The sequence below is a fragment of the Shewanella bicestrii genome (assembly GCF_002216875.1).
In the GTDB taxonomy this organism is placed as follows: domain Bacteria; phylum Pseudomonadota; class Gammaproteobacteria; order Enterobacterales; family Shewanellaceae; genus Shewanella; species Shewanella seohaensis.
Map to the genome: position 1 here is coordinate 1843313 of NZ_CP022358.1, position 115343 is coordinate 1958655.

Here is a 115343-nt window from a genome sequence, read left to right on the forward strand (position 1 = left end):
CTCCAAATCGGCGATAAAATATGCGGCTAAACGTTACCCGAACCTTAGCTTTTGTGTGGCGAGCGCCTACGAAATGCCGATCCCATCAAAGAGTATTGATTTAGCGATTCGTATTTATGCGCCATCGAAGCTGGAAGAGTTACAGCGGGTCATGGCGCCAAATGGTATTTTGATCACAGTATCGCCAGGACCTTCACATCATTTTGCGCTAAAACAGCAAATTTATGCCGAACCGAGATTGCATCCAGCGTCGGATGCCAAGATTGAGGGGTTCGAATGTTTACACCAAGAGCGGCTTAGGTCACAACTTGAGCTAAATAACAGCCAAGATATTAGCCATTTTCTGGAAATGACGCCCTACGCTTGGAAGTTTACGGCCGAGCAAAAGCACCTATTTGCCCAGCGCGGATTAAGCTGCGAATTAGACTTTCAGATTGAAGTACATCGCATTTCAGTCTAGAGGTTGATTTTAACCTATTGAAATAAATTATTTAAAATGCTTAACTGTCGATGCTTACGCCGTAAGAACATGCTGTTCTGCGAGCCGGTAGCAAAACCTGAGATTGGCTTGGTTTAAATAAATTTTTCAAAGTGTCGCAGTATGTTGACTTATCTTTAGAATGGTTTATAGTCTTACTAGCTTGAAGGTTGGGCTTATATTTATGTGTTCAATACGACCAGTTCGTCCTGTAAACATAAGTAATACCGGCATTTTCCAGCTCCACCGCCGTTAAGGCTTTAATTTTTTATTTACAGGATTTATATCATGTCTCAAGTTACTGGTGTTGTTAAGTGGTTCAACTCTGACAAAGGTTTCGGCTTCATCGAGCAAGAATCTGGTCCAGACGTATTCGTACACTTCCGTGCGATCAACTCTGACGGTTTCAAAACTCTTGACGAAGGTCAGAAAGTGTCTTTCACTGTGACTCAAGGTCAAAAAGGTCCTCAAGCTGAAAACGTAACCGTAATCGGTTAATTTTCAGTGCTGTTAGCCTAAGCGCTGATAGCAATGGATTTAAGAGCTGTGGTTAATACCATGGCTCTTTTTATTTGTGCCGCGTTTAAGTTTTCTGCGTTATTGCTTTACGTCCCCGCGTGTTGATTCGATAGTTTTCTTGCTCACAGCTCACAGCTCACAGCTCACAGCTCACAGCTCGTTTTCTCTATTGTTATCTCATATTTATCAAACCTAAGTTTGGGTGTGATGTTAAGTCATCAGGTGTTTATACACATCAAGTCTTGTTTTCAATATAAAAATAAACCCACGATCTTTTGTGAAGTTAGCCTTCAGACCGTGGGTTATGCAGCTTCATTAGGTGCTTTTTAAGAATCTAGCTTATCGTCCGCGACTTTATAGTGGGGATCGTCTAGCAAATTCACTTCAACCAGATCGCCCGCTTTGTGAAGTAAGGCCTTGCAGTCGGCACTTAAATGCACCAAATGCAGTTTTTTGCCCAGCGTGACATAACGTTCGGCAAGCGTATCTATGGCTTCTAGCGCCGAGTGATCGGCTACACGTGAATGTTTAAAGTCGATGATAACATCTTGGGGATCCTGCGAGGCATCGAAGAGTTCGAGGAAGCTGGCCACTGAGCCAAAAAAGAGTGGGCCGTTCAGCTCATAGACTTTCCAGCCAAGGCTATTTGAGGTTACTTTTACGCTGATGTGTTTGGCATGTTGCCATGCAAACACAAGCGCTGACACCACGACACCGACAAAGACGGCAAAGGCGAGATCGGTAAAGACGGTCACAGTGGTCACGAGCACAATGACAAAAGCATCATGTTTCGGCACTTTGCCCATAAACTTAAAGCTTGCCCATTCGAATGTGCCTAGCACCACGATAAACATCACGCCAACCAGAGCGGCAAGTGGAATAATTTCGATAAAAGAGGCACCAAAGAGGATAAAGGTCAGTAAACCGATAGCCGCGGTAATACCGGATAATCTGCCGCGTCCACCTGAGTTTATGTTAATCATCGATTGACCAATCATAGCGCAGCCGCCCATGGCCCCAAAAAAGCCGCTGGTGATGTTACCCACGCCTTGGCCTATACATTCTTTATTGCTACGTCCGCGGGTATTGGTCATCTCATCGATAACCGTTAAGGTTAACAGGGATTCGATTAATCCGACGGCGGCTAAAATAAAGGAATAGGGCAGGATAATGTAGAGTGTCTCAAGGTTAAACGGCACCTGTGGGATCGCAAAGCTTGGGAGTGAACCTGCGATGGTCGCATGATCATCGCCACTCATGGTTTTAAGAAAATCCAACACATTTCGGGTGTCTAAGTCAAAACCGACCACAATGGCGGTCACGCTTAAAATCGCAACTAACGATGAGGGGACCGCTGTAGTCAGTTTGGGGAGAAAGTAAATAATTGCCATGGTCAGTGCGACTAACCCTAACATCAGCATCAAAGGCTCTTGCGGTAGCCAGACTAATTTCCCTGCGGCATTTTTGACTTTAAATTGCCCGAGCTGAGCCAAGAAAATCACAATGGCGAGGCCGTTCACAAAACCTATCATCACAGGATAGGGGACAATGCGGATAAACTTACCCAGTTTAAATATCCCTGCGCTGATTTGGATTAATCCAGCCAGTACCACAGCAGCAAATAAGTATTGCACGCCATGTTCAACCACGAGGGACACCATCACAACGGCCATAGCCCCCGTCGCGCCAGAAATCATGCCTGGGCGTCCGCCTATTAATGCGGTAACTAATCCCATAATAAAGGCTGCATAGAGTCCGACCATAGGTTCGACGTTGGCGACGAAGGCGAAGGCTACGGCTTCAGGGATCAGCGCTAGGGCGACCGTCAGTCCCGAGAGAATATCGGCTTTGTGACTAGATGTTTTGTGGCGAAAGAGATCGAACATGAAACCTCTGTTAATTATTTGTGTTGGCAAAATAGCCGCGAATACTAACAAAAAAGCCGATTCAGCTAAACCTTAAATATGGCTTAATTTGCTGAAAATAAAAAAGCCATGCGAGTGCATGGCTTTTTTCACAACAGCTTGAGGATTATGGACGAGCCATATCCGATTCGGCGCTGTTGCTGTGTTTCAGTTTAGGCGCAGCGGCTTCGGCGGAGGCGACATTGTCATACTCGCGGCCTTTCGGCACTTCAACCTGAGCTCTAACTTCTACCGTTGGCTTGGTCATTTCAGATGACACCATTGAACCAAAACGGCTCGCCGCTTTGGGCTTGCTCACCACGGTTTCAGCTGCAGGAGCTGCGACAGCTTGAGCCACAACGGGTTTCGCCTGAGGTTTAACGATAGGTGCAGGTTTTGCCATTGGAGCCGAGGCCACAGACTTCACGGCATCTTTCACTTCGGATTTTTCCACTTCGGGCGCGACAGCTTCAACTGCGACAGTTTCTGTTTTCGCTTGAGCAACTGGAGTTTCAGCTGGGGTCACAATGGCTTCTGTAACCGTTTCTACCGCTTTAGCTGGCTCAACAGCAACGTCTTCAGCCTTAACGCTCGTCTCTGGCTTGTTATTTACCGCAGAGTCAGCAGGCGCTTCTGTTACTGCAACTTCAGCTTTAAGCTCGGCCACTTGCTCGGTAGCTACTGACTCAACAACTTCAGTCTCAACAGCTTTATTGGTTTCAGCAACCACACTGACATCTGCCGTTTCGACTACAGCTGCAGGAGAAGTGACAGTCGGTTCAGCGGCAACTTCAGTTGCTTTTGCTTCTGTGGTCTCAGCTGCTTCTGCAGTTTGAGCGCTTGGAGCAGGGTAGTCTTGAGCATCACCGAGTGCATCGTTTGGTACGAATTGCGCAGGTGCAGAGACGCCTTGCTCATCTTCATCACGGCGACGACGTTGACCGGCCGCTCTTAAATGACGTGGGCTACGGCGACTACGACGTTGTCCATCGCGAGATTCGCGTTTCGCTTTATCATCCGCATCGGCACTGACTTCTGCGTTATCAGCATCGGTCTCGGCTTCGGTTTTCACTTCGGTTACGTCAGCGGGGGCCTCAGTACGGTTTTCAACCACTGGCTTTTCAGCGCTAACTTCAGTGTTTGCTTCCACTTGGCTTGCTGCGTCAGTCGCTTCTGCTGTCTCATTGGCAACAGCGGCATCTTTGCGTGGCTGGCGACGTGAGCGAGGTGCTTTCGTCTCAGCTTGTGGCTCAGTTGCAACGTCAGTATTGGCTGCATTAACGGCGGCCACTTCGGCTAATACCACTTCTTCTTGAATTGGCGCTTCGGTCGTTTCATTGGTGTTATCGATGCGTACTTTACGACGCATGTTACGACGCTGACGACGCTCACGGGCCACTTCTTGCTTTGGTGTGTCGTCTTGAGACTCGGCTACCACTTCTTTTGGTGCTTGATTACGGCTCTTAGGCTCTGGCTTAGTACGCTTTGCATTCTCGTCTTTTTCACGAGCTGGACGCTCTTGAGCCTGAGGTGCATCAGCCGACTTCTTGGCATTGCGAGTGCGTGGCTCGCGGGTGCCTTCTTTCGCTTTGTCAGCATCTTGGTTATTGCGAGTGCGGCGAGTGTCATTACGACGATTACGACGGTTCGCATTGGCCGTTTGGCTGTCAGACTTTTTGGTTTCTGTGGTCTTTTCTGCCGCAGGCTTATCGCTTGAGCTGAAGAAGGCGCCAATGGCACTGAACAGTTTGCTGAAGAAACCTGGCTCAGCTGCTTCCACTTTGTTGGCAACAGGTGCAGCGGCTTGTTCGACTTTCTGCGGCGCGGTGAAGCCTTTTAAGGCTGGTGCTGGCGCAGCAGTGCGCTCCAGTTTACGGGGTTCGTATAACTTGGCTTCAGGTTGTTCGATGCGCTTGTAGCTGGATTCATCGATTTCATCGTCAGTGCGGTGACGAATAACGCGATAATCAGGAGTCATCATGTGCGGATCTGGGATCACATAGACTTCTACATCATGGCGTTGCTCAGTGATACGAATCGCTTTGCGTTTTTCGTTCAGCAGGAAGGCCGCCACATCGACAGGCACGATGGCTTCGATTTGTGAGGTGTTTTCCTTGATGGCTTCTTCTTCCATCAAACGAAGAATCGACAGCGCTAAAGATTCGGTACTACGAATCGTGCCTTGGCCATGACAGCGAGGGCAGATATGTGCAGCCGATTCTTCTAAGGATGGACGCAGACGTTGACGCGACATTTCCATCAGACCGAAGCGAGAAATGCGGCCCAATTGTACGCGGGCACGGTCGTGGTGCACTGCATCACGCAGGCGGTTTTCAACTTCACGTTGATGGCGCACTGGCGTCATATCAATAAAGTCGATCACGACCAGACCACCTAAGTCACGCAGACGTAATTGACGGGCAATCTCATCGGCGGCTTCAAGGTTGGTATTTAATGCGGTTTCTTCAATATCGCCGCCCTTCGTTGCGCGGGCAGAGTTGATATCGATTGAGGTTAATGCCTCAGTTGGGTCGATAACAATCGAACCACCCGATGGCAGGCGCACTTCACGTTGGAACGCCGATTCGATTTGCGACTCGATTTGGAAGTGAGTGAACAATGGCACTTCGGCTTCGTAGAGTTTTACGCGCTCAACGAAATCAGGGCGCACCAGTGCGATATGTTGTTTGGCTTCTTCAAAAATGCGTGGATGGTCGATTAGGATCTCGCCCACATCACGGCGCAGATAATCACGAATTGCACGTACAATCACGTTACTTTCTTGGTGAATTAAGAAAGGAGCGGCTTTGCTTTGTGCGGCTTCGGTAATGGCAGCCCAGTGGTGTTGTAGAACTTTTAAGTCCCACTTCAGTTCAGTCGATTCTTTGCCAACACCCGCGGTACGCACGATAAGTCCCATACCCGCTGGTACTTCTAAATCGGCCATGGCTTCTTTTAATTCGGTGCGCTCATCACCTTCGATACGGCGAGAAATACCGCCAGCACGAGGGTTGTTTGGCATCAGGACTAAGTAAGAACCCGCTAAGCTGATGAAGGTCGTCAGTGCAGCACCTTTGTTGCCGCGCTCTTCTTTGTCAATTTGAACAATAACTTCTTGTCCTTCACTGACCACTTCTTTGATATTTGGGCGGCCTTGGAAAGAATAACCTTTAGGGAAGTATTCTCTGGCGATTTCTTTTAGCGGTAAAAAGCCGTGGCGCTCGGCACCATAGTCAACGAAAGCGGCTTCTAAAGAGGGTTCTACGCGGGTGATTTTACCCTTGTAAATGTTGGATTTTTTTTGCTCGTGACCAGGACTTTCAATATCCAGATCGTACAGTTGTTGCCCGTCAACCAGGGCAACACGCAACTCTTCTGATTGAGTTGCATTGATTAACATACGTTTCATGATGACGTCATTCTTCTTTAAATAGAGGTCATCAAACAATCGCGTTTCGCTGCATTACGGGCCTAGCAGTAGGTCAACGAAGCCTCACGGCTGGTGGCTAGGCAAGGTGCGCATTACTGTTAGACGCAGTCGCTGCGTGTCGCATCCTATTTATGGCTTATTTTTTAATGATTACAAAAACAAGGAATTCGTTGTAAAACATCAACCAACCCCATAAATTCTTTAATTTCGTTCCGGTAATGCCCAAGTCGAATCGGTTTGTCTGACGACAAGTTAAAATATATTTCGAAATCGGTGAGAAAAACTTTAGATAAACCTAGTCAAAGTAAGGTTAGATTCTCGATTTAATCGTAAAAAACGCATTTGTGGTATTTTTACTAAGTATACGATTTGCAAATCAATGAGTTGCTATCAAGAAAATCTTTTTTAATCTATAAAGCTTTTCACTTGGGACTGGGACCTTGTGAACACTTTATTCACGGCTTATCCCTAATCGCTGGTGAAATATAGCAATAATCAAAAAATTCAGCAATGGAAAGGCACAATTCTTCTTAAGTGTTGTACAATGGCCGCCGTTTTAAGCAGATGGCACATCATGAATACAGAATCTCCACAGCTACAGGTGCAGTTGATCACGATTGACGAAGACCACCTCGACCAACGAATCGACAATTTTTTAATCACAGTGCTAAAGGGCGTTCCTAAGAGCATGATTTACCGTATCGTCCGCAAGGGTGAAGTACGGGTGAATAAAAAACGCATTAAGCCTGAGTACAAATTGCAAATAGGTGATGTGGTCCGTGTGCCGCCGGTCAGAATGGCTGAGCAGGATAATCGCACCGCGCCTTCTGCAAACTTGAGCAGAGTCTCGCAGCTTGAAGACCGTATTTTGCATGAAGACAATCATCTGATTGTATTGAATAAACCTGCTGGCATTGCGGTACATGGTGGCAGTGGTGTCGATTATGGTGTGATTGAGGCGCTACGTTCCTTGCGTCCGCAACAGAAGTTTTTAGAGTTGGTTCATCGTCTCGATAAAGACACCTCGGGTGTGTTGTTGGTGGCCAAAAAACGCAGCGCGCTTAAGCATATGCATGACCAACTGCGTTATAAAAAGATGCAAAAGGATTACTTGGCCTTAGTCAAAGGTGAGTGGTCGGCGCAGGATAAAGTGGTTAAACAGCCACTATTAAAATTAACGCTTAAGTCGGGTGAGCGTATCGTTCGAGTCAATGCCGAAGGCAAACCTTCGGAAACGCGCTTTAAAATTGTACAACGTTATCAAGGTTGTACGCTGGTGCAGGCGAGCCCTGTGACTGGACGTACCCACCAGATTCGGGTGCATTGCCAATATATGGGGCATCCTATCGCCTGTGATGAGAAATACAGCGAGCAGGCGTTTGATGATAGTATGCGCGCACTCGGTCTGACTCGACTGTTTTTACATGCGGCAGAGTTAATGTTTATTCATCCTGAAAACGATGAGGTGATGCGAGTCTCTGCGCCGCTCGATGATAATTTGCAGCAACTGCTAGGCAAGTTAAAGCGCGCTTAGTGGCTTAGTGGCTTAGTGTTTGTATCTGCGCCTATTACCAACGGATAACCTGAGAGCATGAAAGTGTCAGTGAGTCATTCAACCCAACGAAAATATGATTTAGTGATTTTTGATTGGGATGGCACGTTAATGGATTCCATCGGCAAGATTATTGTTTGCATTGAGAATATGGCTAGGGCGCTAACGCTACCAGTGCCTGCTGAGGCGGATATTCGCAATGTGATTGGCTTGTCGATGACGCAGGCGTTACAGGTGTTATTTCCAGAAGGTTTGACTTCAGTGCCGACGCGTAACGGATCTGCAAGCAGCGGAGCACAAGCGGGCGTAACTCAAGCACTTGTTGGCACCGATGATTGCTATATAAAGATGCGCGCCGAGTTTAAGACGCAGTATTTGCACCTTGATACCACGCCAACGCCGATTTTTAACCAAGCCCCCCAACTACTCGAATCATTATCAACGGCAGGATATCAACTTGCTGTCGCAACGGGTAAGGCGAGAGCAGGCTTGGTGCGCGTGTGGGAGCAATCCGGTTTAGGTCACTATTTTATTGCTTCTCGCTGCGCCGATGAGGCGCAGAGTAAACCTCACCCAGAAATGATCTTAAGTCTGCTGCAGGAGTTAGGTGTTCCGCCTGAACGCGCCTTGATGGTCGGAGACTCTTTATTGGATTTAACCATGGCGGCGAATGCGGGTATCGACGGTGTGGGTGTCACGTACGGCGCTCATAGTCGCGAAATGCTCCAGCAAGCCAATCCCATCGCCTTAATCGATTCCCCAGAAAAACTCTTGCTGCATTTATAGTGATTGACTCATCAGCGCAGATTTATGACGAATGCTGAGCTGAATCGCTAAAAAACTAAGTGCTTGTTGAGTTATCTAGGCAAGCGATTATGGATAACAGTGCCATCTGGCTTGCCCATCTCGAGCCGCACTTACGTCATGCCACCTTAATAACCACTTCACGCTAGTCGGCTAAGACATCGATTCCATAATTGAGCAGCATTTCAGTTAACAGTATTAAGGGCAGTCCAATCAGGGTGTTAGGATCTCGGCCCTCTAAGCGAGTAAACAAAGCAATCCCTAAACCTTCACTCTTAAAGCTACCCGCACAATAAAAAGGTTGCTCTTTATCGACATAAGCGGCGATTTGCGCGCCCGTCAGCTGACGAAAATGCACGGTGAAAGGTTCGACCTGAGCCGTCACTTCTCCAGTCTTAGCATGGTAGAGCGCAAGACCCGTATAAAAGGTGATAGCTTTGCCCGAGGCTTGGCTGAGCTGCTTAATCGCATTGTCTCGATTTAATGGCTTACCAATAATCTTGCCGTCAATCACGGCGACCTGATCTGAGCCTATAATTAATCCATGTGGGAAATGGCTTGCACCTGCCTTGGCCTTAGCTTTGGCGAGTCGTAAGACTAAGTCTTGGGCGGACTCATTTGCCATGGGGCTTTCATCGATATCAGGATTGCAAGTCTCAAAGGCTAAGCCTAACTTTTGCAATAGTGCTTGTCGGTAAACAGAGGTAGAAGCGAGGATTAACTGGGGCGTCATCGGTAAAAATCCATAAGAAAACCTGACTTATTGTCGCTAATCGTCACGCTTGAATGCAAGCGAGTGGTGGCTGATAGCATGACTTTAGGGCGGTAATCGGGGATTCTTACGATGAGTGCGGCTATTTTAGACGGCTTACGCTTGTGCGCCGCCCCGTGCTTGGGTAAAATTTCGCTTCCGTTAATTTCAATGTTGGGGCTAGAGAATCACTTAAGTCGCAAACTGGGACTTAAGTTAGAAATTTTTCTTTGACTCTAGCGTTTTCAAACTATAATATGCGCGCCTTATGCAAACAGTAAAGATACCGGTTTCAATTGATCCTATTCGCGCCGCCTCGAGCCGTTCTACCTATGAGGGGATAGTGCCAGGGCAGCAATTGAAAAGATTAAATGAGTTATGTGCCGGCGACTGTTCCGATGTGGCAGTGTCGATTGAATGTGGCGTAGATTTGCAGGGGATAGTCTACCTGAAAGGGAAGGCTGTGACGGAGCTCACTCTGGTTTGTCAACGTTGCATGACGCTATTTACCACTGAGGTTACGGTCGAGTTTTGCTTCGGTCCATGCCGGACTAAGGCAGAAATCGATGAGCTCCCGGATGCGTATGACCCAATTGAGTGCAATGAGATTGGCGAAGTACGTCTGCATCAATTGATCGAAGATGAATTGATAGTCGCTATGCCTATCATCCCGATGCATGAAGAAACTGATTGCAACATCGGGTCAATGGACATAGTTGTAGGCGAGATCGAACCCGCTCAAGAGGAGCGTCCAAATCCGTTTGCAGTGTTAGAAAAACTGAAGAGCAAGTAATCTAGGAGACAGGGCCAATGGCTGTACAACAGAATAAAAAATCTCGTTCTAAGCGCGGTATGCGCCGTTCACATGACGCACTGAGCACTGCTCAGCTGTCTGTTGACGCTACCAGCGGTGAAGTCCATATGCGTCACAATGTGACTGCTGATGGTTTCTATCGCGGTAAAAAGGTAATCAACAAGTAATTTGTTGGTTTCCTAATGACGAGTCTGACGCTCGCGTTAGATGCGATGGGTGGTGATCATGGCCCCCATGTCACGGTGCCTGCAGCCTTGCGGGCACTAAAATCTCACTCTTCTCTTAAAATCATTTTAGTCGGCGATAAGACTGAAATTGATGTCTATCTGCGTCAAGCAGAACAACCGTTACTCTCACGTATTGAAGTCATTCACACCGATGAAGTGGTGAGCATGTCCGATAGACCCGTGCACGCTTTGCGTACCCGCAAGAATAGTTCGATGCGCTTGTCGATTGAACTGGTGCGTGACGGACGAGCTGCAGCGTGTGTGAGTGCAGGCAATACTGGTGCCTTGATGGCCATGGCCAAGGTGTTATTGAAGACCTTGCCCGGTGTAGACAGACCCGCGTTGGTCAGTTGTTTACCCTCGGTCACGCAAAAGCCAGTTTATTTATTGGACTTAGGTGCCAATATCTCCTGCGATTCAGAAACGCTTTTCCAATTTGCTGTGATGGGCTCTGTGCTGTGTGAGGCCGTGGATAAAAAATCCCGCCCTAAAGTCGCACTCCTTAATGTGGGCACAGAAGAAATCAAAGGCAACGATCAGGTTCAACAAGCGGCGCAAATACTGCAAAACACCGATCAGATTAATTACACCGGCTTTATCGAAGGTGATGAAATCTACTCGGGCAATGTGGATGTGATCGTTTGTGACGGTTTTGTGGGTAACATCACGCTCAAAACCTCTGAAGGCATTGCCAAGTTATTGGTTCATCAGTTAAAACGTGGCCTAACCCAAGGTTTCTTCGTGCGTTTTTTGGCAAAACTCATCGCCCCACGTATTCAGGCGGTCCTCAGCCAGATGAACCCCGACCACTATAATGGTGCAAGTCTGATAGGATTGCGCGGCATAGTTGTAAAGAGCCATGGAAATGCGGATGAAACTGCCTATTTACAAGCAATTAGTTTGGCAGTGACTGAAGCGCAACGTCGACTCCCCGAAATGATAAAAGATCGTTTGGAGTCGATTCTTTTAGATATAAATAACTGATTCCTCCTTATGCATACAAAAATTCTCGGAACTGGTAGTTATCTGCCAGTGCAGGTGCGTAGCAATCAAGATTTGGAAAAAATGGTGGAAACCAGTGACCAATGGATTGTTGAACGTACAGGTATTTCAGAGCGCCGCATCGCGGCGCAAGACGAAACTGTCTCAACTATGGGCTATCAGGCGGCATTAAAGGCGCTCGAAATGGCCGGCATAGAAGCATCAGAGTTAGATATGATCATTTGTGGCACCACCAGTGCGGCAAATGCGTTCCCTGCGGCGGCCTGCGAAATCCAAGCCATGCTCGGCGTACATACCATTCCAGCCTTTGATATTGCGGCGGCTTGTTCAGGTTTTGTGTATGCTTTATCCGTGGCGGACCAATTCGTTAAAAATGGTACCGCGAAAAAAGTATTAGTGATTGGTGCTGACGTATTATCCCGTCTGTGTGAGCCAGAAGACCGTACTACTATCATTCTGTTTGGGGATGGTGCGGGTGCAGCGGTTATCGGCGCCTCCGATGAGCCAGGGATTATTTCAACCCATATTTATGCCGATGGTCGTCAAGGTGACTTACTCAAGTGCGCCTTTCCTCCTCGTCAGGGGGAGACCTCTGAAGCGGTTGGCTTTATGACCATGAAAGGTAATGACGTCTTTAAAGTGGCGGTGACTCAGTTATCCCATGTCGTTACTGAAACATTGCGCCTGAATAATATCGATAAGTCGGAAATCGATTGGTTGGTTCCCCATCAGGCTAACTTCCGCATTATTAATGCAACAGCGAAAAAGCTAGACATGAGCTTAGATAAAGTGGTGTTAACCCTTGCCAAACACGGTAATACCTCGGCGGCGTCGGTACCGATTGCTTTAGACGAAGCTGTGCGTGATGGCCGGATCCAACGTGGCCAGCTATTGCTGCTTGAAGCCTTCGGTGCCGGTTTTGCGTGGGGCAGTGCGCTCGTCCGTTTTTAACCGTATCTGGATACGACTAAATTCCTAACTATCGTTATCTTGGTTTGCTGTCCAAGATAACGGTTTAGTGTTCAATAAATTAAGTTCGCCATAGGTAATTTGATATGGAAAATGTAGCTTTTGTATTCCCAGGCCAAGGTTCACAGGCTCTAGGCATGTTAGCCGAGCTGGCTGGTGCACAGCCGATTGTGGGACAAACCTTTGCCGAAGCGAGTGAGGTGTTAGGGTATGATCTGTGGGCATTAGTGCAAGACGGCCCCGTTGAAACCTTAAATGAAACCGATAAAACCCAGCCTGCTTTATTAGCGGCAAGTGTGGCCATTTGGCGCGCTTACGTTGCTTCAGGTAAAGCTATGCCTGCGATGTTAGCGGGTCACAGCCTAGGCGAATATTCTGCATTAGTTTGTGCTGGTGTCATCGACTTTAAAGATGCGATCAAACTGGTTGAGCTACGTGGTCAACTGATGCAGCAAGCCGTGCCAGCGGGTACTGGCGCTATGTACGCGATTATCGGTCTTGATAATGACGGTATTGCTAATGCGTGTATTGAAGCTGCCCAAGGCGAAGTGGTGAGCCCAGTTAACTTCAACAGCCCAGGTCAAGTGGTTATCGCCGGTCAAAAAGACGCGGTTGAACGTGCAGCTGCGGCCTGCAAAGCGGCGGGCGCCAAAATGGCGGTTGCCCTGCCTGTCAGCGTGCCATCACACTGCGCATTAATGAAACCTGCTGCTGATAAACTAGCCATTGCTTTAAATGATGTGCAGTTTAATGCGCCAAGCATCACTGTTATCAATAACGTAGATGTGGCATCACCCACTGCGGTTGCCGACATTAAAGATGCGCTAGTTCGTCAACTGTATTGCCCAGTACGCTGGAGCGAAACCGTTGAATTAATGGCCGAAAAAGGTATTACACAGTTAGTTGAGTGTGGTCCTGGTAAAGTATTGACAGGTCTTGCGAAACGCATTAATAAATCTCTTTCTGCCCAAGCAGTTAATGACGTTGCATCCCTTGCCGCGTTAACTGAATAAGGAGTTTGTATGAGTATCAATCTGAGTTTAGCGGGCAAAGTTGCCTTAGTGACAGGCGCGAGCCGTGGTATTGGCCGTGCGATTGCTGAAACCTTAGTCGAAGCCGGTGCGATTGTGGTAGGAACTGCCACAAGTGAGAAGGGCGCCGCAGCAATTCAAGAATATCTGGGTGACAAAGGTTTTGGTTTAGTGCTTAATGTTACCGATAGTCAATCCGTCACCGATTTATTCGATTCGATCAAAGAAAAAGCGGGTGATGTTGATATTCTAGTCAACAACGCGGGTATCACCCGTGATAACTTGCTGATGCGAATGAAAGATGATGAATGGAACGATATCATCGATACCAACCTGACATCATTGTTCAGACTATCAAAACCTGTGATGCGTACCATGATGAAAAAGCGCTTCGGCCGGATCATCAATATCGGTTCAGTGGTAGGCACTATGGGCAATGCAGGTCAAGTTAACTACTCGGCAGCAAAAGCTGGTTTGATCGGATTTACAAAATCTCTTGCAAGAGAGGTTGCATCTCGTCAAATTACAGTTAATGCTATCGCTCCTGGATTTATCCAGACCGATATGACTGATGAGCTGACCGAAGATCAGCAAAAAGCTATCATGTCTCAGGTTCCGATGGAACGATTAGGGCAAGCGCAAGAAATTGCCAATGCCGTACTCTTCTTGGCGTCGGATTCTGCCGCTTATATCACAGGCGAGACTTTGCATGTGAATGGCGGAATGTACATGGTTTAAGGGCGGATGGCAGGGATACTGTCGCAACTGAGTAGTGATCTGTATCAATTGGTCGCTAAATTTCGTGGTTAGACCACGAAAACTAAGCTTGCATTGTCAGCCAAATCTAATAAACTACTCGCAATCTTACGCAAGTGCGTAATTTGAATAGGAAAGAAAACTAATGAGCAACATCGAAGAACGTGTAAAGAAAATCATTGTAGAGCAACTGGGCGTTAAAGAAGAAGACGTTAAACCAGCGGCATCTTTCGTTGACGATCTGGGTGCAGATTCTCTGGACACTGTTGAGTTGGTTATGGCTCTGGAAGAAGAGTTTGATACCGAGATCCCTGATGAAGAAGCTGAAAAGATCACTACTGTTCAAGCAGCGATCGATTACGTTTCTAAGAATCAGTAATTCTGAATTCTAGAGAACAGGCGGCAAATATGCCGCCTGTTTTTGTTTTAGCCCCGCCCAATTCTGCAATAGTGCCATTCAATCGTCTCTGGAACCTGTGTTGCATTTGTCCATGAGATGCTCGCCGCAGATTGGCGAAGACTCTTTATGATAGAAACACCATTGTCTGTCATAACCTTATCTATTTAGCATTAAAAGGTGACTGCCGTGTCTAAACGTCGTGTAGTGGTAACCGGTTTAGGGTTAGTAACTCCCGTGGGTAATACTGTCGATACTACTTGGAAGGCGCTGCTTTCGGGTAAGAGTGGTATTGCACCTATAACCAAATTTGATGCCAGCGAATTCACCACTCGTTTCAGTGGTTCTGTAAAAGATTTTGATGTTGAGCAGTACTTAACCAAAAAAGACGCCCGTAAAATGGACCTCTTTATTCAATATGGTATGGCTGCTGGCATCCAAGCTATCCAAGACTCGGGTCTGGATATGAGCAAAGAAAACCCAGGCCGCGTCGGTACCGCAATTGGTGCGGGCATGGGCGGTATGTGGCTGATTGAACAAAACCACAGCGCGCTATTAAGCGGTGGCCCTCGTAAAATTTCGCCTTTCTTCGTGCCAAGCACCATCATCAACATGATTGCCGGCCATTTATCGATTATGTACGGTATGACTGGTCCTAACTTTGCCGTCACGACTGCTTGTACTACCGGTGTGCACAACATCGGTTTTGCGGCTCGTACCATTGCCTATGGCGATGCCGATGTGATGATCGCAGGCGGCGCCGAAGATGTGACTTGTCCATTAGGTGTAGGTGGTTTTGGCGCGGCCAAAGCTCTGTCAACCCGTAACGATGACCCAACGGCGGCGAGCCGTCCGTGGGACAAAGACCGTGATGGTTTCGTCATCGGTGATGGCGCGGGTGTGATGGTGATGGAAGAATACGAACATGCTAAGGCGCGCGGTGCGACCATTTATGGCGAACTCGTCGGCTTTGGTATGAGCGGTGATGCGTTCCACATGACATCGCCTCCAAGCGATGGTGCGGGCGCTGCGGCGGCTATGGTTAATGCGGTGAATGATGCCAAGCTGCCATTTGAAAAAATTGGTTATATCAATGCGCACGGCACTTCAACACCTGCGGGCGATAAAGCTGAAGCGGCAGCGGTGAAATCAGTATTTGGCGACCACGCTTATAATCTACTGGTTAGCTCGACTAAGTCTATGACGGGTCACTTGCTGGGGGCTGCGGGGGCGGTTGAAGCGATTTTCACTTTGCTTGCGCTGCGTGATCAAGCCGTACCGCCGACCATCAACCTCGATAATCCAGACGAAGGTTGTGATTTAGACTTTGTGGCACATACTGCTCGCGATGTGAAGTTAGATTACGCCCTGTGTAACTCCTTCGGATTTGGTGGCACTAACGGTTCATTGCTGTTTAAGAAAGTCTAAACAGCGATAAGCTCGATAAAAAAATGCGCCTATGGGCGCATTTTTTTATGCTCGAATTGTGCCGGATATCACTTTCTAACATGCTGATATCCTAAGGGTTAACCTTTGTTCATCCTACTTGTTTAATCTTACTTGGCGCCGATAATGACAGGCATACTCCGTCTAAAAGGAAGCTTGTCATGCTAAACCCTCTGGTGATCCCGCTTGTGCCTATCGTTGGGGCGGTAACCGCTAATTTAACCGAATTAATTCGTGGTGAATCTAAAGCTTGGCATCCTAATATGGATATCGGCATGAAGACCTTCACCTTTGCGATTGCGGCATATGTGCTGGTATGGTTCGCCTTATTGGTGACTGCCATCAGCGTCGGTGGTAACAACCATTTATCGTCGGGATTTGAAGTGATTGGGCTGTTTCTATTTGGACTTGGGCTTTATACCTTTGGTAAAGGGACTCGCTTTGTTAGCAGCCAATTACAGCTGTGGTTGTATCGCTTAGCGTTGCCAGGATTATTACTCTCCTGTGGGCTGATAAGCTACTTTGGCTAAATCGGTTATCTTCACCAAGACAATCGTAATTATCTTTACGCTATTGACTATTTCTATCGTAAACTCAACTTATTGCAAAATCATTGAGCCACAGAGGCTGAATAAGTTGAGGTTATATGGCTGGTATCGATAGACAAATTACCCTGAGATTTTTGTCTGAGCCTGCGGATGTGAATTTTGGTGGTAAGGTTCACGGTGGCGCTGTGATGAAATGGATTGACCTTGCGGCCTATGCCTGCGCTGCGGGTTGGAGTGGTAAATATTGCATTACCGCTTATGCGGGGGGGATCCGCTTTGTTCAACCGATCCTCGTGGGCAATATTGTCGAAGTCAGCGCTAAGGTGATTTATACCGGCAAGACTTCGATGCATATCGGTATTGATGTGCGGGCAGGGGATCCTAAGGTCTCTGAGCGCCATCTCACGACTCATTGTATCGTTATAATGGTTGCCGTGGATGAAAACGGACAACCGACACCCGTACCTGAATGGGTGCCGCAGACTGAGCATGATATTCATCTGCGTGATTCTGCGCTGCGCTTAATGGAAATGCGCAAGAAAATTGGCGCCGAAATGGAAGCCCACGTGCAAAAGTGATTTTGGCTCGTGATAAAAATCAAAGGCGCCAGTGTGCGTCTTTGTTGTTTCTGTCGAACACTGCGTTTGCTGCCGAGGGCATTTTTACTCTGACGCTTGCCTAAGCGAGTGCTACACTGCCGCCAGCGTTTTTTGCTACGGATTGACCCTTTAAGTTGAAACACTTGCTCGCATTTTTTTAGTTTAGGTCGGGTCTTTCTCGGAGTAACATAAGCGCGCGTTTTGCGTGTCGTTAGTCCATTGTTGTCAACTCAGTGTTGTCAATTGAGCGATGTTAATGAACGCAGGGCAAATGTGTGGCGTAAAACGTTTCACCTTGTTTATCAATTAAAGGAATTCCTCATGGCAAAAGTCGCATTTATTGGTTTAGGCGTAATGGGTTACCCCATGGCAAGACACTTACTCAACAAGGGCCATGAGGTTACTGTGTATAACCGCACTTTTGCTAAGGCACAAACCTGGGTCGAGAACTACGGTGGTCGTTGCTGCCCAACGCCTAAAGAAGCGGCTATAGGCCAAGATATTGTTTTTACCTGTGTAGGCAACGATAACGACTTGCGTGAAGTGGTACTAGGCAATGATGGCGTGAGCCATGGCATGGCGCCAGGCACAGTACTAGTTGACCATACGACGGCTTCTGCCGATGTGGCCCGTGAATTACATAAAGTGCTGGCCGAAAAAGGCGTCGATTTTCTCGATGCGCCTGTATCGGGTGGCCAAGCTGGCGCCGAAAATGGCGTACTGACCGTGATGGTCGGTGGCGATCAAGCCGTGTTCGAGCGTGTTAAGCCCGTTATCGAAGCGTTTGCGCGCTGCGCAGAGCGTTTAGGTGAGGTTGGTGCAGGCCAGCTCACTAAGATGGTCAACCAAATTTGTATCGCAGGTGTGGTTCAAGGCCTTGCCGAAGCACTGCAATTTGCCCGTAAGGCTGGTCTTGACGGTGAAAAAGTGGTTGAGGTGATCAGTAAAGGCGCGGCGCAAAGCTGGCAGATGGAAAATCGCTACAAAACCATGTGGGGCCAAAGCTATGATTTTGGTTTTGCCGTCGATTGGATGCGTAAGGATTTAGGCATTGCCCTAGAAGAAGCTCGCCGCAATGGCTCGCACTTACCCTTAACCGCGCTAGTGGATCAGTTTTATTCTGAAGTTCAAGCCATGGGCGGTAATCGTTGGGATACCTCAAGCTTGTTAGCGCGTTTTGAGAAAAACACTAAGTAGGTTGTTGCCTAATAGATGGCCATCATAAGTTTGATGGCATAAAAAAGCCCAGTCATGCACTGGGCTTTTGCATTGATGGGGGATAAAGACGGATTAGTTTGCCCAGCGAATATGGGTAACTAAACTGTGACTCTCGCCGGGAGCCAGCGTTAATTTATCTTCAAGCACATTGGCGGCTTCCAGGCACACCATGGCCAGATAGTCATCGTCATTAAAGCGGGCAAGACGAGTTGATTTTTCAATCCAAGGGTTCCACAGAACGGCTGAGTGGCTATTTTCGCGGCTCACTTCAATCACACCTTGGGGCGTATGTAAGTGTTGTACTGGGCCTAGCTTGGTATAAACACGGTCGGTTTCGCGGTCAAATAGCACATCATCAGTCGTTTGCGGATAAGGCCCTTCGGCAAACTCAATATATTGAGCGCCACTAAAACCAGTGGCCTTAAGCTGATGAATATCTTCAATCGGAAAATAGCTGTGTAGTGCTTGGGTGAGCGTAACGGGCACATCGCCAAGGTTAGTGTTAACTAAGCTGATACTTAAGGTTTCACCTAAGGTAAAGAGCACGTTGACTTGGGTATGATGCGGCCAAAAGACCTTGTCTTCTTCGCTGATCGTTAAACTGAAACGCAAATCCACCAGTTGATTACGCATCTCAACCGACTCGAGTGTCCAAATACGGGTGCGGGCAAAACCATGTTGTGGAAAATTAGCTTGATTGCTCATGCCAAACCAAGGCCAGCAGATGGGTACACCGCCACGGATCCCATTACCGGGTTGATAGTCATCCGCCGAAGACACCCATAACAAGGGCGGCTTACCTACGGGTTGAAAATGGTCGATTTGCGCGCCCTGTAAAAAAATCCTTGCTTGGCATAACGCAGTGTTTACTTCGACATAATCGAGCCCGTTTGCGTGTTTTTTGGTGGTAACAGAACCCATAGTAACAATATCCTCAACCTGATGACGTATCAGCAATACAGACACTTAGCTTACAAACTTTTGCACTTGAGCATAAGCCTTTGTTGCGATCAATTTACGGTTTCGCTGTTCGATTGTGTAAACAAAAGTCACTGTACAGAGGCTCAGATGCTTCCTTTTTCAACAGATTTAGCTAAAGTGGTCAGAGCACTTAGTCCATTGCCATAAAACAAGAAAGGGAAGCGATTATGCCAGTCTATCAAGCACCACTACGTGACTATCAATTTATCCTCGATGAAATGTTGCATATTTATCAGCAAGATGCTCTTAAAGGCTTCGATGAAATCGACCCCGATCTGGTCGATGCCATCCTGCAAGGTATGGCGGATTTCAGTACTGAGGTGATGTTGCCGTTAAATAGCGTGGGGGATGTGCAGGGCTGCAAACTCGTGGATGGTAAAGTGGTTACCCCAGAAGGTTTTGCCGACGCCTATCAGCAGTTTGTCGACAATGGCTGGCCGACACTGACCTGCGATCCCGCCTACGGTGGTCAAGGACTGCCCGAAGTGGTCGGGATTTTTGCGACCGAGATGCAAACCTCGACCAACATGGCCTTTGCCATGTATCCCGGCCTTACCCATGGCGCCTATTCGGCCATTCATGCCCACGGCAGTGAGGCACTTAAACAGAAATATTTAGCCAAATTAGTGAGTGGTGAATGGACTGGCACCATGAACCTCACCGAATCCCATGCCGGAACCGATTTAGCGCTATTGCGCACTAAGGCCGTTCCCGCGGCGGATGGCTACTTTGCCATCACTGGGGAGAAGATTTTTATTTCCTCGGGTGACCATCAATTTACCGATAACATAGTGCATCTGGTACTCGCCCGTTTACCCGACGCGCCCGAAGGTGTGAAGGGGATTTCGCTGTTTGCCGTGCCCAAAGTGTTAGTGAACAGTGATGGCAGTTTAGGTGAGGCGAACAGCCTCTATGCTAGCGGCCTTGAGCACAAAATGGGGATCCACGGCAACTCAACCTGCGTGATGGTATTTGAGGGGGCACTCGGTGAGTTAGTCGGCGAACCCCACCAAGGGCTGCGTGCGATGTTTACCATGATGAACCAAGCACGCTTAGGTGTTGGGATGCAGGGGTTAGGCGTGTCCGAAATCGCCTATCAAAATGCCTTAGCCTACGCCAAGGACAGATTGCAGAGCCGCGCCATTAGTGGGGCTAAGGCGCCCGAAAAAGCCGCCGATCCGATTTTGGTTCACGGTGATGTGCGCCGAATGTTGTTATCGCAAAAAGCCTTTAACGAAGGTGCCCGTGCACTCGTTGGCCAGCAGGCGCTGTGGCTCGATGAGGCTGAGCGCCATAGCGATCCTGCCAAGGCGAAAGTGGCTGCCCAGTTAGCGGCGTTATTTACCCCGGTGGTGAAAGGCTTTATCACTAATCGTGGCTTTAATGCCTGTGTGGATGCCCAGCAAGTGTTTGGCGGTCATGGCTATATCCACGAGTGGGGAATGGAGCAGTTTGTGCGTGATAGCCGTATCGCTTTGATTTATGAAGGCACGAATGGTATTCAGGCGCTCGATTTAGTCGGGCGTAAGCTGCTGAGCGATCGAGGCGCCGCCATGCAGCAATGGTCAGCGCTAGTGACTGAGTTCATTCAATCACAGGGCAAAGATCCGCAAATGCAGCCCTATGTGAGCGGGCTAATGGATTGCGCCACCGATTTACAAAAGGCGAGTGGTTATTTAGCGACCCATGCGGCGAGCAATCCCGACATTATCGGCGCGGCATCGATGGCGTATCTGGAGTTATTTGGCATTACCGCCCTTGCGTGGATGTGGGCGCGTATGGCTAAGATTGCCCTGACTGCGCTCGAAAATGGCATACAAGAGGCGGATTTTTATCAAGCTAAACTGAAAACGGCGGACTTTTATATGGCGTATTGGGCCGTGCAAAGCCGTAGCCTGCGTAAACAGTTGGAGCAGGCGAGTGAGATGTTAACCACGCTCGATGAGGCTATTTTTTAAGTCTTTACATTCAAAGCGTTATAGCCAGTAAAACAGTAATAAGCCAGCAGAGTGATGCTGGCTTTTTGATGCTGCCGTTGGCCTAGATAAGAATTGCGCTCCTGTATTGGAGTGACGCTCCCATCTTTACAATTGTTACAAAACCCCACTGATGTAAATTTAAATGAGAATTATTGTCATCTATGGTTCAAACTTTATAATGACGCCAACTTAAGATGACAGGAGTAGACCACAGGTCTACTCGAGGTTGGGGGACTTTGTGAAATCTCGTTTTGCCTATTCAATACTAACGCTTGCCCTGATGCCGCATTTGGTCTTGGCGGCTGCGCCTAACGCTCAAGAGAGCAAACCCGAGCAAGAAAATGCTTCAGCGGCACAAGCCGCTACCCAAGCAAGCACTCAAGCTTTAGCGCAAACCAATGTGCAGACTGACACTAAAGCGCCCGAGCGTATTGTGGTACGTGGTCGCGCCATGCAAATGTACGTCGATAAAGAGACGGAAATTGGTACAAAAACGGCGGTTAATGTGATGGAGCTGCCGCAGTCGGTACAAGTGCTGACCGAGCAACTGATTGACGACCAAGCCGCTCGCAATATTACCGACTTATACCGCTCCATAGCTGGAGTGAGTGAATTTAGCTATTCCGGTGTGACCTTTCGTGGTTTTCGCGACGATGCCAACGTGTTTTACGACGGCGTGCGTGGCGATCCGTATTCCGGCTTTTCGGTGCCACAACTGTTCAACGTGCAGCGGGTTGAAGTGTTAAAAGGCCCCGCATCGGCACTCTATGGCGGCGGTGAACCCGGCGGCATGATCAACTATGTCACTAAAAAGCCGACATTTGTGGAGCGTAAAGAGCTCACCCTAAGCACGGGCAGTTACGACATGATGGGCGGCTCGCTGGATTTCACTGGCGGCTTAACTGAGGATTTAGCCTATCGTTTAGGAGGATATTATCAGCAGGAAAATAGCTTTCGTAACAATGCCGATAGCATGAATGCCGAAGTGGCGGGTGGCTTACTGTATGAAATCAGTGAAGATACCAAGCTCACCACCACATTCGATCTGATCAAACAGGATTTGGGCGGTAATCGACTTCGTGGCGTCCCCGTGGATGATGCGGGTAATTTTTTGGTTGATCCTTCCTACAATGCTAACGAGAAGAGCGACTTCCAAAAGATGGATGCCTTGGTGCTGCAAGCGATTCTCGATCATCAATTTACGGATGATTTTTCGGTGAAAACACAGCTCCGTTATCTCACGAATGACTCCGATCAGCAGTACCACGAGTCCCGAGGTTGGGTTGATGTCAACGGTGATGGCAAAGCTAACAGCGCGGATGGCACGATCAAACGTGAATATCGGGTGCAAGCCCGTGCTAATGATGAAATCAGTTTAACCAATGATTTTGTTTATCGTTTTAATGCCTTAGGTTTTGAGCATGAGTTCCTGTTCGGCGGCGATTATCACTATGTTGAAACCGAGTACCATTACAAACTGGCGACGGATAAAACCGGCGTCGGTAACCTGAATATTTATGAGCTTAACTACGGTGAGACTGATCCTAGTACTTATCAGTTAAAAGACATGGATACTGACGGTACCCGTGCCAACCGCTTTGGCCTGTATCTGCAAGAGCATCTGCATTTTAACGAACAGTGGTCACTGATTGCAGGCCTGCGTTTCAGTCAGTTTGAAGATTACAACAAGAAGACCGGATTCTCCTTTAGCGATAATGCCATTACCCCAAGGGCGGGCCTGAATTATCGTCCACTCGAGTCTATGTCCTTTTACTTGAACTATTCAGAGAGCTTTAATCCCGCTTCATTGAGCGATCAGGAGCAGGAAGGGGGCGATGGCTATCTTGATCCTGAAACCGGTAATCAAATTGAGCTTGGTATGAAAAACGAGTGGTTGGATGGCCAGTTTATGACCACACTCGCGCTCTATCGTATTGAAAAACAAAACGTGGCTCAGGCGAACCCGCTTGATACCGGCAAGGATGATGGAATTCCTGACTTAGTGAATTTAGGCGAAGTGCGCAGTCAAGGCGTCGAATGGACGCTGGTGGGGGACTTAACCGATAACCTGACCATGACCGCCAACTATGCCTATAACGATACCGAAGTGATCAAAGGCGTGACCAACGACAGCCTGACCAACACCTTCGGTGACGGTAAACGTTTTGCCAATGCGCCGCGTCACCAAGCGGGCTTATGGACGCGCTATGATATTCAAGCGATTGATTCGGCCATCGCCTTTGGGATGGACTATGTGGGCGAGCAATTTAGCCTCAATGGTCAAACGGTAAAACCCCATACGGTGTTTGATATGAGCTGGACGACCCAGTGGGACCAAACCCAAGTGCGCGTAAATCTGAAGAATATTTTCGATAAGGAATATGCTGTCAGCGGATTTAGTGAGCGCAATGGCCATTTCCCTGGCGAGCCACGTAATGTCACGCTTGAACTGAGCCATAAGTTCTAGTGGGATAGGCCCTTACAGATAACGAGCTAACTCGGGTTGGCTCGTTATCTTTTACTCGATATTTATTTGATAACTCGCTCATCTCTTTCTCATGTTTTTCTCATGCGAATGTGCTGCCAAGGATTAGTTTTATCCTGTGCGGCTGGCATGGTTAATCATTCACTCTCTAACCATGCCCCCTTAATCAACCCGCGATTGGCGAGTCGCCCACGCCAGATGATAACGCCAGCATCATGCATGTCATTCGCAGCTTATTTTAATTTTCGATTACCGCGATTGATTCTATCCGTTTTTTGCTGTCACAATCTTTGTTTAGACTGAGCTTATCTATTCTCCATTGCGTCTTTGTTGCGATAAGGTCAGTTATGCCGCCGATTAGCCATTTATCTTCTGCCTCTCAATCTGTTGCTGCGCCGAAAGTGGCGTTAATTGCAGAAGGTGGCGGCCAGCGTGGCATTTTTACCGCAGGCGTACTCGATGCTTGGCTTGAGGCGGAGTTCGACCCCTTCGACTTATTGATTGGTACCTCAGCAGGCTCGCAAAACTTGACCAGCTTTTTAGCCAGACAAAGGGGTTACGCCAAAAAACTTATCCGGGGGCTAACGCGCCATAAACGTTTCTATCAACTAGGGCGCGGTCTGATTGGTGCGAATGTTATCGATCTCGACTGGTATTTTGCGCAGACTCAGCGTGGCAGCTTTAAGCTGGATTTAGCCGCGGCGAGTCAATCCCTCAATGGGCGAGAACTCCTTATCACCACCACGAGAGTTAGCGATCGCCAAGGGTATTTCTTGAGTCCAACCAGTCATGAGCACTGGCGTGAGTTACTTAAAGCCTCTAGCGCATTGCCTTTTTTATATAAACAGGGAGTGAAGTTAACGCCTTGGCTAGGGATTGAATCTGCTAATCATAGCGATGCGACACTCGAACCCGAGCAAGACTTTTACCTCGATGGCGGTTTAGCGGCGCCGCTACCCGTGCGTGAAGCGTATAAACGGGGGGCCCGTAAAATTGTGGTAGTGAGGACGGTCAATGCAGACTTTCAAGCTCAATCGGCTTGGGTACATAAGCTTAAATCGTGGATCTGTGTTTCTGGTTTTTGCCCTAAGACCATTGATTACTTAGTGCAGCATGAAGAGGCCTATCAGGCCGAGTTAGATTTTATTGCCAATCCTCCCGATGATGTCGAAATTGTACAGATTTTTGCGAAGGCGCCATTACAGACCAAGTTGTTAGGTAGCACAGATGCGGATTTACGGATTGATTACCAGCAAGGAATAATGGCGGGGAAGGCGTTTCTTGCAACGTCCTCTTGGCAAATTGCCAAGGTTAAAGATGTGACGCCTGTTTCACCACTGGCGATATCGGCCTAGGTCATGGAGTATCGGCCTAGGTCATGGAGTATCTGCCTAGAGCTCTTAAGGCGATATTGCTTGACCGTCTTTGCGTTTGCCTAGTGTGGCAGAGCTAGATCCGATTCTTAAAGAAATGAGTGAAAGATAAAAGCCACCCTAGGGTGGCTTTTATTTTGATGAGATGCGTCAGCGATTAATAGCTGGCAGCATGCACTGAACGTACGGCACGGCCCGATGGGTCGATAATGCCGCGTAAGCTTTCATCCCATGCCAGTGCTTCTGGGGTAGAGCAGGCGACTGACTTGCCACCGGGCACGGTTTCGGCCGCGCTAGCTAAAGGATAATGCTCCTCAAAGAAACAACGGTAGAAATAGGCTTCCTTGGTTTCTGGCGTGTTGTACGGGAAGCGGAACTTCGCGTTGGCCAGTTGCAAGTCGTCTATTTGCTCAGCGGCATGGGCCTTCAAACCATCGATCCAAGAGTAACCCACGCCATCGCTGAATTGCTCCTTTTGACGCCAGGCGACTTCTTTTGGCAATTTATGCTCAAAGGCTTGGCGCAGAATGTGTTTCTCAATGCGGCCATCCTTAGACATTTTTGCCTCAGGGTTGATACGCATCGCCACATCCATAAATTCCTTATCGAGGAAAGGCACGCGGGCTTCGAGTCCCCACGCCGCCATGGCTTTGTTGGCACGCAGACAATCGAACAGATGCAGTTTATCCAGTTTACGCACGAGTTCCTCGTGGAAGGCCTGCGCGTTTGGCGCCTTATGGAAATACAAGTAACCGCCAAAGAGTTCATCGGCACCTTCACCCGATAACACCATTTTGATCCCCATCGCCTTGATTTTACGCGCCATCAGGTACATAGGTGTCGCGGCACGAATGGTGGTCACATCATAGGTTTCTAAGTGGTAGATGACTTCTTTAATCGCATCTAAACCCTCTTGGAAGGTAAAGTTGATCTCGTGGTGAATGGTACCAATCGCATCGGCAACCTTTTTAGCGGCGGCTAAATCGGGTGCGCCCTTTAAACCCACGGCAAAGGAGTGTAGCTGTGGCCACCAAGCGCCACTTTGATCGTCATCTTCGATACGGCGTTTGGCAAAGGTTTGGGTAATCGCCGAGATCACCGAGGAATCTAAACCGCCAGACAATAACACGCCGTAAGGCACGTCGGACATCAATTGGCGCTTAACTGCGGCTTCGAGGGCATCGCGTAATTCTTCTTGGCTGGCGCCGTTATCTTTCACCGCATCAAAACTCTGCCAATCGCGAGTGTAGTACTGCACTGGCTCACCTGTGGTTGAGTACAGATATTGCCCTGGCTGGAATTCGGCCACGGTTTTACAGACGGGCATCAGCGCCTTCATTTCGGAGGCAACGTAGAAGTTACCCGCTGCATCACGCCCAGTGTAGAGCGGGATAATGCCCATATGATCGCGGCCAATAAGGTAGGCGTCTTTGGCTTTATCGTAGAGTACGAAGGCGAAAATACCGTTTAATTTATCAAGAAATTCAGTGCCATATTCTTGGTACAGCGCCAAGATCACTTCGCAGTCAGAGTTGGTTTGATAGCTGTATTTATCGCCGAGTTGGGCTTTGAGTTCTTTATGGTTGTAGATCTCACCGTTGACCGCGAGGATAAGGCTGCCGTCTTCAGTAAGCAGTGGCTGCGCACCGTGTTCAATATCGACAATCGCCAAGCGCTCATGGGCCAAAATCGCTTTATCGCTGGCGTAAATGCCTGACCAATCGGGGCCGCGATGGCGCATCAGTTTGGACATTTCCAGTGCCACTTGGCGCAGCTCTTTCGCATCGGATTGAATATCTAAAATTGAAAAAATCGAACACATAATGCAACTCCTAAACCGCTTATTTCATTTGAGGATGTCTCAATTGAGTATCAATGTGCCAGCGATTCAGGATTTTGCCAAATATTATTTTTGTTGATTTGTTCGTTTTTAGGTGTTTTTGATGAGTTTATTTTATCTTTAAAATGCTTTTGATTGGTGTTTATTTAATTTATTTCGTATTTTTATGAATAAAGTGTTTTTGTTTGTTGATTACAAAGCGGGATATTGGCAAATGCGTAATGTTCACTCAAGAAAATCCGTTTTTAGGAAAATCATCATAAATGTGAGCAAGATAGTGATCCAAGCGCAAATATTGCTGATTTTATAACCAGATTGTCGGCGGTCATTGCGCGTGTTGCTAAAGTCAAGGTCAAACTGTGAGCCTAAAGTGGGGCGGGGCGGCTCATAAAATAATAAGGCACCTCTCAAGGTGCCTTATGGGATTTTTCAGCGATGAATCGTTTTCAGTTGCTTACTTTGCGGCCGTGGCAAGTTCCGTTTTGGCAGGACGCAGGCTGTTGAACTCAGTGCCTTGATAATAGCCAGGCCAATCTTGGCTGTTACCTAAGCTGCGAGTCACTTGATAGTAAACTTCGAGATCTTGAATCGCACCGCTCAGATCCCAGTCTTCATGGTATTCGTCGCAGACATTGTGGTAGCAGCCCTTCATGGTCGCTTGCATTTGAGTCTTATAGCTTGCTGTTGCGGCATCTATGGGTTCGCTTCCGCCACCGGCAAAGACCGCTGGTACGCCAAGTTTGGCAAAGCTGAAGTGATCAGAGCGGAAGAAACCACCCGACGCAGGATTCTTTTCACCCAAAGCAATACGGTTTTGCTGTTTGGCGGCATCGACTAAGTAGTTTTCAAGCTCGGACTTGCCTTTACCGACGATAGTGAAGTCCTTGGTTTTTCCATAGATATTGGTGCTATCTAAGTTGAGCACTGCCACTGTTTTATCAATGGGATAGATAGGGTTGGCGGCGTAATAGCGTGAGCCGAGTAAACCTTGCTCTTCACCCGTTGTCGCGATAAAGGTCACCGAGCGGGCTAAGCCGTGGCCCTGTTTGGCGTTATCGGCCAGTTGTCTGGCGATTTCTAAAATGCCCGCAATGCCCGATGCGTTGTCCATGGCACCGTTATAAATTTTATCGCCTTCTTTACTGTCATCTTTGCCAATGTGGTCCCAGTGGCCCGTAAACAGGATTTGTTCATCGGCTTGCTGAGTGCCGGGAAGGGTGGCGACAACGTTATAGCTGTTGGCGTATTCGGCTTTGTTTTTAAAGGCGATGTTGGCCGTTTGCTCAAGGGGTAAGTTAATCGGACTATCGGCGGCACGCGCCATCAGCGTTGGTAGGGATAAACCCGCTTTTCCAAATAATTGTGTAGCAGCATCTAAGGTTAACCAGCCTTCGACTTGCACGCGACTGTCTTGCTCGGCTTTGCTGAGGACTAAATCCTGCTGTGCGCCAGTCCAGCTGTTTTCAACCACGGACCAAGGATAAGACGCAGGCTCAGTATCGTGAATGATCAATGCCCCGAGCGCGCCTTGGCGGCTCGCTTCTTCAAATTTGTAGCTCCAGCGACCATAGTAGGTCATGGCTTTACCGTTAAACTTACCAGAGTCTGGGCGGGCAAAACCGGGATCGTTCACAAGGATCACCGCAATTTTGCCTTTCATATCGACATCTTGGTAATCGTTCCAGCCATATTCAGGCGCATTTACACCGTAGCCAACAAACACTAAGGGCGCGTTCTCGATATTCACGCCGCCGTTATCGTGGCGACTATTTAGGACGATATCTTTGCGATAGGTTAACGGCAATCCTGCCAAGCTGATTTGCTGCGCCTCGTCGGCGGTATAACTCACCATAGGTACAGGTTGTAAAAAGCTGCCTTGATAGGCGCCTTTGAGTCCCATTTCGGCAAAGGCGTTAGACAGATAGTCTAAGGTGAGCTTTTCACCGTGGGTGGTGGGAGCGCGGCCTTCAAACTCATCTGAGGAAAGGTTTTTAATATCGTCTCTAAAACGTGCTTCATTCATTTGCACGGGTTTCAGGGCTGCACTGCTGTTGGCATCGGGCTGGGCCGAATTAGGGCTGCAGGCGCTGAGCATGGCTAGCGCGCAGACAGGGTACAAACGTCGCATAGGTTAATCCTACTGTTGTTTTTAGGGCGTATTTCACGCATATATCAAAGGGGTATGTCGCGCCTTATCATGAAGCAAGCGCTTATGGGGGACAAGGGAGAACCAAGGGGAAAAATGTTACTTAATGTTGCTTTACCGTATCAGGTCTGTTGTGGTTCTCAGCACGCTAAGGTGCTGAGAATTGGTCGATTTAAGGATTAAACTACATCAATATCGCCAGCGCAGGCGAATACATGATTGGGGCGGAAAGGCTCTTTATCGATATCTTCAAGCTTGCTCACGCCGCTGGTGACCAGAATGGTCTCAAGCCCCGCTTGAAACCCCGCCAGAATATCGGTGCGCATATTGTCGCCAATGATCACGGTATTTTCGGAATGACCATCGATATGGTTGAGCGCCGAGCGGATAATCCACGAACTGGGTTTACCGACGTAGAAAGGTTTTTTGCCAGTAATCCGCTCTATCGGAGAACACAGGGCGCCGCAGGCTGGACTGTAAGCGGGGCCGTGAGTGTCGGGATTGGTGGCGATAAAACGGGCACCGCGGGCGACGAATCCGGCGGCCTTATGGATCATATCCCAGTTATAGGAGCGGGTTTCACCGACAATCACGAAGTCCGGATTAATGTCAGTAATGGTAAAGCCTGCCTTGTAGAGCTCATGGGTGAGGGCGCCTTCACCAATCACAAAGGCTTTACTGCCTTCCTGATGCTTTAAAAAGTCGGCGGTGGCCATGGCAGAGGTGTAAAAACATTCTTCTGGTACGTCTATCCCGGCGGCGCTGAGGCGATTTTGCAGATCTTTGCCCGTTTGTACCGGGTAATTGGTCAGAATAACGAGGGGATTGCCTTGGTCGAGAACGCGGTGGATAAATTTATCACTGCCGGGGATCAGCTTATTGTCGTGCAGGAGTACACCATCGATATCGCAGATAATATTTTTCATCTAATAGTCTCTTGTATGCCGAACAAAATCACTTTTCGTTAGCTTATCTAATGCCACATTAGGCGAGAAAACAATGATTTTGTATGGCAAGACGAAAAAAAAGAGACCCTTAGGGTCTCTTTTTCGCGAGGCAGTGTTTAATCGGGGGCGTAGCCGTTAGGTCCGATTAACGTGCCATCGAGATAGGCTTGGCCGTCCTGCATCTTGAGGCGTTGATGGCTGAACCATTTTACCACTAAAGGATAAATCGCATGCTCTTGCTCATGGACACGAGCGGCGAGCATCTCAGCAGTATCATCCTCATAAACAGGGACTTTTGCCTGTAAAATCACTGGGCCTGCATCCAGCTCTGGGGTGACAAAATGCACACTGGCGCCATGTTCAGTGTCTTTGGCATCGATGGCGCGCTGGTGGGTGTTTAATCCGGTATATTTAGGCAGCAATGAAGGGTGGATATTGATCATGCGTCCTAAGTAACGATTCACAAAATCGTTGGTAAGAATACGCATAAATCCAGCCAACACGATTAAATCGGGTTGGTACTTTTCAATCGTTGCCATTAACCGTGCATCGTAATCAGAGCGAGATTCACCTGAATGAGCAATCACGCAGCTGGTATCAATTTCACTATGATGGGCGCGAATTAAACCGTAGGCATCGGGTTTATTACTGATCACTCCGACAACTTCGGCCTGCAGATTATCGTCACAACCGTCGATAACGGCTTGCAGGTTACTGCCATTTCCGGAAATTAATACAACTACACGACAGCTTTGGGGCATTACAGGATCTCCACTTGCTCTTCATTGCCTTCGCGAGCAGCGATAGCACCGATTAGCCAAGCTTGTTCGCCTTCGGCGGCGAGCAGTGCCAGTGCGGCATCAACTTTATCGGCTGGCAGCGCAACGATCATGCCGACACCACAGTTAAAGGTGCGGTACATTTCATATTCTGCAATGTTACCGTTTTCCATTAACCAATTGAAAACAGCAGGCCATTGCCATGAATCACCTTGGATAACGGCTTTGCAGTTTTCAGGCAGTACGCGGGGGATGTTTTCCCAGAAACCGCCGCCAGTGATGTGCGCCATTGCGTGCACGTCCGATGCTTCGATCAGCTTGAGCAATGATTTAACGTAAATTTTGGTTGGTTCTAATAGATGTTGGATCAATGGCTTGCCATTGAGGTCCTGTTGAGGATCCGCTTGGCTGACTTCTAATACTTTACGAACTAATGAATAGCCATTTGAATGAGGACCGCTTGAGGCTAAGGCGATCAGCGCATCACCCGCAGCCACTTTACTCCCGTCAATGATGTCGGCCTTTTCAACCACGCCCACACAGAAACCTGCGAGGTCGTAATCTTCGCCTTCATACATGCCTGGCATTTCAGCGGTTTCGCCGCCGATTAACGCACAACCAGATTGGAAACAACCTTCGCCGATGCCGTTAACAACAGAGGTTGCTGTTTCTACATCGAGCTTGCCTGTTGCGTAGTAATCGAGGAAAAACAACGGCTCAGCGCCTTGAACGATCAAATCGTTCACACACATGGCCACTAAGTCGATACCGACTGTGTCGTGTTTTTTGTAATCGATAGCTAAACGCAATTTAGTACCAACACCGTCGGTGCCTGACACTAAAACAGGTTGCTTGTATTTAGTGGGTAATTCACACAATGCGCCAAAACCACCTAAGTTGCCCATTACCTCTGGACGACGGGTACGTTTAACAGCCGCTTTAATGTTACTTACCAGTGCATTACCAGCATCAATATCAACGCCAGCGTCTTTATAGCTCAGTGGGGTAGGAGTGCTCACGGAGGATCCTCTCGGGTACATCGTTATTGGATTTTTATGCGGCGGTATTCTACCAGCTTGTGCTAGGGGTCGAAAGCCATGATTTGGATTTATCGACTTGTCGGGAGTATTTTTAGCTTCACAGCGGGATATTTCACATTTTCTATCCTGCAATTGGTCATAAAATAGCGTCTTAATGGGTGTATCTTAAGCGATAGGCAATAATTCTTGGGATATTGCTCACGATTAGCTCGAATGGCAAAACTTTATGTTTTACCCAATAAACAAATCATCTAAAATCTGAAAAATTTGCCTAAGATATTTCGCGAACAACAGTAGGAGAGAAAAATGAAAGTTGTCGAGGTTAAACACCCGTTAGTGCGTCACAAAATCGGCCTGATGCGTGAAGGTGACATTAGCACTAAACGTTTCCGTGAGCTAGCCGCCGAAGTGGGCAGCTTATTAACCTATGAAGCTACCGCAGATTTCGAAACCGAAACTGTTACGATTGAAGGCTGGAATGGTCCGGTGGATGTGGATCAGATCAAGGGCAAGAAAGTGACTGTTGTGCCTATCCTGCGTGCAGGTTTAGGCATGATGGATGGCGTACTTGAGCATATTCCAAGTGCGCGTATTTCGGTTGTGGGTATTTACCGCGACGAAGAAACCTTAGAGCCAGTGCCATATTTTGAGAAGCTGGCCAGCGACATGAACGAGCGTATCGCGCTGATCGTTGACCCTATGTTGGCAACCGGCGGCTCTATGATTGCGACTATCGACCTGCTGAAAAAACGCGGTTGTACGTCAATCAAAGCCCTAGTGTTAGTCGCAGCGCCCGAAGGGATTAAAGCCCTTGAAGCGGCTCACCCTGATGTTGAGCTGTATACTGCGGCTATCGACAGATGCTTAAACGAGAAGGGCTATATTCTGCCTGGTTTAGGCGATGCGGGTGATAAGATTTTTGGGACTAAATAATTTGTTGATTTAGTTTTTACCATTAAAAAAGGGAGCATTAGCTCCCTTTTTTAATGCGCTTTTTCCTAATGACTCTTGAGTTGTGATATTTCTGCGTGTTAATGAATTGTTGAGTTGGAGCGGTGGCAATGCTATTTTTCTGCATTTAATGATATGCCTAGCATTAATCATTGTTTTTGGTTGAGGCTAAGACGAATGTGCACGGAGAATGCATTTAATGGATTTTGTTCCAAATTATGATAATTACACCTTGGATGAACTGATTGATGTCCAAAGAAATATCAATCGGGACAAATATCCTGATAGAGCGGCAGTGGTTGATGTACTTATCTCGCTAAAACTTCAGGATCCTGAGATTAAATCGACCATGGATAAACAAGCGGAATTAGAAAAGTACGCTACGTTTGGTCTTAGATTTTGGTCCTCTATAATCGATAGCGTAATTATCAGTATTTGTTCTGTGATTATTGTATCTGCGATTACGCACGTAGCGCCCGTATTCCAAGTCGCGTTAAATTATTTCGATACTTGGAAATTTGCATTGTATTCCGTGCTGCTCCACACCCTTTATGGTCAAACATTTGGGAAAATGATCTTTGATATCAAGGTAGTTGACTATAAAACTGAAGGTTCCATTAGTCTTAATCAAGCGCTATTAAGGGATAGTGTTCCCATCATCATGTTAATTTTACTTGTGTTTTTCAGTGTATTTTTCCCGCTTGAGACTACAGAGGATTTGTCGAGTTGGAAGCTTTATACCATCATAGGTTTAAGTATTTCTTTTCTTATATGGCATCTACTCGAAATCATTACCATGTTATTTAATGAGAAAAACAGAGCCATTCATGACTATTTAGCCGGGACGGTCGTTATTCGTACCTGACTTGTGTGCCTAGCAAATAAAAAAGCGTGGAATTATCCACGCTTTTTTATTTTAGCGCCCATGAGTCTAGGCCCTAGAGCACCATGGCGGCAATCCAACCAAAGACCAGTAAGGGAATATTGTAATGAATAAAGGTTGGGATCACGCTGTCGCGAATATGGTCGTGCTGACCATCGGCATTTAAACCCGATGTGGGGCCTAATGTTGAGTCAGACGCAGGTGAGCCCGCATCGCCCAATGCCGCAGCGGTACCCACGAGTGCGATAGTCGCAGGCACAGAAAACCCGAAGCTTAGGGCTAAAGGGACGTAAATTGTCGCGATAATCGGAATGGTCGAAAAAGACGAGCCAATGCCCATAGTGATCAAAAGGCCGACCAGTAACATCAAAAAGGCGGCGAGGGCTTTATTGTCGCCAATCAATGAACTTAATGACGAGACAAGCGTGCCGACTTCGCCAGTTTCTTTGACTACCGCAGCAAAGCCAGCTGCGGAGATCATGATAAAGCCAATATTGGCCATCATGCGCACGCCTTGGGTGAAAATATCTTGATCGGCAACGTGTTTTAGCGCGCCTGAAAAACTGAAGATCATAAAGCCTACTAAGGCACCGAAGATCATCGAATCGGTTTCCAGTTGCACAAACAGGGTCGCCAGAATTGCAAATGCGGCGATAGCGATATTGCGTTTATTGAGGCTCTCTTCAGGCTCTGCAGTCAGTACCTTAGCTTCATCGTAAACCCTAGGTTTGCGATAACTGAAAAATACTGCGATGAGCAAGCCGACCACCATACCGGCGGCGGGGATCAGCATGGCGGGGGGAATCTGATCGCGTACGGCGACCAATCCATTGCCCGTCAGGTTAGAGAGCAAAATATCATTCAAGAAAATCCCACCAAAGCCCACAGGTAAAATCATGTAGGTGGTCACAAGGCCAAAGGTCAGCACACAGGCGACCAGACGGCGGTCGATATTCAGCTTGGTCATCACATGCAGCAGCGGCGGCACGAGTATCGGAATAAAGGCGATATGGATCGGCAGGATATTTTGCGATGCCATCGACATCAGGAGCAGGGATAACAACAATAACCAGCGCACCCAGTTAGTGTTGGTGGCATTGGGGTCTTTGCCAAGGCTTTTAATGATGGAGTTGGAGATCAGTGTCGTTAAGCCTGAATGGGATAGTGCTACGGCAAACGCACCGAGTAAGGCGTAGCTGAGGGCGATTTGTGCACCGCCACCTAATCCCGTATTGAAGGCATCAATCGTTTGATGCAGATCCATTCCCCCCACTAAACCGGCAACGAGGGCACTGATGGTGAGGGCAATAACCACATTCACCCTCGCTAAACTGAGGGCTAACATTAAACACACAGCAATAACGACTGCATTCATAGACAATATCTTAATTCTGTAAACCAAAGGGACTATTTTTGACTGCAAAGGCTGTGTCTGTCCAGTTTACGGCGGCTTAATCTGAAAAATATCTGAAAATGTGAATTGGGTGGGTTTTTACTGTTAGACGAATGTGTTCTCGTACGCTTACCACTCGTCCAGATTGCTCTATCCTTAAGCAGTAGTGTCAAAATGCCCTTGAAAAATGTGATATTGGTCTTAAATAGGTTGTAAGGCAAAACGCACGACTTATAATGCCTAAAGATTTGATTGGTAAGCTCCCTCAAATACACTCGCGCAAATCGGTGCTAGCGTGTTTAAGAGATGTTTTACTTTAATAGTTAGTTCAACTCATAGATGGAGATATAAAATGAGCGTATTAGTAGGCCGTCCGGCTCCTGATTTTACTGCTGCAGCTGTATTAGGTTCTGGCGAAATCGTAGATAGCTTTAACTTAACTGCGGCCATCAAAGGTAAGCCAGCGGTTGTATTTTTCTATCCACTTGACTTCACTTTCGTTTGTCCATCAGAGTTGATCGCTTTCGATCACCGCATGGAAGAGTTCACTAAGCGTGGTGTTGAAGTGATCGGTGTGTCTATCGATTCTCAATTCACTCACAACGCATGGCGCAACACCCCAGTAGAAAAAGGTGGTATTGGCCAAGTGAAATACACTTTAGTTGCTGACGTTAAACACGACATCTGTAAAGCATACGATGTTGAGCACCCAGAAGCTGGTGTGGCTTTCCGTGGTTCATTCCTGATCGACAAAGAAGGTATGGTACGTCACCAAGTAGTTAACGATCTGCCATTAGGCCGTAACGTTGACGAAATGCTGCGTATGATCGACGCTCTGCAATTCCACGAAGAGCACGGTGATGTTTGCCCTGCAGGTTGGGAAAAAGGCGACAAAGGTATGAACGCAAGCACTGAAGGTGTTGCGGCTTACTTAGCAGAAAACGCAAGCTCTCTGTAATTTGCTGATTTTCTTGTAATAAAAAAGCTGCCTCAGGGCAGCTTTTTTATTGGGCGTGTGACAGCGGTTATAAGCATTAACGCTTATTCCTCACCATCTGTATCCTCTGACTCACCAGCGGCTAAGAGTGGCCAACCACCTAAATGCTTCCAGCGGTTGACGATATAGCAAAACAGCTCCGCGGTGCGCTCTGTATCGTAAAGTGCAGAGTGAGCTTCTTTATTATCGAAAGGGATCCCCGCCATGATGCAGGCTTTGGCCAGCACGGTATGGCCGATAGCTAAGCCTGCGAGTGTTGCTGTATCAAAGGTGGCAAAAGGGTGGAAGGGTGAGCGTTTTAAGTCACAACGCTCAATCGCTTTACTCACAAAGCCATGATCGAAGGCGGCGTTGTGCGCCACGATAATACTGCGGTGGCAATCGGAGGCCTTCTGCGCTTTTTTTACGGCTTTAAAAATCTCTAAAAAGGCTTCTTTTTCGCTTACTGCGCCGCGTAATGGATTGGTGGGATCAATACCATTAAAGGCCAGTGCCTCAGGTTCTAAGTTGGCGCCTTCAAAGGGCTCAATATTGAAATGCAGGGTTTTATCAATGCAGAGCAAGCCTTCATCATCCATTTTTAACAGCGTGACGGCTATTTCCAGCAACGCATCGGTTTGAGAGTTGAAGCCCGCGGTTTCGACATCTATCACTACCGGAAAGTAGCCTCGAAATCGGTGTTTCAATTTGTTTGCGTCGCTAATATCGCTCATTAAAGTACCCAAGAAAAATGATAGGGCGCTATTATGCTAAATGAACTAGGATGTGTCATGTTTGATTGGTGGTTTTATGAGCTAAAGGAACTAAAAAGTTTGCCGATAAAACTTCGTAACCGAATAAACACGAGTAAGGGCTATGTGGCGAAAACTGATATTAGTATCAATTTTATGCGTTCCAGCAACTGCAATGGCAGAGTTGCGCCACTATGTGGCCTCTTTGGGAGAATCCCAATGGCGAGTCAGTCAAAACAGCCCCATCGTGTGCCGTCTTGAGCATGATATTCCGTCCTACGGTAAGGCGATTTTCACCAGCGAAGCGGGTAAACAGTTAAATCTTAACTTTACCTTGGACATGTGGGTGAAACCGGACCAAGTCACACAGGCGACCTTGATGAGCCGTGCTCCCCAATGGCGTCCTGGCGTGGTGTCGAAAGAAATCACTTCATTACGTTACCAAAAGTACTTTAATGGTGAAGTGCCAAAACGTGCTGCTTGGTCGATGTTGAGTGAGTTGAGTCGTGGCATGGAACCAACGTTTTATTATGCCGATTGGTACAACCAATCCAATAAAATTGCTGTAGGGCTGTCGGCGGCGAACTTTGGCCGTAAATATGCTGAGTTTAAGTCGTGCCTATCGCATTTATTGCCCTATAGCTTCGAAGATATTGCCTTTACCGTACTTAATTACGAAGAAGGTGGAACCGACTTAACGCGGTTTTCGCAGCAGCAACTTTCGCGTATTCAGGAATATTTGTCCTACGATCCGGATGTGGAGCTGGTGTTAGTCGATGCCTATACCGACAGTTACGGTGGCCGCTCCGTTAACCAAAAAGTGTCGGACAAGCGTGCTGAATCGGTAAAAGATTTCTTTGTCGCCAGTGGGATCCCACAGGATAGGATTGTCACTGTCGGCCATGGTGAGCGCCGTCATGTGGCGTCGAATGACGATATTGAGGAGCGAGCACTCAACCGCCGCGTGGTTATCCGGATCAGTAAGCCACTGATGTGAGTTATTGTCTCTAAGTTAATGCCCATAGCTTATCGTTTAAAAGATAGCGTTACGCCTAGTGTTAATACGTTACAAACAGCAATGCCAAGTCTTCGGACTTGGTATTGTCATTTCTGAAGCGTGCATCTCGCGAATGCATGCGTGTTATTCCAATCTCAATCATTCAAGCTTTTGGCTTTTTAAAGTTCGGCAATGCTAAGAGTGACGCTAAGGCATGAGGTCATTGCTGCGTTTTTAGGGAAGAGGATTAGATTTTTATGTAACAAAAGACGACTGAAAATCGCTAGATTTTCGTGGCGTGTTTGAATCGAGATAAAAAAAAGCCCGCTTAAACTAAGCGGGCCGCAAAAAATGCATTTGCAATCAACAAATTGAAGGAAGGAAGTCAAGCATAAGAACCAGGGATGAACTGACGTCTTAAAAAGACACCAGTTTAAAAGTTCTTTGTTTTCCATATCCGCTAGCGGATATCTCCTGAAAACAAGCACATTTTAGTGCGTCCCAAGGGCTCAAGCAAACGAGAAAAATTGCCCTGACTCATTAGCAAAACTAATGGTTAATTAAGTGATCTGGCTCACTTAAGTCACTATTTAGCTTGATTAACAACTTGTCAGTCAGAATTAATGCATAAAAATACACTTCAATAAACTCATCATTGCTACCACTTTGTTAAATCTTGCCTCTTCGCTAGAAAAGCTCATCTTTTGCTGCGGCATTGCCATGAAAAATTTTGCTTGTATAGTACTTGCTGCAAAAGAGCGTTAAGCCGGACATCACCAAAAGGACGATAAAAGATGGCATTAAGATTTCGCCTTGCCCAGCAAGGTTTATTAGTGGCCACATTGGGCATGGCGTTGGCCGCCTGCCAGAGTGGCAATACGCCAGAAGAGGCCGCACAGCAGGTCAGCGCAAACAAATTGGTTTACCCAGAAACCCGAAAAGACAACTTAGTCGAGACTATTCAAGGTGTTGCAGTGGCGGACCCTTACCGCCACCTTGAAGAAAACACGCCAGAAACTGAAAGCTGGGTAAAAGAACAACAGGCCTTTGGTCAAGCTTACTTGGCGAAGATCCCCAACAAACAAGCCGTGGTTGACCGTATCACAGAGCTGTGGAACTACGAGAAAATCTCTGCTCCCTTCGAGAATGGCGATAACCAGTTTTATTACCGTAACGATGGTTTACAAGCGCAATCGGTGCTGTATGTAAAAGGCAAAGATGGCGTTGAGAAACCTGTACTGGATCCAAATGGTTTTTCAGCCGATGGAACTGTGGCACTTTCTGGCGTTTCCGTCAGTAATGACGGCAAGATTCTAGCCTATGGTGTGTCTAAGTCAGGCTCTGACTGGCAGCAGTGGCAGTTTATCGATATTGCCACGGGTAAAAAGCTGAAAGATGAACTCAACTGGATTAAATTCTCCAGCGCAGTGTGGGATAAGGAAAACCAAGGTGTTTTCTATGCCCGTTACGATGCGCCTGCGGGCGGTGATTTACTGGCCGATGTCAATTTTAACCAAAAAGTGTATTACCACAAATTAGGCACAGATCAGCGCCAAGATTTATTGATTTACGAACGCCCACAAAATAAAGATTGGGGCTTTGGCATCGATGTGTCTGAGCAGGGCGAATATTTACTGTTGTCAATTTCGCAAGGCACAGACAAACGTAATCGTTTCTTCTATAAATCACTGTTTGAACCTAAAGCGCAGGTGGTTGAATTAATCCTTAACCTCGAAGCGGAATATGAGTTTTTAGGGAATGATGGCGCGGTATTTTATTTCAAGACCGATTTAGATGCGCCAAACGGTAAAGTGATTGCCATCGATACCCGTAATAGTGATAAATCCCAGTGGCAAACCATTATTCCAGAATCGAAAGATCCTATTAATAAAGTGGCCATTATTAATGACCATTTAGTCGTCAGTTATTTGCACGATGTATTGGGTCAGTTATCGATTTTCAGCATGGGCGGACAAAAGCGTCAGGATGTCACTTTGCCTGGCAAAGGTAATGTCGCAGGGCCTTTCGGTAAGGCGAGCAAAGACTATTTCTACTATGTCTTTAACAGCTATATTCAACCCGAAACCACCTATAAGTTCGATTTTAAAACGGCAGAGTCCACAGTAGTCGCTAAGCCGCAGGTGTCGTTCAATCCCGATGACTATGTGTCTGAGCAAGTGTTCTACACCAGTAAGGACGGTACTCGCGTCCCTATGATGGTGTCTTACAAGAAAGGGCTGGTGAAGAATGGTCAAAACCCAACGCTTCTGTATGCCTATGGCGGCTTTGCGATTTCAATGACACCGCGTTTTAGTCCTGCCAACATCGCTTGGTTAGATATGGGCGGCATTTACGCCGTACCAAGCCTACGTGGCGGTGCGGATTACGGCGAAAGCTGGCACCAAGCGGGGATGTTCGATAAAAAGCAAAATGTGTTTGATGACTATTTTGCGGCGGCCGAATACCTAATCAACGAAAAATACACCAACAGCACTAAGTTAGGTGCCTATGGTCGCAGTAACGGTGGTTTGTTAATGGGCGCTGCGGTTACTCAACGTCCGGAACTGTTCGCCGCAGTGTTACCGGCCGTGGGTGTGCTAGATATGCTGCGTTTCCACAAGTTCACCATTGGCTGGGCTTGGACCAGTGAATACGGCAGTGCTGACAACGCTGAACAATTCCCTGCGTTATTGGCTTACTCGCCATACCACAACGTTAAAGCCCAGGCCTATCCTGCAACTATGGTGATGACGGCTGACCATGACGATCGCGTGGTACCACTTCACAGCTTTAAGTTTGCCGCCATGATGCAAGAGAAGCAGCAGGGCGATAAACCCGTCATTATGCGCATAGAGTCCAATGCCGGGCACGGTGCTGGCAAACCGACGGCGATGAAGATCGACGAGTTTGCCGACATTTACAGCTTCCTGTGGCAAAGCTTCGGGCTGACATTGCCGCAAACCCTCGCAAAATAGCGAACTATGTTAATGAAATGGGGTCGTTTGACCCCATTGTTATTTACAAATCCCTCAATTGCGCTGAAACCCGCGCTATCCCTATCTATATCTTCGTCGGGTCATTCACAAGTCTTGTTTCCCTAGGTATAGTAAGCGTCAATTTTTCAACCAAAATTTGCTGATTTCAAATGACGTTTAATTGGCCCATTTCAGTCTATTACGAAGACACCGACGCAGGCGGCGTTGTCTATCATTCGAACTATCTCAATTTTTTTGAGCGGGCGCGAACCGAGTGGTTAAGAGCCTTAGGCGTAAGCCAGACTGCACTGTTAGCCGATGATACGGCGTTTGTAGTTAAGCGGGCGGAATTGGATTTTAAAAAAGCCGCGCGTTTTGAACAGAACCTTATTGTAGAAACTAAGGTCATAGAGTTGAAAAAGGCCTCGTTGGTATTTCATCAACGTTTGGTTGATCATCAGGGAGACTGTTATTGTGAAGGTACAGTGCTAGTGGCCTGTGTTGCCTTATCACGAATGCGTCCCCGAGCTATTCCCTTAAATATTGTGCAGGAGTTTGACAGTGCAAGCTGATATGTCGATTGTTGGGTTATTTTTACAAGCCAGTTTATTAGTGAAATTTGTGATGTTCACTTTACTTTGCTTGTCTGTAATGTCTTGGACGGTGATTTTACAACGCCGTAGCTTATTGACATCTGCAAAAAGTAAATCGGCAAAATTTGAAGATAAATTTTGGTCAGGCGTTGATTTAAATCGTCTGTATAAAGAATTATCGGCTCGTCCAGATAATACTGGCTTAGAGTCATTATTTGTGACGGGTTTTAAAGAATATTCACGTCTAAATAAATTAAATAACAAAGTGCCCGATGCGGTGATGGATGGGACTTCACGTGCCATGCGCGTCACCTTATCCCGTGAATTAGAAAAGTTAGAAGCCAACTTACCTTTATTGGCAACTATTGGTTCGACTAGCCCTTATATCGGTTTGTTTGGTACGGTATGGGGTATTATGAATTCATTTATCGCTATCGGCTCAATGGAAAACGCGACGCTCGCCATGGTGGCGCCAGGTATTGCAGAAGCACTGATTGCAACCGCAATGGGTCTGTTTGCGGCAATCCCAGCCGTTATCGCTTATAACCGTTTTGCGACTCAAGTTGAAAAGCTGGAAATCGGTTACGCTAACTTTATGGAAGAGTTTTCTAGCATCCTGCATCGCCAAGCATACAGTGAGAAGGAAGGCGTATAATGCAAGTCGGTTATCAGCGTAAACGTCGTCGCCCCGTTGCCGAAATCAACGTGGTGCCTTATATCGACGTCATGCTCGTGCTGCTGATTATTTTCATGGTAACAGCGCCGATTGTGACCCAAGGGGTGAAAGTGGAGCTGCCACAAGGGGCGGCTGAAGTATTGCCTGCGGACAGTAAGCCGCCAGTGGTCGCGTCTATCGATGCTGACGGTGCTTATTTCCTCAATCAGGGCGGTTCTAATAACGAAGAGATGGAATTGGATGAGTTAGCCACCGCCGTCGCGGCGATCATGTTGACAGAACCTGAGCGCCCTGTGGTGGTGAAAGCCGATAGAAATATTCCTTACGATAACGTGATCCAATTGATGGTGACCCTGCAGCAGGCAGGTGTTCCCTCAGTCGGTTTGATGACGGATTCACCCAAGGAGAAATAGGTGGCGGATAATTCAAATGTTGCATTACCTCTGTCAATTTCAGCAGGTATTCATATTGGCGTGATAATTATTCTGGCCATTGGCATAGATTTCACCCATAAACCTGAACCTGTGCAACAAGTTAGCGCCCCTGCAGTAAAAGCTGTTATGGTTGATCAGCAAAAAGTGGCTAATCAAGTTGAAAAGCTTAAGCAGGAAAAGCGCGATGCTGAGCGCCGCGAACGTGAGCGCCAAGCCGAACTTGAACGCAAAGCACAGGAAGCAAAGCAAGCCCGTGAGCGTGAACAAGCACAGTTGAAGAAACTGGCGGAAGAACGTAAGCAGCAAGAAATTGAGACCCAAAAGGCCAATGATGCCGCGAAAGCCGCGCAGGTGAAGCAGCAACAGGAAAAGGAAAAAGCGCAGAAAGCTGAAGCCGACCGCAAGCAGAAGGAGCAAGAACGTAAACTTGCTGAAGATGCAGCTCAAAAAGCGGCGGAAAAACGCAAAGTAGAAGAGGCCGCAGCCGCGAAAGCCGAGGCAGATCGTAAGCAGAAGGAAGCCGAAGCCAAGGCGAAAGCCGAGGCAGACGCTAAGGCCAAAGCGGAGGCAAAAGCCAAGGCAGATGCTGAAGCTAAAGCAAAAGCCGAAGCTAAGGCAAAAGCGGATGCAGAAGCTAAAGTGCGTGCCCAGCAAGAGCAGGAAATGGCTGATGCGTTAGCCGCCGAACAGGCTGCGTTATCGCAAACCATGAATAAGCAAATGCAGACGGAAGTGGGTAAATACACCGCGATGATTAAATCGACGATTCAACGCAACCTGGTGGTTGACGAGTCGATGCGTGGTAAAACCTGTACTGTTTCTGTGCGTTTAGCCAACGATGGTTTTGTGATCAGCAGTCAGACACAGGGTGGCGATCCTAACGTTTGCCGTGCAGCAAAAGCGGCGATTTTAAAAGCGGGCAAGTTACCAGTGTCTCCGGATCCTGCGGTTTATAACTTGATGAAAGAAATTAACTTAATCGTTGAACCAACGTTTAATTAAAGGAGTCCCATGAAAATTTTGGCAAAATGGTTAGCATTGGCGGTTCTGCTTTGCACTATGCCGGCAAAAGCGGCGCTGGATATTGTGATCACTGAGGGTGTGGATGCGGCGCGTCCAATCGCAGTGATGCCATTCCAATGGCAAGGAGCGGGGGCACCACCTCAGGCGATCGCCGATGTGGTAATGTCTGATTTAATACGTAGCGGTACCTTTAAACCATTAGATGAATTAGGGTTACCACAACGTGGTATCGGTGCTTTAGCCCAGTTTGACGCGAGTGCGTGGGCCAATGTGGGTGCCGAAGCCGTTGTTGTGGGATCGGTAAAACCCTATGGCACAGATCAGTTTTTGGTGAGCTTTGACCTTATCGATTTGGTTAAAGCGCAAAACCAAGCGCTAAAAGGGCCTACCAGTGCGACAGAGTTTTTGATGGATAGTCGCCAAACGGTGATTTCTGCGGCGCAGTTCCGTCAATATGGCCACCGTATCAGCGATATCGTCTATGAGAAGCTGACGGGTATTCGTGGTGCTTTCTTAACCCGTATTTCCTACGTGGTGGTTAACCATACCCAGAAAGCGGCTTATTCACTGATGATCGCCGACTATGACGGTTACAACGAGCAGATGTTGCTGCGCTCTCCAGAGCCGCTGATGTCTCCTTCTTGGTCACCCGATGGCCGTCGTTTAGCTTATGTGAGCTTTGAAAACAAAAAGGCTGAGATTTTTGTTCAGGATCTTTACACCCAAGTACGTACTAAGGTGAGTAGCTTCCCTGGCATTAACGGTGCACCGACATTCTCGCCCGATGGTAAATCCTTAGCAGTGACCCTCTCAAAGGATGGTCAACCTGAGATTTACGTTATCGATATCGCCACTAAGGCAGCAAAACGTATTACCAACCACTATTCCATCGATACTGAGCCATCTTGGTATCCCGATGGCAAGTCATTGTTGTTTACCTCCGAGCGCGGTGGTAGACCACAGTTATATCGTGTAGATTTAAATTCAGGCAAAGTGACCCGTGAAACCTTTGAAGGTGAATGGAATTTAGGTGGTTCAATTACCCCTGATGGTCGCAGCATGATTTTTGTGAATCGCACAAACGGTAAATTTAATATTGCACGTATGGATTTAAGTACGCGCTTTATGCAGGTGCTGACATCGACACGTTTGGACGAATCTCCAAGTGTGGCCCCTAATGGTACTATGGTGATTTATGGCACTACGTATCAAGGCAAGCAAGTTTTAGCAGCTGTTTCTACGGACGGACGCTTTAAAGCGAGATTACCGGTAGGTCAGGGCGAGGTGAAATCACCTTCTTGGTCTCCGTTTCTCTAATGTATTAGCTAGATTTATTCACATTTAATTTTATAAGGAACAGATAATGGATCTGAACAAGTTGTTAAAAGCTATGTTGGTAGCACTTCCAATTATGGCTATTAGTGCGTGTAGCTCAACTTCTGAATCAGAAACTGATGCAATGGGCTCTACAAACGGTTCTGGTAGCGAACTGAATGGTGGTGGCGTTCAAACTGGCGGTATTGGTGGAATGTTGTCACCTGAAGAGCAACAACGTCAGCAACTCGAGCAGTTGAGAAAAGAACACATCATTTACTTCGACTTCGACCGCAGTGAAGTTCAAACTGAATATGCCGCTGTACTCGAAGCCCACGGTACTTATTTAGTTGAGCACCCAAGCGTACGCGTATTGATTGAAGGTCATGCCGACGAGCGTGGCACGCCTGAATACAACATCGCACTGGGTGAGCGTCGTGCTAAAGCTGTTGCTAAATACTTACAAGGCATGGGTGTACAACCTAGCCAAATGAGCATCGTAAGCTATGGCGAAGAGAAGCCACTTGACTTCACTCGTACCGATGAAGGTTTTGCTAAAAACCGTCGTGCAGTTTTAGTTTACTAAGATTGAATTACGGAGAGTAACTAGATGAAACGTGCCGTCTTAATTACGGCAATGTTCTTCGGCGCAGGAGCTGCAGTTGCAGCTCCTGCTCCTGTTGAAGATATTGCTGGTGGTTCAGGTGATGACAGACTTGCTCGTTTAGAGCGCATTGTAAAATCGAGACAACAAAGCGAAATTGATATGCAGCGCCGTCTGGATACTTTGCAGCAAGAAGTTCTCGACTTACGTGGTTTGACCGAACAACAGAATTATCAAATAGAGCAGATGCAACAACGTCAGCGTCAGCTTTACGATGAAATTGCCAATTTATCCTCCAAAGCCGCTGCCGCGCCAGCAGCTTCTACTCCTGCAACGCCCGCTGCTGCCGCAGCAAGTGCCAATGCCGCCGCCAGTAGCTTAAGTGAAACGGCCAGCTACGAAGGTGCGGTGAACTTAGTGCTGAAAGAGCGCAAGTATGACGATGCTATCCCAGCGTTTCGCGCCTTCATTAAACAGTATCCGGATTCAGTTTATGCTGCCAATGCCAACTATTGGTTAGGACAGTTACTGTTTAACAAGAGTGAATTTGCTGAAGCCAAACAAGCCTTCAATACCGTCGTGACCCGTTTTAGTGATTCCAACAAACGTGGTGACAGTCTAGTGAAGCTTGGCATGATCGCAGAGAAAACCGGTGATAAAGCCGGTGCGACTCAATACTACCAACAAGTGGTAAAAGACTACGCCAACAGCGCTGCAGCACGCATTGCCCAACAACAATTGGCTGCAATTAAAGCATAATTAACTAAAAAACATACTCTTAGTCTGTTTTTCATGCAAACGACAAAAAATTGGGAATTTACGCTTGCATGGGAAAATGAAAAAGGTATTATAGGCGCCCTCGGAACGGCGAGGTCGTTCGGGGCGCAAAATACCAGTAAATGGGTCGTTAGCTCAGTCGGTAGAGCAGTTGGCTTTTAACCAATTGGTCGAAGGTTCGAATCCTTCACGACCCACCACTTACTCTAGTAAATAGAATAAGTTAGCGGTATTTGAAGTGTTGTAAATAAGATGGGTCGTTAGCTCAGTCGGTAGAGCAGTTGGCTTTTAACCAATTGGTCGAAGGTTCGAATCCTTCACGACCCACCACTTTACTGAAAGTGAATAACTCAGTGCCAAATAGATGGGTCGTTAGCTCAGTCGGTAGAGCAGTTGGCTTTTAACCAATTGGTCGAAGGTTCGAATCCTTCACGACCCACCACTTTTCTGAAAGTGTAAAACTCAGAGTCCTTAGATGGGTCGTTAGCTCAGTCGGTAGAGCAGTTGGCTTTTAACCAATTGGTCGAAGGTTCGAATCCTTCACGACCCACCACTTTACTGAGAGTGAATAAATCAGCGCAAAAATAGATGGGTCGTTAGCTCAGTCGGTAGAGCAGTTGGCTTTTAACCAATTGGTCGAAGGTTCGAATCCTTCACGACCCACCACTTTACTGAAAGTGAATAAATCAGCGCCAAAATAGACGGGTCGTTAGCTCAGTCGCTTTTTTTATAAAGCTAGGGCAGTTGGCTTTTAACCAATCAGTCGAATGGTTTAAATCCTTCACGATTCGCCACTTTTCTGGAAGTGTAAAATTCAGAGTCCTAGATGGGTCGTTAGCTCAGTCGGTAGAGCAGTTGGCTTTTAACCAATTGGTCGAAGGTTCGAATCCTTCACGACCCACCACTTTACTGAAAGTGAATAAATCAGTGCAAAAACAAATGGGTCGTTAGCTCAGTCGGTAGAGCAGTTGGCTTTTAACCAATTGGTCGAAGGTTCGAATCCTTCACGACCCACCACTCTTAAATTCCCTAGTAAACTCTTCCTCAGCATGTAATCACAAAGCATTTTCGCTTTGTTTTTAGCATTTTCTACTTTTGTCTCATAGACTTATTGCCAATGTTGCTCGCTTGTTAAATTGTCCATATTGGCTGCGGACAAATAATAACAACTGGGGAAACATAAAATGAAACAAGCAAAACTTAGCTTGCTTTACTCTGCAACCTTATTGGCATTTATGGGCTCTGCCAATGCGGCTTCTTTAAAAAATACTGACGTTGAATTTGGTGGCTATATCAAGGCGGACGTAATGTTCAGCGATTATGGCAATGGGGCACCAGATTCGGGGGATTTATCCCGTCAGTTTTATGTACCGGGTACCATTTACGGTAAAGAAGGCAATGGTAACCAAGTGGTGGATTTCCAAGCCCGTGAGACGCGATTCAATTTTAAGGCGGCAACGGATCTTGATGGCCATAGCTTATCGGGCTTTATTGAGCTGGATTTTATGACCCACACAGATGGCAATGAGCGGGTGTCTAACAGCTATTCACCACGTATCCGCCATGCCTATGTGTCCTATGATAATTGGACCGTAGGTCAAACCTGGACCACATTCCAAAACCCTGCTGCCTTGCCTGAAAACCTCGACTTTGTGGGTGCTGCAGATGGTACGCCCTTTGTGCGCCAATCGTTACTGCGTTATACCCATGGTAATTTCCAATTTGCGATAGAAAACCCTGAAACAACGGTAACACCGAACCAAGGTGGTGCACGCATCACTAGTGGTAATGGTGTCGTGCCTGATGTGGTGGCGAGATACAATCTCAAGACGGACGGTGGTGCTTCATTCTCGTTTGCGGGTATCGCCCGTCAACTCAATTTAGAAACCAAAATCGGTGCGACTCAAATCGATAGTTCGAGCTTCGGCTACGGCGCCAGTGTGGCGGGGATTATTCCCATTGGGAAAGATGATCTGCGCTTTACCGCAACCTATGGTGACGGTTTAGGGCGTTATATGGCGCTTAACTATATTAATGCCGGCGTGTTAGATGCGAGCGGTGATATTGAATCCATTCGTACCTTCGGCGGCTTTGTGTCTTACCGTCATTGGTGGAACGAACAGTGGCGCACCAGTGTGACATTCTCTGGCATGCAAGCGGATAATGATGTGGCCTTAACGGGCACAGGGGTGAATAAGGATGCTTATTCTGGCTATATCAACCTGTTGTATTCCCCTAGCAAACCACTGACCTTTGGGGTTGAATATATGTACGCCCAGAATAGTAAAGAGAATGGTGATGATGGTGATTTAAGCCGGATCATCTTCTCGGCGAAGTATGTGCTCTAAGGTTGTATATATGTCTCGTCCTGAAATAAGTTGACACTTATTTCCACCTAAAACGCTCGATGAACCTCATCGGGCGTTTTGTATTTTAAGGCCAAATGTGGCCGCCGTTGATTATAGATGGCTACCGCTTCTGTCACCATTTGTCGCGCCTCCTCCAGCGTTGCGGGCTTATGTGTTAAAAACTCCTGCTTCAAGATGCCATTCACTCGCTCTGCTAAGGCATTTTGATAGCAGTCATATCCGTCTGTCATTGAGCATGTCACGCCATGTTGTGCGTGAACCGCTTGATACGCGTTTGAGCAGTACTGTATCCCTCGGTCTGAGTGGTGTATCAGCGGTTTACTTTTATCTTGTCGCTGCTTCAGCGCCCGTTTGTAGGCCGTTAGCACCCCGTCTGTTTTAAGATTATCATCAACATGATAGCCCACGATTTTTCGTGACCAGGCATCGGTCACCAAGCTTAAATAGGCTTCATTATCTTGCAGTGGCAGATAGGTAATATCCGCCACCCAGACTTGCTCTGAGCGGCTGATGTCTACTTGCTGCTCGCTGGGCTTAAGCAAGTTGGGATGACACCTAAATCGATGATGGCTATGGGTCGTTTTATGGTACGCCCGCTTAGGCGTGACCAACAAACGATGCGCCCTAAGACAGCGAAATAACCGGTCTCGTCCTATCACTATTTGATGCATTTTGTTGAGTAAATACTGCAGTTTACGCGTACCGACTCGCGGTTGAAGTAGCCGTTCATATTGTACCATTTGCACCACCTGTTGCTCCCTTTGCTCCCATTCTGTTTGCCGCTGGCATTGTTGATAATACGCCTGGCGACTGATGCCAAGGTAACGACAGCATTGGGTGACGCCATAACCTATGGCCGTTTTTTCTTGGAGCGTTTCGCGGGTGGCTTTTTTACGACGGATATCCCGTAGTCAGTTCTGAGTTTTTCGACAATGGCTTCGAAGAACGCCGCTTTCATGCGGGTATCTTCCAGTTCGGCTTCGAGGGCTTTTATCTTTTGCTCGGGGGTGAGCGTGGTGGGTTCAGTCATCAACTGTCCTCGCATTGATGTTGGCGGCGTCCCTAGGGACCAATCCAGTTTGCCATGCTTGCGTAACCACACTAACACGGTGGAGCAACCTTGAATACCGTACTTGTCTTGCGCCTGCTTATAGGTCAGCTCGCCTTTTTCCACTTGGTCGACAACCGCCAATTTAAAAGCGAGGGAATAATCGCGTTGAGTTCGTTTAATTGTTGAAGTCATTACACTCTCCAAAATGAGTTTGAAAAGTGTCAACGCTATTTAGGACGGGTCAATAGATAAATAAAAAGGAGACCTCAGGTCTCCTTTTACATCACATTAGGATTAACCTAACAGATTGTTATCGCGAACATATTGTTCGAAATCGGTGCAACCACCTACGTGTTTTTCATCAACGAAAATCTGTGGCACAGTTTCGACTGGCTTGCCGACAGTCTTCTCGAGATCCGCTTTAGAAATCCCTTCGGCGTGGATATCCACGTATCTAAATTTAAAGTCATCACGTTTTTCAACGAGTTGCTCTGACAGTTGTACTGCTCGCACGCAATAAGGACAGCCAGGACGGCCAAAAATAACAACGTACATAATAGCTCCTTAGGATTACTTTAAGCGTTTTATACCATAGCGCTAACCGAATTGATAATGTCAGATGTGTTTATTTTCAGTTTGATAGCGCCCTTGGTAATCGAAATAGCTTTCGAGCAGATCCCAGCCTTTTTTATGCTTTTTCAGCAGTAACAGATCTGGCATCCGAAAAGCGGCGCTATCGGCAATCAGCTCAGACACTTTTTTGTATTGCTTAGGTTTTAGGCCCGGCGTGCGACTATGGGGGAAAATAAATAGCACATACAAGGCACGCCATTGGGCGGGCGTTTGCAGTTTAAAGCGTCGATTAAACTCGTTTCCTTCAATGTCCAGATATTGCACCTTAAGATCGCCCGCATCATCCATTAACGTCATATGCTGGCAGCGGAACAGATGATGGTGCTGCTTATTCAATACTTGCTTAAGGCGTTTATCGGGGTCGATTAAGGTCGACTGGCAATGCAGGCAAATACGCGCTGCTATGTCGTTCTCTTGTCCGCAATCAGGACAGGATTTAGATCTAAATCGAAAATCACATTGCTGCTTTTGCCCATGATGCTCGACTATGCCCTGACAGCGACGGCCAAAGTGTTCGATAATATCGCCATCATTGTCGGTTAATCCCCAAAAGATATTAGCAAACTGGCAGACAGGGCAGTGCACTTGTACCGGAACCGACTTGCTATTGGGCTTAGCTTGGCCGACTTCTGGAAAATACAAATCATAGCCATTGGCAGCGTAATCAATCACTAAACAATCTTTTTTACCTTCACAGATCCTAAGACCGCGGCCAATCATTTGCTGAAACAAACTCACCGATGCGGTGGGGCGTAAAATTGCAATCAAATCCACATGGGGCGCATCGAATCCGGTGGTCAATACCGCGACGTTGACAAGGAACTTAAGCTCTCTGGCTTTAAAGCGCTCGATAAGCTCATCACGTTCATTATCTGGCGTTTGCGCCGTGACGATTGCCGTTTGCTCGCCGTGTTCCTTGTTAAGCTGGCTAACAATTTCTTCCGCATGGCGCACTGTTGCCGCAAAAATAATGATCCCTTGGCGATGGTGACTCAGTTCAATCAGTTGCTTCACAATCGCCGTTGTCGCACGCCCAGCGTGATTCAGCAGCGCATTGACTTGGGCCTCGGGATATTCGCCATTGTCATTGGGCTTGATTTGGCTGAAGTCATATTGGGCGCTTAAACCATCAAATAAAGTGGGCGCGGTTAAATAGCCTTGTTTAATCAGCGGACGGATGGGGAGCTCGAAAATACACTGCTCGAAGATCCCAAGTTCAGGCGAGCCGACTTTGCCGTGGTAGTGGCGTTTGTAAATCCAACCTGTCCCGAGCCGATAGGGAGTTGCAGTTAGGCCTAATAATTTGAGCTTGGGATTACGCTCTTGTAAATGACTTAAGAGCTGCTGATATTGGCTGGTTTTTTCGAGGCTGACTCTGTGGCACTCATCGATAATCACCAGCGAGAAGGGCTCATCGAATTGAGTTAAGGCGCGCGCGGCGGATTGGATACTGGCCACGACGGTTTTGCCGTCAGTCGATTTTTGATTTAACCCAGCGGAGTAAATGCTGGCCTCAGTCGTCAGTAATCCGACCTTTTGCGCGTTTTGGGCAACCAGTTCCTTCACATGGGTTAAAACCAGCACTCGTCCTCTGGCGATGCGGGCCAGCTCGGCAATAACGATACTTTTCCCGGCACCCGTTGGCAGGACTAACACTGCGGAATCGGTGCTTTTTTTGAAATGCGCGATGGCGGCATCGACGGCTTGTTGCTGATAATCCCTGAGGGTAACACTTGGGCTGGAATTAACTGACACGCTATTAGGTATTCTTGGTCGACTGAGTTTGGCGCCAAGCTTAACACAGAACCAAAAAAATGCCCCTTGGTTGGAGGGGCAACTAAGAGAAAGGGGCAATCAGGCACTTTCTCAACAGGGGTTGCTTCATTTAAAAGAACCAGTACTCGATGGAGTCAGGTTCAAACATACAGGAGCTAAAGCAGCGCTTAACCGTGATAAATCACGATTAAGCGCGGGATAACGATTACTCGTTACGATTTAAGCGAGTTTCAATCAAGGTCTCAATCACGGCTGGATCGGCCAGTGTTGATGCATCACCTAAGTTGGTCACTTCGTTCGCGGCAATCTTACGCAGGAAGCGGCGCATGATTTTGCCAGAACGGGTCTTAGGTAACCCTGTTGCCCACTGGATAAGATCCGGTGTGGCTAGGGCACCAATTTCTTTGCGAACCCATTGGCGCAGCTCTTGGCGAAGTTCTTCACTCTCTTCAGTGCCGCGGGTTAAGGTCACATAGGCGTAAATACCTTGGCCTTTAATATCATGGGGATAGCCCACAACTGCGGCTTCAGCGACCAGTTCGTGTGATACCAGTGCACTTTCTACTTCAGCGGTACCTAATCTGTGGCCGGAGACGTTAATCACATCGTCCACACGGCCGGTGATCCAGTAGTAACCGTCTTCATCGCGGCGCGCGCCGTCACCGGTAAAGTACATGCCACGGAAGGTTTTGAAGTAGGTCAGTACGAAGCGTTCATGGTCGCCATATACGGTACGCATTTGACCTGGCCATGAGTCGAGCAGCACTAAGTTACCTTCAGTTGCGCCTTCTAAAATGTTACCCATGTTGTCCACGAGCGCCGGTTGTACCCCAAAGAAAGGGCGAGTTGCCGAGCCGGGTTTGGTATCGGTTGCGCCGGGTAATGGCGTAATCAAGATGCCGCCAGTTTCGGTTTGCCACCAGGTATCGACAATCGGGCAATGTTCATGGCCGATGACCTCGTGGTACCAGCGCCAAGCTTCAGGGTTGATAGGTTCACCCACTGAGCCCATGATGCGCAGCGAGCTGCCATCGTACTTGTCAAAATGCTGTTTACCTTCGGCCATCAGTGCACGGATAAGTGTCGGCGCAGTATAGAGAATATTTACCTTGTGGCGGTCAATCATCTCGCCTAGACGTGCAGGGCTTGGGTAATTAGGGATCCCTTCGTGGATTAGCACGGTCGCACCGTTCGCCAGTGGGCCGTACACCATGTAGGAATGACCCGTGATCCAACCCACATCTGCGGTACACCAGTAAATCTCACCCGGTTTGTAATCGAACACATACTCGTGGGTCATTGAGGCATACACCATATAACCGCCCGTGGTGTGTAATACGCCCTTGGGATTACCGGTTGAACCTGAGGTATAAAGTAAGAAGAGCGGATCTTCGGCGCCCATTTCTTCAATGGCGCAGTGCTCGGATGCGGTTTCAACTAGTGAGTGCCACCACACATCGCGGCCTTCTACCCAATCAACCTTGCCGCCAGTACGCTTAAGTACGATTACCTTCTCAACGCTGGTGACATCGGGATGCTTGAGCGCATCGTCGATGTTGCGCTTGAGTGGGATCGCGCGGCCACCACGCATACCTTCATCGGCGGTGATAACCACTTTAGATTTACCGTCGATGACCCGTGAAGCGATAGAATCGGGTGAGAAGCCACCAAAGACCACCGAGTGCACGGCACCGATGCGGGCACAGGCCAGCATAGCCACCGCCGCTTCTGGCACCATTGGCATATAAATGGTCACAATATCGCCACGACGCACGCCTTGGCTGCGTAGGGCGTTGGCAAACTTACACACTTGAGTGTGCAGCTCACCGTAGGTGATTTTACGTTGTTCGCTGGCGTTATCGCCTTCCCAAATGATGGCAACGCGGTCGCTGTGTTCTGCTAGATGGCGATCTAAGCAGTTGGCTGAGGCGTTTAGGGTGCCGTCGTAGAACCAGTTAATCGATAAGTTATGATCGTCAAAAGTGGTTTTTTTGATTTTAGTGTATGGCTTTATCCAATCGATCCGTTTGCCGTGCTCTCTCCAGAAACCCTCTGGATTGACAATCGACTCTTGGTACATTTTTTTATATTGATCGTTATTTACAAGTGCATTGGCAGCGATATTGCCGGAGACTTTGTAGAGAGACTGCGAGCTCATAGGGCTTCCCTTTCTAAAAATTGCGTAGTCTGAGTATGGTATGCAAGGGGCTGGCAACTCCATTAGACCTTGGTCTAGTTTTAAAATTTCCTTTATATTTAGGCTGTTGCACTCGAAAATCTGGCTAGATTTCAGCCATTATTTATCGCACAATAATGGAAAAAAAGAGCAAAATATGAATCTAACCTTAGTCGTCGCCGTTATTGCTATTTGTTATGTCTCACTTTTATTCCTTTTAGCCTGGGGCGCGGAGCGTTGGTTTAGCGGCGTGACCAAGAAGCTGCAGGTCGGCATTTATGGTTTAAGTCTGGCGGTTTATTGTTCTTCCTGGAGCTTTTTAGGCACGGTTGGGCAGTCGGCTAATGATTTTTGGTCCTTCATCCCGATTTTTATCGGCCCAATTATTATTTTCACCTTAGGTTTTGGCATGCTGCGCAAGATGGTGCTCGTGTCCAAGGCGCAAAATATTACCTCGGTCGCCGACTTTATCGCCGCCCGTTACGGTAAGTCACAAACATTGGCGGCCATTGTTACCCTCATCGCTTTATTTGGCATCATGCCCTACATTGCCCTGCAACTTAAGGCGATGGTGTTTAGCCTTAATTTGTTCCAACCAGCAGACGATCCTTTAAACGGCATTACTATTCCTTTACTTATCACAGCGTTGCTGGCGATTTTTGCCATTTTATTTGGGACGCGTAAGCTCGACGCCACCGAGCATAACCCCGGTATGATGCTGGCGATTGCCTTTGAATCGTTAGTCAAACTGGCGGCATTTTTGTTGGTGGGGATTGTGATTAGCTTTGGCGTGTTCGATGGTTTTGGTGATATCTGGCAGCAGGCGAGCGAAAAAGCATTAATTAATTACCCAAATCCTCGAATCGAAGCCTTAATGCCTGAGCTGCTCGTCGGCATGGCGGCATTTTTATGTATGCCGCGGCAATTCCACGTGATGGTGGTGGAGTGTGCCGATGAATCGGTGTTGTCCAAGGGGCGCTGGTTATTCCCGCTGTATTTGGCCTTATTTGGCTTATTCGTTGGGCCACTGGCTTTAGCGGGTAAAGTGATCCTCGGTGATAGCGTTGCCGCCGATACTTATGTGATCAATTTACCGCTTGCCTTAGATCATCCACTGCTCGCCGTCATTGCGCTGTTAGGCACTTTATCTGCGGCAACCGGCATGGTGATTGTGGCGGTAGTGACGATAAGCGTGATGGTGAGTAACGAGTGGTTGGTGCCAGTGATGCTGCGCACGGGCAATATCCGTGAGAAAAATTTCAGCCAGTTTTCGCAGATGCTATTAAATGCGCGCCGCCTTGCCATCGTCATCATCCTTGGTTTGGGTTATGGCAGTTATCTGGCGCTCGCCGACAGTGACTCGCTATCGCACCTTGGGATGTTATCCTTCGGGGCGTTTGCCCAGCTTGCTCCCGCGCTGGTGGGCGGGCTCTATTGGAAACACGGTAATCGTGCCGGGGTGTTTTTAGGCTTGAGTGTGGGTTTTGGCCTGTGGTTTTACATCATGCTAAGCGGCATGAACGATGGCCAAAATGTGGCGACCTTATTGTCGAGTAATATCGATCTGTTAGATGCCATTACCCCCAATGTACGTGATGCCCTCACTGCGTTGTTCGCCAATATTGCCTGCTATATCTTAGGCTCGATTTGGTTCAGGGCAGGGGTTGCTGAGCGTATTCAGGCTAGCGCTTTTGTCAGCCCGGGTAAGCTTAAAAATAATGCCAATAAGAAAAATGGCCCTATCTCTCAGCAGGATTTGCTGATCTTAGCCAGCCGCTTTGTTAGCCCAACCCGCGCCTATGAAAGCTTTAGCCGATTCTCCACCGAGGCGGTCAAGAGTGACAGCTGGCACAAGGCTGCGACACCTGAGCTTATTGCCCACACCGAACGTTTACTCGCCGGTGTGCTTGGCGCTTCCAGTGCCTCCTTGGTGATGGACTCGGTGTTACAAGGGCGCGACTTGGCCCTAGATGAAGTCTTTAGCCTAGTGGATGAAGCCTCATCCAAAATCATGCTCAGCCAAGATATGCTGCGCGGGGCTATCGAGCATGCCTATGAAGGGATGAGCGTTATCGACAGCGACCTCAACCTAGTGGCATGGAACTACAAATACGTCGAGCTGTATCAATATCCTGAAGGATTTTTACAGCAAGGCATGCCGATTGGCGAAGTGATCCGCTTTAACGCGGCGCGGGGATATTGCGGCGAGGGGGATATTGAGTCGCAGGTCGAAAAACGCGTGCAGCATATGCGCAATGGCACGCCGCATACCTCAGAGCGGCAACGTAAAGACGGCAAAGTGATTAAAATTCAAGGTAATCCTATGCCCGATGGCGGCTTTGTGATGACCTTTACCGACATTACTCAATACCGTGAGCAGGAGCGCGCTTTGCTTGAAGCCAATGAAACCCTCGAATCACGCGTCAAAGAGCGTACCTACGAGTTAGCCATGCTAAACAGTGAGTTACTTGAGGCCAAGGCGCAGGAAGAAATGGCGAACGCTTCTAAGAGTCGTTTCTTAGCGGCGGTAGGGCACGACTTAATGCAACCCTTGAATGCGGCGAGATTGTTTACCGCGTCTTTGTCCCAGTATCCTAATTTAGACCGCGAGGCGCGCACCACCTTATCCCATGTGAATAGCTCGCTCAAAACCGCTGGCGAGTTGCTCACTGACTTATTGGATATTTCGAAGCTGGATTCTGGCATGGTGGAAGTCAATCGCCGCGATTTTGCCATATCCGAGCTGCTCAATGGTCTGTCAGTCGAATTTGAGGCGATGGCGGCGGACAATCAAATTCGCTTTCAGATGATCCCCTGTAGCGCGACGGTTAACTCCGATCCTTCGCTACTGCGGCGCGTGCTGCAAAACTTCTTAACCAATGCTTACCGTTATGCCCGTGGTGGACGGGTGCTGTTTGGCTGTCGCCATCGTGGCAGTGAGTTAGAGATCCAAGTATTGGACACGGGCTGCGGGATTGATGAGCACGAAACCCGCGAAATTTTCAAAGAGTTTAAGCGCTTAAATAATCCACGTAGTAAAAGCGTCAGCGGCCTCGGCCTCGGGCTGGCGATTGCCGATAGGATCAGCCGAGTGCTGAATCACGGGATCCAAGTGTCGTCGCAATTGGGACGAGGCTCAGTGTTTTCTATCTGCGTGCCCCTAGGGGAAACCGTGCGTCAGCCGCAGGTGAAGGCTTTGCCATCGCTATTGCAACCTTTATCAGGGATTAAAGTCCTGTGTATCGACAACGAAGAAGCCATTTTAGCGGGGCTTGAGAGTCTACTCAGCCGCTGGCAGTGCGAGGTGATATGCGCCAAAGACTTGTCCGATGCGCGAATAAAATTAGGCCTAAAAGGGGTAGCGCCAGACATAGTGTTAGCGGATTTCCACTTGGACGATGGCCAAAACGGCGTCGATGCGATGGACGGGATCCGCGCGCTCTATGGCAAAGAGTTACCGGGGATTTTAATCACCGCCAATACCCGTAAAGAGTTGATGGAAGATGTGCAGCGCCGCGGTTATCACTATATGGCGAAAATGATTAAACCGGCGGCGCTGCGGGCCTTGATCTCAAGCCTTGTCAAAAAGGCTTAATGACTAATGTGTTAGCCACATTTAACCGTGACTGATGGTGATGCTTTCATTCGCAAGCGCCTCGGCTTGAGCGGCCTGTGGCGGCGTAATCGTCGCAGCCACTTGCTTCATCGCCCGAGTCAGTTGTGTCAGTTGCGCAGGGGTTATCACATAGGGCGGCATAATATAAATTAGGTTGGCAAAGGGGCGCACCCATACGCCTAAGTCAACAAATTGCTGCTGCAGCGCCGCGGTATTGACCGCTTGGTGCATTTCGAGCACGCCGACCGCGCCGAGCACGCGCACCTCTTTCACGCTGGGAATATCGATGGCATCGGCAAGCTCGCGCTGCATTTGCTGCTCGATGGCGGCAACCTGCGCTGGCCACTCCTGTTGATTGATCAGATCTAAGCTTGCGCAGGCGGCAGCACAGGCGAGGGGATTGCCCATAAATGTCGGGCCATGCATAAAGACACCTGCGGGCGAGTGGCTAATGCCTTGGGCGACGTTATCCGTGCACAAGGTGGCGGCAAGGCTGATATAACCCCCCGTTAATGCTTTGCCTAGGCAGAGAATGTCGGGCGAGATGTCGGCATGTTCATAGGCAAATAACCTACCGGTTCGGCCAAAACCCGTGGCGATTTCATCGAGGATAAGCAGCACATTATATTCATCACACAGGGCACGTAGGCCGCGTAAATATTCGCTGCTGTAGAATCGCATTCCCCCAGCGCCCTGCATAATCGGCTCGATAATTACGGCGGCAATCTCTTGATGTTGCTCGCGTAAAATACGCTGCATTGGCGCTAAATCATCTTGGCCTAATGGCTCGCCGAAGGGCGTTTGCGGCGCGTCGACAAAACACTGTTTCGTTACAGCCTCGCCAAACATGGTATGCATACCCCCTTCGGGATCGCAGACACTCATGGCGGCAAAGGTATCGCCATGGTATCCCTTCTTTACCGTGAGAATGCGCTGTTTTTGGGACTTTTGCGCTAAAGGCAAATCTTGCCCCTGCCAATATTGCAGCGCCATTTTGATGGCAACTTCGACGGCAATTGAGCCTGAGTCGCAGAGAAATACTTTAGTGAGGGGATCGCAGGTCATCGCCAGCAGTTTTTTACAAAGTTCAATGGCAGGTTCATGGGTAATACCGCCAAACATGACATGGCTGAGTTGGTGCAGTTGCCGCTCCATCGCCGCTAATATCGCCGGGTGTCCATAACCATGTACGCAGGCCCACCATGAACTGGTGCCATCGATAAGCTTACGGCCATCGACCAATTCCAGCTCGCAGCCTTGGGCACTGTGTACCCCAAAAACAGGAAGTGCGCGGGTCATGGAAGTATAAGGATGCCAAATATGGGCGCTATCAAAATCAAAATCGAGTAAATTGCGCATAAAAGCTCACAGTGTTGGTTGAAAAATAATCAGTGGTAAACCTGTATCACTGGTTGGCGTTGACAGTTTAAGGGCTGAGGTTATCCTAGCCAAGGTAAAATACAAAAATAAAAGGGTGTTCAATGTCGCAGTTGCAAGTTCGTCATGATTGGAAGCGGGAAGAAATCGAAGCCTTATTTGCGCTGCCGATGAATGACTTATTATTTAAAGCACACAGTATCCACCGTGAAGTGTACGATCCTAACGAAGTGCAGATCAGCCGATTACTGTCGATCAAAACCGGTGCTTGTCCTGAGGATTGTAAATATTGTCCGCAGAGTGCGCGTTACGACACTGGCCTTGAAAAAGAGCGTCTCTTAGCGATGGAAACCGTATTGACCGAAGCGCGCAGTGCTAAAGCCGCGGGCGCTTCACGTTTCTGTATGGGCGCCGCTTGGCGTAACCCGAAAGATAAAGACATGCCATACCTCAAGCAAATGGTGCAAGAGGTGAAAGCCCTCGGCATGGAAACCTGTATGACCTTAGGCATGCTTAGTGCCGAGCAAGCCAATGAGCTGGCCGATGCGGGCCTTGATTATTACAACCACAATTTAGATACCTCGCCTGAATATTACGGCGATGTGATCACCACCCGTACCTATCAAAACCGTTTAGATACCTTAAGCCACGTGCGTGCATCGGGCATGAAAGTCTGCTCTGGCGGTATTGTTGGTATGGGCGAAAAGGCCACAGACCGAGCGGGTTTATTGCAACAACTGGCGAATTTGCCTCAGCACCCTGATTCTGTGCCCATTAACATGTTGGTCAAAGTAGCGGGCACCCCCTTCGAAAAACTCGATGATTTAGATCCGCTGGAGTTTGTCCGTACCATCGCCGTGGCGCGTATTTTAATGCCTAAGTCCCGTGTGCGTTTATCGGCGGGCCGTGAAAACATGACTGACGAATTGCAGGCCATGTGTTTCTTTGCGGGCGCGAACTCGATTTTCTACGGCTGCAAGTTACTGACGACGCCAAACCCTGAAGAAAGTGATGATATGGGCCTGTTCCGCCGTCTGGGCTTACGTCCTGAGCAGGGCGCTGCCGCGACTATCGATGATGAGCAAGCAGTCTTAGCCAAAGCTGCGGCGCACCAAGATAAAGCCTCGGCACCTTTTTATGATGCGGCGGCGCTGTAACTAAGACTTATCGCCTCAGTAAAACTCGCTTCTTTGGACTTGCGCTTCGTTAAGCCGAAGCGCTGGCCCCAAAGAGGATGCGGACGGTGAGACTCTGCGAGCATTTAGCCGTCGTTATGCCAGAGGCTAAGCGAAAAAGAGTTAAGACGCTGAGTAAACCAGCAAAGTAAAATGCAGAGCAAGAAAAGTTGAGCAAGAAAAGTTGAGTAAGAAAAAATGAGTTCACCACTCACTTCAAAACTGGGTGCAAAAATCCTCGCCCGTCAGCAGGCGTTAGCCGAGCAAGGCTTACTTAGGCAGCGTCAGGCACTGTCGTGCGCGGCAGCACTCAGTGAGGATGGCCCTCAGTTTGGCTTAGCGGATCGGCACTATCTTAACTTCAGCAGCAATGATTACTTAGGGCTATCCCGTGCTCCCGAATTGGCCGAGGCGCTGCACCTTGGCGCTAAGCAATATGGCGTTGGTAGCGGCGCATCACCGCTGGTGACGGGCTACAGCGAGGCGCATTTGGCGCTAGAAACTAAGCTGTGCCAGATGACGGGATTTGAGGCGGCACTACTCTTTAGCTCAGGGTTTAGCGCCAATACCACCTTGTGTAAGACCTTATTCGATAAGCAGGATGTGGTGCTGGCCGATAAACTGGTCCATGCATCGATTATCGATGGATTGCGCGACAGCGGCGCGGATTTTAAACGATTTTTGCATAACGCCACCGATAGCGCCGAGCGCCTGTTAGCGAAGAACGCCGTTTCAGCCTTGATCACTGAGAGTGTTTTCAGCATGGATGGCGATATCGCGCCGATTTCGGCGTTATCCGCACTTTGCCGGGCACATAATGCTTGGTTAATTGTCGATGATGCCCATGGTTTTGGTGTGGTGGATGCTGTGAGTGCTCAAGTTGAGTCGACTCCAGCTTCCAACCTTATCGATATCCAGATAGTGACCTTTGGTAAGGCGTTAGGCTGTCAGGGCGCGGCGATCCTCGGGAGTCGGCAGTTGATTGAATTTCTCGTAAGCAATGCGCGGGAATATATCTATTCCACCGCCTTGTCGCCCGCCAATGCGGCCCTTGCCTTGGCCGCAGTTGAATACGCTGAGGCCCATCCTGATCTTAAGCAAAAATTGCAGAGCAATATCTTATTGTTCAAGCAGTTGTGCCAAGATGCTGACATTCCACTCCTAGGTAGCGACACCGCGATTCAACCTTTGATTATTGGTGATGCGGCTCAAACCTTGCTGGTGGCGGAAAAGCTAAAGGCATTAGGTATTTGGGTCGGCGCCATTCGTCCACCCACAGTGCCCGTTGGCTCGGCAAGATTGCGCATTACCTTAAGCGCATCCCATAGCGAGGCGGCAATACGGCGCTGCGTCAATGGGATTGCCACTGTGCTGGCCGAGTGTGTATTGCCGAGGATTTCTGAGCGGCCTGAACGGTAAGCCGTGTTTGATTCAGAATATCCGGTGAATGGCAGGGCACTTCAATGCTCGTGTACTGAGAGCTTGAAGATAAAAGTCTGAAAGTAAGAGCTTGAACGTAAAAGCTTATAAGTAAAAGTTTGATGTTAAAGTGAGAATAATCTGTGATGTCTATGCCGCTTGGCGTGAGTGTTAATTCCCATCAATCTGCCAGTCAGGTCGAGCATATTGCCGAAAGGTTTTCTGCTGCGGCTAAGCACTATCAAGAGCATAACTGTTTACAGCGTTTAAGCGGCGCGAGTTTGTTGCAGGGATTTGCTGCCAAGGGCGCAATTCTTGATATTGGCGCAGGGCCGGGGACCGATTTCGCTAACCGAGCAATGGGTGAGGAGATGAGGGTTTATGCCCTCGATATCGCCCAGGGGATGCTACAACAACTTCAAGCGACTTTCCCGAGCTACCTATGCGTGTGCGGTAATGCCGAGCAACTCCCCTTTGCCGATGGCAGTATCGACAGTATTTACTCCAATTTAGCCCTGCAGTGGTGCCAGGATTTTTCGGCTGCGACCAGTGAAATGGCTAGAGTCTTAAAATCTGGTGGAGAAGCGCATCTGAGTATCGTGGCTGAAGGCAGTCTGGCGCAGTTATCCCATCTTGGTTTGAGGGTGAACGGTTTTCTCTCCCTTGAAAGCTTAAAAGCGGCCTTTGATACCTCTGATTGGCAACTGTTTGATGTCCAACTTGTGCCAATGACCGTCTATTTTCAAGATCTTAAAACCTTGCTCTATTCCATTAAAGGTGTGGGCGCATCGGTACAATCCTTTGCCCAATCATCTGTACAGTCATCAATGCCTGAAGAGCAGGGGAGTGATATGCCTGCATCTGACTTCCACTCTCACTCCCCCTTAGGCAAATTGCGTGGCCGCCGCGATTGGCAGGCTTTACAGCAACGTGCTGAGCAGTTTCGTGAAACACAGGGCCTACCTTTAACCTATCAAATTGCCCAATTTCGTGTACGTCGCCATGGCGGCTCGGTATAAGACGCTAGGCCATGACTTGGCGCGTTATTGGTACAGCTTTACAAGGAAAAATCATGTTTTTTGTAACGGGAACAGATACCGACAGCGGTAAAACCTTAGTGTCGACGGCGCTTTTAACCGCATTCAATCGTGAAGCTGCTCGTACAGGCGCTGCATACTTAAGCCTTGGGGTAAAACCTGTGGCATCGGGTTGTGAAACCACAGAGCTGGGTTTACGTAACAGTGATGCGTTGAAACTGATGTCGGCCTCATCTTTAAAGCTTAGCTATGAGAAGGTCAACCCAGTGAGTTTTGAGCCTGCCATCGCACCGCATATAGCGGCAAAACAGCTGGGGATTAACATATCGCCAGAGGCGATTTTGGCAAAACTCGACAGACAAGCCTTTGAACAGGCTGATTTTTGCTTGATAGAAGGTGCGGGCGGCTGGCGTTTACCCTTAGGGGACGGACGCTATTTATCGGAATTAGTGCAGCAGCTTAATTTAGAGGTGATCTTGGTCGTGGGGATGAAACTTGGCTGCCTAAATCATGCCTTATTAACCCAAGAGGCGATAATAGCCGATGGTTTAACCGTTGCGGGTTGGGTGGCAAACTGTGTCGATCCCAATATGAGCGTGTTCGATGAAAACTTAGCATCGCTCAAAGAGATGATGACAGCACCATTTCTTGGTTGTATTCCTCATCTTACACAAGCGGATGCGGAACATGCCGCCAACTTTATCGATATCCAGCCCTTATTGCTGAAATAAGCTTATTCAAATAATAAGTTTGATATAAAAACAGAGGCTATATCGCCTCTGTTTTTGTTAGCATAGCTTTAAAATATTGTGATTATAATTTAACGCGATAGCCAATATTAAAGGCAATGTCAGTGCTGTTATCCATATTGAAATAATTTTCAACGATGGCGAACTCTATTGCACTATTGTCTAAGTAATAGCGGTAGCCGAGCAATATCTCATTTGAGGCTTTTGAAAAATCATTTTCGGTTTCGAGTAATCCTTGGTAATGATGCAGTTCAATTAACCAGCCATGGCGCCCCGTGATATATTCATAGCCTAAATTAACGGTATAAGCATGATTATCGTAGCGGATCCCGGACAGCACCTCATTCCCCTGCCTAAAACTGACGGCGGCAGTGGAGTGAAAATAATGATTAGCATAGCGGAAACTGTAATTAAGCTGCAGTGCTTGTTCAAAGGCCTCATTTTCAAAGGGGCCAGTGTCGACATAGTTATAATATAAACTGCCGCCAAGAGATAAGCCGTGGTGTGAGTTCTCAAATAATTGATAGCCAAGATAAAGCGTTATCGCATTATTTAAGGTTTCCCCCGAAATGTTTTGCTGATTAATTCCATCCTTGGAGAAGATTTGATTCTGATGTTTAGCGGCATCTTCGCGGCCATTTTGACTAAATCCAAATGCATCATGGAACCACATAGTCACTGAGTCTAAGTGATTATCACCACTAAAGCGCCAGTGATAGCTTGTGTCTAACAGCCATTTATCGTTGATTTGCCAGGAGAGCCCGCCTTCGAGGGTGTTATGGTAATAATCGGCAAAGTAATCATCGGTTTCAGCCCAGACGCTGGCGGCACTGGCGGAGAGGTGTAACTCCTTTTGTCCTTCGGGTACGGAGAATCCCGAGCGTAACATTGGGGTCAAACTGCCCGCTTGGGTCGGGGATTGCGCATAGCTGCGTAGTGGGCCGTAATCGTGATAATCGACAGTGTTAGCAAAGGCATTAGGCACTAGCAACAACGAAAGTGCGAGTGTTGGTTTTAGAGGTAACAATGGCATAGCGTAAATATCCACCCACTTTATTAAAAATAGAGTCGGTTCGATGGTTGATGAAACTGAATATTGCGAGCAAAGAAAGTGCGCACGCAATAGAAATCAAAATGTTAATTATTGTGGTGGGATTAACATTTTAATTTCATTTAAAGTAGTGTGTAGCAAAGTAATACGATCGCAAGCCAAATAACACGCCCCAGCATGGGGAGTGAATAGAGTGCGAGTAATACACTCATAATTAACAATATTGTTGTTGGCTTACGCAAATATGCAGCCGTTAATATGGGTAACTTCATTTTATCTCTGACATATTCATGATGCGAAATATAACAAAAACTGAATATGGTGAGCGCAATAGATAGATATCTTGGTAAAACGTGATTTGTGCGAGTATTCAGTTGCTTTGAGGGGCTAATATAACGCCGTAGGATTGGTGAGTAAATCTTATGAGCCGTGAAATGGGATTCAAAAACTGGAACTGAAAATCCCTATTTTTGTTAGATAAAAATAATCCTATTTATTCCGCAAAATACTGTGATAACTCAGCGGAAATATTATACCGCTTAACTGTAAGGTTATTAACTGAGTATTGCAATATTAATTTTACCCATAAAAAACACCGGACTTCCGGCGTTTTTTATGGTGTTAAGTAAAACGATAATCGAGTGTTAGCTTATTGGCCTAGGGCCAATCATCATTGTTCCAGCGATACAACCAAGTAGCGGCAAGGGGCTTTTCATCTTTACGCAGTTGAATTCTGAGCTCTGCCACATTAGTACTTTCAGGCTCGAAGGTCACGAAAACGCGAGCACCATTGATATCGGGATGAGCCACTATGCGGGAAGACAGAATTTTGCCTTTGCTGATACTGGCATCAATGGCAATTTTTTCAATCTCTTGCGGCTTGATATTGCTGTAATCGATCAGCAATTCTTTACCTTTCGCTTGTTTTTGTCCCTTAGAGCTGCGAACCACTCGCGCCTTAGTGTTGGCACTAGGGCTATCGTTAGACGCCGTGATGCGATAGGAATAACGATAGGGCTCGCCTTGCTTTAAGCCGCCCTGAGGCTCCCAGTAGGTGACGATATTGTCGTTGGTCTCGGCGCTCGATGGGATTTCCAGCAGTACCAACTGGCCTTTACCCCAATCGTTTAGCGGTTCAATCCAAGCGGAAGGACGTTGCTGATAGTTTGCGCTCAGATCTTCATAGTAATCGAAGTTACGATGACGTTGGATTAAACCAAAACCTTTGATGTCTTCGTCGCCAAAGGCGCTGATCTGCAATTTATTTGGGTTATTAAGTGGGCGCCATAAGCGCTCGCCATTTCCGCGATCGATTTGTAATCCTTCGGAGTTATGTACCGCAGGACGATAGTCTGGCTTATCTGAAGTATCTAACCCGCCATAGAGGAACATAGAGGTCAGCGGTGCGAGACCCACATGGGCGATGTCTCGGCGTGGGAATAGCGTGACATCCACTTCGACCCGCGTTGGCGCGCCTGGGTAAATACCAAAGCGGTAGGCCCCAGTAACGCTCTGACTGTCTAACAGCGCATGCACCACAATGGCGGTTTGATACTTAGAGGGGCGCTCTACCCAAAAACGTTTGAATAATGGGTATTCTTCGCCTTTGGGCTGGGCCACATCGATAGCCAGTCCACGGTTGGATAGACCATAAATTTGTCCTTTAGACAGCGTTCTAAAATAACTCGCGCCTTGGAACATGATGAACTCGTCTTTGACTTCATCGTCATTGATTGGGTAGTGCAGGCGCACGCCCGCATATTGGCCAACCTGAGTGAGTAATTTTTCAATGGCGCCATTAGGGACACTAAAGGAAGACTCAGTTAGCTCGATGGGCAAGGCTTGGCTGTTTTCAACCACATCGATATCCACGAGGTTTTTGTATAAAAAACCGGGGGCAAAGAGTTGTACCGAAAACTTAGTGGGGGTGCCGCCCCAAATCGCGGCGTTTTCTTGATAATTGATTTTGCCGTAGGTGGCGTAATCTAGATCAATGAGCTCTTTGGGGGCTTTTCTTGCTTCTTTAAACGGTTTTTGAGCCAGTTGCTGAGCCAGTTCAATGACAGTGTCATGGGAGAAGGCCTTGGCTTTTTTCTCTGGGGTCGAGTCGGCGCCATAGGCTGGGACTAAACTGCTGATGCCCATCAAACAAGCGAGTAAGGAACCGAGAAAAAACCGCGGTTGGTTCGTTTTTCGCTGTGTGATAGGGGCTAAATGATTGATTGTTGGATGCAGTCGCAAAATAGGTACTCCTCACTTCAATGGGCTAAGGTGCAAGATTGGCACCCGTAACGTGCCCAAAACTCCCGATTTATAAATCACTTAGAATGCATTAGTTCGGGAAGTGTTTAGGGGTGGATAAAAATTTAATCTTGTTAATCAAAGTGTTCGACAACGAAATTAGAGCAGTTACTTAAGTGGTGCAAGTATTTTCTCCCGCAGGATAAGTGCTGATCTTATCGGTTAAAGCATCAGGTAGCTTGGGTGTTAACTTGGGATATTACTGCTATCCTGTTTCACCGCACGAGGTATAGAGGCCTCTTTTATATGATATTTTGCGGCATTTTATCGGCCAGCAAGTCTGATGACAAACTCACACTCGGTGGCCGATATTAGCAGATTAGCTGAGGCAATGCCGCCGAATAGATCTTATTTCAGTAAATGGGATAAATCGCTTCCTACAGGGATAGGGATCTCTTGCTGCTCACCACTGAATAAATAGGCTGGGTTGTCACCGAGCAGGGATAAAGTGTCTCCTTGACGCCAGAGTGCGCTGCCTTCGACGATACCAACAACTGGGGTGATAGGATCGACACGGGTGAATTCGAGTAAGCGTTGGGCGCGGGTTTCGCCGTTATGCCCAGGAGCGCGGTAGTTCGAATAATGTGGATTTAACTGAAATGGCACTATATTTAACGCGGTAAACGACGGCGGCTCGATAATCGGCATATCGTTGGTGGTGCGAATGCTCAATCCCGAGACGTTAGAGCCCGCGCTCCAACCAATATATGGTTTACCATTCAGTACTTCTTCACGGATCAGATGCACTAAATCGTACTTATAGAGCTCGTGTAGTAAATGGAAGGTGTTGCCGCCACCGATCAAAATGCCGTCGGCATCTTTAATCGCTTGGCGCGGATCAGGATGTTGATGAATGCCGCTGATATCGAGCCTGAGTTCGCTTAATCCCGCCACGACTGAGGCCAAATAAGTGTCGTAACTCATGCTGACACCGGCATAGGGGATAAAGATCCATTTTTGGGCGTTAGCGGTGAGCGGTTTGATAAAGGGAATCGCATGGGAAAGGTAAGGCGTATCACCGACGCGAGAACTGCTCAGTAGTAGGGCATTAACTGTCATTTTTTTATCCTGAAATCTCGGAATGTGCTGGCATGTTAACAAAGTTTAATCGCGATAAACATAGATAAACACACATGAATTTGGCTGTAATGCTGACAGAGCCTAGATTTAAGCTTGGATTAATATACTGTCCCTAGACTCACGAGCCATGAAAGGCAATGTCTAAATTGAGAGAAAAATTAGCGAGTAGAAAAACTCTTATCTTTACCCCTTGAATTTCGATTAATTGGACATATTATGTCTTTGAGCAAAGTTAAATGGCATGTGTTTGCCGTAAAGGAGCTGAAATGAAGCGTATTTTTTTATTGATTGCGACTAACCTAGCCGTGTTGCTGGTAGCCTCAATTGTGATGTCTATTCTGGGCGTGAATACGTCTACTATGGGTGGACTACTTGTGTTCGCTGCGATTTTTGGATTCGGCGGAGCCTTCATCAGCTTAGCCATTTCAAAATGGATGGCGAAAAAGACTATGGGCTGTGAAGTGATCACCACGCCACGTGATAGCACCGAGCGTTGGTTGTTAGACACTGTTGCACGCCAAGCGCAGCAAGCAGGGATTAAAATGCCAGAAGTGGCAATTTACCAATCGCCAGAGATGAACGCTTTTGCCACTGGCCCAAGTAAAGACAACTCATTAGTTGCCGTGAGTACCGGTCTGTTGTACGGCATGAGCCAAGATGAAGTTGAAGGCGTACTCGCCCACGAAGTGAGCCACGTTGCTAACGGCGATATGGTGACACTGACCTTAATTCAAGGCGTGGTGAACACCTTTGTTATCTTTGCTGCGCGTGTTGTTGCGGGCATTATCAACAACTTCGTCTCGAGCAACGACGAAGAAGGTGAAGGTTTAGGCATGTTCGCTTATATGGCGGTCGTGTTTGTCCTCGACATGTTGTTTGGTATCTTGGCCTCGATTATCGTGGCTTACTTCTCACGTATCCGTGAATACCGTGCAGACGAAGGCGCAGCACGTTTAGCGGGTAAGCATAAGATGATTGCAGCGCTTGAGCGTTTACGCCAAGGCCCTGAAAGCTCAGCAATGCCTGCGCAAATGTCTGCCTTCGGTATTAACGGCAAGCGTTCAATGGCAGAGCTGATGATGAGCCACCCGCCATTAGAGAAGCGTATCGCCGCTTTACAGACCCGTTAATCGAGGCTGTAAGATCAAAAAAGGAGACCTAGTGTCTCCTTTTTTATTGGGGCTTTTCTTTTTCTACGGATTAGGCTAGGGCCGTTTTTAGTTGTGAGCGATAGGTTAAGTCAATGTAAAACTCTTATATAAGCATGTGGTTACATGATGCAGCGCACATTTTACCCCTTGGTATATTGATAAAGTTACTTTGCATTAAGATTGGGTTGCTTATTGCTCAATCCTTAGCTAAGTTAAATCGAGTCGTGCTATTTACATTGGTTGCGAGATGGAAGTCACCCTGACAAGAATTTCCACTGTCAATCGCCATTGGAGGATACAATTGTGAGCAAAAAACTATTAAGTGCGCTTTTCGGGGCAAGTCTTGCAGCGCTGGCGCTGTCACCAACCGCATTTGCCGCGGATCAAAAATTATCAGACTTCCATGCTGAGTCAGGTGGTTGTGAAAGCTGTCATAAGGATGGTACGCCTTCTGCTGATGGTGCTTTCGAATTTGAACAATGTCAAAGCTGCCACGGCTCTTTGGCTGAAATGGACGCAGTACATAAGCCACACGATGGCAACTTAGTTTGTGCTGACTGCCACGCTCCACATGATATGAACGTAGGTCAAAAACCTACCTGTGAAAGCTGCCATGATGATGGTCGTACTCCAGACTCTATCCTGAAGAAGTAATCCCTACTTCGGTATAAGCTTGATAAAAAACGCCAGCAATTGCTGGCGTTTTTTTATATGCATGATTTATCTCACTCGTCCTTGGGTTGCCCTTGGATCAGTTTTTTACCGGAAAACATGGCTGAAATGATCCCAGGTTGACGTTTGATTTCGGTATAGAGCACCGCAAACACATGCAGCACGATAAGGAGCATTAATAAATACACTGCGTATACGTGGACTTCACCGGCCAGCCCCTTCATGGGCTTGATTGCATTGGCTTTATCGGTATCTACACCCGTGGCATCGTAGGGTTTTAAACTACTCGGGTCGACATTCGCTGTCGCTAAATACTGTTGTACTGTGCTGCCGAGCGGTGGATAGTAAATATCAGTGCCAGCGCGGATCAGGCCAGTAAACATTATAGTGACCAATAGGAGCATGATGGCGAGCACGGCAAATTTTCCCTTAGGATTGTGGCCTAGGTATTGGGGATTTTTACCCGCGGCAAGCTCTGCTTTATAGGTTTGTAACTCGGCCTTGCTATTGGCATTGGGGAACATATGGCTAAAGCGGGCGTATTTATTGCCCATAAACCCCCACACTAAGCGGATAAGTAAATTAATCGCAAAGCCATAGCCAATGATGACATGCAGGGTTTTAAGCCCGATTTTGCCGGAGAGTTCGGTTATGCCTAAGTCGCTGCGAAACATCATCATGCCACCCACAATCAGTAGGGCGAGCACGAGGAGCAGATTGATCCAATGAAATAGGCGGGTCGGTCTGTCCCATACCAGATATGATTTCATTTCGACTGGGATTGGTTGTTGATTGGACATAATATTTCCTTATTATTTGTGTTGATTTATCTTACGCCTTTCAATCATGAATAGCGCATTATTTTCAGTTTAGATTCAGCCTTCTGATTGACAATACTCAATGCTAAAGTTGCAGAAGTTTTTGATTTGCGTACGGTAAATATTTTTATCGTAAGTCTTTTGAATCTGTTTTATCTAATGCTAATATCGTGTGCACGGTAGACTTGGAAGTCTATTGAACGGATGTTGAAGTGGTATTGAGAGATGTTTCTCCTCTCAAAATGAATAATCGTTAACCAGACAGGGAGTGAGCAGGATGTTCAAAATATTACATTGGATTGTAGTGTCAAGATCGCAAGTTCTGATGGAATTACTGGCCGGACGCTGGCCGCAGGAGTTTCTCGTTAAGCTGTCTCAAGTCAGCCCAGACGAGATGTGCGATCAAATCAAAGATAACCAAGCTTCTATGGTGGTGATTGACCTTTCCACCGTCGATCTTCAAAAAGCCTATCAATTTCAACGCTTGCTTGCCCGCGAACACCCGAGTGTGCGAGTCGTTTATATCCAGTTCCCTAAACAGGTTGATGCCCGTTTCTTAATGCAAGCCTCGACTACGGCAGGGGTGTTTTATCTGGATGCAGGACTGACTGAAATCAGCCTTGGCCTCTCCAACATCCTGCGTGGGCACAGAGTGATCCCTATCCAATTGGTGAACGGGGTGAATGATGACTTTGGACTGTTCGAAGATACCGAGCCATTAACTATCCGTGAGCGCGAAGTGTTACAAGCCCTGCTGTCTGGCAGCACTAACCTCGATATCGCCAATCAATTGTTTGTGAGTGAGAGCACCATTAAGACTCACTTGTACCGTGTCTTCCGTAAGATTGGTGTGTCGAGCCGTGGTCAAGCCATCGCGTGGGCGCAAACCTATTTACACGATGTGGTGGTGTAATCCATTGTTGATGGGTCGCTAAGTCAATATTCAATTGCACAAACAAAGAAACAAATAGAAAGGGGCAATCGTTGATACGATTGCCCCTTTTGCGCTTTATGGATTAAGTCTAATGCACTAAAAACTAGTGCATTAAAGACTATTGCATTAAATATAAATGCATTAAAAATTAGCGACCTAGCCAAGCCTGCAGTTTGTCTTTATCTGTGATGCTTAAGGCAACCGTATCTTTTGGCGCTTCTGCAATAATCAGTTCTCCCGTCATCAATTCATCGCGTCTAAACCAATGTAGGGTTAAGCGTTGTCCGAGTGGGTATTGCTGGAGCTGCGCTTCAAATTGACCTGTCACCTGCAGATTATCCGCCGCAATTAAGATATCTCCGGCGCTTAAGCCCGCAAGGTGCGCAGGGCTGCCTTGGGCGACCGTGGTTACTTTAAGGCCGATCGGTGCGGCTTGCGTCTTAGCGCCAAAGGCAATCTCATACCCTTTGGCCGAGCCACCGCCGACATCCTGCGCTCCATTACTCGCTCTCAGGGTGAGTTCAACCCCAAATTCGGCCAGTAGCGGTGCCAGCGGGATATCGTCGGTGTTGTCTAAATAGGCGAAGAGATCTTGGCAATCGCGCCCCAATAAACGTTCAACAATCCTTTGATGACATTCATCCGTGGTGCCGCGATTTTGCAGGGCATATTCCTGCCACAGAATGGTCATTAGATCGTCGAGGTTGTATTTTCCTTGAGTCTCGCTTCTTAGGGTTAAATCCAGATACAGAGCAAACAGGGCGCCCTTAGTGTAATAGCTGATAATGGCGTTTTGGGCGTTCTCATCCTGTTTGTAGAACTTAGTCCAAGCGTTAAAGCTCGAGTCCTTAATGCTTTGTTTAAAGCGGCCTTGACTGCGGTATACCCGGGTAAAGGTTTCGCTCAGCATATCTAAGTAGCTTTGCTCATCGACTAAGCCTGCGCGATAGGTAAGGAAATCATCATAATAGGAGGTGATGCCCTCATAGGCCCACAGCTGTGGCGTATAGGTTTCCGCCTCGAGTTGATAGGGTAAGAAGCATTCTGGCTTGATGCGCTTGACGTTCCAGCTGTGGAAATATTCATGGCTGCAGAGCGATAAATAGGTGCGGTAGTCATTATTAATCGGCGCATCCATCGACAGCGGCAAATCCTTGCGCGAGCACATGAGTGCCGTCGATGCCCTATGTTCTAAACCACCAAAGCCATTGTCGAGCACTGTCGTCATAAACAGATAACGTTCAAAGGGCGCTGGCGTGCCAAACAGCTTGATTTGATACTCGCAAATCGCCTTTAAATCTTGGCAGAGTCTCGGCATATGGGCGCGGTGGCGACCGTTTAGTACGATATCGTGTCTTACGCCGCAGGCTTCAAAACTGGCTTGGGTGAATAGCCCCATCTCAACCGGATGATCGATAAGTTCGTCATAGCTTTGCGCACAAAACTCACCAAAGGCAAATTCATTACCGCTTTGACGTGTCATGCTAGTAGCGAGTCGCCATTCGTTTAGACTCGGCTCGGTCGGCGCCGCCATTGTTACTGTGTGTAAGCCTGCCTCAAAGCCGTGGGCGGCTAAAAATACACTGCTACCGTTAAAGAAACCGTGGGTCATATCAAGGTGCGCGGTGCGTACCGACAAGTCCCAAGCATACACTTGATAAGTTAAGGTGAGTTGGGTGCTGTGATGTTCGACCGACCAGGTTTGTTTATCCAGTTGAGTGAGCTTAAGCGGCTCGCCGTTATCGCCTGTGGCTTTAAGATCGATAATATTCTTGGCAAAATCCCGCACCATATAACTGCCGGGAAGCCACGCGGGCAGGCTAAAAACTTGCTTAGGGTGAGGCTTTTGTACCGTCATGGTGACGGCGAACAAGTGCGCCTTGGGATCGACGGGAATGATGTGATAGTGGAGCATAATTTATCCTGTAAAACCGATGCGTTTTAATGGGCGTCATGCTGCCAAAAATGCGCACAACAGGCAAATGAAACGCAAAATATCTGGAGACACAAAGCGTTGAATTGCTAGTATACTATCCCAATTAACCCAAGGAGGACTCCCCATGGCCGAAGAAACCATTTTCAGCAAAATTATCCGCCGCGAAATTCCCGCCGACATTCTGTACCAAGACGAGCTGGTGACCGCATTTAGAGACATCTCACCAAAGGCGCCAACCCATATTCTGATTGTGCCGAATCATTTGATCCCAACTGCAAATGATATGAAAGCCTCGGATGAACCTGCACTCGGCCGGATGATGACAGTGGCGGCCAAATTGGCGGCAGAGGCGGGGATTGCCAAAGAGGGTTATCGTTTGATCATGAACTGCAACAAACATGGCGGACAGGAAGTGTACCATATCCATATTCATCTCGTTGGCGGAGAGCCATTGGGACCCATGCTGAGCCAAGGTCAATGAAGGTAAATCCTGATTTTTTTCCGCTGACTCAAATGGCGCAGCGATTTGTCGATCAGCTCGCCCAGTGCCGTCGCTTAGGGTTAACCGTGCTCGAAGCCAGTGAGCACCATGTATTGATTGAGTTGCCCTATAGCACTGAGTTAATTGGTTATCCCGATACGGGCGTTATCCACGGCGGGGTGATCACTACCCTGATGGACACGGCCTGTGGCAGTGCGGTGGTGAGTGCGATTTTTCAAAAATATCAATCCTTAGAGATTTCGCCCACCCTCGACTTACGGGTCGATTATATGAAGCCCGCGCAGCCCCATAAGCCAGTTTATGGCTTCGCCGAGTGCTATAAGTTGTCATCTAATATCGCCTTTACCCGCGCCATCGCCTATCAGGACAGTATTGATGATCCTATCGCCCATGCGGTGGGCTCTTTTATGCGGATCAGCCCCGAAATGGTGGGCGATGCCTTTAGACAAGCCTTGATGGGAGAAGCCGTGCCGCCCTTAGGAGAGACAGATGAACTCAAATAAGCCGACCGAGCAGAAAACCCTCGATGTGCAGGGAATTGTAAAACGCGCCACCGAGCTGAACGACTTTGGTCATCTACTCGAACATGTGCCCTATGCTAAGTTTATTGGCATGAAGGTCGAGCGCTTTGGCGATGAGCTGATTTTCAAACTCCCCGCCAAGGATGACAATATCGGTAATCCCATCCTGCCCGCGATTCATGGTGGGGTAATTGCTGGTTTTATGGAAATGTCAGCCATAGTGCAATTAATGGTGTTTATGCAAACGGCAAAAGTGCCAAAAGTAGTTGATTTCTCGATTGATTACCTGCGTGCAGGCCTGCATAAAGACAGCTTTGCAGAATGCCGTATCACCCGTCAGGGGCGACGGGTCGCCAACGTGAATATCAATTGTTGGCAAACCAATCGTAAGCAGTTGATCGCTACCGCAAGGGCGCACTTTTTAATCGATTAATCGCGAGGGTGGGGCAAGATGAGCACGTTAAGCATAAGTTCAGCTGGCGTCGCGTAGTGTCATTGCCCATCAGTTGTTCGGCACCTAGGTTTTTGTGAGTGAGGGAAAACAAAATGAAAGCAATTTACAGTGGAGTAATCTTGGCTGCAGCACTGACTCTCGGCGCCTGCACCAATACGGCGGGCATTTCGGTGAACTCACTGGGAGAAACCCGCGTCGATAACAACAGCTTTGCCCGTGATATCAGTGTTGAAGGGGTTGAAGCGCGCCGCGTTGGCGATCTGATCCAAGGTTCGGCCTTGATCGTCAGCAAGTCCTCAAGCGATATGCGAGTGCAATATAAGTTTACTTGGTACGACGCCAGCGGCTTTACCATCGAAGATGAAGCCACCAGTTGGAAATCGGTGAAATTACACGGTAAACAACAGCTACAAGTGTCGGCCGTAGCCCCAAATGCGCAAGTGGCGAAATTCGATGTTTATGTGCGCGAGACTTATTCAAACTAATGTTTTGCGAGTGTTAGTGTGAGTGTGGGCTAAAGAATACAGCGGTATTTCGTTACGCCAACTCCCAGTCGATATTGATTAAACGGCCATTAAGCCAAAAAATGCCAGCAATGCTGGCATTTTTCATTTCAAAGTGTCTTTCTTTCCTGCTTGTCATGTATACTTAGCGCCGCCAAGGGGTGTTTGCCAACAAAGTGGCAGACTGAGATGTCATCAGACGAACCCTTAGAACCTGATCCGGCTAATACCGGCGTAGGAATGGGCCAATCAACAGCACACTTCTGAATCGCTTATTCGTTGCCGGATCTCAAACATGTATTTGAGGTCCTATGTCTAACAAAAAGTCTACCAAGAGTTCCACCTTCTCCTTATCCTTAACGCGTGCGCCATTAGCGCTGGCCATTTCGGCGGCGTTAAGCACGGCCGCATGGGCGCAAACCGATGCTATCGATAAACCTGAGCCTAGCAATGATATGGAAATCATGGTGGTGACTGCAGATTTTCGCAGTGCCAGCTTAGAGAAAATGCCATCGAGTATCACCGTTATCGATGCCCAGCAAATTCAAGATGAAAGTGCCCAGCACTTTGAAGACGTGATGAATTCCATCGCCAACTTTAACTGGTCGGGTGGCAGCTCACGTCCTAAGTATTTCCAGATCCGCGGTGTGGGTGAACAGGAACAATATCAAGGCGCGCCTAACTCATCTGTAGGTTATATCATTGATGATATTGATTTATCTGGTATCGGCATGGTGTCGAGCATGTACGATCTGCAGCAGGTCGAAGTGTTACGCGGCCCGCAGGGTACCCGCTATGGCGCCAATGCGTTAGCGGGCTTGATTTACCTTAAGAGCAATGATCCGACGGATGTGTTTGAACATGGCGCCGAGGTCTCTTTAGGCAATGACGATTTGCAAACCTTTAGCGGTTTTAGCTCAGGGCCGTTAACCGATTCGGGTAAATTGTTGTACCGCGTGTCGCTGCAGCAACATCAACAAAACGGTTATCGCGATAATCTCTATTTAAATAAAGAAGATACCAATGGTCGTGATGAATTTACTGGCCGCGCTAAATTACGCTGGTATGCCACCGATAATCTGCAACTCGATTTAACTCTGCTGCATGCTGATTTTGACAACGGCTACGATGCCTGGAGTTTAACCAACGATCCTAAACATACTATTTCGGATCAGCCGGGTGTCGATAGCCAGCGCACCACGGGCGCAGGATTTAAAGCAACTTACTCGGGCGCTGAGTCGTTTGAGTTAACCTCGCTGACTTCATTTGCCAATACCGATCACCATTATAGTTACGATGGCGATTGGGCTAACCCTGAATATTGGGCCTCCAAGCAATGTGAGGATGAGGGCAATCTCGCCCCTTGTCAGTACGATTACTTCTGGGACAAAACCGGTCAGCGTAAGACCTTATCCCAAGAGTTCCGCTTAAGCTCGACCGACCAAGGCCGTATTTTTGCCGGTTCAACCGACTGGTTACTTGGGGTTTATGCGATGAACCTTAAAGAAGATAACCAACTGTATTCTGAATATAATACTTGGCCCGATGAGGTATTAGATTCCGAATATGAAGCAACTAATTACGCCGTATTTGGTCAGCTGGATACGGATTTAGGTGCCGATTATGCCTTGTCTGTGGGGCTGCGTGTTGAGCGTCGCAATAGCCACTACTCAGACACTAACAATGACAATTTTGACCCGAGCGAAACCATGTGGGGCGGCCACATTGCGCTGAGCAAAGTACTGAATGAATCCCATAATGTGTACGCCCGTGTGGCGCGCGGTTACAAGGCGGGCGGTTTTAACATGACTTTGCCAGTCGAACTCAATGATAAAAAAGAGTTTGATACCGAAACCCTATACAACTACGAAATCGGTCTTAAATCCCATTGGTTTGAAGGGCTTATCGATACGAATCTGGCGCTGTTCTATATGGACAGACAGGATCAGCAAGTGGCCGCATCCCAGCAAGATCCTAACAAGCCACAACGCTTTATCCTCTACACTGAAAATGCGGGTAGCTCACACAACTACGGTGCCGAGTTGGACGCCACTTGGTATGCCACCGATAATCTCCAGTTTTACTCAAGCCTAGGTTGGTTAGAAACGGCGTACGGCGATTACCAGTATCAAGATAAATACGGTAGCGATGTGGATTTAACGGGCCGCGATTTGGCCCATTCACCACACTTAACCTACAGCTTAGGCGGCACCTATCGTGCGAACTCGGGTTGGTTTGCCAACGTCAACATGAGTGGTAAGAGTGAGTTTTACTACTCAGACAGCAACGACTCGCGCTCTGAGCCATACACCATTGTGAATGCGCGTTTAGGTTATGAGGCGAGTGCTTGGTCGGCGTATTTATGGGGCCGCAACCTGTTCGATGAAGAATATGGTGTGCGTGGTTTCTATTTTGGCAATGAGCCGGATAACGGCTGGGCGGAAAAGCAATATATCCGCTATGGCGACCCACGCCAAATTGGGGTCACATTAAACGTTAAGTTTATGTAATCCCTTGAGAATGATACATCAGATGTCAGGCTGTGCTCGCTTATTGCGTCACAGCCTGACGATTGCATTATTAGCATTTGACCTAAGGAGTGAAGATGAAACTCACCGCCGAAATTAGCATGTATCCCTTTAATGAAAATTATCTCGATCCGATCAAATGGTTTATCCATCGCTTGGATAGTTACCCCACAATTCAACGTGTTACCAATGCCATGGCGACGCAAGTGTGTGGCGACTATCAAGACGTGATGGCCATGCTCGCGACCGAGATGCAAGCCGCCCATGAAAAATGGGGCAAAGCGGTGTTTGTATGTAAGTTTATTGGTGGTGAGCTGAATTTAGCCCATAGCGAGTAACGCCCTGAGTTAACTTGAACGCTAAAGCGAAGTGGTTCAAGCAAGCGATATAGAGTGAGAGTAAGGCAATGACAGAATTATGGTTAACGCTGGTCAATAGTGTTAATGCGGCCCTAGGGGAAGTTCATGTGATGACCGCATGGGAAGCCTTAGCCGTGGTATTGGCCATGGCTTATTTGTTACTGGCCATGAAGGCAAGCGTTTGGTGCTGGGCAGCGGCATTTACCAGCACGGCCATTTACACTGTCTTATTTTGGAAAGTCGCACTGCTGATGGAGTCGGTGCTGAATATCTATTACATGGCCATGGCACTCTATGGTTACTGGCTCTGGACCCAAGGCGGCGACAAACATCAAGGGGTGAAAGTGACTACTTGGCCGCTGAAAACCCATTTAAAGCTGATTGTCGCGACTGGTATTGTCTCCCTTGGTGTTGGGCATGGGATGGCAACCTTTACCCAGGCTTCCTTTCCTTACCTCGATGCGGCGACCACTTGTTTTGCGGTGATGACGACCTATTTAGTCGCCAAAAAAGTGTTGGAAAATTGGCTGTATTGGGTGGTTATCGATCTGGTATCGATTTACCTTTACCTCAGCAAGGGACTGATGCTGACCTCCTTATTATTCGTGCTCTACGTTGGCCTAGCGGTTGTCGGCTATTTCCTGTGGCGCGCCGCCCTTGCCGATAGCCGCAATCCCCATATTGAGTCGAGCGCCGCAAAACTACTCGGCTAACGGTGGCAGATATCAATAGATGATGGCCAATATACAAGGGCTGCAAATGCCTAATACGCTATTTAACATGATTGTTGTGGTAAGCCGCTAATGCCGCCGATTATTGGGCTGCACAAGGATGCGCTGCTTGCGGTATTAGCGCAGGCAGGCCTTACTGATATCAGCCAAATCCAGCCGTTAGCGGATGGATTAAGTAACCACAACTATCATATCGAGACACCGACGGCGCATTATGTCTTGCGTGAAAACGCCGATGCCGCCGACAGCTTTTGTTCGCGGGAGCAAGAGTTGTTCTATTGGCGCCATCTTGCCAAGGCAAAGCTTGCTCCCGAGTTGCTGTGGGTGAGTGGCGATCAGCGTTATTACCTAAGCGAGTTTATCTTTGCGCAATCTCTCCCAAGCCTTCCTATAGCATCTCAGTTTGCGCCGCTGATGGAGGATATTGAGGGCAGGGCAAATCTGCTTACCGAAGAGCCTATTGCGGCAAGTGGTATTGATCGACTTGATAACCTAGTGTCACGCGAGCCAAGTATGGCATCAGGTTATCAAGAACTGAGCTTGCCAAACTTAAGCCGGCCAAACTTAAGCTCGAAAGAATTAAGCTGGAAAGAACTAAGCTGGAAAGAACTAGAGTCTCAATGCAGTGCAACGACCTTTTGCCAAGGCGAAACGCACATTGAGGCTTGGTTGCAATCTCATGCCGATATCAAGGGCGCAGCAGACAAGCTGACTTGGTATCCGTCCGAACGGTTCCCCTTATTGGAAGCCATAACGCCGAATTGCGCCCACAGCCTGTTACTGCAATTGCTGCAACAGCTTCGCGAGCAAGCGACTGGGCCGTACCACATCAGTATCACTGAGCAATGGCAGGAATATCACACGCAGTTGTTAGCCTTTGCCGCAGCGGATAAGGGGGAGGCGTGGCAGAGCCGATTGGCGCAATTGCTCAGCATTCAAAGGCCGATCCATGGCTGGACGGCAACCTTAGCCGATTGTTTAGTCAAACCGCAGTTTTGCCATCGCGACTTAAATCCCCATAATCTGCTGCTTAAAGATAACCAGTTGTATTGCATCGATTTTGAGTATACAACCGCTTCCCATCCACTGTGTGAACTGGCCGTTGTACTCGCCACGCATCAATTAACGCCCGCGCAGCGGCATCTGTTAGTGCGACAGTATCTGGCAGGACACCCCGGTTTAACCTCGGATGCCATCAAGGCGATACCCGCTGCCATCGAGATGTATTGGGTGTTTGCCGTGTATTGGGCATTATTAATGGCGGCGCACACCCATGGCGAGCGGCAGCAGGAATACTTCGACTGGTTCGATCAATTCTGGCCACTTATCAGCCACGTATCTTAAGTATTTTGTTTCTCACTGCCACTGCTTGCTAATGGTTGTTGTGTTAAAAAAATAAACTTTCTATTAACCTCAGTGTCATAGGATGACCAAGGCTGAACGGATGCAAATTGATGAAAAAAGGTGTGTTGTTACTGGTGTTGCTGTTTGGCTTAACGGCCTGCTCGACCAAATTTAGTTATCATTTTTTCGACTGGGCCATAGGTTGGGAGCTGGATGACTATGTCAGCCTTGATAAAAACCAGCAAAAGGTCGTCGATGGGCTTATCGACAAGTTTGTACTTTGGCACCAATCCGAAGAACTCGGCCATTATGTGGCGCAGCTAACCGAAGTTGAGCAGCAGATCCAAACCAATACCTTAACTCCCGCATTGTGGGCCGAGCACGTCACACTCGCCAAACGGCATTGGTTTCGGTTATTTGAGTTTGCACTGCCAGAAATGTTGCCGATCATCTCATCATTAACCGATGAACAGGTGAAGCAAATTCTTGCCCAGTCGCGAAAAGACGAGCAGGAATTGATTAAGGAATTTGCCGGTAAAACCCCCGAGCAGTTACAGCAAGAGGCCGATGAGAATCTTATTGAGCAATTTGATGACTGGCTGGGTAGCGTAACGGATGAGCAAAAAACGCTTATTCATCAATATAACCAGCAGCGACTGTCGACCTTAGATATGTGGCTCGATTACCGCCACGAATGGCTGCGCCAATTTGAGGTTGCCCTTGGGCAGCGCAGCGATATTCCGCTGTTGACCGAACGATTGACCCTGCTGATGACGCGCCCTGACGAGCTAAAGTCGGAAAAACACCGCGCCATTTTAAGGCAAAACACCGAAGCATTCGGCGGCTTGTTACTCACGATCAATGCCAGTCTGTCAGCGAAACAGTCCAAGCATTTTTATAAAAAGCTGAACAAGCTTATTCAGGATCTTCGTGAATTAAATCAAGAGGGGATCGAAAAAGTGGCAAAAGCCACGAAAGATTAATCCCAATGCCAAGGTCTATTGGGCAACTCCATCTAATTCTGAGATTGCCCATGTCCCTTGTTGACCTGTATCAAAAATTCCTCAATTTTAGCCGTTATGGTGAGGGGCTTGCCCCCTTAGCCCTTAGGCTTTATCTCGCGCCAGTGCTAATGCAGGCTGGTTATAATAAACTCGCACACTTTGAAGACACTGTGGCTTGGTTTGCTAATCCCGATTGGGGATTGGGTTTACCTATGCCGACGTTAATGGCTGCCTTGGCGGCGGGCACTGAGTTTTTTGGCGCGTTTTTGTTACTCGTTGGCTTAGCGACGCGGCTGATTTCTATCCCTTTGATGATAACCATGCTGGTGGCGGCGTTTACTGTGCATTGGCCTAATGGTTGGTTGGCGATTGCCGATGGCAGTTCATGGCTCGCCAATGAGCGGGTGCTCGATGCGGGTGATAAGCTGGATAAGGCCAAATCCCTGTTGCAGGAATACGGCAATTACGATTGGTTGACCAGTTCGGGTAACTTGGTGGTGCTAAATAATGGTATTGAGTTCGCGGCGACCTATTTTATTATGCTGCTGGCACTCTTTAGCCTAGGAGGCGGGCGTTATACCAGTCTCGATTACTTTATCGCGAAGCGTTATAACGTAAAGTAAACCAAGTGACTCTGCTTGCAACACTTTCAATCCCACCTTTGCGTGGGATTTTTTGTACCTCTTTAGCCGCAATTTGCTATGCTTGAGCCAATTTACACGCACCTATTTTTCAGAACAGGGATAATCATTTGGACGCTATCGAACTTTTACTCACCCGCCAATCCACCCCAAGATTAACCGCGCCAGCGCCCAATGAGCATGAGCTTAAAATCATTTTAGATGCGGCGATTCGAGTGCCAGATCATGGCGCCTTAGCACCGTGGGAATTTATTATTGCCACAGGCCAAGGGTTAGACACCTTAGCAGATATCTATGTCAACGCGGCCAAAGCCAGCGGCGCCGATGAAGATTTTATCAATAAAGCCAAAGGGATGCCGATGCGCGCTCCTATGGTGATTACCGTTGTGGCGAAAACCCAACAGCACCCTAAAGTGCCAGTGCTTGAGCAGCAAATCGCTGCGGGCTGCGCCACGATGGCGATGCAGCAAGCGGCATTCGCGCTGGGATTAGGCGCTGTGTGGCGCACCGGGGATTTTGCCTTCGACGCCAACGTGAATGCGGCATTAGGCTTAGCGCCAGAGGATCAAATCGTCGGCTTTTTATACGTGGGCACCCCAGCGGTAGCGGCACCGAAAAAACCGCAAAAGGATGGCAGCCAGTACGCTCGCTACCTATAACCTAGTTTATCCCCTCTGAATGGGAGTCCTTAGTATGCAAGTTGCCCACACCCCAAGATTGCTGCTTCGGCAGTTAACGCCCGATGATGCGTCATTTATTTTGGTCTTACTCAACACCCAAGGATTTATCGACAATATCGGTGATAAGGGCGTGCGTAGTTTGCAAGATGCCAAGGACTATATCGCCAATGGACCCGCGATTAGCTATCGCGAGCATGGTTTTGGCTTGTTTGCCGTGGTGCTGGCCGAAAATGGTTTTCCGATTGGCATTTGTGGCCTGATTAAACGGCCGACGCTGGCGGACGTGGACTTAGGCTATGCCTTTTTGCCGCAGTATTGGGGTAAAGGTTATGCGTTTGAAGCTGCTAAGGCCTCACTGGAGTTCGGTAAAACCATAGGGATTGAACGGATTGTCGCGATCGTCAGCCCGCATAATCAGGCCTCTAAGTCGCTGCTGAATAAATTAGGCATGTCGTTTGAAACCCAGTTGCAGCTTACCCCTAACGATGCGCCGGTGGAGCTGTTCAGCTAAGCAGTGGTTTTATGTGCGAGTGAGTGCGTTTACGCGCAATAAAATGGGGAGCTTAGCTCCCCATTTTTATCTGTTCGCTTTTCCCCATAGGGATGCGATTACTCCGCTAACAGACCACGACTACGTAGCAGTGGCTCAATGCCAGCTTCTTTACCACGGAAGTTTTTATACATCAGCATAGGGTCATCACTGCCACCCTTAGACAAGATGTTGTTACGGAAGGCATCGGCCGTCGCTTTATCGAAAATGCCATTTTCTTTAAAGGCTTCGAAGGCATCGGCACCTAAAATATCAGACCAGAGGTAGCTGTAGTAACCAGCAGAATAACCTCCCGCGAAGATATGCGAGAAGTAAGTGCTGCGGTAACGTGGGCTGATCTCATTAATCAATCCCATGGCAGCTAAGGAGTCGGCCTCAAACTTGGCGGCATCCTTAGGCGTGGTATCGGTTAGAGTGTGCCAATCTAAATCGAGCTTAGTGGCGGCCATATATTCAACGGTCGCAAAGCCTTGGTTGAATTTGTTGGCGGCTTGGATTTTTTTCACCAGTTCCTGCGGGATCACTTCACCAGTTTTGTAGTGCTTCGCAAATTGCGCGAGCACTTCAGGCTGAGTCATCCAGTTTTCGTTGACCTGTGAAGGGAACTCTACATAGTCGCGAGGTACTGCCGTTCCGCCTTGTGAGCGATATTCGACATTGGATAACATGCCGTGCAGCGCATGGCCAAACTCATGGAACAGGGTGCTGGCTTCATCGAAGGTGAGTAACGCTGGCTCATTACCCGCTGGGCGAGGGTAGTTCAACACGTTGACAATAATGGGTTTCGAATCGACACCGTTCATATGGTATTGCTTACGGAACGAGTTCATCCAAGCGCCGCCGCGTTTGCTATCACGGGTAAAATAGTCGCCCATAAAGATGGCCATAAGTTTGCCGTCTTTATCGTACACTTCCCAAGTACGTACTTCTGGGTTGTATTTAGGTAAGTCGGTACGTTCTTTAAAGGTTAAACCATAGAGGCGATTGGCCGTGTAGAACACGCCTTTTAAAGTGCTGTCGAGGGAGAAGTAAGGTCGAGTTTGCTGCTCGTTAAAGCTGTACTTCGCAACACGGATTTTGTCTGCGTAGTAATCCCAATCCCAAGCTTGCAGCTTAAACTTGCCGCCTTGGCTATCGATTAACGCCTGCATATCCGCAACTTCGGCCTTGGCTTGGGCAAGGGCTGCTGGCCAGACTTTATTGAGTAAGCCATAGACATTTTCTGGTGTCTTGGCGGTGCGTTCTTCTAACACGAAATCCGCATGGGTTTTATAGCCCATGAGCTGCGCACGTTCGGCGCGCAGTGCGGCAATTTTTGCCAGAATGACTTTGTTATCATTGTCATTATTGTTGTTACCGCGCTCGATATAACCCTTATAGAGCTTTTCGCGTAGTGCGCGATTATCGGCATAGGTTAAAAACGGCGTGATAGAAGGGCGTGATGTGGTAAATACCCATTTGCCTTCATGACCACGCTTTTTCGCGGTTTCGGCGGCAGTGGCAATCACATCGGCGGGTAAACCAGACAGGTCAGCTTGCTTATCAATCACTAGTTCGAAGGCATTAGTTTCGGCTAACAGATTGTCACCAAAGGCTAAATTAAGCTTGCCGATTTCTTCATTCAGGGCGCGCAGCTTGGTTTTATCCTGCTCGCTGAGGTTAGCACCGCCACGGGTGAACGACTTATAGGTGTCTTCCAATAATTTGGCCTGCGCCGTGTTGAGCTTTAGGCTGCCTTTGCTGTCGTAAACGGCTTTAACACGTTGAAATAGTTTATCGTTCAATAAGATATCGTCTTCGGCAGACGATAACATTGGCGAGACTTCCTTGGAGATCGCTTGAAGCTCAGGAGTAGTATCAGCGCCAGTTAAATTAAAGAAGACGTTGGATACGCGGGTGACGAGATCGCCCGAAAACTCCATCGCTTCGATGGTATTGGCGAAGGTAGGCTTGTCTTTGTTATCGACAATCGCTTGAATTTCTTCGTGTTGCTGGGCGATACCTGCCTTAAATGCAGGGAGGAAATGCTCGGGCTTAATCTTGTCGAAGGCCGGAATTTCCATAAATGTACCATAGGGTTTAAAGAATGGGTTGCTGGCATTTTGGCTGATGATTTGCGCCGACATGGCATTCGGTGCGACTGTCGCCTGCGCCGCAGTATCGCTGTGCTGTGCACTGCAGCCACTTAAGGCGAGGGCGAGTGTGATGGCGCTAAAGGTCAGTTTAATAGCGCCTGGTTTGAGTGTGCGCGCGTTAAGGGCCTGTGATTTTAGGCTTAGTCCCTTCATGTCAATTCCCCGTTAGGTGATTATTATTCTGTTGGATTAATGGTACTGCAGACCATTAATGTTATTTTAAGGTGACTGTTTAGCATGTATCCGACTAAGGGTTCCATCGATTTTGTGTTTTGTTTGTAACAAATGGTTAGTCTGCGGTTTTTAACGGAAGAACTATGGCAAACTGAGCCGCGCACTAAGGCAATATTGGGCAAAGGATAAAGCCATTGCTTGGGTGCGTTTTTATGTAAGTCCCTAATCATACAAATAATAAATAGGACCTCTATGGAATTGCCTCAGTTTAACTATACGAGCCTTTGTCGTCGTTTTTCTTATTCCCTATTAGCCGCTGCGCTGTGGACATCGACGCAAGCTGCAGCGTCGCCAATCACGCTTAGCCAAGATGCGCTTAAGGTGGCCGATTATGCGGTGAGCACCTATGACGCGCAGATGGTTAAGAGTCTGGCGCATTTAATCAGTTTTAATACCCAAGCGGTGGAAGGGCAGACACCCGATACCAACCCTGCCTTTATTGGTTTTAAGTCGAGTTTAAAAAGCTTGAGCCAAGAACTCGGGCTCGATTATGCCGATCACGGTTATGTGGTGCTGATTGGCCTCGATGCCAATGTTGTCGATGCCCAGCGCTCACAGGTTGAGAAATTGGGCATCGTCACCCATGGCGATGTGCAACCCGCCAATCCCGCGCTCTGGGCCAAAAGCCCCTATGTGCTGGATACCGAGTCTGAACCTGGCAAGCTGATAGGTCGCGGCACCGAAGATGATAAAGGCGCAATTGTCACCGCCATGTATGCGATGAAGGCCATCAAAGATAAACAACTCAAACGGGAAAAACGCATTGAGCTGTTGGTGTATTTAGCCGAAGAGTCCGATTGGGATCCACTAAAGGCTTTTTTAGCCCATTACACCCCAGCGCAGATGAATATCACTATAGATGCCGAGTATCCTGTGGTCACCGCCGAAAAGGGTTGGAGTAAGATTGGCTTTACTGTGCCGAATATCGAGTCAACGCAGAAGCAGTGGACTGCTGCGAATGTCCCGAGCTTAACGGCATTCTCAGGCGGCTATTTTGCTAGCCAAGTGCCACAGCAAGCCGAGGCGCAAATACATGCCATCACCCCAAGCTTGTTTGAAAAATTACAAACTAGCGCCACCAACCAGCAGGGGATGAAGTATCGATTCGAGCGCACTTGCGAGCAGGCCGTGTGCGACTTGCATATTTTTGCCGACGGTAAGGCGGCCCATTCCTCCACGCCAGAAGATGGGGTGAATGCTGTGACGCATTTGGCAGCGTTACTGCAGCCATATACTTGGCCTAAAACCACGGCGGCTTTAACCGTCGCCGCCATGAATGAGTTAGTGGGGTTGGGGATTTATGCCGAGCAGTTTGGCGAGCTGGCCTATAAAGATGATTTTATGGGTGCTTTAACGCTGGCTCCCACTGTCGTTGCGCAAACGAGTAAAGGGACGGAAGTCACCATTAATTTACGTCGTCCAGTGGGCAAAACGCCTGAGTTACTCTCAGCCCAAGCCAAGGATGCGCTGAACAAATGGCAAGCTGAGCATCAAGTGACACTCATCGACGTAGAAAGTTATTGGGGCGAGCCTATGGTGATGAAAGATGCACCGCATCAGCAGACCTTACTCGATGTATTTGCCCACTTTACCGGCATAGCTTCACCCAAACCTGTGGCCATTGGCGGCTCAACCAACAGTAAATTATTTCCCAATGCCTTAAGTTTTGGCCCCGCCATGCCGGGCGTGGAATACACAGGCCATACGGAGAAAGAATTTATTACCCATAAACAGTTTATGCTGAATCTGAAAATGTACACCGCCGCCTTTATTGAGCTAACCGCTGTAAAATAGTGCGTTTTCAATTGTGATTAATTGAAGTTATGGGTGAAATACACAAGAAGGTGAAAGGCGCTGAGTTCACGCCAAGACTCATCGGTTTATAAGATAATGGCGGCTAATCCGAAATAGCCGCCATTACTATTTAATCGTTAAAACAAGATAACAACAGTTCATCTGGCTAAAAGCTTTTTGCCCCATTCCTTGTTTGGATCTTTAGCTCGAACGAAAATTCCCACACCTGCTGCCATACATATTCTTATATATTTGCCTATGTTCGGCCTTACCAGAAATGACATAACAATGTATGGGTATACAGTCATATTTAAATTTAGATATTTGGTGGTGTTATGAATACAAAATCAGTGTACATTAATTAAATCAGTAACCAATAAAATTACATAAAATCAATTAACTATGTTAGTCAAATTTTAATTAATAGGTTTGAAAAACGCGTATGCGCACTAATAAAATATTTTTTGCCGCCGAATCAATCAGATAGGTTGTTATCACTGTGTATTATCACAGTTAATTTGCATAGTACCAAACAGTCTGGCGAAGTTTGAATTTTTCAGGCACGCTTGAAGCGTTCGCGTTGCTGATGAAGCGAGCTTGCACGCAGGCACCGCAAGCCTGCCTCAAGTAAGGCACAAACTTCCACGCACAACTGGACGAGTGGTCATCAGTTATCACATAGTATGCCAGCAGGGCATTGACCTTAAGTTCAGCGTGTCCAGCCCTCAAAAAACAATACGCTACAACGGATGCGTGACCGCACCTTTGAGCAAAAATCGTTAGGTGCCCGGTTGTTTTTAACTATAAGGAAGTAAAATATGAAATATTTAATCGCACTATTATTCGCAGTCAGTGTTTCCGCATTTGCAGAAACTGACTCCTATCAAATTAAAAGTTCATATGACGTTGGCAGTGGCGAACTAGAAGGCGATATCACCTTTCTAATTGATAACGGCAAAGAAGCTAACTTCTCTATGGATTACATAGAAAGCTTTAAAGTGGCGGTACAAAAACAAACTGAAAACCAAGTATTGGTTTCATTCAATTTTACTGCGGACACAACTGAAAACCAGTATCAAACAGATGCCCAAGTACTAATTGATTTAAACAAAGAGGTAGAATTAAAGTTTGGGAATGATTTGTTTCGTTTTTTCATAAGCAAGAAAGGCACCTAACAAATCAAGCAAGAGGGACGCCGTAACCGGCGCCCCTTCTTGTGAGGCGTTAACCCATAGAAATTTTAATCCGAAATTCACTAATCCTAGCTAAAAGTCTAACGCGAAAATGTCCCAAAGTGAGTCAAGTATTTTCTTTAGAATCGACATCTGAAAATGACAGTTGAAACTAACACAATCCCAACAGTCTCTTGATGAGTGCTACTAACTAAAAGCGTATCGCGGCTATATGTTCGCTCTAAATTAACTGTTGAAATAAATCTAGGTCGGTTAACCGCATTTTAGCTAGAGCAGGCTATTTCCTTGGGGCATGCTTGGGGTTGTGATGTCGGCTTTTAGCACTAAGACAATCAAGAAAATAACACCCAATAACGGAAACAATCCCAATACTGCACCTAGCATCCCTGTGAGCTTAGGGGTCGTGGTCTTTTTGCGACCGAGCGAATAACTCAACAAGCCGAAAAACATCATGCTAGCTAAGAGCAATAGCAAAATCAGCGATACTATTGACACAATAAATTCCTTTTCAATTTGTATGTTAGAGCAGGATACTATAGAGCGAGTTAATGCTGAGTCAATCCATTCCCCTCCAGAAAGACATTCAGTTACATTTTATCTTTTTCATTGAGTAAACCACGTTAAAGCTAAACTCACTTTACTTGTTTGATGGCTTAGCATCTGTTCTGCTTGCAGTTTCGTGTTGGGATAGCGGTATTATCATCTTGATATTGCCACCGTAGCGCGGTCGAAGATGGTAAAGACTGAATGGTGTGACTGGGCTAGGCTTTTATCTCAAAGAGTAAAAAGCCCTGCGTATACAGTGGTGTATAGCAGGGCTTGTTGAACCGGCTAATTCTTCCTGAACGATTCTATATCGCGGCTTAGCTTGAATGCTGAATATCGAGCAGCTTTGTGCTTTGCCTTATCACTCCAATCGATGGCTTCCTTGCCTTTATACATATCACTAGTATGCCAATCAGTGATTAGTAACCGACGGCTTCGCTACCCGAATGGCGTGGGTCTGAGGCACCAAAAATCCCTTGGTCTGTCACCATGATGGATTGTGTGCTGCCCATGGCCGATTGCACTTTCACTTTATGGCCTTTGGCTTCGAGTAACGAAATAGTATCGCGGTTCAGGCTGCTTTCGACTCGCAGTTCATCGGGTAGCCATTGGTGGTGTACTCGCGCGGCATTGCTGGCTTCAGCAATGTTTAAGCCGTGATCAATCACATTCATAATGATTTGCAGCGTGGTGGTAATGATGCGTGAACCGCCAGGGCTGCCTGTAACTAAGAAAGGTTTGCCGTCTTTCATCACTATGGTTGGACTCATTGAACTCAACGGACGTTTATTACCTTCCACCGCGTTGGCATCGCCACCCACTAGGCCATAACCGTTAGGCGTGCCGGGTTTTGCGGAGAAATCATCCATTTCGTTATTGAGTAAAATGCCCGTACCTTTGGCGACTAAACCCGAGCCGTAGCTGAAGTTTAAGGTGTAAGTGTTAGACACCGCATTGCCCCATTTATCGACCACCGAGAAGTGGGTGGTTTGGTCACTCTCATAGGGCGCTAGATTACCGGGTTTGATTTCGGTGCTGGGCGTGGTTTTGTTTAGCGCAATTTGGCTGGCGATTTTTTGGGCGTAGTCCTTATTGGTTAACTGCTTGACGGGCACCTTATAAAAATCGGGATCGCCTAAGTATTCGCTGCGATCGGCGTAGGCATGCTTCATGGTTTCGGCCATCACATGAATGGTTTGCGCCGTGTTATGGCCAAATTGATCGATAGGGAACTGCTGCAGTACATTGAGCATTTCGATAATGTGCACGCCGCCCGAGGATGGTGGTGGCATAGAAACCACCTCATATCCACGGTATTGACCGCGAACCGGCTCACGCTCGACGGCCTTATAGTGTTGTAAATCCGCTAAGGTCATGATGCCACCAGCGTCTTGCACGGCCTTAACCAGTTTTTCTGCAGTTTCACCTTCATAGAACCCTTTGGTGCCTTTCTCGGCGATAAGTTGCAGAGAGTGGGCAAGTTCTGGCTGTTTTAAAATATCATCTACTTGGTAGTCGCTACCGTCGGCCTTATAGAAGATGGCTGCCGTGCTGGGCCATTGGCTCATTCGGCGCTTTAAGCCTGCAAGGGATACCGCTAGATCTGGGGTCACGCTAATGCCTTCCTGCGCCATTTTGATGGCGGGCGCTGTGACTTGCGCCATGGTCATAGTGCCATATTTTTCAAGGGCTAAACTCATGCCCATCACAGTGCCTGGGACGCCGACAGCCAGACCATGTTCACGGCTTAATTTAGTTACCGCATCGCCATTCTCATCGAGGAATATGTCTTTTTTCGCCTTTGATGGCGCCATTTCACGGTAATCGATGGCGATGGTTTTGTTTTCTTTGGCCAGATGGACAAGCATAAAGCCACCGCCACCAATATTGCCCGCGCGGGGGAGCGTGACGGCTAAACTGAATGCGACCGCCACCGCAGCATCGACGGCATTACCGCCTTGCTTCAAAATTTCGATGCCAGTGCGGCTGGCCAGCGCTTCTTGGCTGGCGACCATACCATGTTTTGCCCATACGGGTTGTGCCGTGGCCATTTGGCTGAAAATCGAAGGCTCTTCGGCATGGAGAGTGGGCGAAGACAACAAAGGCAGTGCCATGGCGATGGCGAGAATAAGAGGTCTAAAAGTTCCTGCGCGGCGCATATTCAATCCTGAATTTATTTTCATTTTGGCTATGCAATGTGCCGAGAATTAGGCTTAATTGCAACCTTGGATCTTTGCTTAGTGTGTTTAACGGATAAGAATTCAACGAATGAGACAACTGATATTGGCCTTTGCCAGCGCGGCGCAGAGTATTGACGCTAACAGCTGGGACCGATTGATGGGGACGGACAATCCCTTCTGCCAGCATGACTATTTACTCAGCTTAGAGCAGAGCTTGTCAGCCTGTGCCGCGACGGGTTGGCGGCCACATCATTTATGTGTGTTCGACGCCACTGGCAGTGAATTTGCACAAGAATTAGCGCCAGATGCCGTCTTTATTAGCCAAAAAGATGCCGCAGATTTTATGGATTTACCCCTGCTGGCAGTGATGCCGCTTTATCAAAAATCCCACTCCTACGGCGAATATGTGTTTGATTGGGCATGGGCGCAGGCCTATGAGCGCCATGGTTTTGAATATTATCCTAAATTGTTAAATGCCATTCCGTTTACACCAGTTCAGGGGCGGCGGTTGGGGCTATCGCCTACGCTTTTGGCAGAGGATGCGCAGCAGCTAAGCCGCGCCGTATTTACGTGCTTAAATGAGCAATTAGTGAACGCGGATGCGCCTATGTCCTCTTGGCATTGCTTATTTGTCTCGCCTTCGCAGCAAACGCTATTTGCTGAGGCATCCAATCCCACTTCCCTTAAGCGTTTAAGCACCCAGTTCCATTGGCATAATCGTGGCTATGCAGATTTTGACGCCTTTTTAGCGGCGCTCACCTCCCGTAAGCGTAAAAACATCCTTAAGGAGCGTGCCCAGCTAGAGCCCTATGGTTTGCACTATGAGTTTGTCGCGGGAGCGGATATTAGCCGTGAGCAATGGCAGCATTTTATTGAATGTTATCAATTAACCTACCTTAAGCGCTCCGGCCATCGTGGCTATTTAACGCCAACATTTTTTAACATGATTGCCGAGCGGTTGGCTGAGCAAATTGTCTTGCTCGTCGTAAGTGATGCGAAAGGGCAGATGTTAGCGGGCGCGCTATATTTTACGGGCCGCAACGAGCAAGGGCAGACATGTCTGTTTGGTCGTTACTGGGGCAGTATTGTCGAGCTTGAGGGATTACACTTTGAGGCCTGTTATTATCAGGGCATTGAATACTGCATCGCCCATGGTATTGATATCTTTGATGCAGGCGCTCAGGGCGAACATAAAGTGCTGCGCGGCTTCGAGCCTGTGGCGCTTTATTCCTACCACAATATTGCTCATCCCGACTTTAAGCGAGCCATAGCGCATTTTACCGAGGAGGAAGCTGCACAAATGGAAGTGTATATGCAGCAGATGCGCGAGGTGTTGCCCTATAAAAAGGGCTAATAACCACCATAAACGTAGAGCGTCGCGTCAACAAATACGCTGGCGCGACGCGAATGGGTTTACACAAAAGAGTGATGTACTAAACACATATCACTCAAGACAGCATGTTTAACTAGCTCACCGCTAACCAGATGCCAACGCCAATCATAAGGCTGCCGGCGATACGATTTAGCCAACGAATATTATCGCCGCGACTTAAAAATATTCTCAGACTCTTACCGCCACTGGCGTAGGCCAACATAGAAGTAAATTCTGTCACCATAATAATGCTAAGTAGGGCTAGGAGTTGCGGCGCAACCTCGCGCTCGGCATTAATAAATGGCGGTAATAGCGACACCATAAACGCCCAACCCTTAGGGTTAGCAATGGCGGTAATAAACCCCTGTGAAATCAGCGTAAAGTTACTGGCTCTTGGGTTAGTGTCATCATCGCTAAGCATGGCCATCTTACCTCGTGCGCGCCACATCTGCACGCCGATATAGCCTAAGTAAATGCCACCAACCCATTTAAATACCTGAAAAACCGCAGGGTAGTTAAGCATGATACTCGCCACCCCCATGACCGCAGCGGTAGCGACCAAGGCCACACCCACAAGCTCGCCGAGCATCATCCACAGGGTACGACGCACACCAATGCTCATCCCAAGCGTCATGGCGAGTGTCATACACATACCGGGGGTGATAGAAACAAAGAAAAAGGTCGGGATAAACACAGCGAGTAAGGCAAAATCTGGCATGGTCTAAACGGTCTACTAGAAGAGTGAAGGAACGCTAGTGTAATGAAAATGAGAGAGTTAGCCAATCGGCTAAATTGCACTCTGGCAAAATCGCTGACTCGCCCAGCATCCTGTCAAATCGGCCTGAATGAGCGGGGCTAATTTTCATCGTGTTTCAAGGCATTGTTTGCTGACGTTAGCTTGGTTGGATGTAAAACCGTACAGCAATTGATGCAAAAAAAGCATCGGATTTGTTGTTGCGCTTGAATTATTGATAGTCGATTGTTAGGGTTGCGTCATTATAACAAGGGTTAAATGTTGAACTTAGATGACAGAAAAGCAAAAAATGTTGGCGGGGGAAGCCTATCAAGCCTCAGATGAAACCTTAGTCGCCGAAAGAATGCGGGCTAAATTACTCTGTCATCGATTTAATCATGCCGATCCCACCCAGCTTGAGGCGCGCATGGCCCACTTGCGTGAGCTACTCAATGTGCCTAGTTGTGCCCATATCGAGCCTAACTTCTTTTGTGATTACGGTTATAACATCCAAATTGGCCAGCAATTTTATGCGAATCACAACCTAACCATACTCGACGTTTGTCAGGTCACGATTGGCAACCATGTGATGTTTGGGCCCAATGTACTGATTTCTACCGCGACCCATCCTATTGACCCCATTGCTCGTCTTACAACAGAATTTGGTAAGCCTATTCATATTGGTCACCATGTGTGGCTCGGCGGTAATGTCAGTGTATTGCCCGGTGTCACCATTGGCGATAACTGCGTGATTGGCGCGGGCAGTGTGGTGAATAAAGATATTCCAGCCAATAGTGTGGCTGTGGGTAATCCTTGCAGGGTGATTAAGCAAATCACTGCACCTAATGCGGACTGAAGATCAATCGTACTGGTTTTTTTAGGTCGCAGGGCTTTTGGTCGCTGAGGTTAAAGCCGCCACAAAGTTTATATATAAACTTGGTTGTACTGCCATTTAATGCACATGGCATAAGCTTTAATAGCGACCCAATAAACCGTTTAATTTTATGCGTTAGCGCTCTTTGAGGTTGATTACCGATTGAAGACACTTTTTTCGCCATTACTGCCAGCAAGACAAAGCCATATCGCACTGCTGTGCGCAGGCATTATCTATTGGCTAACCGGCGCCTTAGGCCAAACGTTATTTAGCTTACAACCTGAGAATATCACCCTGATTTGGCTGCCCTCCGGCATTGCCTTGGTGATGTTACTTATGTGGGGGCGTAAGGCATTGGTGCTGATATTCCTCGGCAGTTTTACCTTAAATTTTCAAGGCATGTTGCAACAGGATTCCCTCGGCCTTTCGCTGCTGCATACTTCGATTGCCGCGTTAAGCGATATGCTCGCGCCTGCGATGTCGATGTTATTACTCAGACGCTTCTTGCCGCAGGGTACGGGAAGTGCGAATGACTTGATGAAGTTTGTGGTGGTCGCAGGCATCATCCCCATTTTCGGTTCCAGCGCATTGTTATCCGCTAACTTAGTGCTTGGCGGTTATATTTTTCCCAGCGCGTTTTGGAGTATGGGGCAAATGTTTTTCTTTGCCGATATTCTGGGAATAGTATTGGTGTATCAGCTATATGCAGGATGGGTGGAACCCAATGCGCTGAGCATAGCCAAAACCCGCCATATCCTTCTGCCCTTGATTGGCTTGCCACTGTTTTGTTTGGTGGGGGTTAAGTTCGATCTGGGCTGGTTGTTTTATGTGATCCTGCCGCTATTGGTTGTGCTCTCCTTTGAGGTCACGCGCTTTTATCTCGCACTGTTTAGCAGCGCCTCCATGCTGTTTATGATTTTAGCGACAGCTCAGGGTTATGGTCCGTTTATCAATGCCACGCCGTATCAAACCAATGCGGAGATGATGGCTTTTGTGTTGTCATCGGCATTAACCATTTTTGGGGTGTCGTTACAGCGGGCACAGCTGCGCCGAACCGAGAGAGATAAGCAGACCGCGGTGCAAGAGGCGCTCTATGATCCCTTGTCGGGGCTACTGAATCGCCGCGGCTTTATGCCACAGCTGACAAATCTTAACGGCCCGACAGTGCGTTATTCGGTCGCTATGTTGGATCTCGATAACTTTAAGATGATTAACGACACCTATGGTCACAGTGTGGGCGATAGGGTTATCCAGCTGTTGGCGCAGTTGATACACCATCACAGCCGTAGCCAAGATATTGCCGCGCGCCTAGGCGGTGAAGAGTTCGCCCTTGTGCTTAGGGATATTGATGCTGAGCAGGTGTATCCCGTGCTTGAACGTATTCGAAAATCCTTTGCAGAGATGTCGATAGCAGCCGAGGAGCACACGATTTACTGCACTGTGAGCATTGGTTGGGTGGAGTATCAACAAGGTATCACTGGCGAGTCGTTGCTGCATTTGGCGGATAAGGCTTTGTATCAAGCCAAGGCAAAGGGCAAAAACACGATTGTAAAGTATCAAGCTTGAGAGCCATGCCAAGAGGCTCCGTTCGAATTAGCAATGCTCAAGCGTACCGTCAAGGGGCGATACTCAAAAGGCCATGTTGAAAGAAAATAATCGAAAGGCCATAAGCGAAGCGTGACAAACAGCGAGTCACGATAGGGCATAAAAAAACGGTACGCAGTGCGTACCGTTTTTGTTTCTTATGCATTAATGGTTGCGATTACAGCACGCCGCGGCGCATTTGGTCACGTTCAATCGATTGGAACAGGGCGGTGAAGTTACCTTCGCCAAAACCTAAGTTGTTCTTACGTTGAATGATTTCGATAAAAATCGGGCCAAACAGGTTTTTAGTGAAGATCTGCAATAAATAGCCTGACTCGTCGCCATCCACCAAAATTTGGTGATGCTTGATACGCTCACGGTTTTCGGTCACTTGTGGGACTTTATCGAAAATGGTGTCGTAATATTCGGGAATAATATCCAAGCATTGGATTGAGCTGCCTTCCATCGCATCCAAGGATTTGACGATATCACGACTTCTAAAGGCTAAGTGTTGTACGCCTGGACCATTGTATTCCTTCAGGTATTCATCGATTTGGTTCTTATCGTTGCCTTTACCTTCGTTAATTGGGATACAGAAGCTGCCATCGGGTGAGCGCAGGGCGTAAGACACCAGTGCGGTTTGTACGCCGCTGATGTCGAAGTAGCGCACTTCGGTAAAACCAAAGATGTTTTTGTAGAAGTTAGCCCAATGTTCCATGGTGCCTTTGTAGACGTTATTGGTTAAGTGGTCTACTTCGACAAAGCCTTTCTCTTGGGTGATCACAGGCTCACTTAAGTCTTCAAAGTCAGTGGCATAGATATTGTTGTCGGCCCCGAAGGTGTCGATAAAATAAATTAAGCTGTCACCAATACCATAAATGGCTGGATAAGGTAGATCCTTGGCCGAATCGGCCACGGCTTTGGCGCCGCGCTCTACCGCCACACGGTGAGCAAAGCTGGCATCTTCTACGCGCCAGCCCATAGAGCTAATGGCTGGGCCGTGGGATTTGGCAAATTCTGCCGAAAACCCTTCGCGCTCGTTGTTAAGCAGGAAGTTAATGTCATTTTGTTTGTAGTACAAAATGTCTTTATTTTTGGCTTTTTTCAGCAGTGAAAAACCAAAGTCGATAAACACTTTGTGCATAAAATCGCTGTCGGGGCTGGCAAATTCGGTAAATTCGATACCGAGTAAGCCCAGTGGATTGAGTTCGCTTGCCATGATCTGTTCCTCTTGATTAATTCAACACGCAGTCACTCTTTTTGCCTTGTTCGCTGTGGTGACTTACGGCTAGTCGGCTTAGTTGAGCCATTCACTCATGCTGCGGTGCAGCGTTAGTTTTCTAGCCAGGAGCGGTTGTAGTCTTTACTCATGCAATTTTGCACATGTTCGGTTAATTTCAGTGGGGCGAAGGTGTCCACCATCACTGCATATTCATAGGTTTCTTTTTTGCCAATCGAGGCTTCGGTGCGGCCGGGTTGTGGGCCGTGTGCCACCCCTTTTTGATGTAGGGTGATGTAACCGGCTTCAATTCCTGTACGACTCATAAAGTCGCCGTCGACGTAGTACAGCACTTCATCACTATCGATATTGTTGTGATAGTAAGGCGCAGGAATGGCGCGCTCGTGGAAGTCGTAAGGACGCGGCACAAAGTTACACACCACAAAGTTGTGGGCGGTAAACACTAAGTGATCCGAAGGCGGTAAGTGAATTTTGCCGACTTTAGGCGCGTATTCGGTGATGTTAAATGCCCAGGGGTAAACACAGCCGTCCCAACCCACTAAATCAAAGGGATGCCACTCTAAGGTGGTCAGTTGGTACTTATCACCGAATTTACATACCAGCGGGAAGGCGCCACGCTCAACCACGGCATCTTGCAATACGGGCGTACGTAAATCGCGCTCACAGTAGGGGGCTGACTCGAGTAATTGACCGTATTCATTACGGAAATGCTTTGGCACTTCCACCATTGAAAAAGCTTCAATCACGAATAAGCGCACATTACTGTAATCGTTAAATTTGAGCTGATGTGTGGTGCCGCGTGGGATCACTAAGTAGTCCCATTTTTTAATCTCTAGGGTGCCATATTCACTGTAGAGCGTACCTTCACCTTCGTGCACAAACACCACTTCATCGGCGTAGGCATTGCGGTAAAACTCCGGCGTGTCTTGAGTCACTTTTGCGGTGTAAATAGCCACATCATTGTTATAAAAGATTTTATTGCGGGCACTAAAGAAGTTGCCTTCACGATCAGCCGTGCGAGAGTCCAATTTATAGTTTTGGACTAATGAATCTTCCCATTGGGCACCATGACCGAGGCGGTAGGGCGCCACTTCTAATGCCTTAGTCGGCATATTGTGGTGATATTTATTCGAGTAAATATTGGAAAAACCATGGGTTGAAAACAGCTCCTCACGGTATAGCTCGCCGTTTTCTTTCTCAAATGCGATATGGCGCTTATGGGGGACTTGGCCTTGTTTCACATAAAATGGCATGGTGATTCCTTCAAAGTTGCGCTGCAGGCTTGCCTACACCGCGAGTCGTTATGCTGCAAGTTGCATTAGTGTGATCTTCTTATCAATTTAGTTGCTTGAATGAACAAAAAAAAGAATAATAAATCTGTTATCTCCATCTAAAAATTAGATGGTATTAACTGCTTTACGCTTCGTAGCGTTTCCGTGACATGTTAATGAGAGCCTAGGAGTCCCCATGCGCATCGATATTGATGCTTTTAATGTGCTGCAAGTGTTAGTGGAAGAGGGCAGTTTTGCTAAGGCTGCCGAGCGGTTGCATAAGGCGCAATCGGCGGTGAGTTATCAGGTCAAAAAGCTAGAGGAACATTTAGGTGTGCAGCTTTTTAGCCGTGACCAATACCGCGCCGAGCTGACGAGTGAAGGGCGGGTGATCTTGGCTGAGGGGCAAAGACTGTTACAACACCTTGCGAATATTGAACATCTTGCCAGTCGTTTCAGTGAAGGTTGGGAGCCGAAGCTTGAGTTAGTGATCGATGGTGCCTTGCCGATGGAGCCGATTATGACGGCACTTAAACGGATGGCAGAGCATCAAATTCCGACAAAAATTCAGCTCAATATGGAGTTTCTCGGCGGTGTGCAGCATAGATTCGAGCGTGATAATGCGGATCTGATGTTGGTTAAAGACTACCGCACTGGCCCCTATTATCACCCACAGCCACTCCCTGCGATAACCAGTGTGCTGGTGACGAGCGCTTCACATCCTCTGGCTCAGCAAAAACACATCAGTTTGCCCGAGTTACAGCAACATGTTGAGCTGACCATCGAAGATTCCTCCCCCAATAAGACCTATCGAGATGAGCTGCAATTTGGCGGCGACAAAGTATTCTATCTTTCTGGTTTTATTATGAAAAAGAACGCGTTATTAAAAGGACTCGGTTTTGGTTGGTTGCCAGATTTTCTGGTGCAAGAGGAGTTATTGAGTGGCGAGCTTGTGGAGGTCGACTTTGTCGGTGGCAGTCGTTATACCTTTACTCCCCAATTAGTCTCGACCCTTGAGCGCCCCTTGGGCCGTGCTGGCAAACTCTTTACCGAATTAATCCTAGAGGAATTTGCTAAAGCAGGGCAGTTTAACGGGGTGGGCTTTGGTTAATCCTCTGCGACTTGTCATGTTTTGAAACAACTTACTGGCGCAGACTTGGGATAAAAATGATCGCCTTTTGACATTTTATGTCATAAAGTGAGTCCAATATCGTGGCACTGATGATTTCTGCTCGCCACATTTAATTGACTGACAGAGTAAGGGGAATTGTATGTCTAGACGTTGCCATGAAGTGGACTATGAGATTATCGGTCACAGCATGCAGTTGGTTGAAGTCGAGCTCGACCCGCATGAAACGGTGATCGCCGAAGCCGGCGCGATGAATTATCTAGAGCAAGATATTAGCTTCGAGGCCAAAATGGGTGATGGCTCCGAGCCTGAATCTGGCTTTTTTGGCAAGTTGATGGGGGCGGGTAAACGTGTGCTGACGGGTGAAAGCATCTTTATGACGCACTTTACAAACCTTGGACATCAGAAACGTAAAGTGGCGTTTGCCGCGCCCTATCCTGGGACGATTTTAGCTCTCGATCTTGCCCAATATGGCGGAGAACTGATTTGCCAAAAAGACAGCTTCCTCGCTGCTGCCCTTGGGACGCGAGTAAGCATGAAGTTTAATCGCCGCCTAGGCACAGGCTTTTTTGGCGGTGAAGGTTTTATTCTTCAAAGCTTACAGGGTGATGGCATGGCGTTTATTCATGCGGGCGGCACCTTAATAAAGAAAGAACTCAAAGGCGAAACCTTACGTGTCGACACAGGTTGTTTAGTCGGTTTTACCCCAGGGATTAATTACGATATCGAGCGGTCTGGCTCATTGAAGTCGATGGTGTTTGGCGGAGAAGGGCTGTTTTTAGCGACCTTAAAGGGCCATGGCACTGTGTGGCTGCAGAGTCTACCATTCTCGCGGATGGCGGATCGCATTATCGCTCACGCTCCCTCCGCTGGTGGTAGTGACCGCGGTGAAGGTTCAGTCCTCGGCGGGCTTGGCCGCATGCTCGACGGGCGCTAACCCTAAAAGCAAAATGCGCACACTTAACGGGTTAAGTGTGCGCAGGAAGCTGTTTGTAAATTCAGATCAATAGGTGACCACATTGATGATATCGAGGATCTTACGGCTCTTTTCATCAAGCTTGATGATGGAGCCTTCGACTTCAATGCTGATTCTGCCGTCTCTGTCGATGGGGACTACAACGCGGCCGCGGTCATAAATATCGTAATCTAGGATATCGCCACGACGCAGTTTTTTCTGCCATCCAGGAGGGAGAGGCTGTCCCTTATCGACTTTCTTTTGTAGACCAGGGGGCAGATCTTTGTCCTTCTTATCATTATCGTGCTTTGCAAAAGCCGCTATCGGGGCGACCAGACTGAGTACGACTCCACCTATCAGTGTTGCTGTTAATTTATTCATACTAGCTCCCTTAGGGAATAATGAGGTTGTTGTGCGTCAATCTAGGGCGTGTTGACGTTTCAGGGTTATTTTTGCAGCAGTGTGGCTGGCTTTTATGCAAGGCAAAGTCCGTGCAGTGTAGTTATTCTACATAAACGGACGATAACGCGGCAGAAACGCCAGCCAAATGCTGCCCGAAGGGTTCGCTAGGCAAGCCCTTGCTCTTTGTCACTCGTCATTTGAGTAGAATAACTACACTTCATTCCTCGTTTCGCGAGCACGTGCTTGCCAGAACGAACAAAATCTAATCTCGAAACGTCAGCACGCCCTAGTTTAGCTTAAATGAACTTTAGCTGAATATGTGCCCTTAGCGGGCGAGCATAAGCACGGCTTGCCATTGTTCTTCGGTTACAGGTTGAATGCTCAGCCTAGAACCTTTAGAGACTAAGTACATATCGGCCAGTTGCGGCAAACTTTTGATCAAACTTAAGGGGATGATTTCCTTAAATTTTTTGACGAAACGAATATCTACCCTTAACCATCGAGGCTGCTGTGGATCGGACTTAGGATCAAAATACTTTGATTCGGGGTCAAAGGCCGAGCTGTCAGGATAGGCATTGGTCACGACTTCGGCAATGCCGACGATGCCGGGGACTTTGCAACTTGAGTGGTAAAAGAAGACTTGATCGCCAATTTGCATCGCATCTCGCATAAAGTTACGTGCTTGGTAGTTACGGATCCCAAACCAGGCTTCGGTTTGATTGGGGCAAGCCTTAAGATCGTCGATACTAAATTCGTCGGGTTCCGATTTCATAAGCCAGTAGTTCATCTTTTATCCTTTACTGAAATAGTCATCTCATCGCGTTAATGCGTTGAGTTTATCCTAGTTTTTGTTTGCCTCACAGTTAACCGTTCTCTGATCCCCTGACGTTAAGCATTATCCGGCGCGTTAAGTCAGTGTTCAGTTAACCCAGCTTACTCTGTCGTCACTATCGAGTCTGGTATGCCTTATGCAGTTGGTGCTATGACGCCGCAATTCGATGCAACGTTGGCAGCTTTAGGTCCAATCCAAGCTTTATTTCAATGCCCGACTTCTTATATGAGTGATGTTGAAACAGTGAGGTGTGTGATGGAAACTTCAGCAATGACCACAGACAGTGGCCTATACACTAAATACCTTAAAGATTTTACCGCAGGGGATGTGAGCCTGCACCGCGAACGCATGTTGGAATTCATCAGCGATTTAACCACTCAGGGCTGGTTACTGGCGAATTTCACCTGGGATTACTGGTATAACAACAGTTACTTAGTCGATAAACCCGCCTATATCCGTGATGCCAGTGTCGCTCAATGCCGTCTGTTGTTAACCGCGATGACTCGCCTCGAAGTGTTCAGCCCAGGGGTGTTAGAGAATATGCGTCGCCAAGGGGTATTGCTGGCGATTATGGAACGTTTACAGCGTTTAGAGGTTTTAACCACTGATAAACAGGTGGCGTTTATTACCCGTTAATTCAGGCTTTCGAGTAATAGAATATCCTTACTCTTTAGTCTAATACCGTGCTTTTTTACTTGTGAGATGTTCCGAGGATTGGTTAGTTTGGACCATGCTAACCATAATAAAAAAGCACGGAGGCCTTAATGTCTGTTTCAACGACTCAAGCAACAAACCCACTTAAATACAGTGAGTTCCGGGGACCTAATTCCCCGGAGCTTGTTGAAAAAACCATAGGACAGTACCTTAACGATATCGCTAACACTTATCCCGAACAGTTAGCCGTTGTCGTGAATCATCAAGATATCCGTTGGAATTACCGCCAATATCTTGCACAAATCGATGCTTTGGCCACAGGCTTACTCAAACTGGGCATAGGTCCAGGGGATCGCGTGGGCATTTGGTCGCCCAATAATATTGAGTGGTGTCTAACCCAATTCGCTACCGCCAAAATTGGCGCCATCATGGTGTGCATCAATCCCGCTTATCGCCCTGAAGAATTACAATATGCCCTGACTAACGTGGGCTGTAGGGCGGTGATTTGCGCCGATAAATTCAAGTCCAGTAACTATTTACAGATGCTCTACGAGTTAGCGCCAGAGCTTAAGGTGTGCGCCGCTGGGCAATTGCAGGCCAAAGCGTTGCCCGAGTTACAATTTGTGATCCGCATGGGTGCTGAGCAGTCTCCCGGCATGCTGAACTTTGATGATTTATTGCTTGAAGTGACGGCAGATGACAAGGCGGCGCTAGAGCAAATCGCCGAGTCACTTAGCCCTTATGACGCCATTAATATTCAATTTACCTCTGGCACCACGGGTAGCCCAAAGGGGGCGACCTTATCGCACCACAACATCCTGAATAATGGCTACTTAGTGGCCGAGGCAATGAAGTTTACCTGTGAAGATAAGCTCTGTATTCCAGTGCCTTTATACCATTGTTTTGGCATGGTGCTGGGGAACCTTGTGTGCCTTGCTAAGGGCGCCGCGGCGGTCTTTCCTGGGGATTCCTTCGATCCGCTGACCACCCTAGAGGTGGTTGAGCGTGAACGCTGCACCGCTCTGCACGGTGTTCCAACCATGTTTATTGCCGAGTTAGAGCACCCCGAATTTAAACGCTTTGACTTAAGCTCGTTGCGTACTGGTGTTATGGCGGGAGCGACTTGCCCAGAAGAAGTGATGCGCCGGGTACAAAACCTGATGTATATGCAGGAAGTGTTAATTGGGTATGGTCAAACTGAGTGCAGCCCGCTGAATCACATTACTGAAATCGACTCACCAGTTGAGAAACGTGTGCTTACCGTTGGCCGTGCTTTACCCCATACCGAAGTGAAAATCGTCGATGAATTTGGTGAAGTGCTGCCTATCAATACGCCCGGTGAAGTCTGTAGCCGTGGCTATTGCATCATGCAGTGTTATTGGAATGATCCTGAAAAAACGGCGGCAACTATCGACAGTGAAGGCTGGCTACATTCTGGCGATATTGGGCAAATGGATGAGCAAGGTTATGTGCAAATCGTTGGCCGTATTAAAGATATGATTATTCGCGGTGGCGAGAATATCTATCCCCGTGAAATTGAAGAGAAACTCTATACCCATAAAGATGTGCAAGATGCAGCAGTGTTTGGGGTTCATAGTGATAAATACGGCGAAGAAGTGTGCGCGTGGATCAAGATTCGCAGTGGCGCCACGATTTCAGAGGAGGATATTCGGCATTTCCTCACCGAAAAGTTCGCCTACTTTAAAGTGCCTCGCTACATCAAGTTTGTGGAGCAATACCCGATGACTGTCACGGGCAAAATCCAGAAATTTAAAATGCGTGAGCTGATGTATAAAGAGTTATATGAGGATATTAATGCCTAGGACGTGAAGACGTTTTGAGATGAAATCCTTCGGACTGCGTTTAGCTAGCGTTTCTGCTGCGTTATCGTCCGTTTATGTGGAATCACTACACAGCACGGACTTTGCCTTGCATAAATGTCAGCCATATCGCTGCAAAAATTCCCCTAAAACGTCATTACGCCCAAGGGCATATTAAGATAAATCAACCCAAGTTCGAGTGCTTGGGTTGATATTTAGGTGGAGACTCAAGATTATCGGCGGAGACGCCGAATTTGATTGTCGAGCCAAGCCGCACTCTTACTTAATTGTCGCTGGCTTAGACGCAGCCAACGCTTTGCCCAAGGATACTGAGTACTCAAGAGGGTTAGTCCTATCAGGATAAAGAGCAGTCCCGGTCCGGGTAAGAGTAAAAATATCCCTCCGACTAAGGTAAAACATGCACCTATCACGGTAATGACGGTTCGAGTCATCGCGGGGTGCATAAAATTCAACTTACTGTCTTTGAAAGAAATTGGCATATCGCGTCCCCCATGTTGACCTCATCAGGTTGGCCTCATCTTCCACTTTAGCCGCAAGAATGACGAACAGTGAATATCGATGCAAATTCAGTCTACTCCTATCATTTCTGCTTAAGCTAGGTTCCCGCCGGTTAAATATGTAACAAATATTCACTGTACCTTGAGGGATGGCTGATTATACTGAAAAGAGTTTAACCGATGAGCATGTGATGAATTGTTTGTTTTTTCAATCTATTAAAACAGATGATCCTTTGAGGGAGGTGTTATGATCCGCTGGTGCCCACTGATGCTCTGTTGCCTTTTCACTATGGCCAATAGCGCATTTGCCGACACGCTTAAGCTCACCTCTTTACTCTGGCCGCCTTATTCCGGTCAGCAGTTGGCACAACAAGGGGCCAGTGTCGCGGTCGCCCAAGCCGCCTTCGAGCGCATGGAGCAACAACTTGTTGTCGATTTTTATCCGTGGAGCCGAGCGATAAAATTGGCTGCCATGCCCAGCTCCGATTACATTGGCTATTTTCCAGAATATTATTTTGAAACAGACAAATTTGTTTTTTCAAAACCAATAGGGATCAGTCCATTAGGTATTGTTGAGCAAAAATCTCATCCCATTAGTTGGCATTATTTAGCCGATTTGAACCGTTATACCTTAGGGGTTGTGAAGGACTATGTGAATACCGACTCGCTGGATTTGATGATTGCTTCTGGTACGCAGCCCGTCGAGGCCGTGACCTCCGATGAACAAAATATCAAGAAGGTGGCAGCTGGTCGCATCGATGGCGCAGTGATTGATGTCAACGTACTTTATTTCCTGTTAAAGCAACCTCATTTGCAGCCATTGGCGGATAAATTACAGGTGAATAAACAACTGCTTGCCAATAAACAGCTCTATGTTGCGTTTCGTAATACTGAGGAGGGACGCCATTGGCGGGATGTTTTCGACCAGGGCTTAGCTCAACTGGATATTGAAAGCATTATGGGGGAGTTGCTGTTTCAGGAGGAAGTCACACGCCACTGAAGTGAGCTTGGCTGTGGCTTAATCTGTTGTCATAAATTTGTCGTGGTTCGCCATTAATATCGTCCTAAGGCTATGAGTCTATGCTCATTTCACTTTCTAGGATGATATGAATAACATTCCCTTCGAGTTAGATACACTATCACAACTCATTGATACTCATCATCTTAAACTCAAATATCAGGTTCTTGCGGACATTCCATTTCGGCATCAACATTTTCCGCTCTACAGTGTCGAGTTAGGCGTGACCGAACGCCCATGTCCGACCGTATTATTCGTTGGTGGCGTGCATGGGGTGGAGCGGATTGGCTCCCAGGTGATTTTGGCTTTGCTTAACAGCCTGTTGCAGCGCCTTGCGTGGGACAAACACCTACAACAGTTATTAACGGACATCCGCTTAGCCTTTGTCCCTGTGGTGAATCCCGTCGGGTTACTGCTGGGCAGTCGCGGTAATGGCAATCAGGTCGACTTGATGCGCAACGCGCCGATAGAGTCCCGGGAAAAAGTGTCTTTTATGGTTGGAGGGCAGCGGCTCTCTTCCAAGCTGCCTTGGTTTCGTGGCCTTGGCGGAATGGAGCTTGAAACTGCGGGACTGGTGGCCTATGTGCAACAACTGCTTAGACAAAGCACCAGTCTTATTTCACTTGATGCGCATTCTGGTTTTGGTTTGACGGATCATATCTGGTTTCCCTATGCCCACACGCGCGCGTCCTTTGAAAATGCCCACTTCATTTATCACTTAAAGCAGTTATTTGAAGCGAGCTATCCCCATCATGGCCATTATCGGCTTGCGCCCCAGAGCCAGTTTTATCGCACCCATGGTGATATTTGGGATTACTTGTACCGCCAGCATCATACCCAGGATCCTCAAGCCAATATTCCATTCTTACCTTTGACTTTAGAGATGGGCTCATGGGCATGGATTAAGAAAAATCCAAGGCAAATATTCAATTTTGCGGGCTTCTTTAATCCGCAAAAAACACACAGGCACCACAGGATTTTACGTCGGCACACAGTACTGATGCAGTTCTTGATGGAGGCGGCGTACGCACGGGAGTTAGAGGGGCTGACGCCCGAACATCTCACACAACTGGCGCAGAGTGCGCAGCAGTTTTGGTATCGGGAGCGTTTTTGATGACAACGTGGGTATTACTCAGGGGCTTAATGCGCGATCAACGCCATTGGAATGGCTTTGATCAGAGATTAAGGCAAAGGGGCTGCACCGTTTTTACCCCTGACTTGCCCGGTAATGGGATCCTCACTCACCAAGCCAGCCCTTTAACTATCGCCGAATATGCCTGCTCGGTGTGGCAACAATTGGATGAGCAATTAGCGGGACAAGCCTTTTATCTGCTGGGCTTATCAATGGGCGGTATGCTCGCCATGGAAATGGTTAAGCAGCGCCCCGAGCAGATAAAACACGTTTTTGTGCTAAATAGTAGCGCGGCTAACTTATCACCTTGGTATCAGCGATTTAATGGATTAAATGCCCTGAGTGCTTGGCTCAAACGTTGCCGCGGTCGACAGCTTAATCCTATCGAATCGACGATTGTGCGCTTAACCAGCTATCGCCATCGGCGCGATGTCGCCTTGATTGCTCGTTGGAGCCACTATCGCCACGAGTCGACACCGCATTTTAGTAATGCGTGTCGTCAGTTGTGGGCGGCGTTTCGTTATCGCAGCCCTGCGTCTTTGCCTGTTCCAGTCAGTATTTTATCGGGTGATCGTGATGCCTTAGTGAATATTCAAACCAGCAGGGCATTAGCACAACATTTTAACGTCGACTTAGTTGTCTTGGCCTATTGTGGTCATGACATCACCATAGATGCGCCAGCCAAACTGGCGCATTATCTATTTGAAATGATAAGTCTAGAACGAGGGGAAGTGAGTGAGCCATTTGTAGATTGTGGCGACTTGCTCGATGAGGAAACGGCCTACCATGAAACAAGATTAGTCATGAGGCAAGGTTAGTGCAGTCACTGCCAAACTATCTATCAGCACTACCCTCTGATGCAGAGTAGTGCTGAGTGATCGGCCTTAGGCTTTAGCGACTATGATTATTATGCTTTCGCTACTGTGGTTATTACGCTTTCGCTAGTGTGATTATTACGCTTTCGCTACTATGGTTTGCCCAATCGGCGTCAGGCTTAATAGCGCCAGCTTGATATGTTGGATCCCAAAGGGGATACCAATAATCGTCACAAAACAGGCGAGGGCATGGGCCAAATGGCCTATGGCCAACCAAATTCCAAACAGCAAGAACCAAATAATATTGCCCACCATACCAAAGGCGCCTGTTCCTAAATCTTCACGTCCGGTTAAATGGCGACGATTCATTTGCTCTTGTCCAAAGGGCCAGAAGGTCAATTCGCCAATGACAAAGCAGGCGCGGCCGAAGGGAATACCGATAATACTGATAAAACACAAAATCCCCGCGAGCCACCAGGCGAGTCCCATCACAAATCCACCAAGGACAAACCAAGCAATATTGAAAATTAACCGTAAAAGTGACATTGAATACTCCTTAACTCATTTTAAATCTGTGTTGGCATTACCTTGTCCAACACACAGAATCATTAATTGATACTTAAATGGAGTAAGCTAGAATTGTGCCAAAATATTTTTCCTTATTTATCAGTGGAATATTTATCTTGGCGACGGTATGACGTTGTAAAAAATGCTAGATTTTCGCGAAAATGCTTAATAATTACGGACGATGTAGGCAAGCTCGCGGTACACTAACGGCCTTGTTTCCTTCGAGTGTATCCATGTTAGCCAAAAGCCTGCTGACTCAGCGTCTGCTCTCTGACAGTCCTGTAGAGTCTTTTTCCTTTGCCGGACGCGAGATATTTCTCAAACGAGACGATTTATTGCATCCTGCGTTTAGTGGCAATAAAGCGCGTAAGTTTGCCTATTTTCTAGACCATGATTTTGCTGACGTGACTAAGCTGATTGGTTATGGCTCCGCGCAGGCTAACTCGTTGTATTCACTGTCGGTGCTTGCCAAGCTGAAGGGCTGGCAGTGCGATTTTTATGTGGATCATATTGCCAGCCATATCCGCACCTTGCCGACGGGTAATTATGCCGCTGCTATCACCAATGGTACGCGTGTCATTGATTTATCAAGCCTGATTACAACCAATCCTTCTCTCCACCGTGAGCCTAATTGGACTTGCCAGGATTATATTGAGCAACAAGTCTTGCCGGCTGAACCTAACGCTTTGTTTATTCCTGAAGGTGGGCGCTGCCAGTATGCGCAATATGGTGTTAGTCAGTTAGCCGCTGAAATAGTTGCTTGGGCCGAGTCACGGCACATTTCCGATCTCAAGGTGTTTTTACCTGCAGGTACAGGAACAACGGCACTCTTTTTAAATCAATATTTTGTGCGTCAGCAATTGAATATTCGAGTGCTTACCTGCGCCGTTGTCGGCGGCGATGAGTATTTAACGCAGCAGTTTTATGAGTTAAATCCCAACTCTGCTGAACATCCGCAGATTTTGAATGTGGGGAAGAAATACCATTTTGGGAAACTCTATCCTGAGTTTTATGCCATGTGGCAACGACTCAGTGCCAGCGGTGTGCAATTTGAATTACTCTACGATCCCTTAGGCTTTATTGTGTTAGAGGATTATTTACAGTGCGAGCAACATGCCTCCATCCTCTATATTCATCAGGGGGGGCTATTAGGAAATCAAACCATGTTGCCAAGATATAGACGAAAATACGGTGAGGGCGATGCAGGATAGCGTTTAGCCAACTAACTTATTACGCTTTAATATTTTGTGGGTACGTGTGGCTATCTTTTCAAGATGTTTAAGATCTTTCAATCCTGGCGTATCGGTTGAATATTGCCAATAGCTTATTTCTGCATCCAACATTTCCAGCATTTTTTTAGAACAGCCTAAACACTCACCTTGACACATTTGTGCTTCATCTAAGTTGAGCGGAATAACCTGTTTAATCTGGGTTATTAAGCTCTGCATAGCCGTTTTAGTATCGGGTTTTGACATAGAAAATACATTCACAAATTGAGTGAGTGATTATATTAGCAGGGGCAAATACAGATTAATTTGATCTAGATTAGCGGAATACACATTTGGTTCGGCACGTATCTGTGTGAGCTAGATACCGCCTGAACCAAACGAGTTCGTCATTCGACGTAAAGGGATAGCAAATCGTGATATTGGGCTATCTATTTCGGTCATTAGGCTTCGGTATGGCGAGGAAAATGGGAACCGAATAAACCTAAACACCGTTTTTGGTACTCTAAGGAGTACACAATCAGACTTATTTATTTGCCGACAATAGCCATTTCATAAAGTTTAAGGCTTCGGTACGCTTTGAAAAAGTCTGCTTGTTTTTACCTTGTCTATCGGTAAAAGCAATGGATGTTTTGTTAACTGAAATAGAGTCTACAGGGAAGTTCACTGTAATTTCATGTCCGTTAATTTTGTATGACATAGGCCACACTCCTTTTAATTCAATTCACCCTTAGGTGAGTAAGTTGTAACAATAAAATATCCTTAGCATAATTGCGAAAGATGATACCAATGAGTCTTGAGGTTACCCATTCCATGATCATTAATCAAGAGATGCCTTATTGATAACTAATGCATATCAGCGATTATGTCAATGGAATATCTCAATTAGCCCAGTTGACCATAGCAAAGTGACAATACTATGACATGGGTTTAATTAAATAGTTCACTGTTTTTGAGTCGATGCAGAAAATCACTAACTCATTATTTTTGTGGGACTTACTTGTAGTAGGCTTTCTTCGTGAGGATCGTGTTTGTCATTGCTTACGCGAATGTACAAACCGATATAAAAAGGATAACGACAAGATACTTCTCAAAACGGCGGGCAGTATAACAGCAAAATTCCCGCTGGCAAGTTTATTTTTTACTCAGCGGGAAAAAGGCTTGTTGGTATTTTGTTGTAAATTTGTGTTTATCGGTTATTCACTCTGCCAGCTTATTTTAAATGTCAGCGAGATTAATAAATCAGCTCACCAATGGGATTCAATAATTTACTGAGCCCTTTGGTAAAATATAACGGCGCATCTAAAACTGTGTAGCAGAGGCAGCCTGACTGGGTCTTAGGTGAATGATGTGTGTTGCCATCTAAGATGATGAAATCGCCGGGAACATACTGCCCGTTGAGGTCCGAAAATTCCCCCGCCAATAATAGGGTCAGCTCGTATCCCTTATGGGTGTGCTGCGGGATTTCACCTAAGGCGTCGATATGCAATAGGCTGGCGCGGGTATGGCTTTCATCCACATCGAAACGCATTCGGCTGACTTTACCAATCTGCTGCCATGGATGAGCAATATGTTGGCGAAATACTGTCGGGATCTCATAGCGAACATGCTTATGATTAAGGGAAACCGTCGCTTTGGCGGGATAGTCGCTTTCAGCTGGCGTTGCTTCGGGCAAGTCCATAATATGCGACAACATTTGCTGCCAAGCGTCGTCTTGTGCTGAATCGGTTTCGTTGATTAAAGCTTGTTCAGTGATGTTGCTCGGCGCTAAAAAGGCCTGTTCTGCAGCTTGTTCAGTAAAGCGGCTAACTTGCGATTGGCATTCGTGGCAAAGGGCACAATGGGCCGCAATGGCAATTGACATAGACAACGGCAGCTCGCCTTGAGCATGGGCTAACAGCAAATCGGTATGGGGATGATGTTTAATCATGTTGCGTCTCCAAAAAGCTTTTCAGCTTTTCTAACCCCAATCTGAGCCGCGATTTTATCGTACCAATCGGGACTTTTAAGGCATCGGCTAATTCTTGTTGCGTGAGTTCTTGCATATAGATCCCTTGAACCACTTGGCGTTGGGGCAGGGGTAGGGCATCTAAGTGCGCGAGTAGCTTGGCGGTGAGTTTATGATCTGGGCCGCCTTCTTGACTGACAGCCACATCGTAAATAGGCCAAATATCATCTCCGAAGGCATCTTCACGGTTATGTTGGATGCGCCTGAGCATGTCAAAACACTGGTTGCGCATAATGGTAAAAACCCAGGTCGCCACCGAGCCTTTGTCGGCATTGTACAAATGGGCTTTGGTCCACACTAAGGTCATGGTTTCTTGCACCAGATCCATGGCTAGCCCTTGCTGGTTTAAACGTTGCAGTCCGAATGCGCGAATTTTGGGCATAAAATGGCTGAACAATTCCGCAAAGGCGGCTTTATCCCGTTGATTCGCGACTCTTATAATGGCGCGCGTCAAAGGATCCGCATCTGTGATTGGCTCATTAGCAGTTGAAATAGTGCTATCGTTTTCCATAGCCATATCGATAGGGGATGATAACTGCCTATCATAGCGATTTTGCGCTAAATGTGATTGAAAATTTTCCATTATTGAGCTCTTTACTTAAGGTTCAATCCAGTCTGAACATCACAAAAGATGGTACGTCAGGGCCGACATTCGATAAGCATACAGAGCAATACGTGGCGCGCGGGAAGTTGGATCACTCAAGCGGATTGAATGACAGTATGTAATAAATCCTGTGTCAGTTGATGATCTAACGCATTGATGCAAGAGTATTTCTCTGCTGCTTGCACCGGCAGAATTTCTAACCAGCGTTGGCACACCCAAGCGATATCTTCAAATTGTTCCACCTGATAATGTTGCAGGTGCTGCGGGAACTCCTTAAGAATGTTTTGCAGCATCTCGCTCAAGTAACGCTCATCGTCTTCAATCGGTGTACTCGGCCAATTATCGATAAGCTTCACTTCGGCGCGTTTTAATCCGTCCGACTCTATGCTGATATCGCCGAATGTGAAGCGTTGTTTTCCTTGAATACTGATTCCGAGCATTCCATCGGGTAAGGTTTCAAAATCGATTATATGCACCAGCGTGCCGATGGGATAAAGGGTTTTGCCATCTTCCGATGTCATACACAGGCCAAAGCCATCCGCCGATTTTAGGGATTCAGCGACTAAGTGTTTATACCTAGGTTCAAAAATGCGCAACTGAGTATATCCCTCTGGTAATAAACAGATTGGCAAAGGAAAAAGAGGTAATTTCATAGTGGCCTCAAGTGAACTTATGTCTATATCATTACGTACCATATACAGAATTTGATCAGTGTACCAAGCAATAACCGATTCATTTAAGGGGATGAGATGAAGTTAAATCCATTCGAGAAAAAGTTAGTCCAGCATCCGCTGCGTTTTTGGTTGCAAAACCATGTTGAAGCGCCATTACTGACTTCTATGATGCCCAAACCCCTTCCTTATCTACGTCACGCTCTCGAAATTGGTTGTGGTTTTGGTAACGGAGTTCAGCTGATCCGCGATCATTTTGGGGCCGAGCAAGTGACGGCCGTCGATCTTGATCCTGAGATGGTCGCAGCTGCTAAAGCGCGCTGGCATGATTCACCCCATGGGTTAAGTCAATTGGCATTCAGTGTTGCCGATGCTACTGCATTGCCTTTTGCAAATGCCCAGTTTGATGTGGTGTTCAATTTCGCCGTGTTTCACCATATTCCCGATTGGCAAGCGGCGGTTGCCGAGGTGGCAAGGGTGCTAAAACCCAACGGTTACTTTGTGGTGGAAGATTTATACCGCGCCGCCATTTGCAATCCCTTGAGTCGACGGTTGTTTGAACATCCACAACAGAATCGATTTAACCATCAAGAATTGTTAACGGGACTGCGCCAAGGGGGATTTGAGATCCTCTGCGAGAGAAATCTTCTCAACCTTTCGGGCATGGTGCTGGCCCGAAAACGCATGGCATAAAGGGGATAAATTGCGGCGATAGCCGTGAGCGACTCATTTATTTATTGGGGCGCTTGCGAAGGATAATGGATTGCCGAGTGATTGTAATTTTTAGATAAAATCGACTTGTCGCATGGTTCTCATGGTGAGTTTACCGCTATAATTTAGCTTAATCCGTCACTGGTGAGGAAAGCTGTTCCTCCAAAGTAGAGAAGTCGCATTATGGCAAACGTGCTTGCAACCGTAGATCAACGAACCAAACTCGTCGGTGAAAATCGGCTCGAACTGCTGCTGTTTCGAATTAACTCTACCCAGTTATTTGCGATTAACGTCTTTAAAGTCAAAGAAGTCGTCAAGTTACCGCCATTAAATTCTATGCCCGGCAGTCATCCCCATATTTTTGGGGTGGCGAATATTCGCGGCATGTCGATTCCCGTGATTGACCTGCGTTCGGCTATCGGTTTTAAGCCTGTGCCTCCGGGAGATGATGCCAATATGATCATCACCGAATATAACCGCAGTGTGCAGGGCTTCTTAGTCGGTAAGGTCGAGCACATTATCAACATGACCTGGAGCGATATTATGCCGCCGCCTAAAACGGCTGGGCGAAATAATTACCTCACGGCCATTACCCGCATCGAATACCAAGGTCAGTCGCAACTGGTGTCGATTATCGATGTCGAGAAAGTATTAGCGGAAATCGTCCATTACGATATTCGTCTCTCCGAAGGGGTGTTAGATGAGAGCCTGTTAGACAAGATGCCCGGTAAGAAGGTGTTGATTGTTGATGACTCTTCAACCGCCAGACGCCAAGTGCGTGAGACCTTAGGCCAACTCGGGATTGAAATTATCGAAGCCTCAGATGGCTTGCAGGCATTGCATTTACTGCAAAAATGGCGCGATGAAGGCAAGAATGTGGCCCAAGAGCTTTTGATGATGATAACCGATGCCGAAATGCCGGAGATGGACGGCTACAAGCTGACCTATGAAGTACGTAACGATAAGGCCATGTCGGACTTATTTATCACCTTAAATACTTCACTCAGTGGCAGCTTTAATAATGCGATGGTGGAAAAGGTAGGCTGCGACAGGTTTATTTCTAAGTTCCAGCCCGACTTGTTGGTGGAAGTGGTGCAGGACAGATTAAAACAAGTTATTGGCAAATAACGCCACTGATTTAACCGATTGCTCAATTACAGGTTTGAAACCCATAGGCCGCCCTAGCAACCTGCAATTGGCGGCCTTGTTATTTTAGCGCTCGATTTGAGTATTTCACTTGTGACTTGTGACTTGTACTAGTGGGCGTAACTCGGGCTATTTGCTGTGATAGATAGACGATTTACCGCGATACGGTTTATTGGCTGAGTTCGGCTTTAACATCGGCAAGGACTTGGCGCTTCATCTCTTTGGCGGCGGCGATATGGATCCGCGCAAGCCTGAGGGCATAGTTAAATCTCTGCCTACCGACTAATCGGATAAGCTCGGTAAAAAATACTGGATCCAAGCAGAATTGTTGGCTGTAGTAGTGAATCGCCGCGGGCAAAGAGGTGTAAGTTACCCCATCAAACTCAAAGCGGGTACTGTCTAACTGGCATTCGAGTTCGACTCCTTCAAGTTGTATCGGCCAGCCCGGAAAGTTAATCCTGTCACGGGCAATTTGATA

The 115343-nt window shown here is 47.6% G+C and carries 103 protein-coding genes, 8 tRNA genes and 1 riboswitch (2 of these 112 running past the window's edge); of the genes, 74 read left to right on the forward strand and 37 right to left on the reverse strand.

What is annotated here, in order from left to right:
• Positions 1 to 460 carry the 3' portion of a 23S rRNA (guanine(745)-N(1))-methyltransferase gene (gene rlmA / locus CF168_RS08045; RefSeq protein ID WP_089067542.1) on the forward strand. 356 nt of this gene lie to the left of the window's left edge, so the window shows 460 of its 816 coding nt (coding positions 357-816); its start codon lies off the left edge, out of view; its stop codon occupies positions 458 to 460.
• A 306-nt stretch (positions 461 to 766) separates the two neighbouring features.
• Entirely contained in the window at positions 767 to 976 is a 210-nt protein-coding gene (locus CF168_RS08050; RefSeq protein WP_011072720.1) for a cold-shock protein, read from the forward strand.
• Positions 977 to 1323: 347 nt separating this feature from the next.
• On the opposite strand, the gene CF168_RS08055 is transcribed toward CF168_RS08050, so the two are convergent.
• Positions 1324 to 2883 (reverse strand): SulP family inorganic anion transporter, encoded by a 1560-nt coding sequence (locus tag CF168_RS08055; protein WP_089067543.1) that lies wholly within the window; start codon positions 2881 to 2883, stop codon positions 1324 to 1326.
• Between the two features lie 145 nt (positions 2884 to 3028).
• Positions 3029 to 6310 carry a ribonuclease E gene (gene rne / locus CF168_RS08060; protein ID WP_089067544.1) on the reverse strand — a complete coding sequence of 1094 codons (3282 nt, stop codon included), beginning with the start codon at positions 6308 to 6310 and terminating at the stop codon, positions 3029 to 3031.
• A 595-nt stretch (positions 6311 to 6905) separates the two neighbouring features.
• Here rne and rluC point away from each other — a divergent pair.
• Together rluC and CF168_RS08070 are read left to right on the forward strand one after the other, a co-directional pair.
• Positions 6906 to 7865, forward strand: a complete 960-nt coding sequence (rluC, locus tag CF168_RS08065) for a 23S rRNA pseudouridine(955/2504/2580) synthase RluC (protein ID WP_086902634.1) — start codon at positions 6906 to 6908, stop codon at positions 7863 to 7865.
• Between the two features lie 57 nt (positions 7866 to 7922).
• Positions 7923 to 8669, forward strand: a complete 747-nt coding sequence (locus CF168_RS08070) for an HAD-IA family hydrolase (protein WP_089067545.1) — start codon at positions 7923 to 7925, stop codon at positions 8667 to 8669.
• A gap of 163 nt (positions 8670 to 8832) precedes the next feature.
• On the opposite strand, the gene CF168_RS08075 is transcribed toward CF168_RS08070, so the two are convergent.
• Positions 8833 to 9420: a Maf family protein gene (locus CF168_RS08075; RefSeq protein WP_089067546.1), complete on the reverse strand. Its 588-nt coding sequence runs from the start codon at positions 9418 to 9420 to the stop codon at positions 8833 to 8835.
• 286 nt (positions 9421 to 9706) lie between these two features.
• On the opposite strand from CF168_RS08075, the gene yceD reads away from it, so the two are divergent.
• The 11 genes from yceD to CF168_RS08130 all read left to right on the forward strand — a co-directional run bounded on the left by yceD (position 9707) and on the right by CF168_RS08130 (position 18424).
• Positions 9707 to 10231, forward strand: a complete 525-nt coding sequence (gene yceD / locus CF168_RS08080) for a 23S rRNA accumulation protein YceD (protein ID WP_011623156.1) — start codon at positions 9707 to 9709, stop codon at positions 10229 to 10231.
• Between the two features lie 17 nt (positions 10232 to 10248).
• A complete protein-coding gene (gene rpmF / locus CF168_RS08085; protein WP_011072715.1) occupies positions 10249 to 10419 on the forward strand; it encodes a 50S ribosomal protein L32 in 171 nt (56 codons plus the stop codon).
• 15 nt (positions 10420 to 10434) lie between these two features.
• Positions 10435 to 11463, forward strand: coding sequence for a phosphate acyltransferase PlsX (gene plsX / locus CF168_RS08090; RefSeq protein WP_023267848.1), 1029 nt, complete (start codon positions 10435 to 10437; stop codon positions 11461 to 11463).
• A 9-nt stretch (positions 11464 to 11472) separates the two neighbouring features.
• The gene (locus CF168_RS08095; protein WP_011626536.1) at positions 11473 to 12432 is read left to right on the forward strand and encodes a beta-ketoacyl-ACP synthase III; all 960 of its coding nucleotides are present in this window, start codon (positions 11473 to 11475) and stop codon (positions 12430 to 12432) included.
• A 104-nt stretch (positions 12433 to 12536) separates the two neighbouring features.
• The gene (gene fabD / locus CF168_RS08100) at positions 12537 to 13463 is read left to right on the forward strand and encodes an ACP S-malonyltransferase (protein ID WP_089067547.1); all 927 of its coding nucleotides are present in this window, start codon (positions 12537 to 12539) and stop codon (positions 13461 to 13463) included.
• 9 nt (positions 13464 to 13472) lie between these two features.
• Complete coding sequence (gene fabG, locus CF168_RS08105; RefSeq protein ID WP_011623152.1) at positions 13473 to 14219, forward strand: 3-oxoacyl-ACP reductase FabG; 747 nt, start codon at positions 13473 to 13475, stop codon at positions 14217 to 14219.
• A gap of 163 nt (positions 14220 to 14382) precedes the next feature.
• Complete coding sequence (gene acpP, locus CF168_RS08110) at positions 14383 to 14616, forward strand: acyl carrier protein (protein ID WP_006081231.1); 234 nt, start codon at positions 14383 to 14385, stop codon at positions 14614 to 14616.
• A gap of 207 nt (positions 14617 to 14823) precedes the next feature.
• A complete protein-coding gene (gene fabF, locus CF168_RS08115) occupies positions 14824 to 16062 on the forward strand; it encodes a beta-ketoacyl-ACP synthase II (protein ID WP_089067548.1) in 1239 nt (412 codons plus the stop codon).
• 179 nt (positions 16063 to 16241) lie between these two features.
• Positions 16242 to 16610 carry a hypothetical protein gene (locus CF168_RS08120; protein ID WP_011623150.1) on the forward strand — a complete coding sequence of 123 codons (369 nt, stop codon included), beginning with the start codon at positions 16242 to 16244 and terminating at the stop codon, positions 16608 to 16610.
• Positions 16611 to 16726: 116 nt separating this feature from the next.
• Positions 16727 to 17206 (forward strand): acyl-CoA thioesterase, encoded by a 480-nt coding sequence (locus CF168_RS08125; protein WP_011623149.1) that lies wholly within the window; start codon positions 16727 to 16729, stop codon positions 17204 to 17206.
• A gap of 342 nt (positions 17207 to 17548) precedes the next feature.
• Complete coding sequence (locus CF168_RS08130) at positions 17549 to 18424, forward strand: NAD(P)-dependent oxidoreductase (RefSeq protein WP_089067549.1); 876 nt, start codon at positions 17549 to 17551, stop codon at positions 18422 to 18424.
• Positions 18425 to 18517: 93 nt separating this feature from the next.
• Here the strand turns inward: CF168_RS08130 and CF168_RS08135 are convergent, their stop codons facing one another.
• A complete protein-coding gene (locus tag CF168_RS08135) occupies positions 18518 to 19366 on the reverse strand; it encodes a D-hexose-6-phosphate mutarotase (RefSeq protein WP_089067550.1) in 849 nt (282 codons plus the stop codon).
• A gap of 227 nt (positions 19367 to 19593) precedes the next feature.
• Here CF168_RS08135 and CF168_RS08140 point away from each other — a divergent pair, with 227 nt between their 5' ends.
• The 3 genes from CF168_RS08140 (at position 19594) to CF168_RS08150 (ending at position 25245) form a co-directional block, all read left to right on the forward strand.
• Positions 19594 to 21384: an acyl-CoA dehydrogenase C-terminal domain-containing protein gene (locus tag CF168_RS08140; RefSeq protein WP_089067551.1), complete on the forward strand. Its 1791-nt coding sequence runs from the start codon at positions 19594 to 19596 to the stop codon at positions 21382 to 21384.
• Between the two features lie 259 nt (positions 21385 to 21643).
• The gene (locus CF168_RS08145; protein WP_089067552.1) at positions 21644 to 23872 is read left to right on the forward strand and encodes a TonB-dependent siderophore receptor; all 2229 of its coding nucleotides are present in this window, start codon (positions 21644 to 21646) and stop codon (positions 23870 to 23872) included.
• A 365-nt stretch (positions 23873 to 24237) separates the two neighbouring features.
• Complete coding sequence (locus tag CF168_RS08150; protein ID WP_089067553.1) at positions 24238 to 25245, forward strand: patatin-like phospholipase family protein; 1008 nt, start codon at positions 24238 to 24240, stop codon at positions 25243 to 25245.
• Between the two features lie 175 nt (positions 25246 to 25420).
• On the opposite strand, the gene asnB is transcribed toward CF168_RS08150, so the two are convergent.
• The 5 genes from asnB to purM all read right to left on the reverse strand — a co-directional run bounded on the left by asnB (position 25421) and on the right by purM (position 31994).
• Positions 25421 to 27085, reverse strand: coding sequence for an asparagine synthase B (gene asnB / locus CF168_RS08155; RefSeq protein WP_089067554.1), 1665 nt, complete (start codon positions 27083 to 27085; stop codon positions 25421 to 25423).
• Between the two features lie 472 nt (positions 27086 to 27557).
• On the reverse strand, positions 27558 to 29231 hold the full coding sequence (locus CF168_RS08165) for a M28 family metallopeptidase (protein ID WP_089067556.1): 1674 nt from the start codon (positions 29229 to 29231) through the stop codon (positions 27558 to 27560).
• A 197-nt stretch (positions 29232 to 29428) separates the two neighbouring features.
• Positions 29429 to 30175, reverse strand: a complete 747-nt coding sequence (locus CF168_RS08170) for an HAD-IIA family hydrolase (RefSeq protein ID WP_011626525.1) — start codon at positions 30173 to 30175, stop codon at positions 29429 to 29431.
• A gap of 137 nt (positions 30176 to 30312) precedes the next feature.
• Positions 30313 to 30957 carry a phosphoribosylglycinamide formyltransferase gene (gene purN, locus CF168_RS08175; protein WP_011623140.1) on the reverse strand — a complete coding sequence of 215 codons (645 nt, stop codon included), beginning with the start codon at positions 30955 to 30957 and terminating at the stop codon, positions 30313 to 30315.
• Entirely contained in the window at positions 30957 to 31994 is a 1038-nt protein-coding gene (gene purM / locus CF168_RS08180; RefSeq protein WP_011623139.1) for a phosphoribosylformylglycinamidine cyclo-ligase, read from the reverse strand. The genes purN and purM overlap by 1 nt, the downstream gene beginning before the upstream one ends.
• Before the next feature lie 327 nt (positions 31995 to 32321).
• On the opposite strand from purM, the gene upp reads away from it, so the two are divergent.
• Positions 32322 to 32948 (forward strand): uracil phosphoribosyltransferase, encoded by a 627-nt coding sequence (upp, locus tag CF168_RS08185; protein WP_011072698.1) that lies wholly within the window; start codon positions 32322 to 32324, stop codon positions 32946 to 32948.
• A 217-nt stretch (positions 32949 to 33165) separates the two neighbouring features.
• Positions 33166 to 33831 carry an RDD family protein gene (locus CF168_RS08190; protein ID WP_089067557.1) on the forward strand — a complete coding sequence of 222 codons (666 nt, stop codon included), beginning with the start codon at positions 33166 to 33168 and terminating at the stop codon, positions 33829 to 33831.
• A gap of 73 nt (positions 33832 to 33904) precedes the next feature.
• Here the strand turns inward: CF168_RS08190 and CF168_RS08195 are convergent, their stop codons facing one another.
• Positions 33905 to 35224, reverse strand: coding sequence for a Na+/H+ antiporter family protein (locus tag CF168_RS08195; protein ID WP_089067558.1), 1320 nt, complete (start codon positions 35222 to 35224; stop codon positions 33905 to 33907).
• 370 nt (positions 35225 to 35594) lie between these two features.
• Between CF168_RS08195 and CF168_RS08200 the strand changes: the two genes are divergently transcribed.
• Positions 35595 to 36200, forward strand: coding sequence for a peroxiredoxin (locus tag CF168_RS08200; RefSeq protein ID WP_011623136.1), 606 nt, complete (start codon positions 35595 to 35597; stop codon positions 36198 to 36200).
• An 83-nt stretch (positions 36201 to 36283) separates the two neighbouring features.
• Here the strand turns inward: CF168_RS08200 and rnt are convergent, their stop codons facing one another.
• Positions 36284 to 36952, reverse strand: a complete 669-nt coding sequence (gene rnt, locus CF168_RS08205) for a ribonuclease T (protein ID WP_089067559.1) — start codon at positions 36950 to 36952, stop codon at positions 36284 to 36286.
• A gap of 142 nt (positions 36953 to 37094) precedes the next feature.
• On the opposite strand from rnt, the gene motY reads away from it, so the two are divergent.
• From motY to CF168_RS08295, 18 genes are all read left to right on the forward strand, one after another.
• Positions 37095 to 37967 carry a flagellar protein MotY gene (motY, locus tag CF168_RS08210; RefSeq protein ID WP_089067560.1) on the forward strand — a complete coding sequence of 291 codons (873 nt, stop codon included), beginning with the start codon at positions 37095 to 37097 and terminating at the stop codon, positions 37965 to 37967.
• Between the two features lie 794 nt (positions 37968 to 38761).
• Positions 38762 to 40942: a prolyl oligopeptidase family serine peptidase gene (locus CF168_RS08215; RefSeq protein WP_089067561.1), complete on the forward strand. Its 2181-nt coding sequence runs from the start codon at positions 38762 to 38764 to the stop codon at positions 40940 to 40942.
• Positions 40943 to 41112: 170 nt separating this feature from the next.
• Complete coding sequence (ybgC, locus tag CF168_RS08220; protein WP_011626519.1) at positions 41113 to 41514, forward strand: tol-pal system-associated acyl-CoA thioesterase; 402 nt, start codon at positions 41113 to 41115, stop codon at positions 41512 to 41514.
• Positions 41504 to 42190, forward strand: a complete 687-nt coding sequence (gene tolQ, locus CF168_RS08225) for a protein TolQ (RefSeq protein WP_011623131.1) — start codon at positions 41504 to 41506, stop codon at positions 42188 to 42190. Before ybgC ends, tolQ begins: the two co-directional genes overlap by 11 nt.
• Positions 42190 to 42624, forward strand: a complete 435-nt coding sequence (gene tolR / locus CF168_RS08230; protein ID WP_089067562.1) for a protein TolR — start codon at positions 42190 to 42192, stop codon at positions 42622 to 42624. Before tolQ ends, tolR begins: the two co-directional genes overlap by 1 nt.
• Positions 42625 to 43647 (forward strand): cell envelope integrity protein TolA, encoded by a 1023-nt coding sequence (gene tolA / locus CF168_RS08235; RefSeq protein WP_089067563.1) that lies wholly within the window; start codon positions 42625 to 42627, stop codon positions 43645 to 43647.
• Between the two features lie 9 nt (positions 43648 to 43656).
• Positions 43657 to 44985: a Tol-Pal system beta propeller repeat protein TolB gene (gene tolB / locus CF168_RS08240; RefSeq protein WP_011717444.1), complete on the forward strand. Its 1329-nt coding sequence runs from the start codon at positions 43657 to 43659 to the stop codon at positions 44983 to 44985.
• A 46-nt stretch (positions 44986 to 45031) separates the two neighbouring features.
• Positions 45032 to 45568 (forward strand): peptidoglycan-associated lipoprotein Pal, encoded by a 537-nt coding sequence (gene pal, locus CF168_RS08245; RefSeq protein ID WP_055648392.1) that lies wholly within the window; start codon positions 45032 to 45034, stop codon positions 45566 to 45568.
• A gap of 24 nt (positions 45569 to 45592) precedes the next feature.
• Positions 45593 to 46345 (forward strand): tol-pal system protein YbgF, encoded by a 753-nt coding sequence (gene ybgF, locus CF168_RS08250; protein WP_089067564.1) that lies wholly within the window; start codon positions 45593 to 45595, stop codon positions 46343 to 46345.
• A gap of 142 nt (positions 46346 to 46487) precedes the next feature.
• Positions 46488 to 46563, forward strand: a tRNA-Lys gene (locus CF168_RS08255).
• A 54-nt stretch (positions 46564 to 46617) separates the two neighbouring features.
• A tRNA-Lys gene (locus tag CF168_RS08260) sits at positions 46618 to 46693 on the forward strand.
• Positions 46694 to 46729: 36 nt separating this feature from the next.
• Positions 46730 to 46805, forward strand: a tRNA-Lys gene (locus tag CF168_RS08265).
• A 35-nt stretch (positions 46806 to 46840) separates the two neighbouring features.
• Positions 46841 to 46916: transfer RNA gene (locus CF168_RS08270), tRNA-Lys, on the forward strand.
• A 37-nt stretch (positions 46917 to 46953) separates the two neighbouring features.
• Positions 46954 to 47029, forward strand: a tRNA-Lys gene (locus CF168_RS08275).
• A gap of 37 nt (positions 47030 to 47066) precedes the next feature.
• Positions 47067 to 47157: transfer RNA gene (locus CF168_RS08280), tRNA-Lys, on the forward strand.
• A gap of 34 nt (positions 47158 to 47191) precedes the next feature.
• Positions 47192 to 47267 (forward strand) — tRNA-Lys (locus CF168_RS08285).
• Between the two features lie 37 nt (positions 47268 to 47304).
• Positions 47305 to 47380: transfer RNA gene (locus CF168_RS08290), tRNA-Lys, on the forward strand.
• Between the two features lie 167 nt (positions 47381 to 47547).
• Positions 47548 to 48711 (forward strand): DcaP family trimeric outer membrane transporter, encoded by a 1164-nt coding sequence (locus tag CF168_RS08295; RefSeq protein WP_089067565.1) that lies wholly within the window; start codon positions 47548 to 47550, stop codon positions 48709 to 48711.
• Between the two features lie 47 nt (positions 48712 to 48758).
• Here the strand turns inward: CF168_RS08295 and CF168_RS08300 are convergent.
• The 4 genes from CF168_RS08300 to acs all read right to left on the reverse strand — a co-directional run bounded on the left by CF168_RS08300 (position 48759) and on the right by acs (position 54350).
• Positions 48759 to 49975, reverse strand: a protein-coding gene (locus tag CF168_RS08300; protein WP_089067288.1) for an IS3 family transposase whose coding sequence is annotated in 2 segments (ribosomal slippage) — positions 48759 to 49627 and positions 49627 to 49975 — 1218 coding nt in all. Because the reading frame shifts where the segments join, the coding sequence is not laid out codon by codon here.
• Between the two features lie 102 nt (positions 49976 to 50077).
• Complete coding sequence (locus tag CF168_RS08305) at positions 50078 to 50338, reverse strand: GrxA family glutaredoxin (RefSeq protein WP_011072684.1); 261 nt, start codon at positions 50336 to 50338, stop codon at positions 50078 to 50080.
• Between the two features lie 60 nt (positions 50339 to 50398).
• Complete coding sequence (locus tag CF168_RS08310) at positions 50399 to 52171, reverse strand: DEAD/DEAH box helicase (protein ID WP_089067566.1); 1773 nt, start codon at positions 52169 to 52171, stop codon at positions 50399 to 50401.
• A 226-nt stretch (positions 52172 to 52397) separates the two neighbouring features.
• Positions 52398 to 54350, reverse strand: coding sequence for an acetate--CoA ligase (gene acs, locus CF168_RS08315; protein ID WP_086902146.1), 1953 nt, complete (start codon positions 54348 to 54350; stop codon positions 52398 to 52400).
• A 175-nt stretch (positions 54351 to 54525) separates the two neighbouring features.
• Here acs and CF168_RS08320 point away from each other — a divergent pair, with 175 nt between their 5' ends.
• The gene (locus CF168_RS08320; protein ID WP_089067567.1) at positions 54526 to 57963 is read left to right on the forward strand and encodes a hybrid sensor histidine kinase/response regulator; all 3438 of its coding nucleotides are present in this window, start codon (positions 54526 to 54528) and stop codon (positions 57961 to 57963) included.
• Between the two features lie 21 nt (positions 57964 to 57984).
• On the opposite strand, the gene bioA is transcribed toward CF168_RS08320, so the two are convergent.
• Positions 57985 to 59343: an adenosylmethionine--8-amino-7-oxononanoate transaminase gene (gene bioA, locus CF168_RS08325; protein ID WP_089067568.1), complete on the reverse strand. Its 1359-nt coding sequence runs from the start codon at positions 59341 to 59343 to the stop codon at positions 57985 to 57987.
• Positions 59344 to 59465: 122 nt separating this feature from the next.
• Here bioA and bioB point away from each other — a divergent pair, with 122 nt between their 5' ends.
• The 4 genes from bioB (at position 59466) to bioD (ending at position 63723) form a co-directional block, all read left to right on the forward strand.
• Entirely contained in the window at positions 59466 to 60518 is a 1053-nt protein-coding gene (bioB, locus tag CF168_RS08330) for a biotin synthase BioB (RefSeq protein ID WP_011623120.1), read from the forward strand.
• A gap of 216 nt (positions 60519 to 60734) precedes the next feature.
• Positions 60735 to 61955: an aminotransferase class I/II-fold pyridoxal phosphate-dependent enzyme gene (locus tag CF168_RS08335; protein ID WP_089067569.1), complete on the forward strand. Its 1221-nt coding sequence runs from the start codon at positions 60735 to 60737 to the stop codon at positions 61953 to 61955.
• A gap of 146 nt (positions 61956 to 62101) precedes the next feature.
• Positions 62102 to 62974: a malonyl-ACP O-methyltransferase BioC gene (gene bioC, locus CF168_RS08340; protein WP_089067570.1), complete on the forward strand. Its 873-nt coding sequence runs from the start codon at positions 62102 to 62104 to the stop codon at positions 62972 to 62974.
• A gap of 53 nt (positions 62975 to 63027) precedes the next feature.
• Complete coding sequence (gene bioD / locus CF168_RS08345) at positions 63028 to 63723, forward strand: dethiobiotin synthase (RefSeq protein ID WP_089067571.1); 696 nt, start codon at positions 63028 to 63030, stop codon at positions 63721 to 63723.
• Positions 63724 to 63805: 82 nt separating this feature from the next.
• On the opposite strand, the gene CF168_RS08350 is transcribed toward bioD, so the two are convergent.
• From CF168_RS08350 to pepE, 3 genes are all read right to left on the reverse strand, one after another.
• Positions 63806 to 64774: a DUF3187 family protein gene (locus tag CF168_RS08350; RefSeq protein ID WP_089067572.1), complete on the reverse strand. Its 969-nt coding sequence runs from the start codon at positions 64772 to 64774 to the stop codon at positions 63806 to 63808.
• Between the two features lie 675 nt (positions 64775 to 65449).
• Positions 65450 to 67033 carry a glucan biosynthesis protein G gene (locus tag CF168_RS08355; protein WP_089067573.1) on the reverse strand — a complete coding sequence of 528 codons (1584 nt, stop codon included), beginning with the start codon at positions 67031 to 67033 and terminating at the stop codon, positions 65450 to 65452.
• 408 nt (positions 67034 to 67441) lie between these two features.
• Positions 67442 to 68152 carry a dipeptidase PepE gene (gene pepE, locus CF168_RS08360; RefSeq protein ID WP_086902137.1) on the reverse strand — a complete coding sequence of 237 codons (711 nt, stop codon included), beginning with the start codon at positions 68150 to 68152 and terminating at the stop codon, positions 67442 to 67444.
• Positions 68153 to 68439: 287 nt separating this feature from the next.
• Here pepE and htpX point away from each other — a divergent pair, with 287 nt between their 5' ends.
• Entirely contained in the window at positions 68440 to 69303 is an 864-nt protein-coding gene (htpX, locus tag CF168_RS08365; protein ID WP_011717429.1) for a protease HtpX, read from the forward strand.
• A 324-nt stretch (positions 69304 to 69627) separates the two neighbouring features.
• Positions 69628 to 69978 (forward strand): tetraheme c-type cytochrome CctA, encoded by a 351-nt coding sequence (gene cctA, locus CF168_RS08370; RefSeq protein ID WP_086902136.1) that lies wholly within the window; start codon positions 69628 to 69630, stop codon positions 69976 to 69978.
• Between the two features lie 71 nt (positions 69979 to 70049).
• Here the strand turns inward: cctA and CF168_RS08375 are convergent, their stop codons facing one another.
• On the reverse strand, positions 70050 to 70796 hold the full coding sequence (locus CF168_RS08375; RefSeq protein WP_089067574.1) for a cytochrome b/b6 domain-containing protein: 747 nt from the start codon (positions 70794 to 70796) through the stop codon (positions 70050 to 70052).
• Between the two features lie 295 nt (positions 70797 to 71091).
• Here CF168_RS08375 and CF168_RS08380 point away from each other — a divergent pair, with 295 nt between their 5' ends.
• Complete coding sequence (locus CF168_RS08380; RefSeq protein WP_011717426.1) at positions 71092 to 71727, forward strand: LuxR C-terminal-related transcriptional regulator; 636 nt, start codon at positions 71092 to 71094, stop codon at positions 71725 to 71727.
• Positions 71728 to 71896: 169 nt separating this feature from the next.
• Here CF168_RS08380 and CF168_RS08385 read toward each other — a convergent pair whose 3' ends face one another.
• Entirely contained in the window at positions 71897 to 73663 is a 1767-nt protein-coding gene (locus CF168_RS08385) for a M61 family metallopeptidase (RefSeq protein WP_089067575.1), read from the reverse strand.
• A 145-nt stretch (positions 73664 to 73808) separates the two neighbouring features.
• Between CF168_RS08385 and hinT the strand changes: the two genes are divergently transcribed.
• The 12 genes from hinT to CF168_RS08445 all read left to right on the forward strand — a co-directional run bounded on the left by hinT (position 73809) and on the right by CF168_RS08445 (position 83462).
• Positions 73809 to 74165, forward strand: a complete 357-nt coding sequence (hinT, locus tag CF168_RS08390) for a purine nucleoside phosphoramidase (RefSeq protein WP_089067576.1) — start codon at positions 73809 to 73811, stop codon at positions 74163 to 74165.
• On the forward strand, positions 74162 to 74689 hold the full coding sequence (locus tag CF168_RS08395) for a PaaI family thioesterase (RefSeq protein ID WP_011623074.1): 528 nt from the start codon (positions 74162 to 74164) through the stop codon (positions 74687 to 74689). Before hinT ends, CF168_RS08395 begins: the two co-directional genes overlap by 4 nt.
• A complete protein-coding gene (locus CF168_RS08400) occupies positions 74676 to 75140 on the forward strand; it encodes a PaaI family thioesterase (RefSeq protein ID WP_011623073.1) in 465 nt (154 codons plus the stop codon). Before CF168_RS08395 ends, CF168_RS08400 begins: the two co-directional genes overlap by 14 nt.
• A 113-nt stretch (positions 75141 to 75253) precedes the next feature.
• Entirely contained in the window at positions 75254 to 75646 is a 393-nt protein-coding gene (locus tag CF168_RS08405; RefSeq protein ID WP_011626478.1) for a YcfL family protein, read from the forward strand.
• A 165-nt stretch (positions 75647 to 75811) separates the two neighbouring features.
• Positions 75812 to 75922: riboswitch (TPP riboswitch) on the forward strand.
• 53 nt (positions 75923 to 75975) lie between these two features.
• Positions 75976 to 78174 (forward strand): TonB-dependent receptor, encoded by a 2199-nt coding sequence (locus tag CF168_RS08410; protein ID WP_089067577.1) that lies wholly within the window; start codon positions 75976 to 75978, stop codon positions 78172 to 78174.
• A gap of 95 nt (positions 78175 to 78269) precedes the next feature.
• On the forward strand, positions 78270 to 78530 hold the full coding sequence (locus tag CF168_RS08415; protein WP_011626476.1) for a YkoF family thiamine/hydroxymethylpyrimidine-binding protein: 261 nt from the start codon (positions 78270 to 78272) through the stop codon (positions 78528 to 78530).
• Between the two features lie 68 nt (positions 78531 to 78598).
• The gene (gene pnuC / locus CF168_RS08420) at positions 78599 to 79264 is read left to right on the forward strand and encodes a nicotinamide riboside transporter PnuC (RefSeq protein ID WP_089067578.1); all 666 of its coding nucleotides are present in this window, start codon (positions 78599 to 78601) and stop codon (positions 79262 to 79264) included.
• Positions 79265 to 79354: 90 nt separating this feature from the next.
• Positions 79355 to 80626, forward strand: coding sequence for a phosphotransferase (locus CF168_RS08425; protein ID WP_089067579.1), 1272 nt, complete (start codon positions 79355 to 79357; stop codon positions 80624 to 80626).
• A 110-nt stretch (positions 80627 to 80736) separates the two neighbouring features.
• Entirely contained in the window at positions 80737 to 81609 is an 873-nt protein-coding gene (locus CF168_RS08430) for a DUF6279 family lipoprotein (protein WP_089067580.1), read from the forward strand.
• Positions 81610 to 81659: 50 nt separating this feature from the next.
• The gene (locus CF168_RS08435; protein WP_089067581.1) at positions 81660 to 82253 is read left to right on the forward strand and encodes an HvfX family Cu-binding RiPP maturation protein; all 594 of its coding nucleotides are present in this window, start codon (positions 81660 to 81662) and stop codon (positions 82251 to 82253) included.
• 128 nt (positions 82254 to 82381) lie between these two features.
• A complete protein-coding gene (locus CF168_RS08440; RefSeq protein ID WP_011626471.1) occupies positions 82382 to 82930 on the forward strand; it encodes an NAD(P)H nitroreductase in 549 nt (182 codons plus the stop codon).
• A gap of 34 nt (positions 82931 to 82964) precedes the next feature.
• Positions 82965 to 83462, forward strand: a complete 498-nt coding sequence (locus tag CF168_RS08445) for a GNAT family N-acetyltransferase (protein ID WP_167373603.1) — start codon at positions 82965 to 82967, stop codon at positions 83460 to 83462.
• A 98-nt stretch (positions 83463 to 83560) separates the two neighbouring features.
• Here the strand turns inward: CF168_RS08445 and CF168_RS08450 are convergent, their stop codons facing one another.
• A complete protein-coding gene (locus CF168_RS08450) occupies positions 83561 to 85789 on the reverse strand; it encodes a M3 family metallopeptidase (protein ID WP_089067583.1) in 2229 nt (742 codons plus the stop codon).
• Between the two features lie 273 nt (positions 85790 to 86062).
• Between CF168_RS08450 and CF168_RS08455 the strand changes: the two genes are divergently transcribed.
• Both CF168_RS08455 and CF168_RS08465 read left to right on the forward strand, forming a co-directional pair.
• The gene (locus CF168_RS08455) at positions 86063 to 87664 is read left to right on the forward strand and encodes a dipeptidase (RefSeq protein ID WP_089067584.1); all 1602 of its coding nucleotides are present in this window, start codon (positions 86063 to 86065) and stop codon (positions 87662 to 87664) included.
• Between the two features lie 818 nt (positions 87665 to 88482).
• Complete coding sequence (locus CF168_RS08465; protein WP_089067585.1) at positions 88483 to 88839, forward strand: hypothetical protein; 357 nt, start codon at positions 88483 to 88485, stop codon at positions 88837 to 88839.
• A gap of 285 nt (positions 88840 to 89124) precedes the next feature.
• Here the strand turns inward: CF168_RS08465 and CF168_RS08470 are convergent, their stop codons facing one another.
• Both CF168_RS08470 and ggt read right to left on the reverse strand, forming a co-directional pair.
• A complete protein-coding gene (locus CF168_RS08470) occupies positions 89125 to 89352 on the reverse strand; it encodes a hypothetical protein (RefSeq protein WP_240520073.1) in 228 nt (75 codons plus the stop codon).
• A 470-nt stretch (positions 89353 to 89822) separates the two neighbouring features.
• Positions 89823 to 91562, reverse strand: a complete 1740-nt coding sequence (gene ggt / locus CF168_RS08475) for a gamma-glutamyltransferase (protein ID WP_089067586.1) — start codon at positions 91560 to 91562, stop codon at positions 89823 to 89825.
• Positions 91563 to 91671: 109 nt separating this feature from the next.
• On the opposite strand from ggt, the gene CF168_RS08480 reads away from it, so the two are divergent.
• The gene (locus CF168_RS08480) at positions 91672 to 92937 is read left to right on the forward strand and encodes a GNAT family N-acetyltransferase (RefSeq protein WP_089067587.1); all 1266 of its coding nucleotides are present in this window, start codon (positions 91672 to 91674) and stop codon (positions 92935 to 92937) included.
• A gap of 112 nt (positions 92938 to 93049) precedes the next feature.
• On the opposite strand, the gene CF168_RS08485 is transcribed toward CF168_RS08480, so the two are convergent.
• Positions 93050 to 93673, reverse strand: a complete 624-nt coding sequence (locus CF168_RS08485) for a LysE family translocator (protein WP_011717405.1) — start codon at positions 93671 to 93673, stop codon at positions 93050 to 93052.
• Between the two features lie 307 nt (positions 93674 to 93980).
• On the opposite strand from CF168_RS08485, the gene CF168_RS08490 reads away from it, so the two are divergent.
• Positions 93981 to 94544, forward strand: a complete 564-nt coding sequence (locus tag CF168_RS08490) for a sugar O-acetyltransferase (RefSeq protein ID WP_089067588.1) — start codon at positions 93981 to 93983, stop codon at positions 94542 to 94544.
• A 180-nt stretch (positions 94545 to 94724) separates the two neighbouring features.
• On the forward strand, positions 94725 to 96128 hold the full coding sequence (locus CF168_RS08495) for a GGDEF domain-containing protein (protein WP_089067589.1): 1404 nt from the start codon (positions 94725 to 94727) through the stop codon (positions 96126 to 96128).
• 196 nt (positions 96129 to 96324) lie between these two features.
• On the opposite strand, the gene hppD is transcribed toward CF168_RS08495, so the two are convergent.
• Positions 96325 to 97365: a 4-hydroxyphenylpyruvate dioxygenase gene (gene hppD / locus CF168_RS08500; RefSeq protein ID WP_011623053.1), complete on the reverse strand. Its 1041-nt coding sequence runs from the start codon at positions 97363 to 97365 to the stop codon at positions 96325 to 96327.
• A 113-nt stretch (positions 97366 to 97478) separates the two neighbouring features.
• Positions 97479 to 98639, reverse strand: coding sequence for a homogentisate 1,2-dioxygenase (locus CF168_RS08505; RefSeq protein WP_089067590.1), 1161 nt, complete (start codon positions 98637 to 98639; stop codon positions 97479 to 97481).
• Between the two features lie 214 nt (positions 98640 to 98853).
• Between CF168_RS08505 and CF168_RS08510 the strand changes: the two genes are divergently transcribed.
• Together CF168_RS08510 and CF168_RS08515 are read left to right on the forward strand one after the other, a co-directional pair.
• The gene (locus CF168_RS08510) at positions 98854 to 99768 is read left to right on the forward strand and encodes a LysR family transcriptional regulator (protein WP_089067591.1); all 915 of its coding nucleotides are present in this window, start codon (positions 98854 to 98856) and stop codon (positions 99766 to 99768) included.
• 160 nt (positions 99769 to 99928) lie between these two features.
• The gene (locus tag CF168_RS08515) at positions 99929 to 100723 is read left to right on the forward strand and encodes a TIGR00266 family protein (protein WP_089067592.1); all 795 of its coding nucleotides are present in this window, start codon (positions 99929 to 99931) and stop codon (positions 100721 to 100723) included.
• Between the two features lie 66 nt (positions 100724 to 100789).
• Here CF168_RS08515 and CF168_RS08520 read toward each other — a convergent pair whose 3' ends face one another.
• Both CF168_RS08520 and CF168_RS08525 read right to left on the reverse strand, forming a co-directional pair.
• Positions 100790 to 101122: a hypothetical protein gene (locus CF168_RS08520; RefSeq protein ID WP_011623049.1), complete on the reverse strand. Its 333-nt coding sequence runs from the start codon at positions 101120 to 101122 to the stop codon at positions 100790 to 100792.
• A gap of 346 nt (positions 101123 to 101468) precedes the next feature.
• A complete protein-coding gene (locus tag CF168_RS08525; protein WP_089067593.1) occupies positions 101469 to 101930 on the reverse strand; it encodes an EVE domain-containing protein in 462 nt (153 codons plus the stop codon).
• Between the two features lie 300 nt (positions 101931 to 102230).
• On the opposite strand from CF168_RS08525, the gene CF168_RS08530 reads away from it, so the two are divergent.
• Both CF168_RS08530 and CF168_RS08535 read left to right on the forward strand, forming a co-directional pair.
• Entirely contained in the window at positions 102231 to 102611 is a 381-nt protein-coding gene (locus CF168_RS08530) for a DUF6508 domain-containing protein (protein ID WP_011623047.1), read from the forward strand.
• Between the two features lie 128 nt (positions 102612 to 102739).
• Positions 102740 to 104452, forward strand: coding sequence for an AMP-binding protein (locus CF168_RS08535; RefSeq protein ID WP_089067594.1), 1713 nt, complete (start codon positions 102740 to 102742; stop codon positions 104450 to 104452).
• A gap of 230 nt (positions 104453 to 104682) precedes the next feature.
• Here CF168_RS08535 and CF168_RS08540 read toward each other — a convergent pair whose 3' ends face one another.
• A complete protein-coding gene (locus tag CF168_RS08540; RefSeq protein WP_089067595.1) occupies positions 104683 to 104949 on the reverse strand; it encodes a PGPGW domain-containing protein in 267 nt (88 codons plus the stop codon).
• A 265-nt stretch (positions 104950 to 105214) separates the two neighbouring features.
• Between CF168_RS08540 and CF168_RS08545 the strand changes: the two genes are divergently transcribed.
• The 3 genes from CF168_RS08545 to CF168_RS08555 all read left to right on the forward strand — a co-directional run bounded on the left by CF168_RS08545 (position 105215) and on the right by CF168_RS08555 (position 107935).
• On the forward strand, positions 105215 to 105967 hold the full coding sequence (locus CF168_RS08545; protein WP_089067596.1) for a substrate-binding periplasmic protein: 753 nt from the start codon (positions 105215 to 105217) through the stop codon (positions 105965 to 105967).
• A gap of 106 nt (positions 105968 to 106073) precedes the next feature.
• A complete protein-coding gene (locus CF168_RS08550) occupies positions 106074 to 107099 on the forward strand; it encodes a M14 family metallopeptidase (protein ID WP_089067597.1) in 1026 nt (341 codons plus the stop codon).
• The gene (locus CF168_RS08555) at positions 107099 to 107935 is read left to right on the forward strand and encodes an alpha/beta fold hydrolase (RefSeq protein WP_157705935.1); all 837 of its coding nucleotides are present in this window, start codon (positions 107099 to 107101) and stop codon (positions 107933 to 107935) included. The genes CF168_RS08550 and CF168_RS08555 overlap by 1 nt, the downstream gene beginning before the upstream one ends.
• A gap of 135 nt (positions 107936 to 108070) precedes the next feature.
• On the opposite strand, the gene CF168_RS08560 is transcribed toward CF168_RS08555, so the two are convergent.
• Complete coding sequence (locus tag CF168_RS08560) at positions 108071 to 108478, reverse strand: YccF domain-containing protein (protein ID WP_011626453.1); 408 nt, start codon at positions 108476 to 108478, stop codon at positions 108071 to 108073.
• A gap of 284 nt (positions 108479 to 108762) precedes the next feature.
• Between CF168_RS08560 and CF168_RS08565 the strand changes: the two genes are divergently transcribed.
• Positions 108763 to 109710: a pyridoxal-phosphate dependent enzyme gene (locus CF168_RS08565; protein ID WP_089068932.1), complete on the forward strand. Its 948-nt coding sequence runs from the start codon at positions 108763 to 108765 to the stop codon at positions 109708 to 109710.
• A gap of 3 nt (positions 109711 to 109713) precedes the next feature.
• On the opposite strand, the gene CF168_RS08570 is transcribed toward CF168_RS08565, so the two are convergent.
• The 5 genes from CF168_RS08570 to CF168_RS08590 form a co-directional block, all read right to left on the reverse strand.
• Positions 109714 to 109974: a hypothetical protein gene (locus CF168_RS08570; RefSeq protein ID WP_089067598.1), complete on the reverse strand. Its 261-nt coding sequence runs from the start codon at positions 109972 to 109974 to the stop codon at positions 109714 to 109716.
• Between the two features lie 277 nt (positions 109975 to 110251).
• On the reverse strand, positions 110252 to 110425 hold the full coding sequence (locus CF168_RS08575) for a hypothetical protein (protein ID WP_023265706.1): 174 nt from the start codon (positions 110423 to 110425) through the stop codon (positions 110252 to 110254).
• 534 nt (positions 110426 to 110959) lie between these two features.
• Positions 110960 to 111655, reverse strand: coding sequence for a ChrR family anti-sigma-E factor (locus CF168_RS08580; protein WP_086904384.1), 696 nt, complete (start codon positions 111653 to 111655; stop codon positions 110960 to 110962).
• The gene (locus CF168_RS08585) at positions 111648 to 112316 is read right to left on the reverse strand and encodes a sigma-70 family RNA polymerase sigma factor (protein WP_011626450.1); all 669 of its coding nucleotides are present in this window, start codon (positions 112314 to 112316) and stop codon (positions 111648 to 111650) included. The genes CF168_RS08580 and CF168_RS08585 overlap by 8 nt, the downstream gene beginning before the upstream one ends.
• Before the next feature lie 116 nt (positions 112317 to 112432).
• Positions 112433 to 112990, reverse strand: coding sequence for an LON peptidase substrate-binding domain-containing protein (locus CF168_RS08590; protein ID WP_089067599.1), 558 nt, complete (start codon positions 112988 to 112990; stop codon positions 112433 to 112435).
• Between the two features lie 96 nt (positions 112991 to 113086).
• Here CF168_RS08590 and CF168_RS08595 point away from each other — a divergent pair, with 96 nt between their 5' ends.
• Both CF168_RS08595 and CF168_RS08600 read left to right on the forward strand, forming a co-directional pair.
• On the forward strand, positions 113087 to 113701 hold the full coding sequence (locus CF168_RS08595) for a class I SAM-dependent methyltransferase (protein ID WP_089067600.1): 615 nt from the start codon (positions 113087 to 113089) through the stop codon (positions 113699 to 113701).
• Between the two features lie 201 nt (positions 113702 to 113902).
• Positions 113903 to 114847 carry a chemotaxis protein CheV gene (locus CF168_RS08600; protein ID WP_011717385.1) on the forward strand — a complete coding sequence of 315 codons (945 nt, stop codon included), beginning with the start codon at positions 113903 to 113905 and terminating at the stop codon, positions 114845 to 114847.
• A gap of 187 nt (positions 114848 to 115034) precedes the next feature.
• Here the strand turns inward: CF168_RS08600 and CF168_RS08605 are convergent, their stop codons facing one another.
• A protein-coding gene (locus tag CF168_RS08605) for a hypothetical protein (RefSeq protein WP_089067601.1) crosses the window boundary here: on the reverse strand, positions 115035 to 115343 show its end. Its footprint extends 333 nt past the window's final position; the window shows 309 of its 642 coding nt (coding positions 334-642); its start codon lies off the right edge, out of view — the gene reads right to left on this strand; its stop codon occupies positions 115035 to 115037.

Bases quoted from the DNA above. Each gene is read 5' to 3' on its own strand.
- CF168_RS08530 (WP_011623047.1), top strand. From the start codon at position 102,231: ATGGAAACTTCAGCAATGACCACAGACAGTGGCCTATACACTAAATAC.
- CF168_RS08485 (WP_011717405.1), bottom strand. From the start codon at position 93,673: ATGCCAGATTTTGCCTTACTCGCTGTGTTTATCCCGACCTTTTTCTTT.
- asnB (WP_089067554.1), bottom strand. From the start codon at position 27,085: ATGTGTTCGATTTTTTCAATTTTAGATATTCAATCCGATGCGAAAGAG.
- CF168_RS08190 (WP_089067557.1), top strand. From the start codon at position 33,166: ATGGATTTTGTTCCAAATTATGATAATTACACCTTGGATGAACTGATT.
- CF168_RS08435 (WP_089067581.1), top strand. From the start codon at position 81,660: ATGTCCCTTGTTGACCTGTATCAAAAATTCCTCAATTTTAGCCGTTAT.
- fabD (WP_089067547.1), top strand. From the start codon at position 12,537: ATGGAAAATGTAGCTTTTGTATTCCCAGGCCAAGGTTCACAGGCTCTA.
- CF168_RS08075 (WP_089067546.1), bottom strand. From the start codon at position 9,420: ATGACGCCCCAGTTAATCCTCGCTTCTACCTCTGTTTACCGACAAGCA.
- CF168_RS08380 (WP_011717426.1), top strand. From the start codon at position 71,092: ATGTTCAAAATATTACATTGGATTGTAGTGTCAAGATCGCAAGTTCTG.
- CF168_RS08450 (WP_089067583.1), bottom strand. From the start codon at position 85,789: ATGAAGGGACTAAGCCTAAAATCACAGGCCCTTAACGCGCGCACACTC.
- CF168_RS08520 (WP_011623049.1), bottom strand. From the start codon at position 101,122: ATGAATAAATTAACAGCAACACTGATAGGTGGAGTCGTACTCAGTCTG.
- CF168_RS08415 (WP_011626476.1), top strand. From the start codon at position 78,270: ATGAAACTCACCGCCGAAATTAGCATGTATCCCTTTAATGAAAATTAT.
- CF168_RS08550 (WP_089067597.1), top strand. From the start codon at position 106,074: ATGAATAACATTCCCTTCGAGTTAGATACACTATCACAACTCATTGAT.
- CF168_RS08400 (WP_011623073.1), top strand. From the start codon at position 74,676: ATGAACTCAAATAAGCCGACCGAGCAGAAAACCCTCGATGTGCAGGGA.
- CF168_RS08555 (WP_157705935.1), top strand. From the start codon at position 107,099: ATGACAACGTGGGTATTACTCAGGGGCTTAATGCGCGATCAACGCCAT.
- CF168_RS08150 (WP_089067553.1), top strand. From the start codon at position 24,238: ATGCCGCCGATTAGCCATTTATCTTCTGCCTCTCAATCTGTTGCTGCG.
- CF168_RS08525 (WP_089067593.1), bottom strand. From the start codon at position 101,930: ATGAACTACTGGCTTATGAAATCGGAACCCGACGAATTTAGTATCGAC.
- CF168_RS08465 (WP_089067585.1), top strand. From the start codon at position 88,483: ATGAAATATTTAATCGCACTATTATTCGCAGTCAGTGTTTCCGCATTT.
- pal (WP_055648392.1), top strand. From the start codon at position 45,032: ATGGATCTGAACAAGTTGTTAAAAGCTATGTTGGTAGCACTTCCAATT.
- CF168_RS08600 (WP_011717385.1), top strand. From the start codon at position 113,903: ATGGCAAACGTGCTTGCAACCGTAGATCAACGAACCAAACTCGTCGGT.
- CF168_RS08590 (WP_089067599.1), bottom strand. From the start codon at position 112,990: ATGAAATTACCTCTTTTTCCTTTGCCAATCTGTTTATTACCAGAGGGA.
- plsX (WP_023267848.1), top strand. From the start codon at position 10,435: ATGACGAGTCTGACGCTCGCGTTAGATGCGATGGGTGGTGATCATGGC.
- CF168_RS08545 (WP_089067596.1), top strand. From the start codon at position 105,215: ATGATCCGCTGGTGCCCACTGATGCTCTGTTGCCTTTTCACTATGGCC.
- fabG (WP_011623152.1), top strand. From the start codon at position 13,473: ATGAGTATCAATCTGAGTTTAGCGGGCAAAGTTGCCTTAGTGACAGGC.
- tolB (WP_011717444.1), top strand. From the start codon at position 43,657: ATGAAAATTTTGGCAAAATGGTTAGCATTGGCGGTTCTGCTTTGCACT.
- pepE (WP_086902137.1), bottom strand. From the start codon at position 68,152: ATGACAGTTAATGCCCTACTACTGAGCAGTTCTCGCGTCGGTGATACG.
- ybgF (WP_089067564.1), top strand. From the start codon at position 45,593: ATGAAACGTGCCGTCTTAATTACGGCAATGTTCTTCGGCGCAGGAGCT.
- CF168_RS08200 (WP_011623136.1), top strand. From the start codon at position 35,595: ATGAGCGTATTAGTAGGCCGTCCGGCTCCTGATTTTACTGCTGCAGCT.
- CF168_RS08125 (WP_011623149.1), top strand. From the start codon at position 16,727: ATGGCTGGTATCGATAGACAAATTACCCTGAGATTTTTGTCTGAGCCT.
- bioB (WP_011623120.1), top strand. From the start codon at position 59,466: ATGTCGCAGTTGCAAGTTCGTCATGATTGGAAGCGGGAAGAAATCGAA.
- CF168_RS08510 (WP_089067591.1), top strand. From the start codon at position 98,854: ATGCGCATCGATATTGATGCTTTTAATGTGCTGCAAGTGTTAGTGGAA.
- rluC (WP_086902634.1), top strand. From the start codon at position 6,906: ATGAATACAGAATCTCCACAGCTACAGGTGCAGTTGATCACGATTGAC.
- CF168_RS08375 (WP_089067574.1), bottom strand. From the start codon at position 70,796: ATGTCCAATCAACAACCAATCCCAGTCGAAATGAAATCATATCTGGTA.
- CF168_RS08540 (WP_089067595.1), bottom strand. From the start codon at position 104,949: ATGCCAATTTCTTTCAAAGACAGTAAGTTGAATTTTATGCACCCCGCG.
- acs (WP_086902146.1), bottom strand. From the start codon at position 54,350: ATGAGCTCGCAGTCTCTCTACAAAGTCTCCGGCAATATCGCTGCCAAT.
- CF168_RS08095 (WP_011626536.1), top strand. From the start codon at position 11,473: ATGCATACAAAAATTCTCGGAACTGGTAGTTATCTGCCAGTGCAGGTG.
- CF168_RS08215 (WP_089067561.1), top strand. From the start codon at position 38,762: ATGGCATTAAGATTTCGCCTTGCCCAGCAAGGTTTATTAGTGGCCACA.
- acpP (WP_006081231.1), top strand. From the start codon at position 14,383: ATGAGCAACATCGAAGAACGTGTAAAGAAAATCATTGTAGAGCAACTG.
- bioC (WP_089067570.1), top strand. From the start codon at position 62,102: ATGTCTATGCCGCTTGGCGTGAGTGTTAATTCCCATCAATCTGCCAGT.
- rnt (WP_089067559.1), bottom strand. From the start codon at position 36,952: ATGAGCGATATTAGCGACGCAAACAAATTGAAACACCGATTTCGAGGC.
- CF168_RS08490 (WP_089067588.1), top strand. From the start codon at position 93,981: ATGACAGAAAAGCAAAAAATGTTGGCGGGGGAAGCCTATCAAGCCTCA.
- CF168_RS08385 (WP_089067575.1), bottom strand. From the start codon at position 73,663: ATGCTCCACTATCACATCATTCCCGTCGATCCCAAGGCGCACTTGTTC.
- CF168_RS08580 (WP_086904384.1), bottom strand. From the start codon at position 111,655: ATGATTAAACATCATCCCCATACCGATTTGCTGTTAGCCCATGCTCAA.
- CF168_RS08575 (WP_023265706.1), bottom strand. From the start codon at position 110,425: ATGTCATACAAAATTAACGGACATGAAATTACAGTGAACTTCCCTGTA.
- CF168_RS08410 (WP_089067577.1), top strand. From the start codon at position 75,976: ATGTCTAACAAAAAGTCTACCAAGAGTTCCACCTTCTCCTTATCCTTA.
- CF168_RS08405 (WP_011626478.1), top strand. From the start codon at position 75,254: ATGAAAGCAATTTACAGTGGAGTAATCTTGGCTGCAGCACTGACTCTC.
- CF168_RS08050 (WP_011072720.1), top strand. From the start codon at position 767: ATGTCTCAAGTTACTGGTGTTGTTAAGTGGTTCAACTCTGACAAAGGT.
- upp (WP_011072698.1), top strand. From the start codon at position 32,322: ATGAAAGTTGTCGAGGTTAAACACCCGTTAGTGCGTCACAAAATCGGC.
- CF168_RS08135 (WP_089067550.1), bottom strand. From the start codon at position 19,366: ATGGGTTCTGTTACCACCAAAAAACACGCAAACGGGCTCGATTATGTC.
- ybgC (WP_011626519.1), top strand. From the start codon at position 41,113: ATGACGTTTAATTGGCCCATTTCAGTCTATTACGAAGACACCGACGCA.
- CF168_RS08140 (WP_089067551.1), top strand. From the start codon at position 19,594: ATGCCAGTCTATCAAGCACCACTACGTGACTATCAATTTATCCTCGAT.
- tolR (WP_089067562.1), top strand. From the start codon at position 42,190: ATGCAAGTCGGTTATCAGCGTAAACGTCGTCGCCCCGTTGCCGAAATC.
- ggt (WP_089067586.1), bottom strand. From the start codon at position 91,562: ATGCGCCGCGCAGGAACTTTTAGACCTCTTATTCTCGCCATCGCCATG.
- CF168_RS08480 (WP_089067587.1), top strand. From the start codon at position 91,672: ATGAGACAACTGATATTGGCCTTTGCCAGCGCGGCGCAGAGTATTGAC.
- CF168_RS08305 (WP_011072684.1), bottom strand. From the start codon at position 50,338: ATGTACGTTGTTATTTTTGGCCGTCCTGGCTGTCCTTATTGCGTGCGA.
- CF168_RS08165 (WP_089067556.1), bottom strand. From the start codon at position 29,231: ATGCGACGTTTGTACCCTGTCTGCGCGCTAGCCATGCTCAGCGCCTGC.
- CF168_RS08120 (WP_011623150.1), top strand. From the start codon at position 16,242: ATGCTAAACCCTCTGGTGATCCCGCTTGTGCCTATCGTTGGGGCGGTA.
- CF168_RS08455 (WP_089067584.1), top strand. From the start codon at position 86,063: ATGGAATTGCCTCAGTTTAACTATACGAGCCTTTGTCGTCGTTTTTCT.
- CF168_RS08430 (WP_089067580.1), top strand. From the start codon at position 80,737: ATGAAAAAAGGTGTGTTGTTACTGGTGTTGCTGTTTGGCTTAACGGCC.
- CF168_RS08535 (WP_089067594.1), top strand. From the start codon at position 102,740: ATGTCTGTTTCAACGACTCAAGCAACAAACCCACTTAAATACAGTGAG.
- hppD (WP_011623053.1), bottom strand. From the start codon at position 97,365: ATGGCAAGCGAACTCAATCCACTGGGCTTACTCGGTATCGAATTTACC.
- CF168_RS08070 (WP_089067545.1), top strand. From the start codon at position 7,923: ATGAAAGTGTCAGTGAGTCATTCAACCCAACGAAAATATGATTTAGTG.
- CF168_RS08505 (WP_089067590.1), bottom strand. From the start codon at position 98,639: ATGCCATTTTATGTGAAACAAGGCCAAGTCCCCCATAAGCGCCATATC.
- CF168_RS08570 (WP_089067598.1), bottom strand. From the start codon at position 109,974: ATGTCAAAACCCGATACTAAAACGGCTATGCAGAGCTTAATAACCCAG.
- CF168_RS08195 (WP_089067558.1), bottom strand. From the start codon at position 35,224: ATGAATGCAGTCGTTATTGCTGTGTGTTTAATGTTAGCCCTCAGTTTA.
- CF168_RS08320 (WP_089067567.1), top strand. From the start codon at position 54,526: ATGAATCTAACCTTAGTCGTCGCCGTTATTGCTATTTGTTATGTCTCA.
- CF168_RS08295 (WP_089067565.1), top strand. From the start codon at position 47,548: ATGAAACAAGCAAAACTTAGCTTGCTTTACTCTGCAACCTTATTGGCA.
- CF168_RS08395 (WP_011623074.1), top strand. From the start codon at position 74,162: ATGAAGGTAAATCCTGATTTTTTTCCGCTGACTCAAATGGCGCAGCGA.
- CF168_RS08595 (WP_089067600.1), top strand. From the start codon at position 113,087: ATGAAGTTAAATCCATTCGAGAAAAAGTTAGTCCAGCATCCGCTGCGT.
- CF168_RS08515 (WP_089067592.1), top strand. From the start codon at position 99,929: ATGTCTAGACGTTGCCATGAAGTGGACTATGAGATTATCGGTCACAGC.
- rne (WP_089067544.1), bottom strand. From the start codon at position 6,310: ATGAAACGTATGTTAATCAATGCAACTCAATCAGAAGAGTTGCGTGTT.
- motY (WP_089067560.1), top strand. From the start codon at position 37,095: ATGTGGCGAAAACTGATATTAGTATCAATTTTATGCGTTCCAGCAACT.
- CF168_RS08130 (WP_089067549.1), top strand. From the start codon at position 17,549: ATGGCAAAAGTCGCATTTATTGGTTTAGGCGTAATGGGTTACCCCATG.
- CF168_RS08170 (WP_011626525.1), bottom strand. From the start codon at position 30,175: ATGAAAAATATTATCTGCGATATCGATGGTGTACTCCTGCACGACAAT.
- CF168_RS08350 (WP_089067572.1), bottom strand. From the start codon at position 64,774: ATGCCATTGTTACCTCTAAAACCAACACTCGCACTTTCGTTGTTGCTA.
- yceD (WP_011623156.1), top strand. From the start codon at position 9,707: ATGCAAACAGTAAAGATACCGGTTTCAATTGATCCTATTCGCGCCGCC.
- htpX (WP_011717429.1), top strand. From the start codon at position 68,440: ATGAAGCGTATTTTTTTATTGATTGCGACTAACCTAGCCGTGTTGCTG.
- purN (WP_011623140.1), bottom strand. From the start codon at position 30,957: ATGCCCCAAAGCTGTCGTGTAGTTGTATTAATTTCCGGAAATGGCAGT.
- rpmF (WP_011072715.1), top strand. From the start codon at position 10,249: ATGGCTGTACAACAGAATAAAAAATCTCGTTCTAAGCGCGGTATGCGC.
- hinT (WP_089067576.1), top strand. From the start codon at position 73,809: ATGGCCGAAGAAACCATTTTCAGCAAAATTATCCGCCGCGAAATTCCC.
- CF168_RS08335 (WP_089067569.1), top strand. From the start codon at position 60,735: ATGAGTTCACCACTCACTTCAAAACTGGGTGCAAAAATCCTCGCCCGT.
- CF168_RS08055 (WP_089067543.1), bottom strand. From the start codon at position 2,883: ATGTTCGATCTCTTTCGCCACAAAACATCTAGTCACAAAGCCGATATT.
- bioD (WP_089067571.1), top strand. From the start codon at position 63,028: ATGTTTTTTGTAACGGGAACAGATACCGACAGCGGTAAAACCTTAGTG.
- bioA (WP_089067568.1), bottom strand. From the start codon at position 59,343: ATGCGCAATTTACTCGATTTTGATTTTGATAGCGCCCATATTTGGCAT.
- CF168_RS08560 (WP_011626453.1), bottom strand. From the start codon at position 108,478: ATGTCACTTTTACGGTTAATTTTCAATATTGCTTGGTTTGTCCTTGGT.
- CF168_RS08425 (WP_089067579.1), top strand. From the start codon at position 79,355: ATGCCGCCGATTATTGGGCTGCACAAGGATGCGCTGCTTGCGGTATTA.
- CF168_RS08445 (WP_167373603.1), top strand. From the start codon at position 82,965: ATGCAAGTTGCCCACACCCCAAGATTGCTGCTTCGGCAGTTAACGCCC.
- pnuC (WP_089067578.1), top strand. From the start codon at position 78,599: ATGACAGAATTATGGTTAACGCTGGTCAATAGTGTTAATGCGGCCCTA.
- CF168_RS08585 (WP_011626450.1), bottom strand. From the start codon at position 112,316: ATGGAAAATTTTCAATCACATTTAGCGCAAAATCGCTATGATAGGCAG.